We start from the raw sequence: 115,343 nt of genomic DNA on the forward strand, positions 1-115,343 counted from the left end.
GCCCAGCAAGTGGGTTTAACCACAGACTTAAACACCACGTTTTCACTAGATAACATTAAAAAAACCCTGGAGGGGCTGAACGACATTTTTGCCAGCCTGGACCTGGGTTCTCTAGATCTGGATTTTGTTCCCGGTGGTTTGTCCCCAGGATCCGGCGGTGACAATAGCGGTAGCGATGGTGAAGGAAATACTTTGACCATCACAGGCAGTTCGACTGTAGCGGGTGTCACTACAGAAATACCAACAATCACGATCAATAACGTACCTGCGCCTGATCCCAATGACCTTGAAACCATCAAAAAGCAGATTGAGGATTCATTTGTTCAACAGCAATTGACAGTCAACGATTTGGCATTTGAACTGGTAAGCAGCTCAGACACCAAAATTGTGGTCTCTGTGCGTTACTCAGTCACGACTCAGGGGGTAACGGTTTCATCCGATTTAACTTACACCTGGACGCTGACTGGCAAAGACGATGACGATGATGACATGGACGACGATGTGATGTTGCCGGATGTACTCAAAGGTAAGTCGTTTATGATGGTGTTTAATTTAACGCAAAGCGGTAGCAGCTATGCTGATGGGCAAAAAGTGAAATTTACTTTCTCAAGCTCCGGCATGCTGTTTATTGACACTGATCCCGAAGCAAATAACGGGGATGAAATGTCGCTAGATGATGTCATGATGGAAGGCACTGAGTACGTCTATAAAGATGAGCAGAGTGGGTTTGTTTACCGCGTGTCAGTGACCCCGACCGGGCTCAATGAAATCAACCTGTTTACAATGGAGAAGGAGCTGCTTGGCTCATTTGTTGCCGAGGGAGTGACTAACCTTGCTCTGGTTACCGCAAGAGCGGGTGAGTATACAGTCACAGGCGCAGGCCATTCACGCGGAACAGTGATAATTGGCTCAGACGGTACTATCGACTTCGACACAGGCACGAGCTTCGCGCCAAGTGATATCGTTGCTATCTTTGATCGCACTAATCTTGAGCAGGAGAAACGCATACAAATTAATTACGGATCTGACGATGATGGTCCGGTGATTAATCTGTTCTTGTCTGCTGATGCCAGCGCGATAACCAGCATTCAATATCGGATCCGCTCTGAAAATGTTGATGTAATGGTGACAGTCGAAGGCACTGTCACGGGTGGGGGCGGAGGTTAACGAAAAAGGTTTCACCTTTATTAAAACAAAGCGGGCACGGTTGCCCGCTTTGTCTGACATTATTTATATTCTCAGATAGCGTGACGTTGAACAGCTTGAGTCGTGCTTTACTCGTTTACCACTTAAACAGTTTACACCTTTGCTGTGTGTTGCCCTGGTAGCTGGATACCACGAACTGGCCAACTTTGGATTCACGGATTGGGTCAACACTGAAGGTATTGATGTTCACGTCAATGCTGCCATTACTATCAAGTTTATAAGAAGCCTGTAGCTTGGTGCTGCCTACTTCAAACAAGCTCAGGAATTCATCGTTAAGCAGGTATTGATCGATCACGACTCCATTGTTTTCATCCACTGCGTAATGGCCCAGGTTTTCATTAAGCGTTAACAAGCTATAGTTGCGAACACTTTTACGCTCTCCCTCTCCATAAACAATGATCCAGTCTGCTTTGTTGTCGACCGCTGCACCAATTTCAAGTGACATTGGAAACTGATATAAGGTCCCGCGCGCCGGAGAGATAACTTCACACTGGCCCTTATAATAGCCTTGCCACTCCTGTGGCGAAGCCTGTGCCGTTGTACTCAGCATTGCTAGTGTTGTCATTGCCAAAGCGGATTTGGTCATCTTATTCATACTATTTTCCTTTGTGATAGTGTTTACCCATTTAAGGTAAGTAGTTCTCATCCATGTTGCAAGGCAGTATGTAATGGTATGTAAATGAGGTGTGGTTTTAGTGTTTTTCATGCTGAACATGTATATCCATAGATTAAAATTAGCAAGCGCTTGTTATCACGGCTTTATCTGTAATAATGGCTAATCAGAATGCCTTATCAGGAGAATAATATGTTAATAAGAACAATGTTGGGTTTGCTTGCCATAGTGTGCGCCGCGTCTGCGTTTGCTCAGCCAATGGAGTTCGCCGGCGGTGCCGACAAAACCAATGTTATTGATGCGTCAACCTTGCTGGCAAAGGCAAGTCAGTACCATCAAACCCAGGTCACAGTGAAAGGGGTAGTGACAAAGGTATGCAAAAAGCGCGGTTGTTGGATGACGCTGGATGTAGAAAAGGGCGAGCAGATCACCGTGAAGGTACGTGACGGAGACATGGTTTTTCCAATGTCCGCCATTGGCAAAACAGCGCTGGCCACCGGTAAATTTGAGGTGTCCGAGCTGAGTTTAGAAAAATCACGTCGTTACCTTGCTCACAAAGCGGAGGAAAACGGTGAAGCCTTTGACCCCCAAACACTGAAAAATCCGATCACGGTATACCGGCTTAAACCCAGCGCGGTGACTATTCTCTGATAAAAGCCACAGTAAGCTCCATATTGTTTCCACTGTTTTGTGCTCAACTGGGCAATTATATTTTACCAAAAAGGCAAGCAAGGGCGTGACTGAAGACAGTAATTATGGGCTTAAACCCGTTCCAGAGTCGGCAAGAAAAGGTGGGGTAGCCTTATCTTTGCTGATGCTGGGGCTGACTTTTTTTTCTGCGAGCATGTGGACGGGCGGGACGCTGGGCACCGGGCTCTCATTTAACGATTTTTTTCTGGCGGTGTTAGTCGGTAATTTATTACTCGGTATATACACAGCGGCGCTTGGGTTTATTGGTGCCTCTACCGGGTTGTCTACGCATTTGCTGGCGCGATTTTCATTTGGTGTAAAGGGCTCCTGGCTGCCTTCGTTGTTGCTCGGTGGCACTCAGGTGGGTTGGTTTGGTGTTGGCGTGGCGATGTTTGCAATCCCAGTCCAAAAAGCAACGGGTATCGATACCAATGTGCTGATCATGGTGGCGGGCCTGGCAATGACGACCACGGTTTATTTTGGAATTTCTGCATTAATGGCGCTATCTGTTATTGCCGTGCCCGCTATCGCTTTGTTAGGTGGATACTCCGTGTGGCTGGCAGTTGGGGAAGTTGGGGGGCTGAACCAGTTACAGTCTTTAGTACCGGCAACACCCTTACCTTTGAGTGGGGCCATCGCACTGGTGGTGGGGTCGTTTATTTCCGCCGGCACGCTCACTGCCGATTTCGTGCGTTTTGCTCGCAGGCCCGCCAGTGCTGTGCTGATCACGCTGATTGCGTTTTTCCTCGGCAACAGCCTGATGTTTATATTTGGTGCTGCGGGCTCGGCTGCAACGGGTGAATCTGATATCGCTCAGGTACTGATGCTGCAAGGCTTACTTTTACCTGCTATTGTGGTTCTGGGCCTCAATATCTGGACTACCAATGACAATGCACTGTATGCATCTGGCCTCGGATTTGCCAATATTACCGGCTGGTCTAGTCGTAATTTGGCAGTGATTAATGGCGTTGTTGGTACACTCAGTGCGTTATGGTTGTATAACCACTTTGTTGGCTGGCTGACTTTTTTGTCGGCTGCCATCCCACCCATTGGCGGTGTGCTGATAGCCGATTATCTGGTTAACAGACAGCGCTATCATGCATTTGAACAAATGCAGTGGCAAACGGTGCGTTACAGTGCCCTTGCAGCTGTTGGCGTGGGCGTGTTAGCTGGCCATTTTCTGCCAGGCATTGTGCCGTTAAATGCGGTGCTGGGGGCTGCATTGAGTTACTGGGTATTTTCGCGCTGGGAGAGGTAAGGAACCTGTCGGAGCTGGGGTGCGGATTGCTAACTAAACTGATATAATCTGCGTCCCTCTTTTTAGTATTTGGTACTCAATGGACGATACTGCACGCGCTTTTAACACCCGTATATTACTGCCCCTGTTAGCCAGTATTGTGGCAATAACGCCGCTGGCAATCGATATGTATTTACCTGCGATGCTGGTGATCGCCAGTAGCTTAGGGGCAGACATGCCGCAGGTGCAACTATCTTTAAGTATCTACCTGGCCGGTTACGCGCTTGGCATGATGCTGTATGGTCCATTGGCTGATCAGCTAGGTCGGCGCAAGCTGGCATTATTTGGGCTTGGCGGGTTTGCTCTGAGTTCATTGTTACTAGCTTTTAGCAGTGATATTTTGCATTTATGGATACTCAGGGGCGCGCAAGCGTTTACCGGTGCGGCAGCAACGGTTGTTGTACCAGGCATTATTCGTCATATTTATCAAGCAAATACCGCAAAAGGTATGTCCTATGTCTCGATGATCATGATGGTCGCTCCGCTGATTGCCCCCAGTGTGGGATCGGCCATTATGGGGTTGGCCAGCTGGCAGTGGATTTTCCTTACCCTGGCAAGTTATGCCGTTGTGGTGATGATCCTCGCTTACTTTTATCTGGTGGAAGTACCTATCTACAAGAGTGATAAGCGCGGACTTCATCTGTTCTTTGACAGTTACGCGACGGTGCTTACCAATCGGGCTGCATTGCCAGATATTGCCAGTTCAATGCTGGTTTCATTTGCGTTCTTTTGTTTTCTGACCTCCGTGTCTTTTATTTATCTTGATTATTTTGCCGTCTCAGAGCAGCTGTTTGGGGTGCTGTTTGCCTTTAATGTGGTTGCTCTGATGCTGGGTAATTTTCTCAATACCCGTCTGGTTCCCAAGGTGGGCTCACGCAAAATGTTGTATTACGGACTGCTGCTTGGCTTGCTGAGTGCATCCGCGCTGTTAGTGTTCAGCCTGATGGATTTATCTTTGTACTATATCGTGCTGAGCATTGCGCCCTTGATGATGAGCCTGGGTGTCAGTGCGGCAAATGCAGATGCGCTTATTTTATTGGAGTTTGAGAAAAACTCGGGGACAGCGACGGCGGTTATTGGCACGCTTAGGTTTGGAAGTGGAGCCTTGGTCGGACCGTTGCTTGCCTTACTCCATGCCAACAACACGGTGCCTTTCTCGGCGATGATGTTTGCTGCGGTAGCACTGACAGCCCTGGTGCAGTACGTTCGTGGCCAAAAGTGCAAAGACAAAGACACCGCCCGCAACTAGCGCAAACAAAATAGGCTGAGCCTGGTGCTCAGCTCACCTGAAAACAAATAGTGTGGACAACCCGGCGTTTTATGTGTAAATTTTTGGTTATATATTTGCCAAAAAAACAATAATAATGCAATATACTGCGGAGCTTATCTTTGAGCTTATTCAGGTAATTGAGCTGTTGCTCGTTTATCCTGTTGCTGAAATTCTGTCTAATGAAAGTGTCTTTATCGCAACCAATTTATTCATTGCGATTTTGTGCTTACATTATAAAAAGCGTAAACAAAATAAACGCTTGAGCTGGAAAACTCTGAAAGGGGCGTTTCTTTCTTCACGGATATGGTGGAGTCAATCCAGCCGCATTGACTATGTGTCTCTGATCGTCAATTCTTTTTGCCTGGCCAGTGCTGCTTTACTGATAGACAGGTATCTGAGTGGGGGAGCAGTAAAAGACAGTCTGTTTGTGTCAACATGGCTGGAGTCGGTTGCCGGACCCAGTGAGCTGGACCTGACACCACAAGCCACAGTGGCCTTGACTACCATCATTGCGTTTATGGTATTCGACTTTTTCAATTACTGGTATCACAGAGTTTTGCATCAGTCTCCAGACTTGTGGCGCATTCATAGCCGCCACCACAGTGCAACAAACCTTACACCTTTTACGAATTTTCGAGCTCATCCTCTTGAGGCGATATTACGTTTACCGATCACGTATTTTGCCAGCATGCTGGTCGCGGGATTGTGCAGTTACTCGCTGGGGCAAGAAGCATCTGAAATGCTGATCCTGGGAACCAATTTATTTGCCTTTGGCGTTTTACTGCTTGGCGGTACTTTAGTGCATTCCCATATTTTTCTGCGATTTCCTCGCTGGCTTAGCTACCTTATTGTTAGTCCGGCAATGCATCAGGTACATCATAGCTGCAAACCAGCGCATCGAAACAAAAACTATGGCAGTAATCTGGCTATCTGGGACTGGATGTTCGGCACCATTTACCTGCCAAAGAGCGAGGAAAAGGTGGTGTTTGGATTGTCACAGAGTAACAGAGCGCAACCGAGCACTAGCGCCTTTTTCTTTGGTAAGAATATAAATAGACAGGAGAAAATATGAAAAAAATCTTGATAGGTACCGCCGTTGTTACGGCATTTGGGGTGATGTTAAGTGGCAAACTGGCGCGCAGTGCCGACAGTTTGGTGAGTACACAAAATGTTGTCGAAAACTATGGCGTCGAAAACTTTAGTTCGGGCCGCTCTCGTGCAAATGGCAATCGGGCTGCCGGAAGTTCATTGGTTAAATCGGGAGGCTGCTCTGTAGTTTTACGTCATGTCGATAGCTGGTTTGGTCTGGATAAGTGTCAGGCCTGATCACAGAGACAAGGCAGGCGTATCGTTGAAACAAATATGCCAGCCCTGATAACGACATAGAGGCTGGCATAACTTAATTGGTCTGTGAAATTGTCTGGATTACAGCTTATTATTTACCAGTGCATCCAATTCAGACAAAGATGCCGCAATTTTCACGCCCGGCACGTTGGTACCAATAGTTGCCTCAAATGACCCTTCAACAGATGAACGGAACGACGTAAATCCAATACGATAAACGCCACGAACCAAGGCTTCGGTTGGATTGTTCATCGATGTGGTTTTACGCAGCAAAGAGTTGTAGCTTGCACCACTTGGGTTTGCTGGTAGCTCACTGCTGTCGTCATTACGGCCCAGGTTTTGTAAAACTTTGCCACCGTCAGCAATGCTGTTGCTGTCGATGATGTTCATGCGGTCCAGGACAATATAAGTGTCGAAAAACTTATTGGCATCCTTGTCCATGCCTGGTTTAAAGTTTGCGTGAACAAAGTCTTTGTCACCTGGTGTTGCAACGGCAGGTGAAATCATAGAAACGCCAATTTCGTCGACCGCAGCAGGCACCCAGACATACAGATAGTAGGTGTCTTTGCCTTTGTATTTACCTTCTGGCACAACCGATTTATCTACATAACCGAAGTAGTTGCTGTAGTTAGCATAAGGTAATCGTGCTTCGATGCCAGCAACACCTTCAGAGACAGAGCTTTTAAGGTGTGGGCCAGTACTCATACAGCCAGCAAGTGTTGTGAGTGCAATCAGAGGGAGGATCTTTCCGGATAACTTCATTTTCATTGTGTTGACTCCATGTCACCATTTTTAAATTCGCTCGAATTATAGGCATGTACTGTGAAAAGTAAAACAATTTTTTACACATTTATCGGTTTAACAGCGGTTTAAGATGGTCTGAATAGCGCGCCAAAAAAGTAGGTAAAGTATTGATATATTGAAATAAATTTCTTATGCAAACCATGTCATCCACGAGTCAGTTTAAACTGTTGGATCTGGCGATTTAGCTTGACTGACATGTCACTGAGCCTGGAAGCATATTGCAGACTTTCTTCTGCGTCATTCAAAAACTGGCTGGACGCACTCTGAATATTATCCGTATTTTGCCGTATGTCGTTTGTCATTGCCGATTGCTGTTCAGCTGCGGTGGCAATTTGTGACGCCATTGCGTTTATATCACTGATAAGGTTGGCGATTTCACTAAAGCTGCGAGAGGCATTGCTGGCGTCATCCACACTTGCTGAGGTCAGCTCATAGCACTGATTCATCGTCTCTACCGCCGAGTGAGAGGTGGACTGCAATGTATTAATCATTGCTGAGATCTCTTCCGTGGAGGCGTGAGTACGCTGCGACAAGACCCTGACTTCGTCCGCGACCACGGCAAAACCCCGGCCCTGCTCACCGGCTCGGGCGGCTTCAATGGCAGCGTTTAACGCCAGCAAGTTGGTTTGCTCCGAGATCCCCCGGATAGTCGCAACAATGGTGCTGATCTGCTGGCTGCTTTGCTCCAGCTGGTCGAGTACCTGGGTGGCATCTTTTACCCGGGATGACAGTGTGTCTATGGTTTGTTCAAACTTGTTGGCTAGGGTCTGGCCGGTGCGACTGTTATCAACCGCTTCACGCAATGCCGAGGCTGTTTGTTCGGCGTTACTGGCGATTTCTCCGGTCGCGGATGTCATTTGGTCGACAGCGGATGATATTTTAACAATTTCAGATTGCTGCTCCTGTGCAGCCTGGGCACTGCTTTGGGCTTGTCGTGTGGTGTCTTCAGCTTGTTGCGTAAGGGTTTTTGCCGTGCTGGCAGTATCGAGTAAGGCGTTGTTTAACCGGTCAAAAAAGCCATTAACAATGCGCGACAAGTTGGTTTCTTCCACGGTATCTATGCGGTCTGTTAAGTCACCGTCTGCGCCTTTTTGCACCAGGCCAATTACCTGATTAGAAGCGACAAATTTAATATTTCCATCATGGATATAGTAAATGGCAATGGCCGCGCCTATCAGGGCAATTACAATATGGTACAGCAAAGGCGCGATCAATCCCCAGTCGGTTTGATCTCCCCAGGAGAAGATAATAATGGGTGTGCCCCATAATTGTGCACCAATGCTCTGACAGTAGGTCATAGTGAGATGGTGGGCAACGGTAACACCAATGAGGGCCAGCAAGGGCATAACATCCCGGTAGCGGATCAGAATCGTAAAATTGAGAAAGAAAATAAAGTGGCCTTCGCCCAGGCCGTTAGCTTGCTGTATGGTGATAGCCATCATCGCGGTTAACCCAACCGCCATAATAATGCGGGTCATAAATGCGCCCGGCATGGTTTTGTAAGCCGCCAGGCAAATGCCAAATACTGCGCCGCCACCCAGGATCCCGAGCATAAAATAGCCGTTTTGCCAGGGGGTTAAAAGCGCCACCATGAAATAAAACGCCAGCAGGGTCATCAGCACAACTTTATCCGCGCGTCTAAAGTCCTCATCAAACCTGGCTTTCATATAATCGCTGAGTTTATCGTCATAACAAATTAGCAGGTTTTTAAGCATGGTGTGCCTCTTTAATAAAGCTCATCTTGTAGCGTTTTAAAATCAAAGGTCTCAGGATTATAAGCCTTAACTATGCGCCATTGCTGTTGCGAGCGGGCAAGTAAATAGGTGCGCCCCTGGTGCCTGATCTGCTCGCCATTTTGTTGAATATTCAGGCCAAAATCCCGGCTCAGTTGAGCCAGCGATCCCGCTTTGGCATGAACGCCAGAAAAAGCACTGTGATAGGAGCGGGCATGTGTTTGCGCTTGTTGTGTTGAGCTATTCTCGTCTATGTCAACAAACACCACCTGCGGCCACTGACTTTGCCGTGTTGTATTGTCTAATAAACTTTTTAAAATCAGCAGGGTAGTTGGACAAACCCCACCGCAGTGACTAAAGCCAAAAAACACCACTGCCTTATCGCTACCCGAGTGCTCTAAAAAAGGCGCTTCCACTGTGCGGTTGCTTTCCAGCGGTACAAACGGCAGCCCAAAAATAATCCCCAGCAGCAGGCAAAGCAACAACACCATAAACGATGATTTCAGCATAGCGCTATCAACAACAAGGCCTTGATCTATGAACCATTAGTAAACTGTAGACAGTAAATCTATAGGCAGCAAATGATTTACCTTTTTGCACGTCTTTGGGACAAATAATGTTTTCTTGAAAGCGAAATTAGATTAAAATACCTAATACGGTAACAAAAGGAGTTTGTTCAGACAGTTTCACCTGTGCTGCATTCTCCTTAAAAGAAGTAGTTGTACAAGTGGAAAATAATAATATCTCCTCTTCCTTTCAGAGTGGTCTATTGGGCCTGTCTCTCATCGCTCGATTACTTCAAAAGTCAATTGATCTCTCCCAATTGTTACATGAGTTTGAACCTGAGGTTGAGTCGCCCCCTGAGCTGATTGATACGCAGTTACAGCGTGTCGCTAAAAGTATCGGTTATAAGTCAAAAAGCTACCAAACAAGTATCGAAAAGCTCGATAGCAAAGTTTTCCCCATTCTCGCACGGCACCTTGATGGCCACTATTTTGTGATTGCAAAGCCACAACAGGTGCAACTGGAGCGGGATAGTCTAGATACGCTGACCGAAGGTCATTACTTATTGCTGGCACCAAGAAGTGTATTACTTAAGGCGAGTGAATTGTTTGGTTTTAAATGGTCGCAGACTATCCTGGTGGATGGCCGAGAAGTACCGCTGAGCGCGGGGATGTCGGTGTCCGCGGAAATAAAAACAGGCAGTCGCAGACTGATAAAGTTTTTATTATCCCCCGTGATCCAGCACTTGGATGAAGGGGCGAGGGAGAGGTAGTTGTAATAGGCTATTAATTATAGGTTTACAATGATTTTAATAAATAAAATATACGATTTTTTGTTTTTTTAGTCGGTCTGTTAGATAAATATAGGTATTGGTTTTTGTGGGTTTTTATATTTGGCTTTCCTTTTCTTTTCTATAATGTTGAAGATTACCCTATTGTTGAAAGGGAAGTTTTGTATGACTCTTATGAGCTTACTGGTTCAAGAATCGATTCCATATTATACGGATATGTTAATGGGAAGAAGTCTGAATGGACAGTTGCAAGGGGGGAAGTCTGGTATTTGAATAGATTGAAAAAAGGACAGGTTGTAAAAATAAAGTCTGAAATGTGCAATGAAAAAAATTATTGTGGTGAAGTTCTTAGTTTGTACGATGGAAGTAATTTTTTAATAAAAAGAGAGTCTGAGGAGTATTAATGCAAGGATTAACAAGAGTCAGGTTTTATATAGGCCCGAATTTAACCCTGGTATTCACTTGGTTATATAATGAAGGCGGGTATGTTAAATAGACTTGAGAGGTGTTTTTAAAAGTTAACTGGCTTGATGGACAAATACAGATATTGGCTTTTATGGATTGTTATTTTTTCCCCTGTCCTAATACCAGTTGATAAGGAGTATCCAATCGTTGAAAGAGAAGTTATCTATGATTACTTTGAAATGAAAGACGCAAGGTTTGATGCTGGTGTATATGGCTATATAAATGGAGAAAAGAAAGTTTGGAACATTTCAAGCGCTGAAACTTATCTCTTATCTGGGTTGAAAAAAGGTCAGGTAGTATTGATAAAGTCAGAAATGTGTAATGAGAAAAACCATTGTGGTCTTATTTTGAAGTTGCAGCATGGGACACGAGTTTTAATAGATAGGTAGTTTATGATTTTAACTTTGAAGTAATGAAGTTGGTTGCGAAGCTTATTCGAGTTTTTGCAAAGGTTTTTTAATTTTTCCTTGGTTTTAATGGTTTTAATAGTTTTTTTTCTAGTGGTATGGCGATGTGGTTGTTAATGGCTTTATTTGTTAATTTTTAGATTTTTGGGTTGGTTTTTTTGTGTAGATATTGGGTTTTGATTTATATCCGATTTGAATTTTTTATGGTTTTATGGTGATGAGAAAAAAAGCCCCGATTTCGATGTTTTATAATTTTTATTATTTGTGTTCTTTTGTTTTGCTTGTCTCTTTTTTGGTTTTGGGCTTCTATTCTTTGCCTTGGTTTTATGCTCTGTCATTTTTTATTCCCTTCTTTTCTTTGAAAGTAATGGGATTTTATTATGATGGGGGTATTAGGGTTTTTTATCTTTTCAGATTTTTGGTTGTTTTGGTTTTGTTGCTTTTTTACTCTTATTCTTGGGTTGGTGATAGTGACGAAAAAGTCAGTTTTGAAGCGCTTCTCAGTGTAATGCTTATATTGCCTTCTATTTATGTTATTTTTCATTCTTTTTTCGATTCGCTTTTTTGTAATGATAGTTAATATAGAGTTTTAAACGTTTTTTCATCAATAACCAAAAAGGGTTGGCTGTAAAGTATACAGTAAGGGGGCGCGATGATGGGGCCTGTGAAAGTAGAAAACCTTGGAAAGGCCAACGAGGTAATAATTCAAACTTATAAACAAGGTGTGTATGAAATTGGTCTAAAGAACCGATGGTGTAATTGACCATCGATTCTTTAGGCCGAGTAAACAATAATGAAATATTTAATTGTAGATGGAATGATGTCAGGAACGGGCATCAGGGATAGTGTCAAAGGGGTTACATAGAGTTAGATGAACTTGATTTATCTGAAAGTCTTCAAAAGAGAATTAATCGTTGGCTAGAAGAGTGCGAGGGTGCACACTTTTCTCAATATAAATATACTGATGAAGTAAACAAACTTGATGCCGAAGGTATAACGATCTTAAAAATACTTCGAGAAGAAATTCCAGGCGCAAAACTTGAGCATTATTTAAATGCAATTATGGAAAAGTTTTTTGTTTAATAATAAGCCCCAGACCCGAATTCAACTCTGAAGTGCGACACTCTTACCTAAATTAAGCGGCCTGCATCATTTCTTTGAATACTACAGCTGGCTGCTTAAAACTCAAACACTTTTTCGGCCGATAATTTATCCGCGACATCGCGAACTCAACATCTGCATCACTTACTTCTCTCAAATCAGTACCTTTCTTTATATATTGACGCAGCAAACCATTTGTATTTTCGTTTGCTCCACGCTCCCAGGAAGAGTAAGGATGCGCGAAGTAGAAATCAGCCTCTAAAGAAGCCGAAATAAGTTCATGAGCAGCAAATTCGCCACCATTGTCTGCCGTGATTGTATGCACGTACTTTTTATAAGGCGAAAGCAGCTCTATCGTTGCCTGTGCAACATCTTCCGCTGATTTTGATGCAGCTTTTTTGACAAGATAAAAGCGTGTCTTTCGCTCCAAAACAGTGACCAGAGCACCTGTTCCTTGCTTCCCTAATACTGTATCAATCTCCCAATCCTCGAGGCGTGTTCGCTCTTCCACAACTTCGGGTCGCCCATCAATTGACATTGCATTTAAAATCGCAGGGCCTTTGGCATTTCTACCTCGTCTATATCGCTTATGACCTTGGCGTAGATGACGATAGAGTTTTCCGCCATTGCATTTATCAACAGCAACATAGCGATAGATCCACTCGTGACTGACAGGCTGTTTAACGCTCGTCAATACAGCTGAAATTTGTTCCGGACTCCAATCTGATTGCAGTAGTATTCGGATGAAGTCGATTCGTTTTTGAGGGATACGGTATTTCCGTGCCGTTTTGCGTTTTCCTATAGCCATTAGGTGCGCCGAATCAGGGCAATATGACTCGTTGATTTTGTGCCTTCTTAACTCTCGATAAACGGTGGAGCGATGACATTTTACTTTTTTGGCGATTTCAGAGGCAAAACAACCCACTTCCAATAACGTGGAAATCTGGTATCTTCTGCCCTCGGTCAACTGCTGATATTTCATGGTGGTACTGCTTGTTTCTTTGGCGAGAAGAGCGTACCACTTTCAGTAGTTGGCTTCCTCTTCTACGCGTTCCCATGAATGTCGCACTTATTATCTGAAATCAGGGATAACCTGTAATGCCGGTGCGCTGCCAGACATGACTCCAGTTGGCTACCTTGAGGCTGCACAACTCTACTAATGAGCTGTACTAGGTTGGGTGGAGTTGCACACTCTATCGCACAGTAGTTAGCGTTGTGTCGTTTTCATAGAAAAAGGCTTGCCAATCTGGCAAGCCTTTTGTCTTTTTAAACTATAAAAACAGCAGTTTACTTATTCTGCTCTTTCACCGCTTTTAATTTAGCTGCGTGGTCAATCTCATATGCCGGCATGTCTTTGTTGCCGTGGATCAGGTAGTTGTCCATCCAGCGCATTAAGCGCAGGCTGTAGTCGTACTGCGCAGCAACTTTGCGGTTACCATGGCCTTCGCCCGGGTAGTAAACCAGACGTACGTCTTTGTCTTGTACCTTCATATAGCGGTACAGTTCCATAGACTGAGCCGGGTGAACGCGCGGATCGTCTTTACCATGCATGATCAACAGTGGGGTTTTCGACTGGCCAGCCCAGTAAATTGGGCTGCGCTCAAGATACCACTGCCATTTCTGCCATGGGTAAGAGCGGGCATGTACCAGGAACATTTCGTTTGAAATATCGGTCGTACCAAACTTAGACAGCTGGTTGGTTACACCTACAAACATCACACTGGCTGCAAAGTGCTCGGTCAGTTTAGTTGCGCCCCAGGCTGAAGCGTAACCACCGTAAGAGCCACCTGTGATACCAACGCGCTTGGTGTCAACCAGACCCATGTTTACCAGGTACTCTTTCATGTCGACCAGATCGTCAAACTCTTTGCCGGCATAATCGCCCTGGCCCAGTTTAGAGTAGTCCACACCTTTGCCCGTTGAACCACGGTAGTTCGGGTAGAAGACTGCGTAGCCACGTGCTGCACCCATTTGACCCGGATCTGAGTAGCTGGTCAGCCAGCCGTTTCTGTCATGGCTTTCAGGACCACCGTGTACCGCCATGATCAGAGGGTAACGTTTGCCTTCCTGATAATCCAGTGGGTAGATAAGTACACCACCAATCTCAACGCCGTCACGGGCTTTGAAGCTTATCGCTTCTTGTTTCGCCAAGCGCTTGTCGTTCAACCAGGGGTTTGAATCGGTTAAGCGGGTTGGCTTTTTAGAGCGCACCATAAACACTTCGCTTGGGTGTTTCGGGCTCTCTGCTCGTACGCCAATGGTTTTGTCAGAATCAGAAACTGACAGGCTGTGCGCAATAAGCTTGCCTTCTTTAACCAGCTTTTTGTATTTGCTTGAGCCTACTTTAACCTGACCAATGAAAGTCTCAACGCCCACATCAGCAATAAAGTTCAGTACGTTTTTACGGTTTGACCACTCAAAGTCTTTGAAGTGACCCATAAAGTTCGGGATCCACTCTTCTACTTTACCGGTTTTGGCATTGGCCAGATATAAACGGCCCTTAGCCGGGTCGTGTTTGTCTTCGGCGCCTAAAATGGCAATGTATTTACCATCGTGTGAGAATTCCGCCTCACCCAGCTTACCTTCGGTTTTAAACGAGGTGGTGATTTTCTGCGTTGCCACATCCATCACATGCCACTGAGACTTCATATACTGATCATCAATCAGCGCTGTTGGCTGCGTTTTTACCAATAACTTGCTGGCATCGTCAGACCAGTTGATGTCGCTCACATAACCTTCAACTGGCACCACGGCAGGCGTCAGCGGTTTGTTGGTTTGTGCCAGGTCGACCAAATGTAGCTGCTTGTTTTTCAGGCCCAGCTCATATACTTCTGCCATAAAGCCAAGTTTTTTAAGCTCTTTTTCGCTTGCTTCTTTGGCTGGCATAGCCAGGATAGCCACTTGCTTACCGCTGGGGCTCAGGCGATACTTGCTGATAGAGGTGCCTTTCAGCGACAGTACTTTTTGCGCTTCACCACCATCGACTGCGATGCGGTAAAGTGACGTGAATTTGTCTTCTTTTTTCTTGGCCGTGAAGTAAATGAACTTGCCATCTGCTGACCATTCAATCTTACCTACGTTGATTTTACCTGTGATGAAAGGCACTTCATTGCCTTCGTCATCAACTACATACAGTTCGCTGTAGTTTTTACCGTTGCTGTCTACATACAGCTCACGGGGCACGGAGCGACGAAATGCAACCGATTCGCCATCCGGGCTCACTGCTGTTTGAATAACGCGTTGAATAGTCGGAATATCTTCAACGGTGATTGTGTCTTTTGCCGATGCGGCAAAGGTGCTGGCACTGGCAAGGCCAATGGCAAGCGCGAGCGAGGTTTTTATTAGTTTCATAAATGTTCTCTGGATTACACTTTTTTTAAAAACTAGACCGCAAGGTGTAGTGCTAGTGAGCAACATTTTACGTTAGCATAGGCTGAAAACCAGTGTTTGCGATTAACCGTCAGCTTTATGGGATAAATAATTGCGGCATATCAATTAAATGACATATTTTAATGCTCAGGAGTCACTATGTCAGAATCACAGCCACACCCTTTGGATACCAAAATACCACCGCTGGTTGTTTTGTTACTGCATATGCTCTTGAGCTGGGGCCTGGTTCAGGTAATCGGGTACGTCATTGTTGCTGAGTCGTTCAAAATTGGCGGTGCACTGGTGCTGAGCGCGATTGGTATTGTCGTTGCCCTGGCGGGAGTTTGGGCGTTTCGCCGCCATAATACCAGTGTTGATCCGGTGCATGTTGATAAAGCATCAACGTTGGTGACCGGCGGCGTCTATCACTTTACACGCAACCCTATGTATGTCGGATTTCTGTGCTTATTGATTGCACAAAACTGGTATCTGGGATCACCGGCAGGTTCGCTCGCTGTACTGAGTTTTATCGCTTATATGACTCGCTTTCAGATCAAACCGGAAGAGCGCTTTTTACTCAAAACCTACGGACAGGCCTATCGGGACTTTCTGAGTACAACTCGTCGCTGGCTCTGACCAGCCTAATGTGTTGAAACCCGATTGAATTGCGCTCTGATATCATCTGGCATTCCCCACGAGTGCTTAACTAAAATGGTTTTGAACAGATCTTGCCAGGCTTTGCTTTGCTGATTGGTTAACACACTTTGCTGCTTAATGAGCAGATGCTTTATTTCGGAGACGTTATGGTAATCCGGCCACAATGCCTCTGCGGCAGTAAATTGTGAAATAGCCTGCGAGACATCGCGAGCAAGGAGGGCTTCAAAGCCTGCTCGTTCATACTGATCGACCAGCGCTTTTCTGTCAGGTATTAACACTTGCTCAGTCTGAAGTGCGTGTTGTTTTACCACGGATAACTGCTTATCGAGATTTGCTTTGATGCCGTCTACTTTCTTCAGCAGTTGTTCTGGCGCCTGACTGGCCTCGATATCTTCTTTGAGCTGGGCTATTTGCGCCTCATAGTTGTGGCTAATATCTTCAATCTGTTTACCCAGCTTCAGACCAAACGCATCAACCTCTCTTTGCTCTATGATTTTAAATAGCTTATCGCCATATATGGCAAAGGCAAGAATAAGAATTACCGGCCAGAGAAATACTTTAATGTACTCCAGTGCCAGGCGGTAAACGGCGAGTTTTTGCTCTGTATTGTCGGTCATGGCGCGCTCCTTTACACCTGAACAAGGTTTTCCATTGTGACTCAAATTAGATTTAATGCAAAGGGAAGTGAATTGGAATTTTTAGTGGGCAAGGGAGTTAACGGTACGTTTAAATCTCAAGGACGAAAAGCATAGCAGGCAACCCCGCAGCAAGCGTAGGTTACCTTTTTTATATTACAGACTTTTCTTCGGTGGCAGTGCCACATTGGCAAAGATAAGACCGGCAATTAACGACATAAAGATCAAAAAGGTTTGCTGGCCAATGTGATCGGCAGCAACAAAACTCTGGCCTTCTATCAGTGAATTCAGACCAATATAGGTTTTTGACCCGGGCACCAGCACAATCAAGCCCTGCATGGCGACAATCGAAGCAGGCGCGTTAACGGTCCTGTTAAACACGTTACTAAACACGCCGACGGCAAATGCCCCGACAAAGGTGCCCAGCGAATAATCCAGATAGACCGCAGAGCCGATACTGGCGGCGTAGGCAATAAAGCCCGATGCAATTGACCAGCTGGCGTGTTTTAGTTTAGTGCGGAAAATCACAATCAGGCTGCTACAGAGCAACAAAATTGCCATCCAGGCTGTCCACTTGGGGAGCGGATCGGGTTGTATATAATCGCTCTGTCCAAACAGGAAAAAGCCAATACTGATCCCCAAAAAAGCGCCAAAATACAGCTTAAACAGCAACATAATGGCATCCATCACCCGTGCCGTGCCCGACACCAGATGGCGTGCAGAGAGCTCTGCAAATCCCAGTGCCAATGCCAGTCCGGGTATAAAAACAATGATGGCCGACAACACCACCAGGCGGATATTGACCATAGGATCTAAATACGACGAAATCGCACAGGCTGCCAGCGCAGAAACGATGGCCACCACCGGCTCCAGCATATGGGTGACCCGCTTCGAGCGCGTTGACCACAGCACAAAGATAAAGACCAGGATAGATAACACCGCAGACCACAGCACATCATTCCAGCTGGTTCCCATTAACATGGCAAACGCGCCGCCCGATACCGCAAACGCGATGCCCGTTAGCAAACGGCCATAAGGGTCTTTGGCCTGGGTGATGGCATCCAGATTTTGATCAGCCTGCTCTATGCTGAGTTCGCCTGCCAGCATGCGATTTACCACATCATCAGTATCGGCAAGGCAGCCCAGATTATGATCGCCGGGCTCTACGCGGGCAACATGGGTGTATTCATCCTCATGGCCTTCTGTCCAGATCACAAAAGTGACCGACGTCGGAGACATAACAAAGGACGACTTAAGGCCCAGGTGGGTGGCAACTTCCATCAGGTGGGCTTCCAGGCGATAAGCCGGGGTTCCGTATTGATGAAGCATTTTGCCTAATTTAACAATAAACTTGCGTTTTTGTGTAAAGGTGGCTGAATTCAACGGCGTGTAACCTAATTATAAGTAAAAATCGACAGCAACTTTGCAGTATGGAAGCTAACAGCTTGTTTCGCTTCCACACTCAGTTTAGGCAATAACCTAAATTGCCGCGAATTCTAACCACTTTTCACGCAAATTCAACGCATTTTATTTGCATTTTTTGCTTCAATCCATTGTGACATATATTGGGTACTGCGAAGTGTGTGATGTCGTAACATGCTGCCGGTGAAATTGGCGCGCCTGTGAGCAGTTAAATTGTTTAGTGTATCGCTAATCTTTTGTTTTAGTTGAACCTCCAGGGCGCGCTTGTCATAACGAGCCTGGAGCAACGCCTGCCCGTTTTGCTGGGCCTGCTGATAGCGCGCTTGATCCTGATATAAAGCTACGGCTTGTGCCGCAAAAGTGTGTGGGCAGTCGCTTATCGCGCCATGCCAGGGTAAATCGCCGTGCATGCCCTCGGCACCTATCTGCGTGGTTACACACGGGGTTTGCGTGATCATGGCTTCGAGTAGCTTGCCTTTAATCCCGGCACCAAAGCGTAGCGGCGCCAGACATACTCTACTTTGTGCCATCACGCTCAGTGCATCTTTTGCCCAGCCTTTGATTAAAAAGCCCGTTTTAGGGTTATGCAGCGCGGTCGCTTTGGGTGGCGGGTAAGAGCCATAAATATGCAGTTGTGCGTCGGGTAGTTGCTTGCGGATCATTGGCCAGATCTGTTGCAAATAGAGTACCGCATCCCAGTTAGGGGCGTGGCGAAAGTTACCTATGGTCATAAAGTGCTGACGGGCTTGATAATCTGGTAGCTCGTCATTGATTGCGTCCAGGTCCACCATAAATGGCAAGTGGTGTAGCAAATCTTCGCACACGCCAAACTGAGACGTCAGTAACTGATGTTCATAATCGGAAATAATCAGCGACAGGTCGCAGCGCAGAATTGCGGCGATTTCGCGTTTGGCTAAGTCACTGTCCAGTATGTTATCCAGTGTAAAAGCTTGCTGCGCTCTGTGCGCGTCATGGCGTGCATTACGCAGGCATTGCAAATCTTCTGTATCGAGGATCTTGAGCGCGTCGGGCGCAAACTTATCCACCCGCCAGCCAAACTGCTCTTCCATCATAAAGCGGTCAAACATCACGATATCTGGCTTGAGTCGGGCGATATAGTCGTCAAAGCTGCTGCAATTAAGCGTGATCGGTGTGCAGGTGATCTGCTCCTGGCTTAAATCAGCCATGTGTTCGGTTTGCTGGGCCGGGCTGGCAAATTCAACCTGCCAGTTCTGAGCGCGGAAAAAGCGCAGTAAGGACATCATATGACTGCCGGCGGCCGAGGAATTCGGCTCCGGCCAGACATAACCTATTACTAAAACTTGTGTCATTTAAACGGAAGATTCTCTGAGTTGCAGCGATACATCCACCAGGGTGCGTACCGCAGGTTGCGATTTATTCATAATTTCTGCCAGTGCCTGACAGGTGCGTTTGCCTATGTCATCGGCGTCGATGCGCACAGAAGACAAGGCGGGTTTCATTAATCTGGAGTCGGCCAGGTCATCGAATCCGACCACTTTGATGTCTTTGCCCGGTACCAGAGCATGTTCGCGCATCGCTTCCATCACCCCATAGGCGATGACATCACTAAAGCAGACCACGGCCTGAGTATCTGGTGCCTGGGCATACAAGGTACTAAATGCCTCGCGGCCACCCTGGCGATTAGTTTGCGCCGCAATTTCCGGCATAGGCTGAGTCATCTTGCGCAGCGCCAGCGCACTGCGAAAGCCGCCCAGGCGCTCGTGGTAATCCGAGATATCGGGTGTCCCTCCCAAAAATGCCAGTCGCTCTAACCCCTGGTCGAGCAAATGCAGCGTGGCCAGGTGGGTGCCTTTTTGGTTATCGGGCAGAATACAGGGTGCATTGCTGTAGGGAATTTCGCGCATGATGTTGATCACCGGAAAGCCCGAGTCAATCAGCTGGTTGACCCATTCCATGGTGGTGCCTGGTGCGGGCACCATCACAAAGGCGCTAACATTGTACTCTTTTAATGTATTGACGACCTGCATCTGACGCGTCAGGTCTTCACTGGTATTAACCAGCATAGGCACCAGGCCTAACGCATAAATATGTTTCTCAAGGCCCACCGCCAGTTGGGCGGAATATGGGTTAGTCAGGTCATTGATCACCAAAGCGACCAGATTGGAGCGTTTGCTGCGCAGTGCTGCGGCATCGCGGTTATAGACATACCCCAGTTTGTCGATGGCGGCGAGCACCTTTTCCCGGCTTTTATCACTGACTTTGTCAGAATGGGTGAGCACCAAAGAGACGGTGGATTTTGACACCTGCGCTTCTCTGGCGACATCGAATATGGTCACTTTGTCTGGCTTTTTATTGTTGTTCATAATGGCCTGAATAGCTGATCAAACGGTTGACGAACGTTTAGTTTACCGTAACTTTGCGCCCGGTTGCACCTTAATCCCAATCAACACCAATACATAACTGGTTTGAGGGCGCAACTTTGCTTCTCTAAGTGCTAGAAAACTTTTATTCATAACAACTAAATATCAAATGTTCTGGCTAGTTATCTGGGAAATTTTCTCACCTCAGGGCTGGCGACTAAAATTATGTAGATTGCTATTAAACTAGTGCACATTTAAGGGATTTCGTTATATCATGAGAGGTTAAGATACGAATTCAAGGGTAGAAAAGTGGTGAATAAGAGCCCGGCTTTGCTGTTTTTTTTAGCTTGTTGTATGTGGGTACAGGCTGCGTTGGCATCAGATGGCTATCAGGTGCCCAGAGAAGAAATTGCGCAACTGGTTGGTGTCGCGCCTATGCCCGAAGTGTTGCTCAATGAGCAGCATGTCTGGATGGCTTTGCTGACCAAGCAAGAAAAGACAGAGCAGGCGAGCGAGTCGGGTGTGCGTTACGGCGATTTACACTTTAATCCTACCACCTTTATGCGCCTGGGCCTGACAACCTATTCGGGTCTGAGTTTTAAACACGTGGAAACTGGCGCTGAGGTTGCAGTGAACGACCTACCCCCGGGCAAAGTATATGCCCCGCGCTGGAGTGCCGATGGCCGCTATTTGGCATTTATTCTGCTTAACGAGCAGGATGGCCGCTTATGGGTGTACGACATCAAGCAGCGCGAGCTGCGCGCAGTGTCGCGTTTTCCGCTTAACGGCGTCACCAGTGAAGTGCCTTACCATTGGTTGCCCGACAGCTCTGCGCTGGTGATCAACAGTGCTGTCAATCATACCGGAGAGCAGCCACAAGCCGCGCAACAGTCGCGTTTGATTGGGCCGGTGGTGGCGCAATCTCATGGCGCACTGAGCCTGGTGAATCAACCCGCTGAATCACTCTCGACGCAAGCCTTTGCTCATTATGCGCAGGGGCAGTTGATCAAAGTGCCGTTGCAGGGGCGACCTACTGCCATTGGCGGACCGGCTTATTTCCATCATTTTTCGCCCTCACCGGACGCCACTAACCTGTTGGTCGCAATGGCCATGCTCGAAGCGCCGCAGCAGTCACAAACGGCTCAGAGAAATTTGGCAGAGCACCCCAGTGTCTGGCAGGTCTGGGGCATGACAGGATTTGCCTTGTATGAGTTATACCGGCCGGTGGTGCAGCCAGAATTGCCTGCGCCTCAAACGGAAGAACAAAACGTACTGGCTGCCATCTCACAGCCCAGCGCTGCACCAATGCGCAGTCACTTTCAGTGGCGAGCAGACAAAGGGGCTACTGTGGTTTGGGTACAAGCAGGTGATAGTGAGCGCGACTATGGTTTGTACCATATCGCATCGCCCTTTAAACGAGAGCCCCGCTTATTTATGGCCTTGCAGGAACCGTTTGTTGCGATGCAATGGGGCGACTCAAACATCGCTTTGCTGACCACGGCAGAGAACGAGCGCTTCTGGCGTACCTCGGTGATCAATCCACTGGCGCCGCAACGCAATCCGCTGGAAGTAACCCGATATAAAGTGTCGGATGCAAACTCAGAGCAGTGGCTGACAACTCGCAATGATCTCGGTGCACAGGTTGTAAAAGTAGTGGGCAGCCGCTATCTGTTTATTCGCGGTACTGAACAAGCGCAAGGCGAGGATCGGCCGTTTCTGGACCGGTTTGACGCCAGAACCAACACCCGCACCCGACTATGGCAATCTCAGGCCCCGTATTTTGAACAGTTCGTTGCACTGCTGGACGATGAGGGCATGCGCTTCATTACGCTCAGACAGTCTAAACAGGAGCAGCCGAATTACTTTGTGCATGACAGGACCTTCAGTTCCGTCGAGCAGATCACACATTTCAGGCATCCCTATCCGGCTTTGCGGGGGTTGTCTCGCGAAGTGCTGAGCTTCGATAGCGGTGATGGCACACAAAGGTCAGGTACGCTGTATCTGCCGGTCAATTATGACCCCAGCTTAGGCCGTATACCTGTGTTGATGTGGGTAAAATCACCCGAACAGAGCACGCAGGCATTTCGTTCTCCTCATTACTTTGTGCCGCTGGGGAGTCTTGGCCCCCTGCCACATCTGGCACAGGGCTATGCCGTATTTGAAGTAGATGGCTTTACCTTACCCGGTGAGCAGGGCACCCCTGCACAGCTCAGAACACAATGGCAGTCAATCGCCAAAGGCGCTGTGACAGTACTTGCACAACAGGGCATTGCGGATGTCAGTAAAGTGGCCATTGGCGGTCACGGCGCGGGCGCCACTGTGGTGGTTGACTTGTTAGCGAATACGGACTTGTTTGTGACCGGTATTGCGCGCAGTGGCACCTATAACTTTACGCTGGCGCCGTTTATGTTTGAGCAGCGTATTGGGACTTTATGGCAAGACCCGCAAGCTTATCTGACGAGCTCACCGCTGGCAAATGCTGCGAATATGTCTGCCTCAGTGTTATTGATCCATGGTTATCAGGATCGTCAGCCGGGCACTTTTGCCGTGCAAAGTGAGCGTCTGTTCAGTGCATTAAATGACTTGGGTAAACGGGCACGCCTGGTGCTACTGCCCGAAAGTGAGCACCAGTACACCAGTCGCCAGGATGTACTGCATATGTTGTGGGAGCAGCAGAGCTGGTTGCAACGCCACTTTGATCCATTGCCACTGATCGAAGAGATTAACCAGGTGCCAGAAGCGCTGCGGTTTGAATTAGTGCCAGAGCCTGCCACGCCCTGGCCAATGTAAAAGGAATTTATTCTACGAATTATTCTTTTGCAGACATTGAACTGCCCAGTGATGCGGCGATCACCATAAAGATCGCCAGCCACTGCCAGGCGCTCAGTAACTCACCTAATATCATCAAACCGGCCAGTGCTGCAATGGCCGGCTCCATGCTCATCATAATGCTAAACCCCTGAGCGGGCATTTTCTTTAGCGCTACCATTTCCAGGCTGTAGGGCAGTGCACTGGATAATAAACCAATGGCGATACCCAAAGGGATTAACGACCAGTCAAGCAGTGCTGTACCTTGCGATATCACGCCAACCGGCACTACGGTAATAGCAGCGACACTCATACCAATCGCAACTGTTGCGCCACCAGAGCCATGGCCACCACTTATTTTGCCAAACAGGATATAGCCTGCCCAACAGGCACCGGCGGTCAATGCAAGTAACACGCCAATGGGATCCAGGCCATCTACTTCGCCCATTTTCGGTAGCAGCAATAATATTCCGGCCAGTGCCAGCGCGACCCAGAGGTAATCTCGTTTACGTCGGGACGAAAATAACGCCACCGCCAGCGGCCCGGTAAACTCCAGTGCCACGCCAATACCGAGCGGAATACGCTCTATTGCATAATAAAAAGTCAGATTCATAATACCCAGGCTGAGGCCATAAAATATCACCGGGCGCCAGTTTTTGGGTAAATGTCGCCATGGGCGGAACACCAGGCATAAGATCAGCGCTGAAAACCCTAAGCGATAAGCGGTTGTGCCCTCTGGGCCAACATGAGGGAATAGCTGTTTGGCAATCGAGGCGCCAGACTGAATGGTGACCATTGCCAGTAACAAGCACGCGATGGCATACAGAAAGCTTTTGTTTAAAACATGCATCGAGAAGTCTCGCCATAAATGAAGGCCGCAAGTCTACTTATCAAACTGACACTGCTCAATAGTTTTGTATACATTATTCTGTAATATTCGATATCGCGGTAAATTAAGCGATTTTAATTTAAGTTTAATTATCATTGTGTATTAATTTTCTTTCAAGCTGCGCAATAAATTAACCTGCTTATTGGTCGTGTGAGTGCGTCTGGATATTAACTGCAACTGGTTTTCGTTATATAATCTAATTCGTATATAGGAGAGCAGTGCAGTGAAAAGTATCTATGTGAGTGCAGAAAACTCAGATCTGGTGTGGTTAGTTGATTCATTACTCAAGCATCACACTCCGAACATCCAGGTGTGTCATAGTTTGAGCGCCAACCAGCAAACAAGTCGTCAGGCCGTGCAGGCGCTGTTAGAGTTTGGCCTGGATCACGACACAGGTAGTTGCCACAGTGAGGTGAGTGAGCAGCACTGTGAGATACGTATCCATATCGGCAACAGGGAAACCGCGGAGCAAGCCGCCAGCACACACATGTGGCACATTGAGTTAGAGCAAGCCCTTGACCCGTTTAACCCGTACCGCAAGGCTTTGTACGAATTAAACTCTAAAGTGCGTGCACTTTTAGCTGAATTCGAACAAGCCGACCCCATCACACCCATGACGTTTTACAAAGCCATGAGTGATGAGCTGAGGCTGAAAACTTTACTGCTAATTTTACAAGAGCAGGAACTTTGTGTGTGTGAGTTAATGGTTGCGCTGGACGAGCCCAGTCAGCCAAAAGTATCCAGACATCTGGCACAACTCAGAAAAGCGGGCATACTCACCGTGCGTAAGCAAAGCCAGTGGGTATATTACGCTTTAAATGCACAGTTGCCCGGTTGGATGCAGCAGGTGTTGCAGCGAACCTTGCTTGGTGAGCCCGACTGTATCGCACTGGAGCTGGCCAGACTCGCTCAAATGGGAGACAGGCCCGCTCGTCAGCAAAGTTGCTGTGCTTAGTGTTGCTGCAGGTAGGCGAGCCAGTCTTGTTCATGCCTGTGCATCATGGCGTGTTTTTTTGACCCCCAATGCGCCTGCTTGTCTTGCTCGCTCAGAAATGGACCTGCACGACACATGGCACAATGGTTGTGGGTTAAATAGGGCGGCTGGTTGAGCGACTGGCGCAAACGTGTATGTGGTTTTGCCGACCAGTAGTAGGTAATACCGCTGGTGTCTTTTACGTGCTTATCTCTGTCGACATTGCGGATCCGATAGCCTTCAAACGCGTTAATGTTGAAATCAGATTGACCCAGATACTGGTAGTCCAGGCCATCACACAAAGATCCTTCCAGATTCCATTCACAATAGGGTTTCACATCTTTCGAGGTGACCAGCGCCAGCATTGGGCCGCTGGAGTCCAGTGCAAAGCGATGGCTAAAATCAACAAAGTTGCGCAACAATCGCCGATTAAGCGTATTGGTCGACAGAGTTTGCGCATCAAATGCCTGTTTGCTGGTAAACGCTGGGATCAAAGGAAACTGGAAGATCACAGCATCAAACTGGCGACCTTCCAGGGCCGCCCAGCCGCGCTGATTGTTGACATCAAATTCTGTCAGTACAGGCACATTCTGCACACGCAACTCATCTAGCGCGTGTTGCTGGTACTTGCTTCTCAGCGTGGCTTCATCGTCGTAGATACTGGCACATAAATGGCCAGGTTTTAACTGTTTGCTCAGTGACAAAGAAAAGCTCAGATCACCATCGCCGACGGTTAATACGCGCCAGTCAGGCTCTATCAACATAACATTCCTGCCCGGGAAAATAACAAAGGCGCGATGATAGCAAAAACGCAGTAGGGGATAAACCAACTGATTGAGTCGGACTTCCCCTGCGTGGCTTAGTGGGTTATTTCATCCAGGAGTCTCAGCACATCGCGGCTGGCCTGCTCCATACGATTCAGCTCGCCAATGGCTTTTTGCTTTTCACCCGCGACAAACAGGGTCATAGCTTCGACCCCCGCGCGATGGACCTCTTTGTGCGGGCCATCGATGCGATTGATAATGCCCGACTTATTCAGGCCTTTACTCGCTTCGCCGCTGAGCCATTTACCCAAACGGCAACTGGTGTGGTCGGCAAATTCAGTGATCGGTTTATTGCTGTTGCCGGCAATAACGCCATACACTTCACCTTTCCAAACCACATGATCGAGCTTAGCAGTCTGTACAAAGGTTTGTAATGAGGCCGAGACAATGGTTTTTTTCATCGAGCCGCAGCTGCTGACAATATTGCCGTATTCGTCATTAAGATGAGCAATGCTTGAAGACAGGTCGTTATTGGAGTTTTGGATCACATTCACGCCATCAACCGTCAGCTGAGTGGTATCTATGATCTTTTTAACCAGATCAGACACTTCGTTTGCCGACTCATTGGTATTGTTTGCCAAAGCACGCACTTCATCAGCGACCACGCTAAAGCCTCGACCCGCTTCACCGGCACGGGCTGCCTCAATGGCTGCGTTCAGTGCCAGCAGGTTGGTCTGATCAGAGATCTTTGAAATCGTCGTCACAAAGGTATTGATGTTGTCGGCCATGTGCGACAGGCCCGAGATATTGTCAGTCATACTGGCCATATTGGTCGACAGACTCGACATCCCGGAGAGGATCTTTTCCAGCGAAGATTCGGATGTTTCGAACGACGCACTGACCTGAGAAATAGAGCTGCTTTCTTCTTCTATCTGGTGCAGGCTGCGCAGCACCGCGTCACGTACTTCGTGAATTTGACCCAACCCGGACAGGGCACATTGCAGTAGCTGATTGTCTGTGTTGTCGTTTAATTGTTGTTGTGCTTCAACTAGCTCGCGCTGCATTGCGTGCTTTTCTGCCTCCAGTTGCTCGTAAGCCTGTCGTTGAGCGGCCAGCTCAGCTTTCAACTGCTGTATTTCCGATTGCTGGCTATTATTGGCAAAAAAATTCTTTAACACTGAGGTTCCCTCGACTATAAAACTGTCAGAAGCATAGCAGCGAAGCCACTAAAGTGCTAGATTTATGTAAATAAACAATGAGCTACATAAAAAATAAGTAAAAAGCACAGCGTTTTATGAGGCTGAAATGTGAGCAGTTAGTCACCCAAATGACACTCAAGTTTTGCTATCTGACAGACTTGCGAAGCGCCTTATTGGCCTTGTTTTCGTACATGCCTAAATCGGCCTGGTGGAGCAGCACATCCGGGTCAACATTGGGATCGGCTTCTGTCCTGCCAATGCTCACGCCCACTCCGTACTCAAAGACCTCTTCCATCAATGCGGCGCGCAGATCTTCTTCTTGTAAATTGGCATCTTGCGTGAAGGCCACAAATTCGTCTCCGCCGATACGAAAACACGCATCCGCGCTAAACTGTTTGTTCATCGCCTGTGCTACGGATTGCAGTATCTTATCGCCAATATGGTGGCCATAGCGATCATTGGCTTGTTTAAAATTATCCAGGTCAAAGTAGTAAAGATAGGCGCTGGACGCACACAAGGGCTCAAACTGCTCAAAGCATGCGCGACGATTTCCAAGCCCCGTTAGCTCGTCGTGGGTTGCATCAAACTTAAGCTTTTGCTCTAGTTTACGGCGCTGTGCTATTTCATGGTTAAGCGCTGCGATGGTGTCGCGCTTTTGCTGAATAATGGTGTGCAGGCCATAACATACCAGCATAAAGCCCAGATGCTTTAAGGAAGTATCAAAGGTGTTGACGGGTATAAACTCAATGGCCATCAGGTCATCAAACAGGTCTAAAATAAGCCCCACGCAATAGGTGATCCAGGCATACAAAAGTAACTGATATTTTAAGTGAGGCAGGCTGAGCACAAGTACATTTAGTGCTACCGCCAGCCAGATAAACTCTTCTATGGTTCCCGCATATTGAGCCGGGTTCTGTAACAGGATCATAATTGCGCACGCCGTTGCCAGCCAGATCAGAGCAAGTAATAATTTTTGACGCATACGTGACCCTCCGTAATCTCTTTAGTTATAGCAGGTTTTACTCGGGCTGTAGCTTATATGTGTTCAGCCGGCCAGTTCGACGGCCTGGGCAATCATAAATAAATGGCTTACAAAGACAACAGACGTAAGGGTAAAGCGCATTTTTTGATAGTCCTGATGGGTTTCTTGCCATGTTTTTGCGCTGCGCTCAAACACTAACACCAGCCAGTAAGCGACAGCCAGGTAGGTTAATAAAATCACCTGTGAAACCAACGCCAGTAAGGGGAAGGGGATGATCACCAAAATAGCCACTACTGCGCGCTGTTGAGATTGCTCTCCCGGACGCCACAGAGTGCCGGCTAGAAAAGCCAGTACACCCAGGCTGTAGTAGCTAAAGGCGTCAATCACGGCTGAAGAGCTGCCCACCATTAAAGTAAGCGCGACACAGAGTAAAAAAGGAATAAAGCCAATGTAGGCCAGCATGATGTGGTTCAGGTAAGAATGCATTCAGGTCTCTTAAAAGTTTGTTCTGACTGATGTTTTAATTATATCTGATATACGCATAAACTTTGCCAAAGTTTCATCAATTTTTCAGATTACAGTAATTCAAACAATCTGTTTTAATAAAAATCCAATCCCCCCTATCTTAGTAATCACACAGACGACAGGGCTGATACAAAATCAGACCCGCCCTTTTTAACCTGAAAACTGAGAGAGAAAAATATGACTACCTCTTTGATTAACACCAAAATCCAACCTTTTAATGCCACTGCTTTCCACCAGGGTGAATTTGTTGATGTGAGTGAAAAAGACCTGCTTGGTAAATGGTCTATCGTCTTTTTCTATCCAGCGGATTTCACTTTTGTTTGTCCCACTGAGCTTGGCGACCTGGCTGACCATTATGCCCAGCTGCAAGAAATGGGCGTAGAGGTGTATTCGGTGTCTACAGACACGCACTTTACGCACAAAGCCTGGCACGATGCTTCTGAAACCATCAAGAAAATTCAATTTCCAATGATTGGTGACCCGACAGGTAAGATTACCCGCAATTTCGGTGTGATGATTGAAGAAGAAGGTCTGGCGCTGCGCGGTACTTTCGTGATTAACCCTGAGGGTGAAATCAAAGTGGTTGAAACCCACGACCTGGGCATTGGCCGCAGTGCAAAAGAGTTGGTTCGTAAGGTACAGGCCGCTCAATATATTGCTTCACACGATGGCGAAGTATGCCCGGCTTCGTGGCAACCAGGTGAAGAAACACTGGCTCCGTCTTTGGACTTAGTCGGTAAATTGTAATAAGGCATTGTGTTCGGGCCTGGCTGGCCCGAACCATCACTTTCCCTGCAAGCTCGCCCATCTGAGGGTCGAATCAATCGGTTTATTGGCGTAAATTTCGAGGATGTACAGAATGTTAGATAAGCAAATTAAAAGTCAGTTGCAACAGCACTTTGCGGCGCTGACCGATCCCATTGAGCTGCTCCTGGCGTTAGACGACAGCGCTAAGTCAGCGGAGGTGGCGTCGCTGGCTGAGGAATTGGCGTCGCTCAGTGACTTGATCACTCTGGGCGAGGCACAAAACAGTGAACGCACCCCCAGCATGACGGTCTACTCACCCAAGCGAGATACCTGCATAGGGTTTGCTGGCGTACCTATGGGGCATGAGTTTACCAGCCTGGTATTGGCATTGCTGCACAGCGGGGGACACGCTGCTAAAGTATCTGAGCAGGAGCTGGATGTGATCCGCTCACTGCAAGATGAACTGAATTTTGAAATATATATCTCACTGAGCTGTCAAACGTGTCCGCAGGTTGTGCAGGCGCTTAATCTGATGGCCGCACACAATCCCAAAGTGAAAACCACTATGATAGATGGCGCTCTTTTCCCGGATGAAGTTGCGCAGCGCGATGTGTTAGCGGTGCCCAGTGTTTACCTTAACGGTGAACTATTCAGTCAGGGCGCAATCACTTTGAGTGACGTACTTGCCAAGCTGGACAGCACGCTCAGTGAGCAACAGGCCGAGTTACTGGCGCAAAAATCTGAATTTGATGTGCTGGTTGTGGGTGGTGGCCCGGCAGGCGCAGCGGCTGCCATTTATGCAGCGCGAAAAGGCCTTAATACCGGCGTTGTGGCCGAGCGCTTTGGCGGTCAGGTTGCCGATACTATGAGCATCGAAAACTTTATTTCCGTCTCAGCCACCGAAGGGCCAAAGCTGGTTGCCCAGTTAGAAGAGCACGTTAACGACTATCAGGTCGACGTGATGAAAAACCAGCGTGCAAGCGCTTTGACTCAGGGCGATAACTTTGAACTGACGCTGGAAAATGGCGCAACCCTTAAAGCCAAATCTCTGGTTATCGCAACGGGCGCACGCTGGCGCACCATGAATGTGCCCGGAGAACAGGAGTACAAAGGACGCGGCGTTGCTTATTGCCCACATTGCGATGGTCCCTTATTTAAAGGGAAATCCGTTGCGGTCATTGGCGGTGGCAACTCGGGTATTGAAGCGGCCATCGACCTGGCGAACCTGGTTGAGCATGTTACCGTACTGGAGTTTGCCGACTCACTGAAAGCCGATGAAGTGTTAATTAACAAGGCACACAGCCTGAACAATGTGACTATCATTACACATGCGCAAACAACTGAAGTACTGGGCGATGGTAATAAAGTGACGGGGCTGACCTATATTGACAGACAAAGTAATCAGCAACACCAGCTTGAGCTTGCGGGAGTCTTTGTGCAGATAGGCTTGATCCCCAACACAGAATGGCTCGAAGGCAGCGGCATTGCATTAACCCCATTTGGCGAAATTGCCATAGATGCCAAAGGCGCAACCAGTATACCCGGCGTATTTGCTGCCGGAGACGTGACAACCGAGCCCTATAAACAAATTATTATTGCCATGGGCGGTGGCGCAACGGCCAGTCTGGGCGCATTTGATTATTTGATCAGGCATCAATCAACAGAGGCCGAGCAGGCAGCCTGATAAAAGGGGAAGCACCTGATTACACCCAAGCCTGTACTCATCTGAGTACAGTTAAGCCGCAACTGGTTTTGCACTGGTTGCGGCTTTTTTGTATTTGCGCTTCGCACCTTTTTTGCTCGTCTATACTTGCGTGTGTACTTCTATGTGCTGACGATAGGTCGCTTTGATTATTGGGCTTGCGCAGGTAGAACGGTATGCAGTAAAAGTGAGCACAGCACCCGAAGAACACGGTGATACGGGCATGTAAATAACTGTCTGTATCAGTCTGCATACGTAAATAAGGCTGCAACAATGAAAACCTCAATCGCGTCTGGTGCCGCGCGAAATACCTTAGGTCTGGTTTTTTGCTCGTCACTGTTGTTTGCGCTGACTGGTTGTGGAGTGGACTCTCCCAGTGCAACGACTACCAATACTCCTCCAACTCAATCTGATCCACCACCAGCAGATCCGCCCCAATCAGATGCGCCTGCTACCAAAGGGTATAAAGTTGAACTGACATCGACTCAGCCGATATCGGCATATGAATTAAAATTAAACTTTAGCCTTGCTCCCAATGAAGGGTCGCTGTCGACCAGCAACAGCTTTATTGTATCCGACGGAACTTTGGTTGCCCTGGGTCCTGTATCCACCGAGCAGGGAAAGTCATTGCACTTTGGTGCGCTTACCTATGGCAATAGCACAGGATTTAGCGGCTCTGCAGAAGTGTTGAGGTTTGAAGTCAATGCCGACTCAGATGCAGCACCGGCGGTTTCCAGTAGTAAAACACTTTGCATGAATCGGCTTGCGCAACAGGTGAGTTGCAGCATTTCGGTCAGTGAACAGTGAGGGCGCAGTGATGAAAACGATAATGATATCAGCGCTGCTGTGTTTACTGAGCGTGCCTGCAGTGGCTCAGGAAGGGTCTACCGCAGGCGCAAACTACGATAAGTCACTGGCACGACCTGTGCCTGTGCAACAAGCTGCGGCTGTGGGTATGACGCCTATTACCTTCAGTGAATTCCTAATTGAAACTGCGATCACCGACCAATATGCCGACAGAGGTATTATCTTTGGTGGTGATGCGCCATTTATTACATCAGACAGTGCCAATCCAACCTCCCCGGTATTAACCGGCTCACCCAGGTTTAATGGCGCGATTGAAGGGCGCTTTGTTGACCCGCAAACCGGCGAGCCGACAACGGTCAATAGTTTTTCTCTGGATGCCGGATATTTTGATAACTTAAGCTCAACTCGACTGCAGTGGTTTAACCCAGAGGGTGTGCTTATCAGAGAAGTCCTGGACTCACAGTTTGGGATTGAACACTTTGCGATTCGCGATGAAAACATTGCTTCATTTAGAATTGAAATCATCGCGCAGGAAGATGCTGGCTATGCTATTGATAATGTAGAATTTAACCTTGTTGAAGCAGCGTTTGATCACACCTTTAATCTCGACAAGGTGATCCTCTCACCGGGGGCGCTCACGGCAAATCAGTTTTCTATTTATTTTAAAGATTTGGAAGCGCTAAATGGCGCGGCGCTTACGGATGTATGTAATTATCAGTTCCATGCCGAAGATAGTAGCCAGAAAGTCACCGCTTTGAACTGTGACGTTAGCGCGGACAAAAAAACATTCAGAATAGATTTTTCGTTAACTCAGGCACCATATAACCTCAGTGGCGCGCAGGTGTCGGTGTGCAAAGGAGAGGAATGCCAGAGCATTGACGACGTCAACAATCTGAACGTTTATACCACCGCGTTTAACGTTGCAACGGATGGCTTCTCGTTTCAAAACGGCGACTGGAACCGCTTTATGCTAACCGAAGTCAAAGACGTTTCCCTGTCCTCTTTCTTATGCTGGAAGTTCGATAGGTGTACGCCCGATCAGCTATCTTATCTTGGCTTTATGCGCAAAGTGGCGGGGTCTTTTGCCAGCTTCCTGGCACCGGCAAATCGGCGCAAAGCCTACGATGTGATCGGCTATTACCGGCTCGAAGATTATACCCAGGGTCTCAACAGGCTGGACCGGCGCTTTTTGGGCGTATGCCACGGTATGGCCGCGTCAGCGATTGCCAATTACAACAACGCCAGTGAGGGGGTTGCCTGGGGCGCAAACATTGACGCCACGCTGACGCGTGCTCAGATAATTTCAACTTTCCAAAACCACTGGGACAACCGCAACAGCGAGTCGCCTAAGCCTTATGTGAAAGCCGTGGGCAGTTACGATGTTAAGTCGGATGCTGCGGATGCTTTTCATGGCCTGTCCAAAATTGGCTATTATTTCTTGTCTCAGTCTGCATTTAAAGGCAACGCCTGGATAGGGTCACATCCGCGAACGATTTTCCCGGGGATCTCTGCCATGAATGCCTTTTACTCGCCGCATTTTATGGACAACAAAATTGCCAGTCTACGCTTTGCCATTAACCGCCCGAAAGGGCGAGGTGGTCACTCTATCCTGGCGGCCGGGTTGATCCAGTACAACGATGTGTCTTTGTATATCACCCATGACAATAACTTCCCCGGTCAATACACTATGATGGAATTTAATAATGCGTTGACGCTCAAGCACTTCATATTCTTGGGAGCGCCTGCCAGCGACAGTGAGCGGTATGACCGGCATGGTGATTTTAAACTGACCAACTACTACAGTGCATCGAGTTATGCCCAATTTGGCGCTTATACAGACTTGACCGATCAGCTGCGGATCTATGGCCAGCCCGGTGCCAGCGAGCGCGCTGCGGATGTACAAAACGCTGATGGGGATGATCCGGCTACTGTGGTTGAGCTGGAGCATCCACAGCATATTACTGTGCTGATAGCCGGTGGTAAGTTAGTGGGTGTTAATAGGGAGAGCAATCAAAGCACCGTGATTTTGTCGCCGATCCTCGATGAGCCAGATCCCACGCAGGCCTATCTGAAAAATTCTGAGCTGGTTATAGAGTTTATCTTGCCCTTAACCGATACTTACGCCATTGCGGTAGAGAAATATCCTCAGTACCCGGAAGTGGAGGTGTATGTCACCATTCCACAAACCAATGGCAAGGTCTTGGTACTCAACTATGAAGATGTACTGACTCAGAGTGACGAAGACAGTGCTACTGTGCAGCTGACCGTTGGCCAGCAAAATGACGATGCCAATATCAGTATCAATGGTGTGGCGCAGGCACCCACTTACGCCGAGGAAAACAGCTTTGTGGTGGCGCAGGTGTCAGCCCTGAAGGCCATAGTGAATGGGCGCGTTGTATCTTTAAGCTGGCAAAACCCGCCTGGCAGTAATCTTAAAGAAGTGGTGGTCACCAGAACCGTGGACAGATTACCGACATCGATTAATGATGGAGTACGGGTGTATACAGGGCTGGATGCTGAGTTTGTGGACAGCGCTTCTTCTAATACGCGCTATTACTACAGTGTTTATTCCATTGCTGATGACTCAACGTCTGAACCCAACAGCATTTACGTAGATACGCATCAGGCAACCTTGCATGGCAAGGTAGCAGATACCAGTGACATGGGGATAGCGGGTGTTGAAGTGGTGCTAACCAATGGGGTTGGACTCAGTCAGATAGAAGTGGCGCGTCAGCTTACCGATGCCAAGGGGGTATTTAGCTTTGCGAACCTCGCCAAAGGACTATACAAACTCAGTTATAGTCATGCGTCTTATCGTTTTGAGGTATCTGATGAGGCAATTAATTTAACTGAGCCCAGTCAGCAGATCAATCAGGTGGGGGTTGCCACCCCGGTATTGTTGATAAATGTTGAAAACGCGGTGAGTTCTGATCAACAAGTCAGTATAAATTGGTCGGGATTGCATATTGCAGACACCGCGACTGTGGATATCGCCTATCAGGTAAGGGAACAAACAACCGACATTGCCACTGGAATTGCATTCTCTCAGGGTCGTTACTTGTGGGACGTTTCTGCACCAGGTGATACATCGGTATCCGTGCAGATTATGTTGAGTGACGATAAAACGGTCATAAGTGAACAGCAGGTCTTTGTGTTAAAAGAGGTCAGTCCGTTTGACTTTAGCGGCGATAGCATTCTCTCTGCCGCGGATGTGAGCGCAATTGTCACCGGGTGGTCTGCCACAACAGGGGATACTCAGTTTGACCCGCGTTTTGACCTCAATCAGGATGGTGAGATAGACCTAAAAGACATTATGCAGGTGGTGGCTGCTTTAAATCAGGAATAGTCCATGGAATAATTCATTGATTATTCCTTAGGTAACTTTTTGTAACAGTGAGGACGGATTCAGGCCAGACAGTATGTTTGGCCTGAATCGACCTTTAGATTAATTGTTACAATTGAGATACTGTATTGGTGGCGGTTTTAATGCAAGATATCGACTTAAACTCGTCCATCAGTTTACTGAATGATCTATGTCCGATATTTACTTTGCCGATTATCGTTTCAATCTGCCTGACATGGCACTATATCAAAATGGCTATCGTGTGCCCCTTAAACCCCGACAATCCCGCCTGCTTCACCTGTTACTCACCCGTCACAAGGAAATAGTCAGCAAAACTCAAATTTTGGATGAAGTCTGGGGTGATACTGTGGTATCGGAGCAGGTTATTTTCCAGACCATGAGTCAGCTCAGAGCCTTACTTGGCGACAGTGCCATACAGACTTATGCCCGTCTCGGGTATCAATGGCAGTGGCCCATTTCAGATACACCGTTACAAACGAAACGCTCAGACAAACAGGGTGTTCCGCACTGGTGGGCAGCGGCATTACTGGTCTTTGGTGCAACCTGTGTTGTGCTGTTTGAGATGAACTCTGTAGATACAAGAGCCGCAGGGCCAGAAATCTCGATACTGACCACCGAACAATCACCCAATCCGAATGATGCTTTTTCGAATATTGCCGCTGAGGCCATTTCCATGTCTAAGCTGTCTCTTGCACAGCACACTGTGATGCAGATGAGCAAGGAGCAGATGTTTGAAACTCCTAAGCGCTTATGGTCACAGGCAGAGGAAGGCAGTACACAGTGGCGGCTGTGGGGCACTGTTTACTCACAGCCAGAGGGGAGCTTTTTACATTATGGTGTGACCCGGCCGGGTCGTGTTTGGCAAGGTTATGTTTATTCGGCAAAGCCCGGGGAGCTGGCAATGCGCTTTGCTGAGCGCCTGAGCGCGCTTGCACAGTTGGGTGTATTTGCAGACAAATGGACAGGGCAGGACGACCTCGCGCTCCTGACATTAAGTCGCCTCGCACCGGATGACCCTGAGGTTATTCTGAAAGCGGGGCGTCACTATATCACACAGGCGCAACCCGATCTGGCGATAACTTACCTGGACCGGCTGATAGAAGAATATACTGATTACCAATATAAACCTTATGTTGCGCTCGCTCACTGGCACAAGGGCAAAATATTCAAAATGCGTGGCCAGCATGCGCTGGCGACATCAAGCCTGGACCGGATGCGAGATGTGCTGGCCGATACTCAGCTGCCAGCGCTGCAACATACATATGTAACGACCTTGGCCTGGCTGAGTCTGGAGCTGGGCAACTGGGCGCAAATGAATGCCGTGCTCGAAGAGGCAATTGCTCAGGCCAAAATGCAAGGTCGAGCATTACAACGGTTCGAGCTTCATATCTTGTATTCTATTTTGGCCAGTAAAACGGGTCAGACAGAAAAACAATATCAGCACCTCAGTCTGGCTCAGTCCGTGCTGGTTGGTCATGCGCTGGACAACAGTAATCGGGCCAATGTCTTGTATCTTTTTGCCTTGTTTAATGACAGCGATACAGATGCTGCGCCCTATTTAAAACAGCTTATTGCGCTGCCACGTACGGGCAGAAATTACTGGATACAGGATGACGCATTGGTGCGTCTGGTTGACTTTGCACTGAAGCAGCAAGATTTTAATGAAGCGCATGCTTTGCTTCCCTCCAAGGAACTCACCCCCAGGCAACTGTTGCTTAGGGCTAAAATTCATTTGGGACAGAGTCAACCTGAGCGTGCCATACCCGTGCTCAAAGAAGCATTTAAACTGGCACAGCAGCACTTTGATGGCCAAAGTGCACTGCAAGCTGCATTGCAACTCTACCGTTCGCCTGCGAGCAGCATTGAACAAAAACGCTACTATCTGGCGTTTCTGCGGGCCAATACGGGTGATGACTGGCTGCGCCACCAGCAAATCTCGCAGCGAGAGCTGGCAACGCTTTGACCTTGAGCCCGCTGCGTAAACTTCAAAATAAGCGCATGAGTGTCATCGCGCAGGCGCTGATGGTGGAACGAATTGTAGCCAGTCTATCGCAAACCAATGCTGGCCAAGCGCACGTATTTCCAATGGGGCGTCGGAGGCAATCAGGGTTGCAGGTACTTTAACTAAATGCATTGCGTTAGACGGTGTGTTCTCTATTCGGGCAACCAAATGGTGCCCTTGCCAGAACTCTATACGGGCTGCGTCATCCGCCCTCAGTTTTACCTGTAATTCGGCGCTTTGTGGCTCGCTGTTGGTAAAACGATAGCTACTCCACGGCACCAGTAACGGCTTATCGCCTGTGGGGTAATGATGCGGATTTTCGCTAAATGCCAGGCTTTGCCCGCGCGACTGCGTTGGAGCAAGAAGATAGGTGTTATCCTGAGCAAAATAATGTTCAGCTTCAATGCGTTGTCCTACCTTAAATGTTGGGTGCACCCCGGTTGCTATTGGCTGACTGAAAGGCCCCTGGCCTGCTGAAGTTAAGGCCGCGACAGTGTAACTTGCCAGGCCACCGCCTGGGAGCTGATCAACAAACTGGCCGCTTTTCAGGTCGTCGCCAATGCGCTGAAACTTTCGGCTCAGCGCTCCCTGCGGATCTAAGTAGCTGCGGTATACTGCATATTGAACGGATTGCTCTTCAATTTCTTGCCAGCTGATAGTGACACGGTTGTTTTTATCTCGCGAAGCGCGCACGCCTGTAGGTGCTGGCGGGATCTGCTGAAGTCGTTGCTGCGCTTGTCTGGCAAGTTGCTGTGCATCAGCGACTGCTTGGGCAAACTGCCCATCAAATGGTGTTTCCTTTTTCCTGGCTGGTTGATCCAACACCAGACGAAACCCTTCAATACTGCCATAAAAATCTGCCGCTATGGTATCTGGGTTGAATACCCCGCGAGTCTGCCAGTGCCAACCTTCACCGGCTACATGATACTGTGCACATTGTTGGGGTTTTTCCTGATCCCAGCTATGACAACTTTGCAGAAGCTCTTTTACATTACCCAGCATATCGTGCAGGCCAAATGCGTTGGGGCGGTACATCCCAATAACAGTATGGTACACGGCGCCGTCGTTGCATCGTGCACTGGACTTGTAGCGGTGCTGATGGTCAATTTGCATTCCTGCCAGGTTGGCCAGGTCCTCGGTATTTTCGTATTTACAGATCTGCGTTTGTTGTCTGTCCTCGCCAAACGGGAGGCGGTTTTTTGTCCCGGCTGATGCTGCAAATTGCCACTCTTTTCGTGTTGGCAGGCGGTAGGGTTTGCCCGTTTGCTCTGCCAGCCACTGAGCATAAGCGAGTGCACCTGACATGCCGATACAAACGACAGGGCGATAGGAGTTTGCAACTAATTCCGGGTCGTCCCAGTTACCCGGAGAATCAGGGTCTGGCCAGCGAGTTGATGTAAACAGCATGCACTTTTTGGGCACCTGATACTGAGTGACTGCCACAAAGCGAGAAAATTCAGCAACCGTGACCTCATATTTGCCCATTTGTAAGTCTATTTGTTGTGCCTCATCTTGAATGGCAACCAGCGCTGGCTCTATAGGTGTGCCTGGCAACTGAGCCACTGTCGTACTGAGTAATATTAAACTAACTGGTAAATTCATAATCATCTCCTCTCAAAGTATGTCGCGACACTATCAGCTGGCGAGGAGTGAAGTCTTATTGTACTTCTGATAGTGTGGATGTGAGAAGGTGGATAGATTATATAAACATTAAAATCAATTGATTAAGTGAGGTGGAGGTAAAATAAAACCTCCACCATCACTTGCTATGACGGTTGTCTGTGAGCAAAAAAGTGTTTTTGAGATACTCACATCTTCGTCAAACGTTACGGCTTTATAGTGCTGTAGTTAGCCCCAGATAACGCAATCCGGGCGATTGTCTTTAAATGTCCAGCAAGCGTTAATTGAGTTGCAGAAATTGGTTTTTGGACAGTTAGGCAGCCCGGTTAGCGCGCCGCCGCCGACCTGAGGGGTTTGTTGTGGTGCCAACGTGTTACCTTGCGACAGCGACTTGATTTTCTTCTTGTTTAATGTGAGTTTCATGTTCATTTCCTTTGTAGTGAGAAAAGCCCAGCCGGGCTTCATTTTATTTCCTCCGACTTGCCGAACATGCGGTAAAAGTCAGAGTCGTATCAGTCAATCCACTAAGATTAAGCAGGTTGACGCTATTTCTGTTTGTCCGTTGTGCTTGCCTGGGAAGAGGCTTCACGCCAGGAAAACTCGCCATAAAAGGTGGTGCAGTTCATTGTTACCTGCCCGGCATTTGCGAGATAAAGCTGGTTGGTATCGGACTGTGGGTAGGTAAAGTAGTCGCTACATTGAGCGCTCTGACCTGGACCTATCACGACCTGGCTACCGGCTTTGAGTGTGCAACGTACCAGCATATCCAGTGGTGAATATTTGGGGCAAATATTGAGCTCCGTCCGATACTGTGCAACCAGGCCTGTTGGTTTTTCCAGTGACCACCATTTGCCGAACTTAGAGCCTTCGTAGGTGCTGTTCCAGGCGCGCCAGATAGTAAAGTCACGGGTGACCTTATAGTTGCGGGCATTACAAAGTCCACCCTGGCCACTGGCAGCAACCACGTCTTCGGGCAGGCTCTGGACAGGAAGCACTTCCAGGTCCGGGTGTTCAACAACTGTTATCGGGCAACTTGATGTTGCATTGACCTGCGCGGGCGGTGCTGAAGGCGCAGTCTGACTGCAGCCAGCGAGTGCGGCTAAGAAGGCGGTCATGACACAGCGAGCCGGGATAAGTTTAATCATTTTATTAATCTTTTTGTTAATTTTTAATCACTATATTGTGTTTTAACTCAGATTAAAAGACGGGGATTTGGTTACATCTCATTATTTTGTTGGAGAATAAACACAGCGGTGTATCAGTTTGTGTGAAAAATCATCTGGGCTGGCCATGTTGGTAGCCGGACTGGTTTAGAAAATTTCAATTTGGCTGGCTTGTAGAGTTATCGATTAAACACTAGGTTTACTTTTTTAACAAAAAAGGAACTGGTTATGTGCCGCTTAATACTTATCTTGCTGGGGCTGACTATCAGCCTCAGTGGTTTTGCCACGGTTTTACCTGCCACGCACCATGCGCTGGTCTATGAGGGTCGGGTACATAAAAACTATCAACAAGGCAGCGTGGAGTTTAACTGGCCCGGAACGGCCATTCATACTCAGCTGGTGGGAAAGTCTATTGCTATCAACCTGCAAGGTTATGGCGACCAATTTGATGTGCTGGTCGATGGTCAGTTACATCGCAAGATTGTGACCGCGTCGACGGGCGAGGCCGAGCGTTTTGTGTTATTCGAACAGGCGGAGCCGGGCCGTGTGCTTATCGAAGTGGTAAAGCGCTGGGAGCATTATCAGTCACGCAGCAAGCTGCTGCATGTGGAGGTTGATGGCCGGTTGGAAGGGGTGTGGGAAACGCAGCCCCATATTCTGTTTATTGGCGACTCAATTAGCGCGGGATTTGGCAGTGAGTCGACCAAGCGTCAATGTGACTGGCAGGAAATTGTCGATTCCAGCAATGCCAGGCTGGCGTTTCCGTATATGGCGGCACAACACTTGAACAGCACATTTACACAGGTGTCGTATTCCGGGCTGGGCTTGATCCGTAACTGGAATGGCAACCAGGCGCACCATACCTTAGTGGATTATGTTGACCAGCTTTCGGCGCTATACGGGGATAATTTGGCTTATCAGGAGCGCTTTCCTCAGCTTATTGTACTTGAGTTTGGCACCAATGATTTTAGTACAGATCCGCAACCTCACGAACCCTGGCAAAGCATAGAAGAAGTAAAGCTGGCCTGGGAAGAGGCCATGGTTGAGTTTGTTCGTTCATTGCGCAGTCGCTACCCCGATGTGGCCATTGTGGTCATGCCTCGCCCGGCGTACCCCTATGATTTTATTATTCCTGCCACCGATACGGCGTTGCGCCAGCTTGCCAGCGAGGGCATAGATGAGGTGTATGCCAACACCTTTGTATCGCCGCTGGAAGGCTGCATTTGGCACCCAACTGCGCGGGAGCATCAGCATATAGCCAGCGAGCTGGTGGCATTTATTAAACAGCATAACCTGCTTTAATTGGTGAGCTGTTGGGGCGCAAAAGTCGTTTTTCTTCAATTCTGAGGGGGCGGTTACGGGTAGTCTGATGGTCATTCACTAGATAACAGGAAATGACCATGAAAAGAGCCAATTATTTACAATGCGCCCCAAAGCTAATGCAACACCTATTCACTCAGGAGCAGTTACTGAATGAAGAAGTTACCCGTAATCTGGATATTAAACTCTGGGAGTTGGTTAAGCTCAGAGCGTCTCAGTTAAACCAGTGTGGCTATTGTATTGCCATGCACAGTCGCCAGGCGATGGAGCTGGGCGAATGCCCCAAGCGGATCATTGCACTCAACGCCTGGCGCGATATGTCAGGCTTTACCACTAAGGAGCGGTTAGCGCTGGCTTTGTGCGAGCAATTGACAAACGCCCAGCCGATTGAGGATACTTTGTACAAAGAATTGTCTGGCGTATTCAGTGATGATGCCCTGGTGACCTTAACGGTAGCCATCAATGCTATCAATGCCTGGAACCGCGTTGTTAAAATGTTTAAACCAGAACCAGATGCTTAATGAATTAACTTTACAGCGCCATCAACCGGATGGCCACATAGGACGATACGTGCAGGCCGTGTGGTTTGCACGTGCAGCGCGTGCGGGTACTCGCTGGTTGCCCTGCGATGGTGCCCAGGGGATCATGTTTGTGCTCAAAGGCGAGCTGACACTGGATGGACAAAAGATAGCCGCGCCTTTTCATATTCAGGCCCCTGCAAAACAATCCGTAGAGCTAAGTTATAGTGCCGGCGCTGAGTTTGCCGGGATCCGACTGTTCCCGGCAAGGTTTAAAGCGCTACGCGAGTCAGTCTCCCCCTTACTGTCGTCTTCTGGTTTGTCTGAACTGGCAGAGCAGCTCAGGCAAGCGCCCAAAATCAGTACGTTTGAGCAGTGGCTAGAGGATTTTGCTGCCTTAGCGCCCGATCCTAGTTACGAGTTGCAACACACGTATCAGCTGATCAATAAACTGATGCAGTTGAACCCCCTTGAAGATGCTTATCGCACTGTTCCACTGTGTATGCGCCAGTTAGAGCGCCAGGTCAAAGCGCAGTCAGAGCTGACCCCCAAATATCTGGCTCGCATATATCGGATCCGCAACGCACAGCAGCAACTCAGGGACAACCCTTTGGCAAACCTCGCACAATTGGCGCTGGCCTGCGGGTTTTCCGATCAGGCGCACCTCACCCGGGAGTTTAAACAGATCCTGCGGATCACGCCGGGTAAATATGTCCGCCAATTATTTGCCTGAATAGCGATTTTTCTGTTGCCAGCAACACGGATTGGGCGTATATATCGCGCTCGAATTCTATTTTACCGTCAGGTGTGTAATTGGACCTTATATGGGTTTTTTTGCTCATTGTTATGAGCGCTGTGTTTGCTTTGTGCGAAATCTCACTGGCTGCGGCACGTAAAGTTAAGTTGCAAAGCAGGCTGGACCTTGGCGATCTCCGTGCCAAAAAAGTGATGTATTTGCAGGCCAACGCACACCAGTTTTTTGCCGCCGTTCAGGTCGTGCTGAACGCGCTGGCCATTGTTGCTGGTATGATTGGCGAGTCGGTATTCACGCCCTACCTCTATCAGGCATCACAAGTGGTTACCGGGCTGTTTGTTGCCGATGTAAGCCAGTACCATGCGGTTTTGCTGCAAGTTTCTACCGTGCTGTCGTTTTTACTGATCACCGCAATGTTTGTGTTGTTTGCCGATTTGCTGCCCAAGCGGGTTGCTATGGTGATCCCCGAATCAATCGCAATGCACTTTATCAGCCTGATGCTGGCAAGTGTCTGGTTGTTTAAACCCGTGATCTGGTTATTTAACCTGATGGCAGATGTGATTATCCGTGCATTTAAATTACCCAATCAGCGCGATGAACTGATCACCCGGGACGACTTGTTTGCGGTGGTTGACCAAAGTGCGGAGCAGGGCGAGCTGGGGGCACATGAGCACAATATTATCGGCAATGTGCTGGATTTAGATCAGACCAGCATTACCCAGGCGATGATCAATCGCGATGCCGTTGAGTGGCTGAATATCCATGATGATGAAAAAGCGCTGGCAAAACAAATTCAAAGCCGCAGTTTTCAACAGTATTTACTCTGTGATGCTAGCCTGGATCAGGTGATCGCGGCCGTGGAGGCTAAGCAGCTGTTAAGCAATCTGATTGCTGGCCGACCCCTGCTTGATGCACAGCAGGAGGCTTTTTTACGGCCGGTTATTCTGCTCGATACGCTGAGCTTGTCGGATGCACTAAACGCGCTAAAAGCACATCCTTGCAATACAGCGGTGGTGATCAACGAGTTTGCCACTGTCGTGGGCATGGTGACTTTGTCCAGCATCTTAAACTTTATTGCGCTCAAAGACAGTGAAGCGATAGAGGCTCAGTTTCGGCAAAAAGATGCCTCGCGCTGGCTGGTTCAGGGCGATATGTCGATGAAAGACTTTCAGTTGTCGGTGGTCGAGCATGAGTTTATGCCCGTTGATTCAATAGAGACACTGGCGGGATATTTGATCCATCACTGCCGACACTTTCCGCATCAGGGCGAAACGATAGAAATTGAGGGCTTTACCTTTAAGGTGACGGAGATACAGGGCCTGGCCATCAAGCAAATTGAAGTGAGCCGCAGTTAAATTGTGCGCGGATGCTAATTGCGGATGCCAATCGCGATTAGCATCCGCGATTGGCATCCGCGATTGGCATCCGCACACCCATCAATGGCGTGATTGGGTGTCTGAATTTATTGCTTAGTCACGACCAGGTAGCACAACAGAAGCAATACGCCAAATTGGCGGATGCCAGCGCCCATTTATTATTGGGGGTGATCAACGACATTCTGGATTTTCTAAAATTGAGTCGGGCAAACTGAAAATAAGCCAGGACTCGGTTGACCTCTACGAGCTGGTGGATTCGGTGGCCAAGTCGTTTGCTATCACGTTAGTTCAAAAGCAGATCACATTACTGGCAGAAGATAACCCGATTAATCAGGTGGTTGCCAGTAAAATGCTGGCAGCCTAGGAAGTGGAGGTACAACTGGCCGAGTCGGGAAAACAAGCCGTAGACATGCTTAAGGCAATGCCGGAGCATGCCTTGCCCGATTTGGTCCTGATGGATTGTCAGATGCCTGTGATGGATGGTTACGAGGCAACCCGGCATATCCGCAGCAGCCCCGAGCTGGAGGCTTGTCGCAATTTGCCTATTATCGCGCTGACAGCCAATGCGATGCAGGGGGAACGCACAACTAGCAGGGTAGATAGCGCTGCCGCTTTTTACCTATTGTTTGCCTGATTACTTAGCTCTTTTGGTAAAACAATCGTAAATACTGTGCCTTCACCGGGTTGGCTGGACAAGGCGATACTGCCATTTAAACGGCTCTCTACCAGTTTTTTCACTATGTACAGGCCAAGGCCACTGCCGCCTGCGCCAACGCGGGTTGTGTAGTACTTATCGAACACTTTACTGGTTTGCTCGCACGAAATGCCTTTGCCATTGTCTTTAATGTTCAGTGTGATTTTATCATCCTGATGATCTACCTGAATATCTATGGTGCCTGCTGTTTGTTCTTCAAACGCGTGGATCAGCGCGTTATTGATCAGGTTAATCAACACCTGAGATAAAGCGCCGGTATCCGATACTAAATGCAAGACTTGTGGGCAGTGAATGGAAACGGTGTGTGGGGTACGTTTTAATTTAGGGGTTAAAACATACTGGATATTGTGCAAATAGTCGTGCAAGTTACACTCTGAGATGGTGCCACTGAACTCGCCGACCACGATGTTCTTAAAGCTGTCTATCAGGTGCATCACATTATCCATACTGGAGAGCACAATCTCACAACTTTGGGCGGTGTTATCAATGAAGGTTTGCAGATCCTGTTTTGCCAGTGTTTGCTTTTGCACCTGCTGGGCAAGTTCTTGCTGCTTTTCGTTCAGGTGTGACACTGCGGTGCGCACCACACTCAAGGGGGTGCCCAGTTCATGAGTCAGCTCACCAACCAGCTCGCCTATGTGGCTAAAGTGTTGTGAGGTTTCCAGTTGCTGCTCTTTGAGCTTAGAGAGTTTTTCCAGCTCCAGCGTTTTGTCTCTGAGCGTGGATATCAGCTCGTCGCGCAAATTAATTAAGGCTTGCAGTTGCAGGTGGGTAGATACCCGAGCCAGTAATTCTTCCTGGCGGATGGGTTTTGTGACGTAATCGACCGCGCCCACGCTAAAGGCTTCTACAATATCGCTTAATTCGCTTTTGCCGGTTACAAAAATCACCGGGACCTCTTTAACCTTACCCAGGGATTTGAGCCGTCGGCAGGTTTCAAAGCCGTCTATGCCGGGCATCATTACATCGAGTAAGATCAGGTGCGGCAGAAAAATGGTGGCAATGTTTATCGCTTCTTTGCCCGATGTGGCAAAGGCCACTTCGTAGCCTTCTGGTTCTAAAAAGTTGGTCAGCAGTTCAAGGTTTTCAGCCTTGTCATCAACAATTAAAATTCTGCAATTGTTCAGTGAAACCGGATCGTCATCCATCTTGCACCTCTTCGAGCGCTGCAATAAAGCCTGTCATGTCAAACCTACTTATAAATTTAGCCAAGTATTGGGTAAGCTGCCTGTTATTTGGCTGCTGAGCGTCAATTTCTTTCAGGGTTTGCTTAATGCGTGAGCTGTTGTTCACCTGAGCAAAGCGTATTAATTGTGCTTTTTGCTCAGCGGGCAGGAAATAGTCGGCCAATATGAGTTCAGTAGCGGCCTCATCGCCTGATACTTCGGCGCCTTCCAGCTCGGTATGCTCAAAATGGTCGGGGAAAAACGACAGCAGGGAGTCAAAGATCTGCGCTATGGTGTAGGGCTTACCAATAAACTGGTCAAAGCCAATGCTCAGGTAATGTTGTACCTCGTGGTGCAGGCTGAATGCCGAAATGGCCACACACTTTAGCTCCGACAGGCCTAGCTCTTTACGAATGATCACAACCGCCTCATCGCCGCGCATAACGGGCATGAGTAAATCCAAAAACACAATGTCAAAGCTGTTTTGTTGGACCATTTCAATGGCCTGTTTGCCGTCCTCTGCGTAGTCTACCTCAATACCACATGCGGCCAGCGTCTGGCCCAGAATTTCCCGGTTATAGGCAACATCGTCAACGCATAGCGCGCGCAGTTGCTTGTCGCTGCGTACTTTCAGCTGTTGTAATGTCTGGCGCTGATTGCTGCTTGCCTCAACCTCGGCTGCGGGCAGTGGCAAAGTAAAACAAAAAGTGCTGCCTTTGCCAGGCTCCGACTGCACATCCAGCTTGCCGCCCATCATTTCAACTTGCTTGGATGAAATACACAAACCCAGCCCGGTGCCGCCTTTTTCGACCCCGGCGCTGCCCTGGGTAAAGCTGTTAAACAGATTTTCGAGATCTTCCGGTAAAATTCCGGGCCCGGTGTCTTGCACCTCAAAACGGTGTAAGCCGGGGTCGGGCTGTGTATAGCTCAGCGTAATGGTGCCCTTGTCTGTAAACTTCACGGCATTGCCAAGTAAATTGATCAGCACCTGACGCAGTTTACCCTGATCGCCATGCACCCCGGTTGGTGCTTTGAGCATGCTGTTTAATTGCCAGGTAAGCTGCTTTTGCTCGCACTTGAGTTTGAACATACTGCCCAGGTCTTCAAGCAGCCCATTGAGCTCAAAGTCGACCGGGTTCAATTTACTTGAACCGGCCTCAATTTTTGAAATATCCAGCACGTCGTTAATGATATCCAGCAGGTGATTTCCGGCTCGGATAATTTTGTTCATGGTCGCTTTGTGGCCTGAGTTCAAACCGCTGTCGCGCTCCAGCAGCTGGGCAAAGCCAAGTACCGCATTCAGTGGTGTGCGTATTTCGTGGCTCATATTCGATAAAAACATGCTTTTAGCCAGGTTGGCTTGCTCGGCCCGCTCTCTGGCGGCCTGTAGCTCCGAGGTGCGCTCTGCCACCTGGCTTTCGAGTGCAATGTTGTTATTACTGAGCCGCTCCTGCAGCTGCGTATTGCGCCAGGCAATGCCTAAGTTATGGGCCAGGTTTAACAGCAGTTGCGCCTCTTGTTCTTCTATTAGGTTAGCGTAACAGGCAACTGCAAAAACCGGGGTGCCATCGCTTTTATCGCCCAGAAACAGCATGGCGTAGTTATCCAGCACCACGCTGCGCTCTGCGTGGGCACGCTCGTGCGCGTTATACTGGGCAATAAATTGTGTCTGGATGGGGGCCGGGATATCTAAACTAACCGCTTTTTGTGGCAGGATTTGCTCAAAGCGCTCGCTGTCGCGCTCAAATGAGACGATAAAAACGCTCATAGGGGCGGGTTCAAACTGCTGACTTAATGGCAGCGTTTCGGTCAGACTCTGAAACACCCTGAGCTCAAATTCAACCAGCTCAGAATCGCTCAAAAGGGCATTGGTACAGGTGATGATTTTGTCCAGTCCGGACTGGACTTGCTGGGTTTTATCCAGATGCTGATAAGTGCGCAGTGCAACCAGCACCGACGCTTTTAGCTTACTGCTGGTCAGCTCCGTTTTGGTTTTGTAGTCGTTAACATCGTACTCCCGGGTAATGTCAGATTCTGGCGCCATACCAGGCTGGCCGGTGCGTAATATGATCCGTACCTTATGATTTTGCGCTTGCTCACGCACGTATTTAGCAAAGTCCAGTCCGGCTTCGGCTGTTTCCATGACTACATCAAGCAAAATCAGTGCAATGTCGTCATGTTCAGCCAATACCTGCTGTGCCTGAGTGCCACTGTAGGCATTCAAAAAGGTCACGCCGCGACCATCCAGCTCCATTTGTTCCAGTACCAGCCTTGAAATTTGGTGGATGTCTTCTTCATCATCAACCAACAGAATTTTCCAGGGGGGCAGAGTGGGTGACTCATCGGGCTCTTCATCAGAGCCAAACAGGAGCGCGTCATCGTCGAACATAGTGCATCTCACTTCACGTACTGAACTTACAGTGTAGTGAATGATCAATAAAAATGACCACTGATTGGCGCATTTATCAGGGCAGTGGCGCCCACAATGCAGGCATTTGGAGGTTTATATTTGTAGGTTTATAGAAGCGGCTAGGGCAGTGTGGCTTCCATGGGCTGATAAATCAGGCCGCCAGACTCGGCAACTTCTCCGGCCAGCTCAAAACCATACTTTTGATAAGCCCTCACGGATGGCAGCGAGGCCGAAACCGTAACGCTTTGCTCCGTGGCCAGTTCAAATGCGGCATTAACAAGCGCTTTGCCAACGCCCTGATGTTGCTGAGAAGGGATGACAAATAACATGGCAATATGGCGACCCGCCTTAAGCTCAAGCATACCAACAAGCTGGCCGGCAATTTCAGCCACCAATATCTGATTATCCTCCGCCAGCCGCGCCGCAATCGCAGCAGGGGCGGCAATTGCCTTAAAGGTATCCCGACCTGCCGATGGTAAGGTATTAGCGATGGCACTATTAAATGACGCCATACAAATCTGGCTGAGGGTATCTAAATCCTTTTGTTCTGCGGGCCTTACGTGCATGTTATTCCTTAGTTTTTGAGTAGTGGAGTTTATCGGTGCAATGATGGTTTGTTTGGTAAGTGGTGCTCAGTGAGATTTCGTTAATGGGCTGACTCTGAGGTGTATTTTAACACCTCTATTTAGATGGCCAGATTTGGTATGGCGCTAAACCTCACCAATATAATAGGGACCTGGCACCGAAAGAGTCAGAACCACGATATTGGGAAACCTCTAAAACTGTGGCCAATTTTATTTGATCACTACAAGGGTTACCGGTACATGCTGTAGTCAGCTGTATAGGCTTTTCAAGAATTGTCTCAATCCCCCCTAAAGTCGGGGCTTCCGGTTGTAGTGACCAACCTAATTTGGCCACTACAAAACAATACCTCTATTATTCCTCTCCCAGCGCTGCCACCCACAGCACTCCAACGCTTTTCTTGACTACTTTGACTGTGGTGCCTTTTGCAATAGGCGTTTCGCTTTTTAACTGCCAGGTTACTCCTGAGTAGGCATGGGTGAGCTGGCTTTGCTCATTAAGGTCATCGCTGAGTACAAAGGTGATGTCGGCAAAGTCGCTGTTCACTTCTGTGCTCTGCGTTTTAGCCTGCATACGCTTGAGTGGTTGCCACAGTACAGCTGCCAGAGCGGCCGTTAAAACGGCATTGACCCACAGTGCATTCATCAGGGTGGCGTCCAGTAAGCCCACCGACATCATCAAACCACTCAAGATCAGCGACAGGCCGAGGAAAAACAGCACAAAGGTGGCAAAGCCCAGTACGGCGACTTCTATGATTAAAGCCAGCAGCCCGAGTACAATCAGGATCTGGCTCAGGTGTTCAACAAACAGGCTCACGGCTGCTCCTTCTGCTTTTTATTCAGGCTGTTGATGATCGACATGCCCTGTGCCACCAAAGAGCTGGGATCGGTGCCGCTTTCAGGCAACAAGACCACGGAAGATTCACGGGCAATGGCTTCTTTGGCACCAATGGCTTTACTTGCCAGGTCGAGCTGAATGGCTTTTTGGCCTTCTTCGGTGTTGGCGGCTTCACCGACTTTTCTCAGCGCATCCGCTTGCGCTTCCGCAACAGCGATAATGGCTTTGGCTTCACCTTCTGCTTTGAGGATCTGCTCGGCTTTTTCAGCTTCTGCGGCCAATACCTGGGCTTGCTTTTTACCCTCAGCCACGTTGATGGCGGCCTGTCTGTCGCCTTCCGATTCCAAGATCTGCGCACGCTTAACCCGTTCAGCTTTCATTTGCGCTTCCATGGCTTCCATTACTGAGTTGGGTGGCACTATGTCTTTGATCTCATATCTGAGCACCTGAATGCCCCAGGGGTCGGATGCGGCATTGATGGCAGAGACAATATTGGTGTTGAGCATATCCCGCTCTTCAAAGGTTTTATCCAGCTCCATTTTGCCCAGCTCACTACGCATGGTGGTTTGCGCCAGCTGCGTGACGGCGAAGATGTAATCGTCAACGCCATAAGTAGCCTTGTAGGGGTCCAGCACTCGAAAGTACAGCACGCCGTCTACAATCAAGGAGATGTTGTCGCGAGTGATGGCCGACTGTGAAGGCACATCGACGGCTTGCTCTTTAAGGCTGCGATCGGCAGAGACCTGATCGATAAAAGGCACAATAAAGTTTAAACCGGCTTCTTTGGTTGACTGGTATTTACCAAACCTTTCTATGATCCAGGCGCGGTTTTGCGGCACAAATTTAATACTGCCTTTGAGCACAAAGATGATAAAAATCAGTAAAAAGGCCTCAACGGTGAGGAGGTAATCGAGAATGAGCGTGATAGGGTCCATGTTTATTCCTTCTTTATTTCCGTGTCTGTACTATAGCAACAATGCTGAGTGTGGACCATTACCAGCCGCCAAAACGTGGCCAGTAGTCCATTTCATCATCGAAGATCACCTGATATCCCGCATGTTGCGCGGCGGTGGCACAGGCGTGGTTAGGCAATATGCGTAGTAAGGTGCCAATGGAAAAATGACTGAGGTCCAGGCCCTCGGGCAGGGCCACAATGCCGTGCTCCTGATTAACGCTGTTTACGCACAGCTCGGGTATAACGTGGCCGGCTTCATCACATACCAGACCATAACCATATTGAAGTGAGGCAATGCCGGTATCGCGAGACAGCGCCATCCAGCCGGCATCGAGGATCAGCCAGTTTTTTTCACGGTTATGGCCAATCACCCGGGTCAGCACGCTCAGTGCAATGTCTTGTGAGCGGCATACGCCCAGACCGGCCATCACCAAATCCATACTGGCGTAGACACCAGCGCGCACTTCGGTGATCTGCTCAAAGCCATCTCCGAGCATGGCTGTGGGGGTCGAGCCAACACTGATAATGGCACTGTCGATCTGTTGTGCGCTTAACCGGCTCGCCGCATCGCGGACTGCATTTTGCTCTTGCTGTGCCATAGCACGGATCTCATCCAGGCTGTTGCAGTCATACGAGCCACCGGCATGTGTCAGCAATCCTGAGAATAGCCCATTGGAGGCCAAAATTTTGCCAACAGCAATAAGTTGCGGATCTTCTGGCGCAATACCGGCACGTTTTCCGTCACAGTCTATTTCAATCAGGCAGCTAAGCTTGCAGTCATTATCCTGACAAAAAGCATGGACAAACTGCGCTTGCTCGAAACTGTCGAGCAAAATATGTAGCCTTACCCCCTGATTCTGGATATCCAGGACCTCCGGGAGTTTGTGCTCACTGATCCCCACCGCATAGGTAATGTCTGTAAATCCGGCCTGAGCGAACTGCTTGACTTCCTCAAGGGTAGACACAGTGCACGGGGCCGATGTGTCTTCCAGCATATATCTGGCTGCGTTTACCGATTTGAGGGTTTTCAGGTGTGGCCGTAACCTGACATCAAATTGTGCCAGGTGCGTATTTAGCCGCCCAATATTAGTCAGCAGCTTTTTTTTATCCAGCAGCAGGCAGGGGGTGTGTAAAGCATTAAGTGACATAAAAACTCCTTGTGTAATGGATCACTGACGTCAACCATTGGAATGTATTTAGGAACAGTTCCCGGCATGTTTTCAGATGTTCGAAACCTAATTTACCTGTAAAGGAGCATGCGGTTCGTATTGTTCATAATGGATCCATTATGGTTCCACAGCATGGCAACCAATGTATACGCTTTTATCGCTAAATCAAAGTGTTAATCGTGACTGAATCTCAGGCATGTTTAACCAAACTGTCATAATTGTGCCTTGATTATTGTCTATGATGGTCGCGTAACAGGAACACATGAAATTGGTTGGAGCGTAGCAACTATGCCTATGCAATATTACGAAGACAATGCATTACAACTGGCTAAACTTTACCAGTCTTACCGCTTTGAGCTGCTACATGCTTCATGGCTAAAATTTGTTACCCCTTTGATGGAACAAGCGGGTTTAAAGTTTTTGGACATTGGTGCCGGGGCAGGCAGAGACGCCAGATTTTTTGCCGAGCAGGCAGAGCAGGCGCAAGTGATTGCTGTAGAGCCCGTATGCTCGTTAAATCGTTTGGGGCAGGCCTATACTCGCGATATGCCGATCAGCTGGTATCAGGACGAGCTGCCTTGCCTTTACAAGGTGCAAAAGGAGCATCACGGTTTTGATGTGATTTTAGTGAGCTCGGTATTCAATTATTTGCAGTCGAGCTCGGGCCAGCAAGCCATGCTCACTTTGCGCAACCTGATGAATCCGGATGCGCTGTTGGTAGTGAAGCTGCGCCACTGTAGCGATGAAGCTGCGTTAGAGGTCCGTGGCATGGTCAATTGTACCGTAGATTATCTACTGGATATCGCGCACAAAGCGGATTTAACCTGCCTGGAGGTAACTGAACCCGAAGAAGATGCCCAGGGCAGAGCATCCGTCACCTGGCAGACACTGTTATTTAAGCCAGCTCAATAGACAAAATCTCCTGGCGGTTACTGCTTGACCAGGCCTGCTCGGCCGCTTGTTGCTGAGTAAGCCAGCGATAAGCCAGGTGCTCCCCCGGTGCAAGGCGCACCTCACATCCTTTTGGTACGCAAACACTGAACACATACTCAGTATTAACGCTGGCACCTGCTACATACCTGTGCCGCCATTGTTCTCTAATGGTGTACTGATTACACTTTTGATGGTCAGTGATACTCAGCCCCAGAGTGTGTGCATTAATGCCGGTTTCTTCAAATAATTCGCGGTATGCTGTCTGGATTGGGGATTCTCCGGGGTCAATTCCCCCAGTTACAGATTGCCAAAAATCAGGATCATCGGCGCGTTGCAAAAGCAAAAATTCGTTATGGGTATTGTAGATAACGACGAGTACGGAATGCGGTTGTCTGAGTGCCATGGTAGTCGCTGTGCTGTTTTTGCCAAATTTACCCAAAAATAAGCCGGGTTGGCAAGTTAATTGGGCCAGGCAGAAGGCAAAAAAAAGGCAGGAAATGTCCTGCCCAACCTCCAATAGCAACAAAACTGTGCCAGGAAATACCCAATAAACCAACATCCTTGTTGGTAAGCTCTACTTCTCGGGAGTTCATTTGGAATGACTCGTGTGATTAGCCATGCCCTAAGGAACGACTTCATGCTATCGCAGTGTTTTTCAAATGTAAACAAGAAAATGAGATATTTCATATAAAAATATTTATATTTTCAGTTTTTGCTCATTTTTTGCCAATAAAATGAGCAGCTTCTTTTTCCATGTCTCAAGTGGTCAAAAATGAGTGTGAGTAATTTCATTAACAAATGTGTTTTTTTTGTATGTGTTTTGGGCGGTTTTTTGACCTGCTTGTATCAATAATGGCCAGTTTGGGGAGCCGAGTTATCTGGTATATTAATTGTATCTGTACCATGCTTAACCACATTGTAATTAGGTGTTACCGACTTATGCTCACAAGCCTGTTGTTTTTTGCCACCGTCGCGTTCACTCCTGCGGAGCTATTCAAAACATTAAACCAGTTAAAGGAGCTGAATGATAAAAACCCGGCTCAGGCAGCGTTGGTGTTTCATCAGGCTCAGGGTCGATTGCCTGCAGAGCCCAGCAAAGGTTTGTTGCAAGTGTACCTGGCCGGACTTGAGTCGGGCGTCAGAGCACATGATCATGACGTGGTAACGCACATCGTAGCGCAACTCAATCAGGATAAATGGCAGGCGTACTTGCAGGGCGAACACGTTCATGTGATAGGCTCTGTGGCGATTTACCACCGCCATATGCAGGACTACGAATACGCTGAGCAATTGAATGAGTGTGCATTGAAGTATGTGGCTGATGAGAAGCAGTATGCCCGGATAGCCAACAATCTTGCGGTGGTCTATCGGTTTACTGGCAAGCATAAAAAGGCAACCGGGATCCTCAAAGAAGCCATGATGCTCTCTGATGACAGGGAAATAATCGCAAACATCAAAAACAATCTGGGCAACCTGTACTTCGACAATAACAGCTATCGCAATGCTCAGCTGATGTACATCCGGGCGTTTTTATTTCATTCAGAGACAGAGCAATTCGGTCATGCCGCCGGTACTGGCTTGAATCTGCTTAATACACAAATCCATTTGCGTGACTGGGGTGGCTTTGTGCGTTTTAAGTCTTCTGTTGCAACACAGATTAACGCCAGCGGGCAAACCGTGTTTAATGACTTTTATCAGTGGCAACTGGCTGTCTTCGACGCGGTGGTTGAAGCCAAGGCTTTGCAACCCGAGGTACAAACAAAATTAATTGCATCCATGGCGGCTTTGATTGGCTCGGAGCTGACCCCATCTGTGGATCTGTACGTACAGTTGCTCAACAACGAGGCGATCACAGCCGCCTGGTCAAAGGCCAAAGTAAGCCACCCAAAACCTGCACAGCTGACGCAAACTGGCAGGGGCCGCATCTTACTGCCGCGCTGGTGTGCTCAGAGCCGCAATCAGTTGCCTCTAGCTGACCTTAGCAAAGCGGTGCACAATGGCATCAACAAGTAGCAGCGGGCTTGCGGCAAATAAGATGATCACAAAAATTTAAATTTGATAAGTTGTAAATGTAGGGTTAATAATTAAGTTCCTGTTTTCATATCTCTGTTGATATGGAAAAGGCATACCAATATGTAAAGGAACTTAAATATGCAAACACTACAATCTTTGTTGGCCATTGGGGCGTTGAGCGTTGCAACGCTTGCCCAGGCCGCTATCCCTTATAACAACACCCGTTACGAGTTTACCCAACCCAACGGCAAGACAATCACACTCTTTTTGCAAGGTAACGACTATTACGCTGAGCAAAGAACGGCGGATGGTCGTCTGGTCATTTACGATGAGACGCTTGAAGGCATGGCATACGCGCAGGTAAGCGCAGATGGTCGGGAATTGGTGTCTACCGGACAACTGGTTGGCAGCGAAGGTACGCTGCGGGCAAGCACAGTCGGCAAGCCTCAGACCGGACTGACGGATTTGGCCAAAGCGGCGCAGGTTGAGAAAATGCGTGCACAGATGTTGGGCGACCAGGGGGGGGTACACACCTCGATGCCTAACACCCGGAGCCAGGAAGAGATCAGTGGTCAGGTAAAAGGCCTGACGATTATTATCGATTTTCCCGATGAGCGAGGCACCATTACCAAAGCACAGGTAGAGCGCTTTTTGAACGACTTAAATTACAACGAGTTTGGTAATGCGCAGTCGGTACGAGGCTATTTTCGTTCGGTATCGGACAATAAGCTCGACTATACCAACACAGTGACCCAGTATTACACGGCAAAAAAGAACAAGGCCTATTATGCTGACTCCAGCCTCAGCTCTACGGTTCGCTCTCAGGAGCTGATCAACGAAGCGCTGCAATGGCTGGAATACCAGCAAGGATTTGATTTTTCTCAGCTCACCACCAACAACAGTAAACAGATCCGGGGGCTGAATATCTTTTATGCCGGCAATTCAGACAGTGCCTGGTCTAAGGGATTGTGGCCACACATGGCAAGGCTCAGCCCGCGTTTTTGCGCCGATGGCGTATGTACCGACCGCTATCAGATCACCGATATGCGCGCCAGCCTGGCCATTGGTACTTTTGTCCACGAGTCGGGCCATTTGATCACAAACTGGCCAGATCTTTATGATTACGACGGTAGCTCCGAAGGCTCAGTGGCTAGCTTTGGCGTAATGGGTTACGGAGCCATAGGTACAACCAATCGTTACAAGCCGACACCGCCCGTTGCACACTTCAGAGCTATTGCTGGCTGGGACACAGTGACTGAGCTGAACCCGGCAATTAATGCCAATGCGCCCTCGGGGCGTTTAAGTCATACCTCGGACAGCGGCACCTCCTATAAATGGACCAATCCGGCAAACAGCAATGAAGCATTTTATATCGAAGCCATTCATAAGTCGGGTCAAAACTCTGAGCAGCTTGATCAGGGTTTAGCCATCTGGCATGTCGACAGTCGCGGCACTAACTCGAATGAATGGTATCCGTACATTCAGATGGAACACGGTGATGGTAACCGCGACCCGGAATATAAGCGTAATCGCGGCGACGGTAGCGATCTCTTTGATGTGGCGGGGGAGTTCACTCAGGCTTTGCCCAATGCACAAACCTCGCGTGGTACTAATGCACTGTGGTGGAATGGCAGTGACTCCAGGCTCAGGATCAGCGATATTTCCGATCCGGCACACACCATTTCTTTTACTCTAGACTCTGCAACACAACCCGAACCAGACACCTATACAGGTACACTAAGTGACAGGCAAAGTGCCATTGAGCCGAATGGTAGCTGGTTTCAGTACAGCGGCGGTACGATTGGTCTGACCCTGACTGGGCCCGCCAGTGCCGATTTTGACCTGAAAATAGAAAAGTGGTTAAACGGCGCCTGGCAGCAGGTTGCGATTTCTGAATCGCCATCGTCCACTGAGTCGATTAACTACAGTGCCGGGTCTGGCTATTATCGCTTTGTGGTGTATTCCTACTCCGGGGCTGGTAGCTATATATTGCGTGTGAGTAAATAATCAAACACAAAGGTCGCGACTTTGAGAGAGCGCGCAGGCATAGTCTGCGCGCGCATTTGCACAGCAAATCCCGCTATGAGCAAAAAAACACGCCAGTTTTGCTATGACTTTGAAATCTGCGACTATGATTAAAACAGCAATATTAAAATGCTGTGGGAGTGACACTCCAGGGACACATAGCACTTGAGCAAATTTACCGTTAGCAACAATAAGGTGAAATCATGTGCAACTCCTCGCTCAGAGCCCAGTCTTTGCTATTGCGGACTCTACCTCTGCTACTCTGTCCGGCGTTAGTCGTTGCCGAAACACCCAACAATGCACAAAGTAACGACCAAAGTGCCATCGAAACCATCACAGTAACGGGGTCGCGGATCAAGCGCTCTATTCAGTCAGAGAGTGCCTCGCCCATTTCCAGCACAGAACTCAGTGACTTGACCGATATTGGCGCAAACAATGTCAGAGATTTGATTGAAGTTTTGCCCTTTAATGCCGGATCGCAGAACAACTCAGATAACTTGTCGCAAAACTTTACCGCAGGCACCTCGAACGTCAACCTGCGGGGGCTGGGCGTATCGTCAACCTTAGTGTTACTGAATGGGATCCGGCAGGTCACGTCGGCAGTGGTGACCGATCAGGGGGCAAGTTTTGTTGATACCGCATCTCTGGTGCCCACCTTAGCTATCAAGCGAGTCGAAATATTAAAAGACGGTGCTTCCGCCATTTATGGTTCAGATGCCGTTGCCGGGGTGGTGAATTTTATTACCCGGGACGACTTAGAGGGGAGCGAGCTGCAATACGAATATCGTACCCGCTGGAGTGAGGGCTCCCAGGAAGATACCAAAATTGACTTCGCCCATGGTGGTTATGTGGGTGATACCGGACACATGCTGTTTGCAGTGAGTTTTCTTGAGCGTTCCAGTTTGTTGCTTGACGAAGTTGACTGGTTACAGCCCGCCACCAGTAGCTTTGGTAACCCGGGTAGTTTTGTCATTCCCTCACGTGCGGATGAAAACAACCCCAGTGGTTTAACGGTGGCAGATCCAAACTGTGTTGCTAATGGCGGGATTTTCTCCGAAGGGAGCAACGGCAATTCGTTTTGCTTGTTTGATTTTGGCCCGCAGATCACAGCAGTGCCGAACGAAGACCGGCTGCAAGCCTACGCGCGTGCAACCTGGGACTGGAGCGATACCACGCGCTTATGGGCTGAATTTGGCTACGCCAGAAACAAAATAACCCGGGAAGTGTCACCTAGTTTTCCGGTACTGAACGCCCCCAGCGTGCTGGCAAGTCACCCGGACAACCCCTATGGCGAGGACATCTTCTTTCGTGGCCGGCCTTACGGGGTAGGGAAACCTACCGAAATCAACTATTACGACCATACGACTTCGCGGTTTGCCTTTGGTGGCGATGGTGAGATTACCGAGGGCATTTACTGGCAGTTTTCTTTTGTTGCGGCTGCGAACGACGCCATACTGAACCCAAGAGACGTTATTACCGATAACTTTCAGGCCGCATTGCATGGTTTAGGGGGGATCAAGTGCAGTGGCACCACAGTGGCCGAAGCCGGGCAAGGCGAGTGCTATTACTTTAATCCCTTTGATCCGCAAGACCCGGATAATGAGCTGCTCAGGGACTTTATCATCGGCGACTATCTGGGGGATGCCGAATCGGAAATGCGGGTTTACGAGGCCGTGATCACCGGTGAGTCGTTGTTTGAAGTGGGCGGTGGTGATGTTGGCTACGCGCTCGGGTTTCAGTACCGCGATGAGTCCATTAATAATGTCTATGACTCTTTTACCCAGCAAGACAGCTTTGCCTTTCTCATTGGTAATCAGAATTTTTACGGCGAGCGCGATGTAAAAGCCGTGTTCGCTGAGGTGCTGGTGCCGCTGACACTCGATTTAGAAATAGGCGCGGCATTACGTTATGAGGATTATGGCGAGTTTGGTGGTGATACCACCAATCCTAAGGTGTCGTTTTTATGGCTGGCCAGCGAGCTGTTTTCATTTCGGGGCACTTACAGCACGTCATTCCGGGCACCGTCAGTTCATCAGTTACAGGGCGTACAGACCAACTTTGCGAACATCACAGATCCGGAAGATGGCTCAACCACGTTTGGCGGTAACCGAACCGTTGGCGATCCTAACCTGGTCCCGGAGACTTCACAGGCGGTGAATCTCGGCCTGTCTTTCTCTTTGGATGAGCTTTCTGTGGACTTGGATTACTGGGATTTTTCGTTTGAAGATGTACTGACCCGTGAAAGCCACCAGGCGGTGGTCAACGCCAACCCCAATGACCCAAGCCGGGTGATCCGCACATCAGCCGGTACCATCTCCATTGTGAATACTAAATTCATCAACGCCGAAGCCATTGACACGTCCGGGCTGGATATTAGCGCAACAACCATCTATCGCACTGATATGGGAGATTTCAGACCACAACTTAAGGCCTCATATTTGCTGAGCTACGACCTTATGGATGCATCCGGCAACACCAGCGACGGGCTGGGCAAATTTAACCGTAACACGGTCGGTAATCCGGCTCCGCGGCTACGAGGCAGCATTGGCATGAACTGGTCAGACGGCGAGCACAGTGCCAACATTTATCTTCGCCATGTTGCCAGCTATGAAAACGACGTCAGCGGCGAATCTATCAGCTCGTTCAATACCATTGACCTGCAATACAGCATCAATTTGGGCGATCTGGTGAAGGAGGACTCAGAAACCCGACTTATCGCTGGCATAGTCAATGCTACCGACGAAGATCCGCCTTATGTCAGTATTGCAGGTAGCTACGACCCCAGAACGGGCGACCCCCGTGGGCGTCGCGCTTATATTAAAGTACAGCTGAGCTTCTGATATATGACGGGCTTTATGTGGCGCGCTCATTGTGTTTGTGATTGTGCAAAAACGTTTGCTCAATCTCAGAGCAGGCTGACTGGTGAAGCGCCATGACGGTTTGGCGCGATTTGTTGCTTGGGCTGATGGTGATTTGCCTGTTGGGGGCCAGCCCGTCTGAAAAACAGGTTATCAGGCTGGTTACGCTTGAATATCCTCCTTATGAGTTTCAGGGAAAAAATGGTCCCAGCGGCATTGCGGTGGAGCTGGTACGCGAGGTATTCAGGCGCATGGAGCAGCCCTACAGCATCGATATTCTTCCCTGGGGCAGAGCGATTAGAGAAGTTGAAACCGGGCGCTACGATGGTATTTTCACCATTTATAAAACCCCGCAGAGATTGGCATTTCTGGATTACTCGGATGAGGTGCTGATAGAGCAGTCGATTGCTTTGTTCACGCTGAGAAAAAACAATATTCACTTTGACGGTCGACTTAACTCGCTGGCGCCTTATCGGGTTGGGGTTATGCATAAAGTGAGCTATGGCAAAGAAATCGACACGGCGCTAAAAAGAGGTGTGTTTGAAAACGTTGTCACGACAGATACAGGCCGACGGAGCTTTGAGTTGTTGCTTGCAGACAGAGTGGAAGTGGTAGTGATCAATCGGCTCGGTGCCCTTGAGATCATTAAGCAGCTCGGCATTGAAGACTTGGTTGCCGAGGTGCCCAGTTACCGCTATGAGATCCCCAGTTATATTGCGTTTTCTAAGGTCCGCGCACTGGATAAAACCAGGCTGGAGGTGGAGCAGGCGCTGCGGGAAATAAAAAAAGACGGCACCTACGACAAAATACTGCAAGAGTACCTTAAGCACTATAACAAGGAGCAGTCCATCTACGACACGTCGCCACAAACCGGTAAAGCGGTTGAAGAGCGCTCTTAAAGCTGCGCAACACAGAGGCTGAGTAACATGAAACTCAAAATAAAGTCCAGACTGATATTGTTGTCACTGATCCCCGTGATAATCATTTCATCTGTGGTGACCCTAATCACCTATCTGGAAGCGAAAAAACTCAATGAAGTGCAGGTTGAGTTGAGTCGCAAAGAAATGATGCGTATGAAGCGCGTGGAACTAAAAGCGTATCTGGAAATTGCCAAAACAGCCTTGACGCCCTTAATGCAGGGAGACCATCCCCAGCCAGAGGCCATTGCCTTGCTGAAGAACATCAAATTTAGCAAAACCGGCTATCTGTTTGGCTTTAAGCCCGACGGGACACGCGTCATGCAGGGGGACAGCGACCAGGGCATAGGCAAAAACTTTATTGATTTGCAGGATAAGCGGGGGAATTATCTGGTTCGGGATATCATTTCTTCGGCGCAAACGGGGGATGGCTACTCGGTTTATTACTTCCCTAAACTGGGCCAGAGTGAACCTTTACCTAAGCTGGCATACAGCATCTATTTACCCAAATGGGATCTCATAGTTGGCACCGGCTTTTATACCGATGATGTCGATGCCCTGGTTAAGTCTATGCGGGACAAAAATGAAGTACAGCTCTATGAGAGCATTGCCAATATTTTGCTGTTCACTGTGGTTGTGTCTATCGGGGTGGCCGGGCTTGGCCTGATTATTAGTAAAAGCATCACTGTGCCTTTGTCTAAATTTGAAGACACCATTCATATTTATGCCGCCAGAGACGCCGACCTAACGGTACGCATTCCGGACTTTACCGTGCCTGAGTTCGACAGCCTGAGTCGTGACTTTAATATTTTTCTTGGCCAGCTGCATGAGCTGATTAAGAAGGTGGCCAAACTCACCAACGAGGTGGTCGATGAAACCCGACAGATCTCGGGGGCCTCAGGCAATATCAATTCAATTTTACTGCGCCAGCAAACTGAAACTGAATTGATCGCCACGGCGATGACACAGCTGACGGCCTCTGCGGAAGAAATTTCCCGCAATGCCAATGAGGCCGCGACGGCCGCTAAAAATGCCGATAACAGTGCAAATGATACCCGCCACTCTGTTGATGAAGCGATGAATTCAGTGAATACGCTGGCTGAGAAGCTGGATGAGGCAAGCAGTGTGATTTTAAAACTGGAGGGGGATGTGCAAGGGATCTCCGGTTCCTTATCCATCATTCAGGAAATCGCCGAACAAACGAATCTGCTGGCTTTGAATGCGGCCATCGAAGCGGCCCGGGCAGGCGAGCAGGGCAGAGGCTTTGCGGTGGTCGCCGATGAAGTCAGGGAGCTGGCCACACGCACGCAAAAAAGTGCCTCCCAGATCCTGGGGGTGATCAAGACCTTGACTGACGGCTCAAAAGAGGCCGTACGCGCCATGGAATCGAGCAAAAGCTACAGTGCCATTACGGTTGATAAGGCAGCCTCGGCGGCCGAGTCTCTGACGCAAATTGTCCAGTTCATCAATGAAATTTTGAGTGTAAATGAGCATATTGCCGATGCGACCAAGGAGCAAAATATTGTTGATAAAGAGATCTCTGAGCGCACCGATTCTATCTCACAGCAAAGCAAGGAGTCGGTGTCGATTGGTACTGAGAACTTAAGCGTCAGTAATAATCTGAGTGAAAAGGCCGGGGAGCTGGCGGCCATTGTGAATCGTTTCAAGATTTAATTAGGAGCAAAGTGAATGCCACAGCATTGGTTGGGAAAGCGTGAGTCATGCTAAAGAAATTTCAAAACCTGGGACCTGGCGTTATTGTGACCGCAGCCTTCATCGGGCCGGGCACCATCACCGCCTGCACACTGGCAGGTGCTCAGTTCGGGTATGCGCTGTTATGGGCGCTGGTGTTTGCAACCCTGGCGACCATTATTTTACAGGAAATGTCGGCCCGGGTAGGGATTGTCACGCAGCAGGGGCTTGGTGCCGTGATCCATCAGTCATTGCAGGGTTCTGTGTGGAAATGGCCACTATTTGCTTTGATCATTGTGGCCATTTGTATTGGCAATGCGGCTTATGAGGCGGGTAATCTGGTGGGCGCCGCGCTCGGTATTGAGGCGATCACCACACCCGGAAAGTGGGTTTTTCGCGGCTCAATCATTGCGCTTACGGCCCTGGGGGCGGTGATTCTAATTCTCGGAACCTATAAGCAGATTGAGCGCATTCTGATAGCTCTGGTATCTGTCATGGCGCTGGCATTTGTCGTCACCTTTTTCCTGGTAGACCCGGATCTAACCGCCTTATTCAAGGGGATGTTGACACCTCAATTGCCCGAAGGCTCCCTGCTGACGGTCATCGCATTGATTGGCACAACCGTGGTGCCATATAACTTGTTTTTACATGCCTCAGCGGCAAAGGCACACTGGTCTGATCCGGATGATATTCCTCAGGCGCGTGCAGACACCGCAATTTCCATTGGCCTGGGCGGCCTTATCGCCATTTTGGTGACCTCTACGGCGGCGGCCAGTATCTTTACACTGGGGTTGAGTGTGAATAATGCCGTTGACATGGCCAAGGTTTTTGAGCCCTTGTTTGGTAGCTTGTCTAAGTATCTGCTGGGCATAGGTTTGTTTGCTGCGGGCCTGAGCAGTGTGATCACCGCTCCGCTGGCCACCAGTTACGTGGTGACGGAGTTATTACAGCTGGACACCGAAGTGGATGCCAGGCCGTTTCGCTTTATCAGCGTCACCATTATCGTGATTGGGGCGGTGTTATCTATGGCCAATATTAAGCCGATAGAAATTATCTTGCTGGCTCAGTTTGCCAATGGTCTGCTGTTGCCCATCATCGCCGGTTTTCTGCTCTATGTAATGAACAATACACGCATGCTGGGCAAATACTCGAATACCTTAGTGTCCAATATTTTGGGCTTTTCTGTGCTTATTTTAACCGCCATGTTGGGGATCCGCCTGATAGCTAAATCACTGGGCTGGCTTTGATGTGCTACAAAAATATCTGAAGGAGTAGTAAAAGCTGAAGCTCCTGACTTGCTTCAGCTCAATCTAGCTTGCGTTGATATTAGCTCGGGTTACCCGTGTTCTTGGCCTTTCTTGAATGAAATATGGCCAGGGCAATATACACACAGGTTGTATAGATATTGATAAATGGCACAAAGGCAACGAGGACCGCAACGGCTTTGCTGTATTGATATTTATAAGCAACCAGTAAGTTGATACCCAAACACAGGCATAACTGCAAGGCAAGTACTGTTGGGGCTAGTGGCAGGTCGCCATTTCTTAGCATCTCTAACATCATTTAAGTCCTTTTAATCGTGAAATACGCCGTATATAGGTTAGTTGGCGTTTCATTGATTGTAAATGATTGTCCTTTTGGGCCTGGCTCAATCAGGCCCAAAAGGTGCAGTGCGCAGGGAGTTTAAGATGGTAAATTACTTTAACTGAGCTTTTAAATAATCGACGGCGGCTTCTAACTGGTTATCTTTTTGCGCTCTGATGCTTTCAATGGTTCTGGGCACCCAGATATCAATTTCAACCCCTGCGTTGATCAAGGGATCGCCGTTAAGCCGGTTAGCGAACATATTAGTGAAGGTGAATATACTATTACTCGCTAAATTTGACGAAAAATCAAAGAAATCCGCGTTAAAAATTTCCCCATTGATACCCGATGTAGATTCTCCGACTACTTTTATGCCGCCAGAGCGGGCAAACACCAGTGCATGCTCACTCTGGCTCTGGCTTTCCCGAGATGCCAATGCAATTGCCGGAATGTTCAGTGCGTCCTGTGCGACACGGATTGTCTGATTAAGACTTTGTATTTGCACGTCACTTTGGTTGGGCGCACCTTGCCAGTAATGGGCGAGTGTATTGTTGACGGCGTCTCGTTGAATAAACCAGCTGAGTACGCCCTGCCATCCTTGCCAGCTGGTCGGGTACTGGCGCATATCCAGTACCACGGCTTTGGCACCATTTAGTTGAGCACGCAATGAGCTAAGGGCTTGCTGTTCGACATTATAGACGTTGACACGATAAATGTTGTCACCCAAGTGTTCCACTGCACCAGAGCCAATGGGTACATATCTCATACCGCTAAACTTGAGCGGGTTATCCCGTTTAAGCGGGATCACGGTTTGCTGAATTTCACTTCCGTCTGGCTTTTTGACTTGGTAGCGAATAGGGGTTTCTGAGGTTTGATATAAATGCCAGCGGGCAGCCCAATTTACGCGGTGCAGCTGGTTGCGAAGCGAATCAGCTGCACGACTTTGCAGGTAGGTTTGTACGGGTTCATCATCAATTGAGAGTATTTCGTCACCAATCTCGATATCCGAGCGATTGTTTTGCTCCGTGCGCGTGACAATGGCTTTTCCTTCGACTATCTCAAATAAGAAGGGCATATAATAATCAAAAGAGGGTAACTCCGGGTCTGGCAACACAATGCTGAGGTGGTTGTCATTTAGTTTGGTAAACTCAGCATAAATCAATGCGTTTCGCTGAGTCAGGACCGGCTCAGTACAGGCGCTCAGTAAGGGCTTAAGGCTTTGCGTCCAGTTGATTTCGACCTGCTGAAAATAAGGCCAGAAGTGCTGGATCATGGCCCACATCCCAGAGACGGTTGCCATACATATTTCCGGCTGCCTGAAATCACTCGTCAGCTGCCAGCGCCCCAGTTGGGAGAAGGTGTCGCCCGTTAGTTGGGTCTGCGTTGGTAGGTATAATGGGAGATAAACGGGTTGCTGGCCATAGTCCAGGCTGATATGGCGGTTGCTGGGTAAATACGCCTGGCTGCTTAGCGAACCGTAGCTGTCCTCGAGCAAGTTTCTCCTATAGGTCACCTGAGAGAAGGGCGCGTTTTGCCGCCAGGCTGCAACCTGTGTTTGTTGATTAATCGTGGGTAACTGGTCCTGCCTGGTTACCAGGTAAGGGGCAATCTGCCGCAATAATTCAATGCCCTTATTGGTTCTGGACTCACCTTCGGTTTGACTTAATTCAACAATACTTTCAGCAATAAAAAGTGGCCAGTCTGAGGCCTGTACTGACTGCGAAGGATAAAAGTATTGTACTGAATGGGCCAGTGTGACGAAGTCTTCTACATCTTCAATCAGTGTGTCATCAAAGACCACATCCGGGCGTGCCTGAGGAGAGTTAGGGAGCTGACTCGTATCTGGAGGAGTAACCGGGCTGGAGCTTACAGCTTGACTACTTTGTTTGTCTTTGTCTCCACTGCCGCCGCCACATGCAACCAGACAGAGGCTGACACAGATAAAAATGAGCTGATTTCGCATTAGACCTTTTCCTTGTTTTTATCGTTATCAGGTACGAAATTAGCGTTAATTTGTGTATATGTAAACCTGTGTCTAGAATGTGAGCCGTGAAAGCATCAGATCGCTGTCGGTGTTTTGCTTGTGGGAATAATAATAAATAAAGGCGTTTTGCTCGGTGTAAAACGCGCTGCTAACAAACTGAGCGGACCCGGGCAATGTTTGCTGAGACAGCAAATTTAGGTGACGGTCGAACTCAAGCAGGCGCTGAGCATCCGGCGCAGTGACTTGCACCAGGATACGCTCGCCCACACTGAAGGCATGGCGTATTTGTCCGCTGTCGGGTTGCCAGCTCATTCCTGTGGACGTTCTGAGCGTATTGTCCTGCCAGCCAACGTGGTGCGTTTTACTTGCATAGATAATGTGTTCGGGGCCCGATAACATTTCTGTTTCGCCCGAATCGATGTGATATACCACCGTACTTGCCTGTGTGGCATGAGTTAGATAAAGCACATCGGCTCCCGGTAAGTCAGAGGTTTGCCAGTATTCAACCCTGGTTATTGGCTGAGCGATGGGTAACGCAGTAAGCGCACGAGTTGCGACGTTAAATTGATACACTTTTTTGTCCGCTGCAAATACCAGTTGCTGTGCATTTGGGTGCCAGATAGCGCGAGATATAAAGTCTTCCCGCCCGGGGTTGGTAAAAATCACTTCGGGTTGATTGTTCTGATCAGTCATATAAAGCTGCGGATAACCGCTGCGGTTCGAAACAAATACCACACTACGGCCAGTGGGTGATACAGATGCAAGGTAGTCTTCATACTTACTGTGTAGCAGCGCCGCGTCCGGGCTTTGGCTGCTGAACACGTTAATGGTTTGATGAGCCCGGCTGGTAAGTAGCTTGTCCTGATATAGGTTTGCATCCAAAACGCCTGCCGACAGAGCGTGTTGAATGGTTACTAGCTGATTATTCGCTGCTAATGCAAACACTGCGGGTTTTAAGCTGTCCAATAATATCAGGCGCTTATGGTGTGAAGACCAGGCTAGTTTATAGCGCCCGTCAAGTTCAGCGTTAATAACGTTGACGTTTAGCGAGTCGGGTTCAATTTTAAGCAGTTTGTTGATTTTTTTGTTTTCAAATAGTGATACATACAAGCCATCGGGCGTAGCGGCCAGACTGACGATGTCGTGTGCTGCTGGCAGGGTCATCAGCGTTTTTAGCTCAAAACTGATTAAGTCCAGTTGCATGATAACACTTTTCTTTGTGTCGGTTTGCGCAGTGTTTGGATGAGCCGCAACAAAGTAGATGGCCGAGCCTGGTCCTTTGAGCAAATGTCTGATGTTGCGCAGGTGTCTGGTTGCCCTCAGGCTGTGCTGTGGTTGAATATCGGATTGCGTCAGCCTGACTCTGATAAGCTTGCCTTCTTCAGAGTCGGTTTGTGCAATCAGCAGCTGCTTGTTCGTCAGCCAGGTAAAGTCGCGGATCTGTACATCGGACAACAGCTGGTCCTTGCCCGGATTTTCGAGTTGCCGTACGACTAATTCTGTTTGCTTATCTGCGCTTTGACGCAAAAAAGCAATCGCCTTACCGTCGGGTGAAAACTGGCCGTTAAATTCTGTCAAAGAGGTAAAGGTAAACGCCTGAGTATCAGAGAGTGTTGGGTGCGGCCTTGAAAAAATATAAGCAGTAATAACAAAGAGTAAGAAAACAAGGCCTAATGCAGATAGCAAGGCTTTGGAGGGCGTTTTAGTGCCGGTTTGAGGCTTTGAAATAGCCGCTTCTAAACTGTAGCCCTGTTTGGCATGTGTAAAGATAATTTCGGGCGACTTGCTGCTGTCTCTGAGCGCTTTTCTTAGCAGTGCAATCAGGCGCTGCAATGAGCTGGGTGAAAAAACGCGACCGGGCCAGATGGTTTCATACAGAGTTTCTTGTGCAATCACCGTATTAGGCTGTCCGGCAAGCACGCATAACAGGGCCATCGCTTTTGGTTCCAGCGAATTTACTCCGTCCGAGTGCTGCACCTGGTTACGCTGTGGGTCAATGATTATGTTGTTGATCACAAATGCGTGCGTTAATTTTTCCATGCTTAACTTATTGAATTATATGGCCTAAGAAATTCCTAAGACAAAAATTAGGACGATTACATCGCCTTCATTGGGTGTTTTTAGTTGTATTGCTGAGCGCAGTCACTCACCTGGATACCGCACAGATAATTTGTCGTTCATACGAGTGAACCTATGAGTGTACCCATGTGGGGCGTATTTAAGCGCTTTTAAATAATAAATACAATGGAGTAAACAAAAATGAAGTTAGTTTGGCTATTCGCACTGTTATGTGCTTCACACTTATCCTGGGGCAATGAAAGGGAGGTTGAGTTAGAGCTTTCCTCAGCGTTATTTAAAGAAACACGTAAGGTGCATATTTCGTTACCTATGGGCTATTTTAATCTGGAGAACAAAGCACGACGCTTTCCTGTGTTATATCTGACGGATGCCCGAGGCCAGATGGACCATGCCGCCAGTATGATCCATTACTTGCAAGGTGGCATTTCCGAAATGATAGTGGTGGGTATTGAGACGCCATCACGCAGTCGGGATTTGAGCCCGTATACAGAAGATGGTCAGGTAATTACCAAACCGGCCAATCATGCGTTGCTGAACTTTATTCGCACTGAGGTGAAGCCGCTGGTCGAGCAGCGTTATCGGACCAATTCGTTCAGTCTGCTCAGCGGTCACTCTCTGGGAGGGCTGTTTACCTTGTACACTATGCTGTCGACCCCTGAGCTATTTGATGTTTACATTGCATTGTCGCCGGCAATGGGCTGGGGCAGTGGTAATATGCTGCCATTCATTGAGCAGCATCCGGAGCGCTTAAAACTGGACAAAACGCTGATCATCGCAACAGAAGCGGATACCCCGTTTGAGAAGCAGATCCCAAACTTTATCCGGCTCAGAAAAAACCTCGATGCACATGCCGGACCTAAACTTAACTGGCATGCCGACCTGTATGAAGCGGAGGATCATATGACCATTGCCCATATTGGCCTCTATGATGCTGTGCGCTATGTATTTCGTAACTGGTGGATCACCGGAGAGAAGATCAAAGGCAAAAAATACGAGTTTGATGCACATTATCAGGGGCTGTCAGAGCGCCTTGGTTATGAGGTCGTGCCTGAGTTTAATGAGCTTTGGGGGCTGAGCAATTATCTGGTTGTTAAAGAGTATATTGAAGAGGCCGAATATATCGTTAATAAATGGATAGCCTATTATCCGGATACCGCAGAGCCTTACGGCATGTTGAGCCGGGTGTTGATGGCCAAGGAGGCGCCACAACAGGCAATGCAAGCCGTGAATAAGGCGATTTCTCTATCTGTGGATGACGCGTCTCAGCTGGCCTGGTTAAACAAGCAAAAGCAGACAATTCAACAAGCTTTGTAATTCAACCCTGCTGCCAGTTACTCAGTGCCTACCGGTAACTGGCGAATGCTGCCTCAAAGTGTGGTTACTGGCACTGTTTAACCAGTGTATTGGTTAAGAACTGATTGACCTGAGCCTGCGTTTCACGGTTAAAGCTGTAGTGACCGCCAGGTAACTCTATATGATCATACGGATAGGCGAAATCAGCCTGTTGAAGGGAGTCGATGATGTTATTTGCCATTACATGAGACGGCCAGATCTCATCCTGTTTGGCTGAGACCAGCAATACTGGGCCATTGGTTTTTTCTACCGGGATCCGCGCAGCATGCAATTTTTCCGTGTCCGCATTGTCCAGTGCTGCAGAAAATGCAGGCGTATATGTGCCAGTGACTACGCCTTTTTGCATTGGCCAGGAAATCAGTGGCGCATCGACATAGGGCAAAGGGGTTTGCTCAAGCTGCCAACCCGGCTGTGAGGAAACCGTTTTTACCGCGTTCCAGCTAACATGGCTGGGCATAACCGCTACCGCATGGTTAATGTGCTCAAAGTGCGCAGCCAGCAGCAGCGCCAGCTCCGCACCTTTGGAGAACCCGTACACCGCAATGCAGTTTGAGTTGATCCTGGGGTCGTCTGCCAGCTTGCTAATTCGCGTGGCAATGTCATCCAGTGACAACGAAATTTGTCTCGATGGCGTGCCCGGCGTCCCAAAATATGCGAGCGACGCAACAGACATACCGTGTTTATGAAAGCTATCCATCAGGGGCTGAAAATGGGGTTTCGCCAGGGTATTACCGCCTTCGCTGCCACCAAGCAGCACAACCAGCGGGTGCGGCTGGCCGTCATCAATAAAGTGGCGCTTCACATCGGGGTCAGTGGCTGAATTGCAGGCACTAAGCAGCCCTGCCAACAGGATCGGCATTATGTTTTTCATATCAGGTTCCTTTGTTTTTTATTGTTTGGGTGAGCCGCAGGGCTCGGTATTAAATCTGTAGTTTTTGCCGCAGCAGCTTTGCACCACTGCGACTGCTGATCACCTGTTGCCCACTGTGCGCCAGCTTGATCAGATACCCTCCGGTAACCCAGCGCTCCAGTGTGCTGATCTTCAGGCGGTTGACAATGGCGTTACGGTGAATGCGAAGAAACACATCCGGCAGTGTGGTCATGAGCTCTTCAAGCGTCAGATCTATGGGGTAAGCGTGCTGCGCGCTATAGGCGATGGCATGGCCGTATTCCAGCTTAATGACTTCAATCTGGCTGGCTTCAATACGTGTTACCTTGTCGCCGACTTTGCTGGTCAACATTAATGGCTCAGTGCCGGGCAAGCCTTGTGCGGCAACCCGAGACAGCGCCAGGGCTAGTCGCTCATTGGTATAGGGCTTGAGCAAGTAATCCGTTGCGCCAAGTGTAAATGCATCTACGGCAAATTCGCTGTAGGCTGTGGTAAAGATTATCTGACCTTTGAATCCGGCTGTTTGTAACTGCTGGCTTAGCTGCAGGCCATTCATGCCCGGCAGATTGATATCAACAAAGACCAAATCAATTTGATAATGGTCAAAATCAGCTAAAAAGCGCGCTGGATCCTCGCCATGATAGACGAGTTGGTAGTGACACAGCTGGCTCAGCTGCGTTTTAAGCTTTTGTAATGCAGGCAGTTCATCTTCGATGATGGCGATATTTAGCATTGTTATTGCTCCAGTACAAACTGCGCTTTGGCGCCACCGTTGGGCAAGTTAGAGAGCGTCAGTTCAGCACTGGCTTCCAGCTTGAGCCGGGAGCGGGTAATCGCCAGGCCCAGGCCTGCTTGGGTATTACCTGCCAACACAGACTCGGGAAAGCCCACGCCATTGTCAGTGACTGAAATGGTTGCCAAACCCTGCTCAAGGTGCGCTCCAATGGTGATGCACAGCGGGCGTTTCTGGCCATGTTTTATGGCATTTTCAATCAGCGGCTGGAGCACCATGGCCGGCAAGGCGAGGCTGAGCAGCGCTTCGTCGACTTTGAACTCAATCTGCAAATTTTCCCCAAAGCGACACTGTTCTATTTCACACCACTTGTGGAGTGTTAAGAGTTCATCAGACAGATTAACGGCGGGCGACTTGCTACGCCCCGATATTGTATGCCTCAGTGAGTAGCGCAGAATAGTTGACAGGTTATGAACCAGCGTTTCGGCTTGCGCCGGACGAGACGAGGTCAGTGCGGCAATGGTGTTTAAGCTGTTAAACAAAAAGTGTGGGTTAAGCTGACTGTGAAGTAACCTGAGCTCAGCCTGCTGGCGTAGTAACTGCTCATCTTTGAGATGTTTTTGGGTAAGGTAAAACTTTGTCAGCACAAATATACCGCTACTCCATGGCAGAGCAATGAACAGCGCCTCTGCTAATTCCAGGGCGCGGATCCCGAGCAGCTGAGCGCGTAGCGCCCCAAATACCAAAGTGCCAGCAAATATGGCCAAATAAAGCAGGCCACATTGTGCAAGCCAGTGTGAGATTGCTACGCGCCGTATCAATACATAACTAACGAGCATAGGCAACCAATACATAAACAGTACAGCAGCCAGCGAGGAGAAGACAATGGGGGATGAGAGCGGCAGTGCGCGCTGCACCCAGTCGGTTAAGCTAATCGACAGGCTCACCATGGCGATGATGGCCAGTGCCATGAGCCGCTCACTACGCTGTAAATAAATTACTGACATCTCAATCCACTAGGTAAAAAATCTACGGATAGTTTACCTTATTTGGGGAGCTCTTCAGTAACAAGCTGAGTGAACAGTTATTTTTCCAGGGTGAATGGTTCCAAACCAATCAATGAGTTAGATAACTCGGTATGCTAGCCGCGATTTAAAATCCTGCGAGTGGCAATGCCGGTTGACGCGGTATCTAGGCTGTATAAGCTGCTCACACCCTGGGCAATGGGCGACATCGAGAATTTGTGCGACAGTGCTGAACGCTGGGCTGTACTGGCGAGCGCCTGGCTAGAGGTCAGCATCAAGTTGCCCATTGCAACGGCCGGGGTGTCTCCCAGAACTTTGGTATTCACCTGAGTCACTGCATCTGTGATCTGACTGTTCACTGCGGTTGGAAATGCCATAAAAAATACTCCTTTGATATGTGAATATGAACCCAAGACAAGCCTAGCCCGTTTCCTGCTGCCCGGCGATTACAGCCGATTACGCATGACGTTAACCATTCTTCTGAGTAGAACAATACCATCGTTTTTTACTTAAATACGTTCTCAATCAACTATGCAATCATGTTCTTGGTCTACAGGCACGCGTGCCTATACTTAACGAAAGAAGTGATCACAGATGTTTAGCTGGTTAAAACACAAGTTGCTGGGAAATGCCCCGGTAACGCACGGAGAAACAAAGATGACGAAAGTACTGGTTTTATATTATTCAAGCTATGGCCATATCGAAACCATGGCACATGCCGTTGCAGAAGGCGCAGGCTCGGTCGAGGGCGCAGAGGTGACGATTAAACGAGTAGCCGAATTGATGCCCGAAGAGGTGGCTAAAAACGCGGGGGTTAAGCTGGATCAGGCCGCTGAAATTGCAACCCCAGCGGAACTGGAGAGCTATGATGCCATTATTTTTGGAACCCCGACGCGATTTGGTAATATGGCGTCGCAAATGCGCAACTTCTTAGATCAAACAGGTGGTTTGTGGGCGGCTGGTAAGCTGATTGGCAAAGTGGGCAGTGTCTTTACCTCAACGGGCACCGGTGGCGGTAACGAAACCACCATTCAGTCCTTCCATACCACCTTATTTCATCATGGTATGGTGGTCGTGGGTTTGCCTTATGCCGCGGCTGAATTAACGGATATTTCAGAAGTCAGAGGTGGCTCTCCACTAGGGGCCGCCTGTATTGCCGGGGCCGATGGCAGTCGTCAGCCATCCGACAAAGAACTCGCACTGGCTAAGTTCCAGGGTCAGCATGTCGCCGGTATTGCCGCAAAGTTAAAGTAGTTCTCCTTGATAAAGCGTAGTGAAATGTCATTGCGCTTTGTTTTTGCTCATATAAACCTCTCCCCTAATCAGACCATACTAGGCCACTTAATTCACAAGTGCTGTAATCAATTCCAGTGCTACTCTCTGGCGTAACGGTTTGTAATGGAATAATTTTGACTTGTCTTTTTCAAGGCGCTTGTACCACAAGGCAAAGCCGGTTTTATCCCAATATAACACCTTCAGCTTGTCCTTGTTTTTATTGCAAAACGCAAACACCTGACCGCTCATAGCGTGCGCAGCCATTGCTGTGCGGTTTTTTCCTGATCTAAAGACTGGAACCATTCAGCAACGCTGGGTAATTGTGACAAGTCAGAAGCGTAGCCTTCTTTAATTAATTGCTGGCGGTCCTCTGTCGTCAGGGCGTGGTACATAGACGCATCGACAAGCAGAGCGACCAGCTCCTGCATCTGCCGGGTTGCGGCGGCTGTTTTTACTTTTTTCATCGGGCAACCGGGCTACGGGTTCAAAGTTGATTTTGAGCATCGCATGCTACTCCTGTTACTAAAGGCTACTCGCCCTCTTGCTCAGTGGCTGGTTGTGCCACAGCATGCTCAAAGGCCTGGTTCTGCTGCATTAGCTGTTGTTCCATATTTTTCAGTGTTGTTTCCATGGCTTGTTGTGCCGCTTCTGCACTTTTTATAGCGGCCAGCTCCTGCTCGGTAAAGACCTGTTTCATATGTGTATTTTGCGCCTCTAGGTGATCAGCTTGCTGTTGTAACTGTGATTGAATCAGGGTGTCCTGATATGTATTTACTGCGCCCTCAGTTAGACCTTGCTCTTCGCTTTCAGCAGTTTGTTTATGTGAAGCTGTGTTTTCGAGCGCCTGGCTAATCAGTGACAGGTGTTGACGCGATTGATCAACAAGTTGTGATGACTGTTGCAATGACTGATCTATTGTTTGTCTGGCACTGGCCAGCATGGTATCTATGTCTGATAAAATGGTGTTTAGTTGAGTTGGCATCACTGCCTGAGACAGCTGTTGAAATGTGGCTTTCTTTGGTTGTCTTGGGTTCATGGTCGTTCCTTTAATTAATCGGCTACTGGCCAATGGTTAAACAGGCTTAAACATCCCTGACTATCGACATTGAGTAGAGCTTCACTGTGGTGCAGATTAAACAAGTAGTGTCGACATTCTCCAGCCTGACAGACATAGCTGTCACTGGCCAGCGTATTTATTAATACACTTTGCAGCGCCGTGAGGTAGTCGTTTGCTGCAATTCTTCCGTGGCTGGAAGTGTTCATAGTTAGCTCCTTTGGTTTGCATTTAATTATTACGACATAGTTACTATTTAATTATTTACCTATTGTGTTTTTAATTTTAATTTTATTTTTATGTTAGCTGGTTTGGTATTACAAGTTATTACACCGCCTGTTATAGCGTCATAGCGAAGGTGCAGTAAGTCTGCCTATTGATGTGTGCTCGTTTTGCCTTTCCTTAGCGATTTGAGCGAGGTGTATTTGTCAGTCTGATACGTCAATTGCTTTTTGCTCGCAATTTGGAATGGCATGTTTAAAGTTTTTTAAATTTTCTTGATCTTTGTTTCACAAGGTCGCGTATTGCTCGAATGTTGACCACCTTGATGGAGAAGAACGTGAAAGCACTAATAAAAATAATGTTAGTAAGTACCCTGGCCTTGCTCGCGGCGTGTTCCGACGATGACAATGACCACGACGTTGTCGTCACACCCACACCAGAAAACTCCGTGTATGATGCAGCCAAGGCAGCTGGCAGTTTTAACACCCTGGTTGCGGCAATCGACGCTGCGGGTTTGACAGCAACGTTAGACAACACCGACAACACCTTTACTGTGTTTGCACCTACCGACGCAGCATTCGCTGCGCTAGGCGAAGACACCATCAATAGTTTGCTTGCTGACCCTGACACGCTAAGCAAAATCCTGACCTATCATGTGCTTGACTCGAAAGTGGCCGCGGAAGCTGCGCTCAGTCTGGCGGGGCAAACCACCACAACGGTAAATGGCGCCAAGCTTGCCTTGTCTTTGTCGGGCGATAACCTGCTGATCAACACCGCAACGGTTACGCAGACTGACATCATGACGGACAACGGCATTATTCACGTTATCGACGCCGTTTTGATGCCGCCAAGCACAGCAACCTCAACCGCGAATATCGCCGAGGTTGCAACACAGGCGGGTAACTTTACGACTTTGCTTAAAGCAGTCGAAACAGCTGGTCTCACCGGCGCGCTAACGGGCGGTGACGACTTGACCGTGTTTGCGCCTACAGATGCCGCTTTTGCTGCGCTGGGTACAAAAACCATCAACACCTTACTGGCAAATCCGGACGTACTGGGTAGCATCCTCAAGCAACATATTGTGGCTGGCAAAGTTGACTCGGTAACCGCGATGTCGCTCAACGGCAAAACCGCTACAACGCTAGAACAAAATCAGCAAAGCGTGGCGATTGATGCTGCAACAGACATGCTTAAGTTCGCCGGTGTGACGGTAACGCAAACCGATATTCCAGCGTCAAATGGCGTGATCCATGTGCTCGATGCGGTAGTTGTAGGCAACATCAGTGTGCCCGAGTCGCTGGGCCTGATCCCTGAAGTGGCAGCGGGTGCGGGTTCTTTCAATACCTTATTAAACCTGGTCACCGCGACGGGATTGGACGCGACGCTGGGTGACCCGACAACCAAATTTACGGTGTTTGCACCGACTGATGCCGCGTTTGCAGCATTAGGCCAGGACACGTTAGATGCATTGGCCGCAGACACAGACAAATTAAAAGACATTTTGCTGTACCACGTGGTGGCAGGGCAGAGCGTAATGTCTGATGCCGCAGCCGGTATTGCCGCGTCAGCTGACAACATGGTGGCGATGGCTAACACCGACAAAAGCGCCCTGAGTATTGTAGATAGCATGCTGTTTATCAATGACGCAGTGATCCGCACAGCCAATGTACAGGCTGACAATGGCGTTATTCACGTTCTCGATAAAGTGATTATGCCGCCAATGGATAAAATAGCGACGGAGAAAACCATTGTGGACGTAGCAATGGAAACCGATGATTTATCAACGCTTGTGACCGCGCTTGGGACTGCCAATCTGGTCGACACCTTATCCGACACCAGCAAGCAGTTTACTGTCTTTGCGCCGACCAATCGCGCGTTCCAGAAAATCCCTGCCGACACACTGAACGCTTTATTGGTCGATCAGGCTGGTTTGACGCAGGTACTTACCCAGCATGTTTTGGGACTGGAAGCGTCTTCTTCTTTGGCGTTCAGCCTAAACGGTAAGCAGGTAGAAACGCTGGCCGCTAACATGCTGGACCTGAAAGTGGTTGACTTTGTCGCCACGGCAAACACAGACAACGACATGGTCGCGTATGATGCGACCAATCAAAGACTGGTGTCTGGTAATGGCGCCGCCATGGCCGGTAAAACGCTTTACGTGTTTGATGACGACCTGACGTTTGCCAACAGTCAGTGTGTCGATGCCTGTGCGACCAACTGGCCGCCGGTGATAGCCACACAAGAGCAGATTGCTAACATTCCTGGTTTGTCGCTGATTGATAGACAGGACGGCGCAAAGCAGGCCGCTTATCTTGGTCGTCCGCTGTATATGTTCGCACAAGACACGAGCCCGGGTGATGCCATGGGCCAGGGCGTGGGCGGAAAATGGTGGCAGGTGAGCTTGCCAACGTCGGGCTTGCAGGTCGAAGGCAGTAACGTTACTCAGGTTGATATTTACACCGCCAATGGCGTGGTACACCTGATTGATACGGTGATCACCACGGTAGATTAATTCCCTTCCTCACTCCTTTCCTATGAGGTTTGGCGCAACTGCCTCGGTTGCGCCTTTTTTATTTGCCACTATTCATCCAGCGTCAGGACTACCCGCCCATTAATTTCGCTGTTCAGCATTTGCTCAAATACGTCATTGATGGCTTCAAGGGGTCTGGTCTCGATAATGGCTTTGACCTTGCCCTGTGCGGCAAATTGCAGGCACTCGACCAGGTCCTGACGTGTACCAACGATACTACCAACCACACTGACACCCTTGAGCACAGTATCAAAGATAGGAATGGGCATTTCCTCTGGAGGCAGGCCAACGAGCACACATACGCCACCGCGTTTAATACTATGAAAAGATGAGGTAAAAGCGGATTTGGATACGGCCGTACAGATTACAGCCTGAACGCCGCCCTGCTCAGTTTGTATGGTTTGCGCCGGATCTTGCTGAGTGTAGTCCACCACCAGGTCGGCGCCCAAGTCACGTGCCAGTGCAAGCTTTTCTTCTCCACTGTCTACGGCGACTACATTCAGGCCCATGGCTTTGGCATATTGAATGGCCAGATGACCCAGACCGCCTGCGCCAACAATGGAGACCCAGTCGCCGGGTTTGGCACCTGACACTTTGAGTGCTTTGTAGGTGGTAACGCCGGCACAAAACAGCGGTGCGGCTTCAACAAAAGGCACATTATCGGGGATTTTAACCACATAATTGGCGTCAGCTTTGGTAAATTGTGCATAACCCCCATCGACTGAGTAACCGCTGTTTTGCTGTTGCGGACAGAGGTTTTCATCGCCTTTCAGGCAATGCTCACAATGGCCACAAGCACTGTGCAACCAGGGCACGCCAACTCGATCGCCAAGTGCCAGATGGGTTACATCCTGTGCTTTGGCGACCACAGTACCCACCCCTTCGTGGCCGGGGATCAAAGGCAGCTTAGGTTTTACAGGCCAGTCTCCGTGGCAGGCATGCAAGTCGGTATGACATACCCCACAGGCGGCAATTTCGACCAGCACTGAGCCCGGAGTCAGAGTCGGTTTGTCGACGGTTTGTATTTCTAACGGCTGTTTAAAGGCATGGACGAGCGCGGCTTTCATATGATTCTCTCCTAGAAGATGTTAGCCACGAGTATAGTGATTTAATACTGACATAATTTGATCCGGCGCAAACTCGTTAGCGACTATGTCTTCAACTTAGGTATGGCGCTGACCGTAAGCGTTAGCTGGCAATGTAACGATTGTCATACAGCTGCCTCAAGATAGCCGTGCGTTTTTAAAATGAGCGACTAAACTTCATGCAAAATAGCAGCTTGTATCAGTCTTTGTTTGAATGGCTCAGACCGAAAGCGTCAGGATAAGCACCTTTATTGGTACGTAAGGGGCTGTAATTTACCAAACCAATTTACTGAGCTACAGTTTGCCTTCAGCCAGACCTGTCATTTGTCGCTCATTACTGACTGTTTATCGCAGCCAGTATGCGAGGTTCATGGCCATATCTACTGAGTAGGTAAAGCTTGGGTAGTTGCATATTTGTTAAATTTGTATTTTGTTTTGCTTTATTTTTTAGTGCTTTGTGATAGCATCAATATGAAAATCATCGAAAAGGAAACGTTTTAGCTGTTTGCAAAGCAGCGAAAAGAAGAAAATAACAACGTTAGGGAATGGTATTTTTAGTTCAGTTGTCGTCCCGCCAGATTAACACTAGCAGAGAATTTAAGCCTGGTTGAACACCAGTTTTTTGATTATTTTCAATTTAATCAAAAGTTTGTTGGTGCCGGGTGTTAAAGGTGTAGTTGATTAGCATGGCTTGCGGTTTTAAGCGGTTAGTTAACCTTGAAAACCACAATGACAGCGTGATGCGACTTTGCGGTTATTCGCAGTCCAGAACCTCACACTTTGTCATTGTGTTTATGTAATTAATTGGTTTTTTCCAATTTTACGGTTCGAACAGCTGTGCTTAGTACCTGGGGTGATGCCACTTTAACTGCTTACCTTTGGGTTATTGAGTCAGATGTTCTGAGCAAAGGAACTTACTCAATAAACCTTGTATGGGTATGGCATGAATAACGACTTAGTGGCTACATTAGTGACATTGGCCCGGACACGTGGCGATGACATTGCATATCAGTATTTCTTCGAAGACAACCAACCGGCAGTTTCCCTGAGCTACGCAGAGCTCGACTTAAAATCCAGAAAAATAGCAGCTCGTTTGCAGACTTACTTCGACAGAGGCGACAGAGCCTTACTCTTGTATAATTCTGGGTTTGAATTTGTTGAAGCCTTCTTTGCCTGTTTGTACGCCGGCATTGTCGCCGTACCTGTTTATCCGCCGAAAAAGAATCAAAATACCGACAGGCTGAGAAGTATTATTGAAGATGCCGGGGCAACCGGTGCACTGACCAGCAATAAAATTTACGAGATTGCCCAGCCGTTATTTGAAGCCGAAGCCAGCCTTAGCAATGTGTCTATCATTGCCACCGACAGCGAGGGAGTGGAGCAGGTTGAGCCTATGCCCAGGGAGGATATCCGCATTGCTCCGCAGGACCTGGCATTTTTGCAGTATACCTCGGGTTCGACGGGGAGCCCTAAAGGCGTGATGGTAAGCCATGCCAACATCATGGATAACGAAGAAATGATGAAGCTTGCCTTTGGCCACAGCAGCGATACGCCTATTGTGAGCTGGTTGCCTCATTTCCACGATATGGGGCTGATCTTCGGTATTTTGCACCCTATCTATATTGGTGCACCTGCCGCGCTGATGAATCCCACCTCGTTTTTGCAAAAACCTCTGCGCTGGCTGAAGTTGCTGAGCGAGACCAAAGCCGTTACTTCCAGTGCCCCCAACTTTGCCTACGACCTGTGTGTTGACACCATCAAAGAAGCAGAGCTGGCGAACCTGGATTTGTCGCACTGGCAAAGTGCGCTCAATGGCGCCGAGCCGGTGCGGGCCAGCACGCTTGAGCGTTTCTATCAGAAATTTAAACGCTGTGGGTTTCGTCGGGAGGCCACCGCTCCCTGTTATGGCATGGCAGAAACCACCTTGTTTGCCACCGGCGGGCGCCTGCTGAAAACCCCGTCCGTGTTGCAGCTCGACAGCAAGGACATGCATCAGGGTAAGGCCTCGTTATTAACGCCAGCCTCAACCAGCACAGAATCCTTTTATGATCAAAACGCCACGGATAACAATCCGGCAGATAATCAGCCTTATTATGCGGTGTCGTGTGGCAGCACCTGGCATGGCCATACGCTGGCGATTGTAAATCCGGACACCAGGCAGCGCTGCGCTGAGGGGCACACCGGAGAGATCTGGGTAAAAGGCGCCAGTGTTGCCCAGGGCTACTGGCGCAAAGCCAAGCAAACCGAAGAGATTTTTCAGGCCCGCATTGCCGATGACAATGATGGTCCTTATCTGCGAACCGGCGATTTGGGCTTTGTCTATCAGGACGAGCTGTATGTGACCGGGCGCGCCAAGGACGTGATGATCTTCCGTGGTAAAAACTATTATCCGCAGGATATTGAGCTGACCGTGGTTGAGGCACATGCTGCTATGGATAACAACGGTGGCGCGGCGTTTTCTTATTTGTCTGAGCAAGGTGAAGAGTGTCTGGTAATCGTTCAGCAGGTAAAACGCACCGCCGTACGCAAGCTCAATGAGCAGGAGATTTTTGCCGCGATCACCTCAGCAATTACCGATCAGCATGGCATCACGCCGTATGAGGTGGTGTTGATCAAACCCGGCAGGATCCTCAAAACCTCCAGCGGTAAAATCCAGCGACAGGAAAATAAACGTCATTATCTTGCCGATACCTTTGACGTGCTGGCTCGCTCTCGTGCGCCGGAAGCTGCGAGCGAACAGCCGTTGCGAAAAGCAAACACACCAGATCACTCAGAGCTTGAAGCCACGCTGCGCAAGGTGTTACAGCAAGTCGTGGGCGATGAGGTTGAGCGCCAGCCAAATAGCCTGGATGTTGATGCCACCTTTTTATCTTTAGGGGTGGACTCGATGAAGGCCGTGCGGATCTCCGGCGAGTTGATGGAGCTGCATGATATTGAACTTGAAGCCACGGTGCTTTACGAGCATCCGTCGATTGCCCAGCTTGCCCATTATCTGTGTCAGTTTGAGTCAGTGCGCGAACGCCTTGAAGTACAGGGGCAGCCTCCTGTTGAGCACACAAAAGTGCAATCTGAAGCGCCGGAGGTTGAGCGAAACGAGCCTGAGGCACAATCGTTGCCAGATACGATGGATGTGGCTGTCATCGGTATGGCGTGTCGCTATCCAAAAGCCTCAGACGTCGATGGATACTGGCATTTATTGGCGGAAAAACGCGATGCCATCAGCGTGCCAGACGCAGCTCGACAGGCACTGTGCCCTGAGCTGGGCCAGGCTCGACTGGGTGGATATCTGGACAACATCGAACAGTTTGATGCCGGACTGTTTGGGATATCACCAGCAGAGGCCAGATACATAGACCCCCAACATCGCTTGCTGCTTGAAACCAGCTTCCATGCCATTCAGTCGGCCGGGATGATGCCAGCCGAATTGGCCGGTCAGCCCGTTGGCGTGTATGTGGGGATTTCTCAGAATGACTACTTTAATATGTCGAATAAGGCGCAACAGGGCAATGCCTATCTCGGCACCGGCACGGCGCTGAGTATTGCGGCAAACCGTTTGTCTTATACCTATAATTTCACCGGGCCTAGCCTCTCTGTCGATACCGCTTGTTCTTCTTCTTTGGTGGCTTTACATCATGCCCTGAGCGGGATCCGCGCAGGCGATATGCCCATGGCACTGGTGAGCGGGGTGAACCTGATCCTCAGCAATGAGGTTACGGATGCCTGCGAAAATGCCCAAATGCTGGCCGAGGATGGCCGTTGTAAAACCTTCTCGCGTGCTGCCGATGGCTATGTGCGCAGCGAAGGCGTTGGCTGTGTGTTACTAAAACCGCTGGCACAGGCGATGGCCGACAGGGATCCGATTTATGGGGTACTGAAGGGCAGTGCGGTCAATCAGGACGGCCGCAGTAATGGCATCACCGCACCCAATGGCGCTTCACAGCAAAGGGTGATCAAAGCAGCATTACACAGTGCGGCAGTTGCGCCGGCGGATGTACAGTATATTGAAACCCATGGCACCGGTACTGAGCTGGGCGACCCCATTGAAGTGTCGGCACTGGCAAAAGCATATGGGGAAGGGCGTGCGCCCAATCAGCCCTTGCTGTTGGGGTCGGCAAAAGCCAACATTGGTCATCTTGAGTCTGGTGCAGGCCTTGCCGGGCTAATTAAAACACTACTGTGCCTGAATAAAGGCCAGGTGCCAGCCCAGCTGCATACCGCGCAGCTGAATGCCCATATTCCATGGCAAAAGCTGCCGGTACGGGTTGCAACGCAAGCCCAGGACTGGCCTGCTCAGGGTGATAAACCCAGACTGGCGGCGGTCAGCTCGTTCGGCTTCGGTGGCACCAATGCCCATGTGATCTGTGCCCAGGCACCTGCTTACCCTGATCAGAATAGCAAAACCTTGTCAGTAAACTCGGGGTATGTGCTGCCATTGTCGGCAAAATCCACCAAATCACTGGCAGCGCTTGCCAGCCGTTATGCCAATGCGCTGAGCACAGCAACGCCATCAAGGTTTGATGCCCTTGTGAGTCAGACCGCGTGTATGCCCCATTACAAAGAAGCGCGTCACGCTTTTGTTGGCGAAACCCGCGAGGCGCTGGTTGCCGCGCTGAATGACTCCACTCAGCTTGCTCACTGTGCAAATGAGCCGCAAGCTGTAGCGCATGAACTGGTGTTTTTGTTTACCGGGCAGGGCGCGCAATATCCTGATATGGGCAAAGCCTTGTACGATACCCAAGATGTGTTTCGCGATGCCATTGATGAATGTGATCGCCTGCTGGGAGATACGCTAGGGCCCAGGCTACTTGAGGTTTTATACAGCGACCCGGATGAGCAATACCTGGCGCAAACTCAGTGGACCCAGGTGTGTTTGTTTGCCATTGAATACGCTCAGGCGCAGTTATGGCGTAGCCGAGGCCTGAAACCAGATTATCTGGTAAGTCATAGCGTCGGGGAATATGCCGCAGCCTGTATTGCGGGCGTATTTTCGCTCGCCGATGCAATCAAGCTGATTAGCGAGCGTGGCCGACTGATGAATGCACTGGCGGACAATGGCCGCATGGTGACCGCGCGTTGCGACCGCGCGCAGGCCGAAGCACTGGTGGCTGACATAAGCGAGCAGGTGTCGGTGTCGGCTTATCATGGTGAGTCGGGCGTGGTATTTTCTGGTCACAACAGCGCCATGGATAAGTTATGCGCGGCACTGGATAGTGCCAACGTGCGCCACAAAGCCATCAACACAGCACGGGCATTTCATTCACCGCTGATGCAGCCCATGCTCAGTGAATTTGCCAAAGTAGCTGCACAAATCAATTATGCTCAGCCAACAATCCCTTATATTTCGTCTGTGACCGGCCAGCAAGAGGCGCTGCGTGTGTGCGACCCAAGCTACTGGGTTGAGCAGATCTGCGCACCCGTGCAGTTCGAAGCCTGCATGGCACAACTGGCTCAGTTAGATGCCTATTGTACCCTTGAACTGGGCCCCAAGCCGGTTTTGTGCGGCTTGTTGCAGGAAAACCGCCCGGCTGAACAGTACGAGTTTTTGCATGTATTGCATGCCAAAGGGGCTGATCTGCCGCGTTTATTGTCAGCACAGGGACGCTTGTTTGAACTCGGGTTGGCGCTGGACCTGGCGCAGAGCCCGGCAAGTGAGCACCAGCCCAAAGTACCTTTACCTTTATACCCGTTTGACCACAGCCCCTACTGGATAGCCGACCTGCCCGCCGAGTTAAGCGCACAGCAGAGTGCGCAAACTAATACCGAGCAGGTGGCTGGTTCTCGCGAAGAAGCGATCCGCGCCTTTGTTCTCAATACTTTATCGCGTTTGTTATCTATGCCGGTCGCCGATATTCAGACTCATGTACCGCTGCTGGAAATGGGTGTTGATTCGCTGATGATCATGAATGCGGTGCGCACCTATGAGCGAGAGTTTGGGCTTGAATTCAGTGTCCGTCAGTTTTACGAAACGCTCAGTACGGTTGACTTGTTGGTGGCCCATATCATCGAACACAGTGACTATCAGGTAACATCTGTGCAGGTTACACCGAGCCATTCAAATAACAGTGAACAAATACGCGTAGCAGCAGTTGAAGCAACGCCGATTAATGCACCAGCCGAGCTGGTTGCCACAATTTGTCGTGAGCAATTACAGGCCGCTGCGATGGTGACCAACAGTAATGCTGCGCACAGTGTTGAAGCGGTCGCTGCCCGTCAACTGGCCATGTTGCAAGGCCTAAATGGCGAACAGCAAACTTCTGCTGTGGCACAGGCATCAACGCCCGCGCCACAGGTGGTAACCGCAAAGGTAACGCCAACTTCGCAGGCTACAACGCAAAGCGACGCAACCCGAGTGTTGCCCGGGTTTGGCAACAAGCAGATAACCACGGCTGCCAGCAGCCAGTCTGTGCAACGTCATTTGGCATCGCTCACAGAACGCTACTGTGCAAAAACGCCACTGTCAAAAGCCATGGTGTCTGAGCATCGTCCGCATCTGGCGGATTGTCGCGCGTCGGCCGGGTTCCGTCTGTCCAGTAAAGAGCTGCTCTATCCGGTGTTTGGTAAGCGCTGCGAAGGCAGCCGGATCTGGGATATTGACGGTAATGAATATATTGATATCACCATGGACTTTGGCGTCAATCTGTTTGGCCACAAGCCGGCATTTGTCACTGAGGCGCTGAAGCAACAAATTGAAGACGGTCTGCAACTGGGGCTGGCGAGCCCGCAGGCCTGTGAAGTGGCTGCGCTTATCAGCGAGCTGACCGCTCTGGAGCGCGTGACCTTTTGTAACTCAGGCACTGAAGCTGTGATGACCGCTGTGCGCCTGGCGCGCAATAAAACCCGCCGCAACAAAATCGTGCAGTTTGAAGGCGCTTATCATGGCCATTATGACGGCACACTGGCGCAAAACGCACCGGGTGGTGACGTGGTTGAACCTATGTGTGGCGGCGTCAGAGCCGGCGCTATCAGTGACAATCTGGTGCTTGAATACGGCGCAGAGTCGGCACTGCAATGCATCAGAGCGCAGGGCAACGAGATTGCTGCGGTTCTGGTTGAGCCGGTGCAAAGCCGTCATCCGTCGCATCAGCCGTGGGCATTTTTGCAGGCGCTGAGAGCACTTACGGCTGAGCAGGGTATTGCGCTTATCTTTGATGAGATGATCACCGGTTTCAGAGCCCATCCGGGCGGCGTGCAGGCCATGCTGGGGATCCAGGCGGACATGGCAACCTATGGCAAGATTGTCGGTGGTGGCCTGCCTGTGGGCGTGGTTGCGGGCAGCCATGAATTTATGGATGGCATAGATGGTGGGGTCTGGCAGTATGGCGATGCGTCTTATCCGCAGGCGGACACGACCTTTTTTGCCGGGACTTTCTGTAAGCATCCGCTGGTTATGGCCAGTGCCAAAGCAGTGCTGAGTGAAATTAAAAAACAGGGCCCGCAGCTGCAAGAGTCAGTCAGTGACAAAACCCAGTATCTGGCGCAGACGCTCAATGCATTTTTTGCAAAGCAGGGCATCCCCATGCAAATAGAGCATTTTGCTTCTTTATTCCGGTTTCGTTTTAGCCAGAATCTGGATGTGTTTTTCTATGAAATGCTCAATCGCGGCGTGTTCATCTGGGAAGGACGTAATTGTTTCCTTTCGGCGGCGCACACCGAGGCCGACGTCAATACCATCATTCAGACCGTTAAAGACAGTGTGCTGGCATTAAAAGCTGCCGGTTACTTTGGCGAGCCAGACCCGGCTGATGCACAACCCGAGCAGTTCCCGTTAACGGGGGCGCAGCAGCAACTACTGGCGCTGGCGCTTAAATCTGAACACGGCGCAAAAGCGTATCATCTGCAGGCTGTACTGCGCTTAAGCGGAGATCTGGACAAAGCTCGCTTGGCTGAGGCTATCGCCCAGCTGAGCACGGATTATCCCTTGCTGTGTTATTCGGTCGACCCGCTCACTTTGTCTCATGTTAAGCAGGCACAACCTGTTTTAACTCAGCACACCGACAGCGTTACCCTGACTGAGTTGCGTTATCGCCCCTTTGAGTTTGGCGCGCAGCCTTTGTGCCGATTCGATTTGCTGCAAACGAATGCACAAGAACATGTGCTTAGCATTAGTGCACACCATGTGCTTTATGACGGGCTCAGCCTGCAACAGCTGATGCACCGCATTGCCAGCAATTATAGCAGCGCAAACAGTCAAGTAACTTCGCCGCCTGTGGTGCACTTTAGCGCCTATGTTGAAGACGTAGAGCGCTATCTGGAAAGTGCTGATTATGCGCAGGATAAAGCCTACTGGCTGGACCAACTGGCACCTTGCGAAGCGCTGGCGTTACCCACACGTTTTGGCGCCGACAGCCAGGAAAGTTTTTTGGTTGAAAAGCGGGCGTTCAAACTCGATGCGCTATCAGAAGTCAAAGCGCTGGGCCAGTCTCAGGGCTGTGGCCAGTTTGCAACCTTGCTGGCCGCGTATGCCTTGTGGTTAAACAAGCTGACGGGCCAAAAGCACATTGCCGTTGGTATCCCGGTGTCTGATCGCGGCTTGCTCAGTGATGGCTATAACCCGGACGACCTGGACCTGCATTTACCGGGATACTGCACCAATATTTTGCCTGTGGTGGTGGAGTTCAGTGGCTCGATAACAGTAGGCGAGTTGGTTAAGCAGGTGCAGTCCAGCCTGCTTGAAGCCTTCGAGCATCAGCACTTGCCCTACAGTGAATTAACCCATGAGCCGGTGTGTTTGCCGCAAACCTTGTTTAACCTGGATAAGGTACAGCAGCTACCAGAGTTTTCCGGACTGAGCGTATCGACCTGTACCACAGATACCCGCTTTGGCCAGTACCCGTTAAGCTGCAACTTATTATATGTTGATGGCCAGTGGACGCTGGAGCTGGAATACCTGAGCGCGCGCTACGATAGCGATATGATGGATAATTACGCCCGAGCGCTCATCGGCCTGTTTGCCAAGGTGAAGGGCGCTCAGGCGTGTGCTGATGTGTGCCTGCTCGACGAGGCTGCGCAGGCACAACTGCTGGGGCAGACTTTCCAAAAGCCTGCACAACCTTTGCTGCTGGATGCACTGGATGAGCAAGAGAGGCACAGCGCGCAGCACAGCGCACTGATTTGCTCAGAGCAGTCACTGACTTATGAGCAGCTACAGGCACGTGCCAATCAGTTGGCAAATTATCTGACTGCTCAGGGCGTTGGTCGCGATGCGCTGGTGGCCATTGCACTGCCGCGGCGCACGGAACTATTAGTAGCCTTACTGGCGGTACTAAAAACTGGGGCTGCCTTTTTGCCACTTGATTTGAGCTTTCCGCAGGCTCGTTTGCAGGACATGCTGAGCGACAGCAAAGCAGCGTTCTTACTCTGTGATGCGCTGAGTGAGGCGGCGGTGGCCATTGCTAACACCCGACTTGATATTATCGACCTGGACGCCCGCCAAGGAGAGATTGCCCGCTGCCCGAATACCTTCGATGCTCAGCTAATCACGGCGCAACAACCTGCTTATGTGATTTACACCTCCGGCTCTACCGGTAAGCCCAAAGGCGTTGAAATAAACCACGGGGCACTGGCAAATTTGTTACATACCATGGCCAAAGAGCCCGGCCTTAATCAGTCCGACTGCCTACTCAGTGTGACCACCATCGCCTTTGATATCGCTCTGTTAGAGTTGTTCGGCCCGCTGACTGTCGGTGCCACGGTATTGCTGGCCAGCGAACAGGCTTGCAGCGACCCGAACGAACTGGTTGCGCTGATCGACCAGCATCCGGTGACTGTGATGCAGGCTACCCCGACTTTGTGGCAACTCTTGCTGGCGGCACGCCCGGATTGCGTGGCCGGACTCACCGTGTGGAGTGGCGGCGAGCCGTTAACCCCGGTCCTTGCGGCGCAATTGCTCAGTCAGGCAAAAGCGCTGTGGAATATGTACGGACCAACCGAAACCACCATCTGGTCTGCCACAGCGCAGATCCTCGACCCCGAAGACATCACCATAGGCAAGCCGGTGGCCAACACGCGCCTGGTGGTTCTGAACGAACATGCCGCAGTGCAGCCTGTGGGCGTATGGGGTGAGTTGTGGATCGGCGGGGCTGGCCTGGCTGAGGGATATCTGGCACGACCTGAACTGACGAAAGCGCGTTTTGTCACTTATCAATTGGAGGGCGGTGGCAGCGAGCGGCTGTATCGCACCGGCGACCGGGCCCGGTTGCTGGCCGATGGCCGGTTTGAGCTGGATGGCCGACTTGATCATCAGGTTAAGCTGCATGGTCACCGCATTGAATTAGGTGAAATAGAAGCGCAGTTGCGTAAGGTGCTCGGCGAGGTGGATGTAAGGGTTTTTGTCAAAACCACAGCGCAAGGCCAGTCGGCGCTGTGTGCCTACGCCATTGAACAGGACCAGTTGGCACAGCGCTGGACGATTAGTGCCCTGCGCAGTGCGCTGGCAAATCAACTACCGACTTATATGCTGCCCGAGTACCTGTGCTGGCTAACGCAGTGGCCAACCACGGCCAATGGCAAGCTGGACCGCAACGCCCTGATGGTGCCAAGCGCCAACCAGGGCACGCAAACCGAGCTATGCGCGCCGCAATGTGCAACACAAGAAAAGATCCTGGCCTGTTACTGTGAGCTTTTGAATACCAAGCTGCTGGGAACTCGCCACAATTTCTTTGAGTGCGGCGGTAATTCGGTGCTGGCCATGCAGCTGGTGTCACGGCTAAACCAGCACTTTGCCATCAGCGCCACGGTTGGTGACATCTTTGATAACCCCAGCACAGTGCAACTTGCGGTGCGGGTGGAAGAGCTTATCAGTGCGGGCCCGGCGGACCTGCACAATGGCGTTGAGCGCCTGAGTAATATTGTCAGTGGTCGCGATATCAGTGTGGCATTGGATGATCAATCCATGACGGAGATGGACTTGTAAGTATGGAAAATTCAGCAATTGAAGCATTATTGGCCGAACTGGATGGTCAGGGGATTTATGTTTATTTGCAAGAGGGTCGCCTGAAACTGCGCACTCACCTTGCCACTGTGCCTGCAGCGCAGCTCAATAAAATTAAAGCCAATAAGCCGGCGTTGATTGCATATATGCAGGCGCACCATCAAAAGCAGGGCGCGTTGTCTGCGTCCCAGCAAGGGATCTGGCTTATCGACCAGTACCATGGGGGTGAGGTGGCCTACACTATGGCCGGGTTGCTCAGGCTGTCGCAGCCGGTTGGCAAGGCGCAGCTTGAAGATGCATTGAATACCCTGCTTGTCCGCCATGATATTTTGCGCAGCCAGTTTTTTGCCACAGAGCAGGGCGGATGTCAGCGCGTTAATACCGAGCTGTCTTTAACCTTAGCGCAGCTATCTGTGCCAGCGCCGCTCACCCAGGCGCGGATTGAGGCCGAGTTACAGCCGCTGTTGCGCCAAGGGTTTGACCTGCAAAAAACGCTACCGATCCGCGGCGCTTTGATCTGCGAGCCTGACGAAAGTGAAGGGCAGTGGGTCTATCTGATGCTGCATCATCTGGTGGCAGATGGCTGGTCGGTGCGGTTACTCGTCAACGAATTGCTGGATGTGTTACAGACACAAGCACCAAAACAGGCTGCGCCGCTGCAATATCTGGATTATGTACACTGGGAAAAGCGCTTTGTTCAGTCCGAGCGTTACCAGCAACAGCATGCTTACTGGCAACAGCAACTCGCCGACTTTTCGACGTTTTCATTGCCGACCAGTTATACCAGACAGACCGAGGCCTCGTTTCGTGGGGCAAGCCATTCATTTAAACTGGAAGAGGCACCATGTCAGCGTTTTGAACACAGTTGCCAGCAGCTGGGGGTGACACCATTTTCTGCGCTGCTGAGTGTTTTTTATGTGCTACTTCATCGCTACAGCCAGCAGCAGGATATTACGGTGGGCGTGCCTGTGCTGGGCCGCGAGCACAGCGAATTCGAGTCAATGATCGGCTGTTTTATCCATACTTTACCGCTGCGCCTGCAGCTCAATGGCGATATGCGGTTTAGCGAATTGACCAACTGCACTCAGGCTCAGATAAGGCAAGCGCTCGACAATCAAAGCGTATCGCAGGACGCACTGGCAAAGCTGGCCGGTACATCCCGGCTATTTACTGTGCTGTTTAATTATGACGCTGTGCCGCCTGAACCCTTGCGCGCAGGGGAGCTGGAAGCGCAACTGTTCACACTCAATAACCACAGTGCCAAGTTCGACCTGACGTTAAACCTGAGTACGCATCAGACGGGCATGGTTGCAGAAATTGAATACAACGTAGATCTGTTTGCACCGCAGCTGATTGCCCAGTTTGGCGATGATTTTCAGGCCTTGCTGAGTGCGCTCAGTGATAACCCGACTCAGTCGCTTGAAGAGGTTAGACTGCCTTCGGTCGATGCCGCGCAGCAGCTGCTTGGCACCACGCCGGATGTGAGCAAAGCCCCTTTGCTGTTACCTCAAATTCTGGCGCACTGCCAGTCTAAACCCACCCACCCCGCAATTGTTGCCGCTAATGACCCGACTCAGTCTGTGAGTTATGCAGAGTTAGCCACGCAAACCGCCAACCTTTCCACTGCGCTCAATGATATTGCCCCGGGCGACGCTTTAGTTGCCGTGCTGGTCAGTCGCAACGTACAAAGCCTGGTTGCTTTACTTGGCGTGATGCGTGCCGGAGCTACTTATCTGCCCATAGAGCAAGATACGCCGGTACAGCGGATCATAGAAATCATGGAGCAGGCTGGTTGCCGTACCCTGGTGGTCTGTGATGCCCAGGCAATGACAATACAGGCACAGGCTGCACTCAATGAACGCGAACTAGTGGTGTGGGAGTATCAGCAGCTGCTACAGCGTAACACGGCTGCTAAAGCGCTGGATGCGGCAAAAGAGCTAAGCGCCGACGATCTGGCATACGTGATCTTCACGTCCGGGTCGACAGGCAAGCCAAAAGGGGTAGCAGTCAGTCATGGCGCACTGGCCAGCTACTGCGAGTCTGTTACCCATCGTATCGAATTTTCGGGCCACACACGCGCCGGTATTGTGACCGGGCTTGCGACCGATCTGTGCCTGACTGGCATTTATCCTGTTCTCGCGCAGGGCGGTACTGTGGTCATGCCCGGGACGCGTGCGCTGCCAGAACCGCAACAACTGGTCGACATGCTTACTGAGCAGCGGGTGAACCTGCTGAAGATAACGCCGTCATTTGCCCGCGAATTATTGCCACAAATCGCAGCGCAGGGTGAAAATCAGCCGGCAATTGAGCAGTGGGTCTTAGGCGGCGAGGCGCTGGATGTAAACTTAGTCACTGAGTTACAGGAGCACTATCCCACAGCGCACATAGTCAACCATTATGGTCCCAGCGAAACCTGTATCGGGGTGACCACGCATACGATTGCTAAGCGCCCGGATCCGCGCATTGAGCATTACCCCATTGGCAAACCGCTGGACCATGTCAGCGTTTTAGTGCTAAACGCGCAGGGGCAGCCAGTTCCGCTAGGTATGCCAGGCGAGCTTTACATTGGTGGTGCGTCACTGGCCAGCGGTTATGTGCGTGCGCCCCAGCTGAGCGAGCGCTATTTTGTGCAATGTCAGACCCCAAATGGGCAGTCTGCACGGTTTTACCGCTCCGGCGATCGGGTGCGGTTAACTAACCTGGGTGAGCTGCAATACTTAGGCAGGCTGGATAATCAACCCAAGATCCGTGGCTATCGTGTCGATATCAGTGAAATCGAAGCTAAGCTGGCGGCTCTGCCAGGGGTAAAAGCTGCTGCTGTGATTGCACGTAAACAGGCGGGTATTGACGCCTTAGCGGCTTATTATGTTGCAGCTCGCGAGCAGGTCACCGCGGCCTGTTTGCGTGATGCACTCGGCGCACTTTTGCCGCAGGCTATGATCCCCAGCCATTTCAAGGCATTGGCGCAACTGCCTGTGCTGGGTAATGGTAAGGTCGACCGTAAACAACTGGCTGCACTGCCTGTGTGTGACGAGCGTCAGTACACGCCACCTGAAACACAACTACAGCAGCAGTTAGCCGCCTTGTTCAGTGAATTAACCGGTGTGGCGCAAATCTCTGCTGATGACGACTTCTTTTCAATCGGCGGCCACTCTTTACTGGCCATGCGACTAGCTAATCATATTCGCGCCAGGTTTGAGCGGGTGCTGTCGCTGCAAACCATTTTTGCCAACCCCACGGTTGCCAAGCTGGAGCGCTGTTTACTGGCGCAGGATATTCATCTCGGTAACACTTTGGTGAAGGTTGAACAGGCAGGTGAGCACCCCTTGTCTTTTGCCCAGCAGCGGATCTGGTTTGTGGATCAGATGCAGGGCCACAGTAAGCAATACAACCTGCAGGGCGCCTTTACCATTAAAGGCGCGCTCAATATTGCGGCGCTGTCACAGGCCTTTGAGCAGGTGGTTCAACAGCACAGCATTTTGCGCTTTAATTATGCTCAAAGCGCCCAGGGCGAGGCCGTTCAGTCCTTTAATGACACGCTGAACTTTGTGCTCAAACAACGCGATTTAAGTAAGCTCGATGATGAACAGCAGGCCGATACGCTGCGTCAATTACTGGCCGAGGATTATCATACCGGGTTCGACCTGAGTCAGGACTTGTTGCTGCGGGCTCAGTTGTTGCAACTCGATGCGCAACTGTCTGTGCTGGTCGTCACTATGCACCATATTGTCTCGGATGGCTGGTCAATTGGGGTGTTGTGTCGTGCGTTAGAAGCCGCCTATCGCAGTGCCTGTGCAGGCATGCCGCATAAGGCGGGCAGCCTGACACACAGTTATATAGATTATGTGCACTGGCAGCGCAATCTGGCCACTTTGCCTCAGTGGCAAACCAGCTTAGCGTATTGGCAAAAGCAGTTAGCGGATTTGCCCAAAGTGCATGAGCTGCCTCAGGATAACCCCAGAGAGAACAAGGTGATCAGCGGCGGTGCTTTGTACTGCTACGAATTGCCAGCAAAGCTAGGCCAGGCCTTACGCGGCTTTGTTGCCAGCAGCGGACAAACCCTGTTTGCCGTGCTGGAGTGTGCTTTTGCGTTGTGGATGAATCGTCTGTCTGGTCAATCCGATATTGCTTTGGGCACACCGGTTGCCGGTCGTGAGTTCAGCGAGCTCGAAGCCGTGATTGGTAATTTTATCAATACACTGGTGCTGCGCCATCACATCAAGCCCGATATGAGTTTTAGCGATGCACTGACACAGAGTTGCGATACCCTGCACAGTGCGCTTAATCATCAGCATATTCCCTTTGATGCTTTGGTCGAGGCACTCAACAGCGAGCGAAGTTTAGGCATTCATCCGCTTACTCAGGTAGTGTTCCGGGTTAACAACCAGGTCAATGAAGCGCTGCAACTGGATGGGCTGGATATCACGGTGAATGATACCGGCGTGCGCAGCGCTAAGCTGGACCTGGAAGTGTCTGTGATTGACTGTGGCGATACCATTGCCGTTGAATGGCTCTACGACAGCGCCTTGTGGCAGGAGCACAGCATTGAGTCGTTTGCCCGCCAGTATACTCAGTTACTGGGCGCTTGTTTGGATGCGCCGCAACAGCAGATCAGTGCCCATAGTCTGGTTGATGCAAACCAGCTGGCGCAGCTACTTGCATTCAGTGCACCACAAAACCACGAGCCAGGCAGCGATATTGGCTGGCACCACCATTTCAGCGCCATTGCCGAGCTTCAGCCACATAGTATTGCGCTGCGGTGTAACGGCGAATCCTATACTTACCTTGAAGTAGAACAAAGAGCGATTCAGTTGGCGCACTGCCTGCTTGAGATGGGGTTTGAAGAACAAAGCCGCCTGGCGCTGCTATTGCCCTCCGGCCCCGCCATGGTTATTGCCGTGCTGGCTATTCTTAAATCCCGCCATGTTTATGTGCCTTTACACTACGACACACCGGAAAAATCCCTGTCTTACATCGTTGAAGATGCTGATATTGTGATGATACTGGCACTCAGCGATGACACCGAAAAACTAATCGAAAGTGCCACCGACTTTCTGTTTCTGGATGATTTATTTGACGTTGAGTCTAACTTTTCCGGTTATCCGGTGTCTGCGCCTGGCGTCGAAGAGTTAGGAGAATCAACGCTCACGGATGCACAGCGCTTGTGCTACATCATTTACACCTCGGGCTCTACCGGACGGCCAAAGGGGGTGATGATCACCCATGGCAACCTGAATGTGTATTTATCTCATGCCATGGATACCTATCTGGATGCCGATACAACCTTACCGCTTGCGGTGGTGAGCACGCCTTTGGCATTTGATGCCACTATCACCGCACTGGTGCCGCCGCTGTTGTGCGGCGGTGAGGTTGAAATTGTGACTCAAGGGCCGCATCAGCTGGCGGCCATCACTGAGCTGTTGTTTAATGCCATCCGGCCACGGCTGTTTAAGCTCACACCGGCACATTTGCGGGCCGTTCAGGCACTGATGGATGAGCTGGGCAGCAACAGCGCCCCTCACACGCTGGTGATTGGCGGTGAGGCGCTGGATGCCGATTTACTGCTTGCGCTGCGCGAAAAGCTGCCAGCCTGCACCTGGATAAATGAATATGGCCCAACGGAAGCAACGGTGGGTTGTAGCGTGTTTGCGCTGACCCCGGATCTGAATCCTTACACCACGTTGCGTCATCCGGATGTGCCAATCGGCCTGCCCAATGCGGGCGTTGCTATGGTGGTGGTCGATGAATGTGACCAGCCCGTACCAGCCAACACGCCCGGGGAGCTGCTGATTGGTGGAGCTGTAGTGAGTCCGGGTTACGTTAACCAGGATGCGCTGAATGAGGAGAAGTTTGTTACCCTGAGCTTTGCCGGACAACCGCCGATGCGCTTTTATCGCAGTGGCGACCTGGTAAAGTGGCACAGCGATGAGCAGGGCAGGCTGGCTTATCTGAGGTATTGTGGCCGCAGCGACGAACAAATTAAGCTGCGCGGCTATCGCATCGACTTGAATGCGATTTGTCATTATCTGCGCGAGCTCGATGGCATACGCGACTGCGCGGTGACGGTCGATGAAACGCAGCAATTGCTGCAGGCGCATATTGTCTACCTTAACGGCAAAGTCCCGCTAGACAGTCATTTACGTAATCACTTGGCGCAATATCTGCCGCCGTACATGATCCCCGGGCAGTTTAATCGTGTTGAGGCCATTGTGCTCACGGCCAATGGCAAAGTGGACAGCAAAGCACTTAAAGCGCTGGCGCAGCAGCGAGAGGCCAGAGTCAATAAAAGCATCGACCTGGCGGCCCTCACGCCCATGCAGTCTTATTTGTATCAGCTTTACAGCGATGTTTTGCTGACGGAGCATTTTGATCTGGACGACAGCTTTTTTGACCTCGGCGGCCATTCACTGCTGGCCATTAAGCTTGTCAGCCAAATTCGCCAGCAAAAACACCTGGAGATAACGCTCCCTCAGCTATTCAAAACGCCAACCATTGCGGCGCTGGCTGAAGTGCTGGAGCAGTGCGACCCAATCGCTGCAGCACAAACGATTGTGCCTGTGTCGCGCCAGCAGCCATTGCCTTTGTCATTTGCACAGCAAAGATTGTGGCTGATTGAGCAGCTTCAGGCGTCCAGCACGCAGTATCATATGCCTGCCGGATTCAAGTTCAGCGGCACGCTCGACAAAGCCGCGTTTAGCGAAGCGCTCAATGCCCTGATAACCCGCCATGAGGTGTTACGTTCGAGGATCGTAAAAGTCGCGGACTCAGCTGAGCCTGTCCAGCAGGTCAGCAGTCAGTTCAATTTACCGCTGACTCAGCTCGACCTAACCAAAATGCGTGAACGTGCCCGTCAGCAGCGCTGGCAGCAGGCAGCGCATACCAACGCAACCGACCGCTTTGATCTCAGCCAGGATCTGCTGCTGCGGGTGTTGCTGGTTGAGTTTGGCAAAGACGACTATCGGGTGCATTTTAATATGCATCACATTGCCAGCGACGGCTGGTCGATGGCGATTCTGGTGCGGGAGTTCATCGCCTTCTATCGTCATTTTGCCAAAGAAGACGACTATCAGCTGCCAGTGGAGCTCACCCAGCCCTTAGCTGTGCAATATGGCGACTTTGCTTACTGGCAGCGTAATACCTGGGCTAAAGATGGCGGTCAGGCAGACTTACAGCACTGGTTAAAAGCACTGGATGGCCATCCGCCGCTTCATCAGTTGCCGCTCGATTATCCTCGCCCGGCCATGGCCCAGCTCAGCGGTTTACGCCATACCCAACGGCTCAGTGCTGCCCTCACGCGGGCTGTTCATGAGCACTGTAAGGCACAAGGCGTCACCTTGTTTATGTGGCTGCATACCGTGTTTTCACTGCTGATCCAGCGTTACAGCCAGAGTGACGATGTGGTGATTGGCTCGCCGGTTGCGGGGCGTGAGCACAACGAAGTGGCCAATTTAATCGGCTTCTTTGTCAACACCCTGGTGATACGCACGCGCACCGAGCCAGAGCAAAGCTTTAATCAGTTACTGGAACAGCAAAAACAGGTGATCCTGGATGCGTTTAAGCATCAGGCACTGCCCTTTGAGCAACTGGTTGAGGCTCTGAAACCTGAGCGAAATCTCGCACACCAGCCTGTTTTCCAGATTTTGTTTGCACTACAAAACAACGAAACGACGGACCTGGTTCTGCCGCAATTGCATATTGAAGTCGAAGCGCCAGATCAGCCCATGATGAAGTTTGACCTGGAGGTCAATGCCATCGAAAACGGCGATGGCATTGAGTTGGAGTGGAACTTTAGCTCAGCCCTGTTTAAACCCGCCACCATCGCGGCATTGGCCGAATCCTTTGAGGTGCTGATCAGCGCCATTTTGAAATCTCCGGAGCATACAGTGCACCGCTTACCTGTGCTCACCCAGTCTCGCCAACAGCAGCTGGTGAATATTAAGGGCGCAGATAAAACAGTCAACTCGCAGTGCATTCACACGCGGGTCAGTGCGCGGGCAAAGCACGATGCAACCGGGCTTGCGGTGCGCGACGCCGATGCCTGTATGCTCAGCTATCAGGCGCTCGAGCATAAGGCCTGTACGTTGGCCAGTTACCTGCTGGAGCAGGGCGTAAAACCGGGCGCGCGCATTGCCCTGTGCCTGAGCGCAGGGTGCGACCAACTGGTGGCCATGCTGGCGGCCTTTAAGGTACGTGCCGCCTATGTGCCCATTGATCCGGCGCTGCCCGCATCCCGATGCCAGTTTATGATCCGCGACAGTGGCGCAAGCTGGTTGCTGACCAGCAGCCCGTTAATGGCGCAATTAAAACCCGTCATTGATGCCGTACAGCAGCCACCGCTGTCGGTGCTGGTGATGGATAAGCCAGAGAATTGGCAGCCTAAGCAGGTACGCGACCATTTTGCCAGCAGCGAGCATTCAGACCTGGCCTATGTGATCTATACCTCGGGCACTACTGGCCAGCCCAAAGGCGTGGCGATCACCCAGGGTAATCTGGCGCTTTATCTTGATCATGCCTGCCATGAGTATATCGATGAAAACCTTAGCTTTAGTGCCGTGAGCACACCGCTGGCGTTTGATGCTACGGTAACCGCCATCTGGCCTGCATTGTTGCAAGGCGTGTGCATCGACATGCTGGCCGATGACGAGCGCATGTTAAAGCAGCTTGCCAGTCGCTTGTGTGGTGAGGTTGCCGGTCTGTTTAAAGTCACTCCGGCCCATTTACAGGGCGTGGTTGCGGTACTGAAACAATGCGGCCTGTCGGATGAGCGTAGTTTTGCAGCGCCGCACAAGGTGATTGTGGGCGGTGAAGCGCTGCCGGTTGCACTGCTGGTGGAGCTGAGCGCCCGATTACCAAATGTTATCTGGGTCAATGAATACGGCCCGACCGAAGCCACAGTAGGCACCAGCACTTATCACTGTGATAAGTCGGAAATTGCACGGCTTCATGCCCAGTCTCTGGTGCAGGTGCCCATTGGTCATCCCATCGCCAATACCCATTTACTGGTGCTGGATGAACAAATGCAGCCGGTGCCTGTGGGTGTGACGGGCGAGCTGTATATCGGTGGCGATAACCTGGCGCAGGGCTACCTGAATCGCAGCGACCTCAGCGCTGAAAAGTTTGTTTGGCTGCCTGTCGGGGCGCAGCAAAGTGAGCTGCGTTTTTATCGCAGTGGCGATCTGGTGCGCTGGTCGGTGAACGACGATGGCACACCTGGTGTATTGCAGTTTTGTCATCGCCTTGATAGCCAGCTGAAGCTGCGGGGCTATCGCATTGAACCACAAGAAATTGCTGAGCAGTTGCAGCAAGACTCCCGCATTGAACAGGCTGTGGTGATGCTTAATGAAACGGCCGATAACCTGGAAGCCTATCTGGTCGTGAGTCCGGATGAACAGAGTGAACAGCCTGTGCTGGCTGATGCCCAATTGTCTGGCGCCTTGTCGACACGACTGAGCGAGTCTTTACCGGCCTACATGGTGCCTTATCGCTATGTGCTGGTCGCTGCATTGCCACTGACTGCCAACGGCAAAGTGGATGTAAAAGCGCTGCATGCTTTAGGGGCGCATTGCGACTCGCCGGCTGAACAGGTTGCACCGCGCAACGACACAGAAGCTGCCCTTGCCGAGATCCTCGCATCGGTATTAGCGCGCACATCAGTCAGTGTGACAGACAACTTCTTTAGCCTGGGCGGCCATTCTTTGCTGGCAACGCAATGCATTGGCCTGATTGAGGCACAATTCGGGGTCGGCATGTCGGTCAGAACCCTGTTTGAGCGGCCTACGGTGGCGGCCTTGGCGCAGTGGATTGAGATCCATCAGGCCATGGCGGAGCAGGCTCAGGATGATAACGAAAACGACACTTCAGAAGAGATGTTTTTGTAATGACGGAACAGTTGATAGCAATTGAGCAGTTAATCGCGGATGCATTGCGTGCGGGCATTACCTTGTATGAAAAAAACGGGGCGCTGGCGTTTAAGCAAAAAGGGGATTTTCCGGCTGATCTTAAACAGCGTATCGTGGCGAATAAAGCCGATATCATCGCGTATTTTCAACAGCAGCGCGGCGCGGCTGAATCGTCGCACTCGGCGATTTCACCCGTTGACCGCTCAGGGCCTTTGCCTGCCAGTTATGCCCAGCAGGGACTGTGGTTTATCGAGCAGCTGCAAGGCAGCAGCCAGTATTATATGCCCGCTGAATTTGTGCTCACCGGGGCGCTGAATATTGCCGCGCTCAAAGCCAGTATCGCCGCGCTGATTGCCCGTCATGAATCTCTTCGCAGTCACTTTATCGCCAGCAGTGAAAGCGGACAGGGCGTAGTTGTACAGGTGGCCGACACGCTCGACACTCCATTTGAGTGGCGAGATGCAAGTCGCTGGCCCAAGGCCGACAGGACGCAGGCAATTCGCGACCAGCTGAGCGAGTTTCTGGCCCGGCCGTTTGACTTAAGCCACGATGCGCTGCTGCGGGCGCTGGTGATTTCAGATCAGCAGACCCACTATCTGGCGTTTAACATGCATCATATCGTGTCCGATGGTGCCTCGATGCAAGTACTGGTGCGGGAGCTTGAGGCACTTTACAGCGCAGAGTTAGGGCAGCAGAACGCCCCGCAACTGGCACCACTGCGCGTGCAGTATGGCGATTATGCCAGCTGGCAGCAAAACACCCTAACGGCTGAGTATCTGGCAGACAAACTAATGTTCTGGCAGCAAGCATTGCAAGGTTTGGATCCTATTCAGTCGCTGCCTGGTGACTTTGTTCGCCCGGCGGTGCAAACCCAGTGCGGCCGGGTTTATCGTCAGACGTTAAGCGCGGCGCTGACAGGGCACATTCAGGCGCACAGCGCACAGCAATCAGTCACGCCGTTTATGTGGTTACTGAGCAGCTTTATGTTGTTTATCGGCCGAGTCACGCAAAACGAACAGGTGATGGTTGGTACGCCGGTGCTTGGGCGCGATCATCCTGAACTGACGCCGCTGATTGGCCTGTTCGTCAATACTCTGGTGATCCCCGCCAATATTGATGAGTCGATGCGCTTTAATGCCTGGCTGGCGCAGCAAAAGGAGCAGATCCTGGCGGCGTTTGAGCATCGTGAGGTGCCATTCGATAAAGTGGTCGAAGCGCTACAGTGTGAGCGTGACATGAGCCACCACCCGCTGGTGCAGATCCTGTTTACGCTGGAGCAAAATACCTCGGCGCAGGCGCTTAATTTACCCGGCCTGAGCACCCTGGAGCAAGCCCAGGCCAGTGATGACATTGACATTAAATGCGACCTGGAACTGAGCGCCATCCTGGACGATGAAACAAACGCACTGACACTGAACTGGAAGTACGACAGCGACCTGTATCGCAGCGAGACCATCGCCCACTGGGCTGAGAGTTTTGCCGTAATGCTTGAGCAACTGGTTGCTGCGCCGCAAAACTCGATTGGGCAAGTTGGGTTGCTCAGCGAGTCGCAAACCGAGGCAATTTTGGCACATGCCCAGTATGCAGACACACACTGGGACACCAGCCAGACGCTGGTTAGTCTGTTTGAGGCACAAGTGAAAAAATTTGGCCAGCGGATAGCGGTGGTCGATGAGCACGAGCGCCTGAGTTACGAAGCACTAAATAACCGCGCCAACCGGCTGGCCAGAGTACTGATCGCAAGCGGCATCACACCCCAAGCCATGCTGCCGGTCAGTGTTACCCGCTCGGTAAATATGGTGGTGACCTTACTGGCGATTTTAAAAGCCGGCGCTGCCTATGTGCCCATAGACCCGGATTATCCCAAAGAGCGGATAGAATACATTATTGGCGATGTTGACAGCCGCTGGCTGATAGTCGACAACGACACCCAGGCACGTTTTGCAAGCTGCGCGGAGCAGATAATCAACATAGACGATGAGGCCATTTATAGGCACATTGCGATTGGCGATGATCTGGCGCTGGATATTCAGCCACAGCATCTGGCCTATATGATCTACACTTCGGGCACCACAGGTCGCCCCAAAGGTGTGCAGATAGAGCACCGCCATGTGGTGCGTCTGCTGCACGTTGAGCCTGCTTTATTTGGTTTTAATGAGCACGATGTGTGGACCCTGTTCCATTCATTTTGTTTTGATTTTTCGGTCTGGGAAATGTACGGCGCTTTGCTGTTTGGCGGCAAACTGGTGGTGATCAGCAAAGCGGTGAGCCAGGATACGCAGGCCTTTGCCCGCTGCTTGCTGAGCGAAAAGGTCACGGTACTTAACCAGACACCGGGCGCTTTTTATGTGTTGCAATCAGCCCTGTGCGCTTTGCCAGAGGCCGAACAGGCCCGATGCCGGGTGCGTTATGTGATTTTTGGCGGTGAGGCCTTACAGCCGGGCAAGCTTAAACCCTGGGCCAGTCGTTTTGATAATTGCCAGCTGATCAACATGTACGGCATTACCGAAACCACTGTGCATGTAACCTTTAAACGTCTTACACAAGCCGATCTGGCGCTGGGCGTAAGCAACATCGGCCATGCCATTCCAACCACCTCGTGCTATGTGTTGGATAAGCACCAACAATTACTGCCCATGGGCGCGGTGGGTGAATTGTATGTGGGTGGCGAGGGCGTATGCCGGGGTTACTGGCAAAGAGAAGCGCTTAATGCTGAGCGCTTTATTGCCGATCCGTTTTCTCCATCTGGCGACAAAAAGCTTTATAAAACCGGCGATCTGGTGCGGTTTCTGCCCGATGGTGAGCTGACCTACATCAGTCGCGCCGACGATCAAGTTAAAGTACGTGGTTATCGCATTGAGCTGGGTGAAATTGAAAACCAGCTGCGCCAGCATCCTCAGCTCCAGGCCGTCAGTGTGTTACTTAATCGTAATGATCAGCAGGGCGCGCGGATCAGCGCCTTTGTGGTCCCAAGCAGTGGCGCCGCACTGGACGAACCGCTCACTCAGGTGCAAGGGTATCTGCGCAGCACACTGCCCGAATTTATGCTGCCATCCAATGTGGTGGTGGTGGATGCGTTACCCCTGACCAGCAATGGCAAAATTGATAAAAAAGCCCTGCTGGCGCTGGATGTATTGCGCCAGGAGGCAGCCTATCGGCCGCCAGGCACACAAACTGAACGGGCCGTTGCCGGGTGTTTTTCTGTCTTGCTGGGTGTTGAGCAGGTCGGCCTGGACGACCACTTCTTCCGACTCGGAGGACATTCACTGTTGGCCACCCAGCTGGTTAGCCAGCTCAGGGAAGTGCATGGTCTGCCCGTCACGTTAAAAGATGTGTTTCAAAACCCCGCTGTGGCTGAGCTGGCCAAAGTGATAGAGCAGGGCGACGCCGAAGTGGCTTTGACTGCGGACATTCCACGAGCTGATACTTCCGCGCCTTTGCCCTTGTCGTTCGCACAGGCGCGGCTGTGGACGGTCGAGCAAATGACGCCAGATTCGGCGCAGTATCATATGCCCGGTACTTTTACGCTCAATGGGCCACTGGATCTGGCTGCATTTAAGCAGGCATGGGAGGCGATCCTTAGCCGCCACCAGGTGCTGCGCAGCAAGATAATACAAGGTGAGACGCTGCAGCCACTGCAAGTGCCCAGTGGCGAATTTACTGTGCCGCTGACTTATATTGATGCTCGTTCACTGACGGCGCGCGCGCAGCAGCAACGCTGGCTCAGCGCACAGCGCGACGATGCCATGTTGGCATTTGATTTAAGCCAGGGGGGGATGCTGCGACTGACTTTGATGGCATGCGCCGACGATATACACAAATTGCGGGTGAATGTGCATCATATCGCTGCTGATGCCCACTCTTTAGCGATTTTAACCGCTGAATTGGCGGCGTTTTATCAGCATTTTGCCAAAGGCCAGCCGTTACCCGAGTGGCTGTCTCAGCCTTTGCCTGTGCAATACGCTGAGTATGCACAGTGGCAACGTACTAACCTGGATGACGCGGCCTTGCAGTTACACCGAGACTTCTGGCTCGCCAATCTGGCAGATGCCCCGCCATTGCACCAGTTGCCGCTGGACAGGGCCAGGACGCGCACATCCGCCAATCACGGTGCTGTGCATCTTGCACACCTTAATACAGAAGAGTTCGAGCAGATCCAGGCGCAGTGCCGTGATAACGACATCACGCTGTTTACCTGGTTGCAAACCGCATTTGCTTTGTTTGTTGGTAAATATAGTCGCAGCGCTGATGTGGTGATCGGTGCACCATTCTCTGGTCGTGAGCACAGCCAGTTGCAGCCGTTGGTTGGGTTTTTCATTAACACTTTACCTATCCGCACGCGCTTTACGCCAGAGATGAGGTTCAGCGAGCTATTGGCGCAGCAAAAAGCGTTGATGATGGATATTCAGGCGCATCAGGCGATGCCGTTTGAGCAGATCCTGGATGCACTTAATGTGGCGCGCGACCTCAGTCATCAGGGCGTGTTCCAGTTAAGTTTTGCACTTAATCCGCAGCTGGACACCCAATTACAGCTGGCTGATATAGCAGTACAGGCTGAGCAGGCGGTGTCTGTGACGGCCAAATTCGACATTGAGCTCAGTGCAGTGCAAACCGACGACGGACTGCGCTTCAGTTGGTGCTACAACACCGCCTTGTTTGATGCCGCCAGCATTGCCCGCATGAGCGAGGCGTTTGGCGTGATGCTGGGCGCAGTTATCCGCAGCCCCGAGCTGGACATTGCACAAGTCCCGTTAACACAGGCGCGCTATCAGGCCATTAGCGGACAATCGCATCAGGTACCAGACACCACGCTGGTTGAACAACTTGCCCGACATGCAAGCCAGACACCCGACAAAGTGGCAATCAAAGCGCCTGAATCGAGCAGTACACTCACTTATGGCGAGCTGGAGCAGCGCGCCTGCACGCTGGCGCAGTATCTGGTTGGGCAGGGACTTCAGCCACAGCAAAGGGTGCTGGTTAGTTGCGATGCCGGCATAGACTTAGTGGTGGCCATGCTGGCAACGCTTAAAGCCGGTGGGGCCTATGTGCCCATGTCACCCGACTATCCAGAGGCACGTATTCAGCATATTATCAGCGACAGCGCCAGTGAGTGGCTGCTGACGCAGACGCGCTTTGCCGTGCAGTTTGACGCTTACCTGGCCTGCAAACAGGTGTGGCTGGACAGCCCGGAGCTGCCCGGGCAATGTGCGGTTTATGCGCAGCAGCGCTTACCCGCAATCGACGCAAACCAGCTGGCTTACGTAATTTATACCTCGGGCACCACAGGGCTGCCCAAGGGCGTGATGATCCCGCATCGCGGGCTTAGCAATTTATGTCACTGGCACCAGCGTGCCTTTGCGCTGAACGCGCACAGTGTTGGCAGTCAGACGGCCAACATTGCCTTTGATGCCGCGACCTGGGAGATCTGGCCTTATCTCAGTGCCAATGCCTCGCTGGTTTTTGTCAGCAGCAATGAGCTGAATGACCCGCAGCGACTATCGGCATTGCTGAGCCGTGAAGCGGTCAGCCATTGCTTTTTGGCCACGCCGATCGCCGAAGTGATGCTGGCAGACGCCGACTTTGCCCCCACTCAGCTGGAATACTTACTGGTAGGCGGCGACCGGCTCAACCCCGTGCGCACTCAGCATCACTTTAAACTGATCAATAACTATGGCCCGACTGAGGCCTCTGTGGTCGCAACCTCGGGCGAGGTTGCTCAGCCCTGCGAAGCGTTGCCGGATATTGGCCTGCCGGTAGATAACTGCGCGGTTTATATCATTGACGAGCAAGGTCGCAGTGTGCCCGATGGCATGGTTGGCGAGCTCTGTATTGCCGGTCCGGGGCTGGCTTTGGGGTATCTCAATCAACCGCAGCTGAGTGATACGCAATTCACTGAGCTCACGCTGGACAACGGCGAGCGCGTGCGCGTGTATCGCAGTGGCGATTTGGTGCGCCGACTCAACAGCGGCCGCATTGCTTATGTGGGCCGAAACGACGCGCAGGTCAAATTACGCGGTTATCGTATTGAGCTGGCTGAAATCGAGCACCAGCTACGCGAGCTTACAGCCGTGGCCGAATGCGTGGTGCTGATAACGCAAACGCAGCCAGGTAATAAACAACTAACGGCGTTTGTGGTACCGCAGTCAATGTCGTCCCAGAGCGAACTGGCCGAACATCTGCGCGGCCAGCTGCGCTCACGACTGCCTGAGTATATGGTGCCGAGCGCATTTGTGATCCTGGACGCACTGCCTTTAACGGCCCACGGCAAGCTGGATAGTCGCGCGCTGGTGCAGCTGGCAGAGCAGACAGGCGATGAGCAGGTGACCCAGCCAGATACGCCGAGTGCCACAAACGCCGGGCACAACCCGGTTTTAGCGCTGATGCAAACCTTACTGAACAAACCAGACATGCAGGCTCAGGATGACTTTTTTGCCAGTGGTGGCGATTCTATTTTGGTCATTCAGCTTGCCAGCCGGGCCAGAGCCGCGGGCATTAGCCTGTCAGTGGCCGATATTTTTGCGCACAGCACGGCGGCGGCATTGGCGGCGAATTTTGTTAGCGACGAAGCGCGTGCACAGCAGGGCGAGTGCGAGCAGCAGCATTTTGTTGGTAAATTAACCCCTCATCCCATTGCGCAGTGGTTTTTCGCTCAGGCATTTGCAGTGCCCGAGCACTGGAATCAGGCCGTCATGCTGAGCGTCGATAAATCGCTCTCGTTTAGTCATTTATGTGATGCCATGCAGGGGGTGCTGGCGTGCCACGACGCGCTGCGGCTGACGGTCAGGAACCATGCACACTTGTACATTGGCGAGCAGCTCGACAGCATACAGGTGTGTCAGTATCACGACCTCAGTGCCTCAGGAATAGATTGGCGAGAGGCACTCTCTGAATTCAGCGAGCGGGCGCAGGCAGGCTTTACTTTCGATGGCTCGCCCTTGTTAAAAGTGTGTCATATTGCCACGCCCGATACCGAGCAAAGCAATCGGCTGCTGCTGGTTGCCCATCACTTATTAATTGATGGCGTTTCCTGGCGTATTTTGCTGGCTGACCTTGAACAGGCCTGTGCTCAGGCGCAAAACGCTCAGGCTGTACACTTGCCACCGGCCAGTGCCTCTCTGGATGCCATTGCGTTTTATCTGCAAGAGCAGGCGCGCGAAAGCCAGTATCTTGCCAGCTGGCAGGAAGCCGCGAAAGCCGCACAAAACCAGGGGCCACTGGGGGCCAGCGCCTCTGGTAGCAAGCACAATGCAGCCATCTGCAATAAAATTCAGCTTAGCCCGGCTCAGACTCAGCAGCTGTTAAATGACGCAAACCGGGCATACAAGAGTACCATTCAAACCCTGTTGCTGAGTGCCTGGCAGTGGACCGCGCTGCGTTATTACGAGCGTCCAGAGCTGGTAGTTATGCTTGAAAGCCATGGTCGCGCTCAGCTCAAAGGCGCGCTCGATGCAAGTCGTACCATCGGCTGGCTCACCGCGTTATTCCCGCTGCATATGAGCAGCCCGGTTGGTCAATCTGAGCAGGCGCTGATTGATCTGATCTGCACTGTTAAAGAGCAACTGGCCTGGACAACCCGCCATGGCAGCGAGTTTGGTGCGCTGTGTTATGCCCACCCAGAATCACAGGTCCGGGCGTCACTGACGATAGACACCCGCACGCAAACTTTCTTTAACTACCTCGGGCAGCTGGACACCGTATTGGATCACAGCGGGTTGCTTGGTGATGCCTCTGAACCCACGGGCAGTCTGCGAAGCGAAGCCGATGCGGTGTTTGCGGCCTTGCAAATAACCGCTGCGGTGACCGGGGGCCGTCTGTCTGTGACGCTGGAATGCGCACCAGAATATTATACCGAGCAAGACGCACAGCAGCTGAGTGCGCACTTTGAGCTGGCGATTGAAGAGGTGCTTGCTCATTGTTTAGCACAAACCGAACACTGTCCAACGCCCAGTGACTTCCCGTCACTGCCCCAGCTTGACAATGCTCAGTTAACCCAGCTGATGCATAAAGCCGGGCAGGGCGTGGCCGATATTTATCCGATGACGCCATTGCAACAGGGCATGTGGTTTCACGCCCAAGGCACTGACAATAAAGCCTATCTGGAGCAATCTGTGATGCTGCTGGATGGCGCATTGGACACCGAGGCATTCGCCTACGCCTGGACACAGCTGATTGCCAGCCACTCGATTTTGCGCACGGCGTTTTTTGTCACCGTACATCAGCCCGTGCAGGTGGTTTATGACAAGCGTGACTTGCCCTTGCAAATGGGTGAGCAACAGCCATTCGATGAACAAGTGAAAACGCGTTTGGCCGAGGTAGCGGCGCAGGAATATCAGCAGCCCCTGGACTTGCAGCGCGCGCCTTGTATGCGCTTGCGACTGGTGCCCTTTGGCGAGCATTGCCACGGGCTGATCTGGACGTACCATCATATGATTATGGATGGCTGGTCGTTGCCGGTGCTGTTTGCCGAGCTGATTGAGCACTACCAGGCCCGGGTACTAACGCGCATGGTGCAAACGCTTGCCGACCCTTTTCGCGATTATGTTGAGTATCTTGATAAACGTGACAAACACGCTGAGCAGGCGTTCTGGCGCCAACAACTGGCACAGGTCGACACACCCACGCTGCTCACTGAGCACCTGGCTATCAGAGACAAACAAAACCACAGCGTCAGTGAGATAACTGAAACGCTGAGCGCGGATTTCACCGCCCAGCTAAGTGATTTTGCAAAGCAGCGGGGATTAACGCTTAACCAAGTGATCCAGGGTGCCTGGGCCTACTGGCTACGCACCTGTTGTCAGAGTGACTATGTGTTGTTTGGTCAAACCGTATCCGGACGTCCGGAGTCTCTGCCTCGTGTAGCCGAGCGTGTCGGCCTCTACATTAATACTCAGCCGGTGTTGATTAATACCCCAGGGCAGCTGACGGTTAACGACTACCTGTTGCAGATCAGAGAGCTTCAGGCGTCGCTGGCGCAATATGCCCACACGCCTCTGTCACAAGTCCAGCAATGGAGCCAGATTGATAACAGCGGCGACCTGTTCGATGCCCTGTATGTATTTGAAAACTTCCCAAGCGATCCGCTGGCGCAAGACTCCGGGCCATTCAAGGTCACCGTCTGCTCGGAGCGGGATCAGACCCATTACCCAGTCACTTTTGTGGTCGGCGTGGCAAGTCAGCTGTCGCTGACTCTCAGCTATCGCGAAGCCCTGCTGACGAGCGATCAGGCGCAGCAAAGTTTGGCTTTAATCACCAAACTACTGGCGGCCTTTATGGCTAAACCAGAAGCGACTTTGGCCGAGTTGCCGCTGATAAAGCCACAGCAAATTACCCCGTTGGCACAGTTCAGGCTACCCGGTGCAAAGGCACAGAGCATCGACCATAGCACCTTACAACAGGCGTTTGAGCACATCAGGGCAAGTTATGGGCAATGTACGGCTATTCGCTATTATCCATCCGGGATTGAGCAGCCCGCCGTAACCCTGACTTATGCCGAGCTGGATGACGCCGCAGCAAGGCTCGCGAATTACCAGCTGTCACAACACAGTATTCAGGCTGGTCAGTCCGTGGTGGCGGTGTGTTTAGCGCCCGGACCACAGCTGATAATTGCCATTTTGGCGGCGCTAAAGTTGGGGGCATGCTACCTGCCGCTGGTCCCCGTACTGCCCGAGCAAAGACGGCAATATATGCTTAACAATGCAAGCGCTGCGGTGTTGCTCACAACCGAGCAGGATTGGCAGGGCGCAACACCGGATTGCCCGGTCGTAGACCTGACTGAGTGTGAAGCAGACATATCGGCTCAGCCCGCGCTTTGCGTGCAGCGCACCTGCCACAGCGACGCGCCTTGTTATGTGATTTACACCTCGGGCACCACCGGGGAGCCGAAGGGGGTGCAAGTGGCTCACCGCAGTGTGCTCAATTACGTGGCTGCTTTGCAAAGCAATTATGCCATTACACCGAATGACAACTACCTGCAATTTGCCAGCTGTAGCTTTGATGTTTTTGCCGAAGAAGTATTTTGTACCTTACTCAGTGGCGCAACCCTGGTGATGGCCGAGCAGGAACAATTGCTCAATAGTCAGACGCTGGCGGGCTTGGCGCGTCATGCACAGCTGAGCCTGATGAGCCTGCCAACGGCTTACTGGCAGCAACTGGCGGTCAATCCAGTTGATTTGGGTAATGCAATGCGCATCATCACCGTCGGTGGCGAGCAAATGCAGAGCGCGGCACTGCGGGCCTGGCAGGCACATTATGGCGCGTCTGTTCGGGTTATTAACGCCTATGGCCCGACCGAGACCACCATCTCAGCCACGCTTCAGGATGTGACCAACTTCCAGGGCGAGTCTGTACCGATTGGATTGCCTCTGGCTGGGGTAACGGCACATGTGCTCGACAGCGAGTTTAGAGCGTTGCCGGATGGCCTCGCCGGTGAGTTGTATATCAGCGGTCCTGCTTTGGCACTGGGTTATTTGGGCGATAAGGAAAAGACAGACAAGGCCTTTGTGCTCAATCCCCATACGCAAACACGCTGCTATAAAACCGGCGATAAGGTCAGAGTGGTGGACGGCGAATTGCACTTTTTAGGCCGACTGGACGAGCAGGTAAAGGTGCGGGGCTATCGTATTGAGCTGGGCGAAATAGAACGCGCACTGCTAGCCCAAAGCGGTGTTGATGCCTGTGCGGTAATAGTCAAACACGAGCAGCTGATAGCCTTTATTGAATCTGCTGATGAGCCAGATGTGGCCCTGCTTAAAGCGGCTGTGGCCGAGCTGCTGCCAGCCTACATGGTGCCGCAGTGGATTGTACCGCGAGCCGCGCTGCCCCATAACCACAACGGCAAACTGGACAGAAAAGCACTCGAGCGAGAGGCAGAGACCCTGACTCTGGCTGAGCCGCAAGACTATGTTGCGCCATCCACACCCCTCGAGCGCCATTTGTGTGACTATCTTGGCGAGTTACTGCACTGCCCGCGGGTGGGTCTGAGCGATGACTTTTTTGCCTTAGGTGGCCATTCTTTGTTACTGATGCGACTACACAGCGAATTGTGCGATGCGCTTCAGGCACAGGTGCCTATTTCCTTATTGCTACTGCATAGCCGCGTTGGTGCGCTGGCTCAGGCGTTAAGTGATTTCCAGCGAGCCAATCAGCAGCAACCAGAGACGCTTCAGAGCCTGTTGTGCCTGCAAGCTGGCAGTCCGGGCGTGACACCTGTGGTGCTGATAGCCGGAGCCGGTGGTCTGCTGATGGCCTTTCAGGCACTGGTGCAAGGGCTGGATAAGCGAGTCCCGGTGTACGGCCTGCAACCGGATGTGGTGGCGCACGACCCCGATGTAGTCGGCTCAGTTGACGCTACGGCGCAGCACTATTTGTCGGCACTTGCGCAGGCGCAGTCTGGTCCGGTTCATCTTGTTGGCCACTCCTTTGGCAGTTTTATTGCGCTGGCAATGGCGCAGCGCTTAAGTGCGAATGAAGGCTCTGAAAGCGGCTCTCTGAATATCTCGGTGACGTCAGTCACCATACTGGATACGCCCAGACCCACGCAAAGTTCGGTGGCTATCAGCGCTATGCAGGCCAGTCAGCTGATGCTTGAAAACCTCAATACCTTCTTTGCGCTGGGTTTCAGTGCGGCGCAGCTTAGCGAACTCGGTGCTAAACCGCTTGAGGAACAAACCGTTTGCCTGGCAGATGCCATGGCACAGTCGGGCTATCACTTTAGCGCCGAGCAACTTCAGCGGTTGCAGGCGGTGTTTCGCGGTCAGCTGATGGCCGATGTGCAGTTACCCGCAGAGCTAAACTGCCCGCTTTGTGTAATTAAAGCGCGCGAAACCAATGAGTTTGAAGGCCGACCTCTGGCACCCGATATGGGCTGGCAGGCGCTGTACGGCAAAGTGCATTGCCACGAAGTCGCAGGCAACCACTTGTCAATTTTGCAGCACCAGCAGGTGGGTGCCGTGGTGGAAATAATAGAGAGCTACTGTGATTTGTAGTCTATTGTTTAGCAATATGTTTTTAAATTGTTTTAATTTGGCTTTGGTTGTGCGTAAAAAATAAACAATTAATGTCAAAATTGCGATGTAAATTTTACTTGATACCTTAATTAAAGGATGGGAATAAAATGGATCAGTTACTATCACCAGACATGGATTTAAACTCCGCCGCTACAGATCAACGGATCCATGATCTCTCAGGACAAAAGCAAAGTGGTCTTGCCTGGGTCAAGGCGAACGTGAAGGAAATTAATGCCTGGGTTGACCGCGATGGCTTTGCGCTGCTTCGTGGCCTCAACATCGTCAGCACCAATCAGTTCAGTACCATTCTGGAAACGATCTTTGGCGAGCCGTTAAGCCAGTATATTTATCGCTCCTCACCGCGTACCGCGCTGCGAAATAACATTTATACGACCACCGAATATCACGCCGATCAGGTGATCCTGCAACACAACGAAAATGCCTACTCCAATTGCTGGCCAATGCGAATGGGCTTTTTCTGCGTTTTACCGGCCACCACCGGCGGTGATACACCCCTTGCCGACAGCCGTGAAGTTTATAAACGTCTGCCCGAAGCGCTCAGAGCCCGCTTTGAAGAGCGCGGCATTATGTATGTGCGCAATTACGGCGACATAGATTTGCCCTGGCAGGAGGTGTTCCAGACCCAAAGCCGCGATGAAGTAGAAGCGTATTGCTGGAAAAACGACATCCAGTGTGAATGGTTCGACGATGGCAGGCTGCAGACCCGACAGTTCAGGCCTGCGGTCATGGCGCATCCGCAAACAGGTGAAAAGGTTTGGTTTAATCAGGCACACCTGTTCCATTGCTCCGCAGTAGACACGGACATGCCCGACAGCATTGGTGCAGATTATTTGCCGCGTAACGCTTATTACGGCGATGGCGGCGAGATTGCCAAGGAAGACATTGATGTGATCAACCAGGTTTATCGTGAGCTAACGTTTTCTTACCCCTGGCAGCGCAACGACATTTTGCTGCTGGACAACATGCTATTTACCCATGGCCGTCAGGCTTATACCGGTAATCGTAAGGTGCTGGTGGGAATGGCAAAAGCAGCACGTTAAGGCGTGCAATCCGGGGTTTGTTAGTGGTGCTGAGGTTGACAAACAAAGTGGTCAAATTTGAGGAATCAAAACAATGAAATGGTTAAACCCATCAAGGCTGAATATCATGGTGATGTGCCTGATAAGCCTGGCTCTGGCATCGTGTCTGCAAAACAAAAGTACGGCGAAAGACACCACTATCACCGCTTCACAAATAGAAATGATAGACACCTCGGTCAGGCAATACTGCGATGCCATGGTGTTTTTCGGTACTATTTATATTACTTCAATAGACAAAGTGGTTTATGAATACCACTGTGGCCCGCAAAACATTCAGTACAAGGCGGATAACACGGTTAAGTCTAAGTACCGGATTGGCTCAAATACCAAAGCATTTGCCGCTGCTATCCTGATGCGTATGCTCGAAGGCAAAGATCTCAGGGTTGAAACAGTGGGCGACTATCTGCCCTGGTATCCAAAGAACCAGTGTGCAGATGTAACCTTGCACAACCTGCTGGCCATGTCGTCGGGGATCCCAAATTACAGCGACAACGAAGAAGTTTACAACAACTGGGGTTGGCGCCCTTATTTGTACGATGAAACCTTGAACCTGAATGGTCCTGAAGGGTTTGGCAATCGCTTTTGTACCTGTGAAGAGCAAGGCGGGCAACCGTCGTTCAGCCAGGGCAGCAAATACGAATACAGTAACTGCAACTACTATCTGGTGGGCAACATCATCGAGCAGCTGGCGGCAGGCACGCAAGGCGACATCGATCGTAGTTTTTGGTTCAGCAATATCGTTAAAGAGCAGATCCTCGACCCGTTGGATATGAGCGACAGTGGCTCGTTCAGCGCCATTGGGATCTATTCAGATATGACCACAGGCTATATCTACAAAGACAATCAGTATTTGCCACTGGCTAACGGTCGTCCACCGGCCACGGGCGGGCCAGCCCCTTATGAAGACATTTTGGTTAACCCTTACAGCAATCCGCTCGTGCTTTACTCGGCCGGTGATATGTACTCCACCGTGCAAGACATGCACAAATGGGATCAGGGTTTGTATACCAACAAAATTCTGAATGAAGCGCAAAAGCTGGCGGCATTCGCACCTTATTCCAACACCGGCAGTTCCTCGTCGTGTGAATACTATGGCTACGGCTGGTTTGTCACCTATATCGACCCTAACCAGTACGGCAAAGTGGCAGACTGCCCCGATGATCCAAGCGAAACCAACCTCAGAAAGTACGAGAAATTCCTACAGTATTCAGGCAGCTATCCGTACTCATGGGTCACCAGCTTTAACCGCCTGCTGGAGCGGGATCAAAACGTCATGGTGTTCAGCAACTATGTGAAAACCGGCACAGAGTCGGATTGTATTGCCGAAGAAATTCGCAACATCATCTTTTACAGCGATAAACACCGCACCGAAGCCTGCCAGACGGTGTTAGATGAAGCGTAAGAGGGGCGAGTTAACTAAACCCACGTCGCCGCCATCCCGCACTGGATGCGGGATCTACTCACAGACCACTGTGTGGCGGTGAGTAAATGCCTAGGGAGAGGTCGAGTTGCGGTTAGGTGGTTCCCGGCTCGGGGGCCGGGATGACAGGCTTCACTGTTGAGTGGCATCCACACCGCTGTCATCCCGCACTTGCTGCGGGATCTACTTACAGACCACTGTGTGGTGGTGAGTAAGTGCCGGGGGTGAGGTCGAGTTGCGGTTAGATGGTTCCCGGCTCGGAGGCCGGGATGACGAGAGCTGGGGCCGGGATGACAGATGGGGCCCAGAACGACAGGCTTCACTGTTGAGTGACATCCACACCGCTGTCATCCCGCACTTGCTGCGGTATCTACTTACAGACCACTGTGTGGTGGTGAGTAAGTGCCGGGGGTGAGGTCGAGTTGCGGTTAGATGGTTTCCGGCTCGTAGGCCGGGATGACGAGAGCTCGGGGGGCGGTGTGAAGGGTACAGAGCAAGTGTGGTGCATCCGTTAGATGTAACAGAATCGCTAACGAGGAGCAGGTATGACAGGCTTCACTGTTGAGTGGCATCCACACCGCTGTCATCCCGCACTTGCTGCGGGATCTACTTACAGACCACAGTGTGGTGGTGAGTAAGTGCCGGGGGCGAGGTTGAGTTGCGGTTAGATGGTTCCCGGCTCGGAGGCCGGGATGACAGGTGTGGGGGCTGTATGGCAGATGTGGGCCGGTAAGGCGGATGCAAAACAAGTGTGGCGCATCTGTTAGATGTAACGGCATCACAAACGATGAGCAGGTATGACAGGCTTCACTGTTGAGTGACATCCACACTGCTGTCATCCCGCACTTGCTGCGGGATCTACTTACAGACCACTGTGTGGTGGTGAGTAAGTGCCGGGGGCGAGGTCGAGTTGCGGATAGATGGTTCCCGGCTCGGAGGCCGGGATGACGAGAGCTCGGGGGCGGTATGAAGGGTACAGAGCAAGTGTGGTGCATCCGTTAGATGTAACAGAATCACTAACGAGGAGCAGGTATGACAGGCTTCACTGTTGAGTGACATCCACACTGCTGTCATCCCGCACTTGCTGCGGGATCTACTCACAGACCACTGTGTGGCGGTGAGTAAATGCCTAGGGTGAGGTCGAGTTGCGGTTAGGTGGTTCCCGGCTCGTAGGCCGGGATGACGAGAGCTCGGGGGGCGGTATGAAGGGTACAGAGCAAGTGTGGTGCATCCGTTAGATGTAACAGAATCACTAACAAGGAGCAGGTATGACAGGCTTCACTGTTTAGTGACATCCACACTGCTGTCATCCCGCACTTGCTGTGGGATCTACTCACAGACCACTGTGGCGGTGAGTAAATGCCTAGGGTGAGGTCGAGTTGCGGTTAGATGGTTCCCGGCTCGTAGGCCGGGATGACGAGAGCTCGGGGGGCGGTATGAAGGGTACAGAGCAAGTGTGGTGTATCCGTTAGATGTAACAGAATCGCTAACGAGGAGCAGGTATGACAGGCTTCACTGTTGAGTGACATCCGCACCGCTGTCATCCCGCACTTGCTGCGGGATCTACTTACAGACCACTGTGTGGCGGTGAGTAAGTGCCGGGGAGAGGTCGAGTCGCGGATAGGTGGTTCCCGGCTCGGGGGCCGGGATGACAGATGGGGCCCAGAACGACAGGCTTCACTGTTGAGTGGCATCCACACCGCTGTCATCCCGCACTTGCTGCGGGATCTACTTACAGACCA

75 protein-coding genes (1 of these 75 only partly in view) are annotated in these 115,343 nt (G+C 50.5%); 38 read left to right on the forward strand and 37 right to left on the reverse strand.

The genetic code is table 11. From position 1 onward, the window contains the following. A protein-coding gene (locus L1285_RS14780) for a hypothetical protein (protein ID WP_235412971.1) crosses the window boundary here: on the forward strand, positions 1 to 1,167 show its 3' portion. It extends 783 nt beyond the left edge of the window; only the last 1,167 of its 1,950 coding nucleotides appear in the window; the start codon falls outside the window, past its left edge; the stop codon is at positions 1,165 to 1,167. A gap of 115 nt (positions 1,168 to 1,282) precedes the next feature. Here L1285_RS14780 and L1285_RS14785 read toward each other — a convergent pair whose 3' ends face one another. Beyond that, complete coding sequence (locus tag L1285_RS14785) at positions 1,283 to 1,801, reverse strand: hypothetical protein (RefSeq protein ID WP_235412972.1); 519 nt, start codon at positions 1,799 to 1,801, stop codon at positions 1,283 to 1,285. Positions 1,802 to 2,011: 210 nt separating this feature from the next. Between L1285_RS14785 and L1285_RS14790 the strand changes: the two genes are divergently transcribed. The 5 genes from L1285_RS14790 to L1285_RS14810 all read left to right on the forward strand — a co-directional run bounded on the left by L1285_RS14790 (position 2,012) and on the right by L1285_RS14810 (position 6,402). Continuing rightward, positions 2,012 to 2,470, forward strand: a complete 459-nt coding sequence (locus L1285_RS14790; protein WP_235412973.1) for a DUF4920 domain-containing protein — start codon at positions 2,012 to 2,014, stop codon at positions 2,468 to 2,470. An 85-nt stretch (positions 2,471 to 2,555) separates the two neighbouring features. Next, complete coding sequence (gene codB, locus L1285_RS14795; protein ID WP_235412974.1) at positions 2,556 to 3,767, forward strand: cytosine permease; 1,212 nt, start codon at positions 2,556 to 2,558, stop codon at positions 3,765 to 3,767. Positions 3,768 to 3,846: 79 nt separating this feature from the next. Next, a complete protein-coding gene (locus L1285_RS14800) occupies positions 3,847 to 5,055 on the forward strand; it encodes a Bcr/CflA family efflux MFS transporter (RefSeq protein WP_235412975.1) in 1,209 nt (402 codons plus the stop codon). Between the two features lie 115 nt (positions 5,056 to 5,170). Beyond that, a complete protein-coding gene (locus L1285_RS14805; protein ID WP_235412976.1) occupies positions 5,171 to 6,148 on the forward strand; it encodes a sterol desaturase family protein in 978 nt (325 codons plus the stop codon). Beyond that, entirely contained in the window at positions 6,145 to 6,402 is a 258-nt protein-coding gene (locus L1285_RS14810; protein ID WP_235412977.1) for a hypothetical protein, read from the forward strand. Before L1285_RS14805 ends, L1285_RS14810 begins: the two co-directional genes overlap by 4 nt. A gap of 99 nt (positions 6,403 to 6,501) precedes the next feature. On the opposite strand, the gene L1285_RS14815 is transcribed toward L1285_RS14810, so the two are convergent. From L1285_RS14815 to L1285_RS14825, 3 genes are all read right to left on the reverse strand, one after another. Further along, positions 6,502 to 7,188, reverse strand: coding sequence for a LipL32 family surface lipoprotein (locus L1285_RS14815; RefSeq protein ID WP_046004635.1), 687 nt, complete (start codon positions 7,186 to 7,188; stop codon positions 6,502 to 6,504). Positions 7,189 to 7,367: 179 nt separating this feature from the next. Next, positions 7,368 to 8,939, reverse strand: a complete 1,572-nt coding sequence (locus tag L1285_RS14820) for a methyl-accepting chemotaxis protein (protein WP_235412978.1) — start codon at positions 8,937 to 8,939, stop codon at positions 7,368 to 7,370. 11 nt (positions 8,940 to 8,950) lie between these two features. Beyond that, positions 8,951 to 9,466 (reverse strand): SCO family protein, encoded by a 516-nt coding sequence (locus tag L1285_RS14825; protein WP_235412979.1) that lies wholly within the window; start codon positions 9,464 to 9,466, stop codon positions 8,951 to 8,953. A gap of 218 nt (positions 9,467 to 9,684) precedes the next feature. Between L1285_RS14825 and L1285_RS14830 the strand changes: the two genes are divergently transcribed. The 3 genes from L1285_RS14830 (at position 9,685) to L1285_RS14840 (ending at position 11,105) form a co-directional block, all read left to right on the forward strand. Continuing rightward, positions 9,685 to 10,233, forward strand: a complete 549-nt coding sequence (locus L1285_RS14830) for a cysteine peptidase family C39 domain-containing protein (protein ID WP_235412980.1) — start codon at positions 9,685 to 9,687, stop codon at positions 10,231 to 10,233. Positions 10,234 to 10,337: 104 nt separating this feature from the next. After that, positions 10,338 to 10,655 carry a hypothetical protein gene (locus L1285_RS14835; RefSeq protein ID WP_235412981.1) on the forward strand — a complete coding sequence of 106 codons (318 nt, stop codon included), beginning with the start codon at positions 10,338 to 10,340 and terminating at the stop codon, positions 10,653 to 10,655. 126 nt (positions 10,656 to 10,781) lie between these two features. After that, on the forward strand, positions 10,782 to 11,105 hold the full coding sequence (locus L1285_RS14840) for a hypothetical protein (RefSeq protein ID WP_235412982.1): 324 nt from the start codon (positions 10,782 to 10,784) through the stop codon (positions 11,103 to 11,105). A gap of 1,153 nt (positions 11,106 to 12,258) precedes the next feature. Here the strand turns inward: L1285_RS14840 and L1285_RS14845 are convergent. Together L1285_RS14845 and L1285_RS14850 are read right to left on the reverse strand one after the other, a co-directional pair. Next, entirely contained in the window at positions 12,259 to 13,206 is a 948-nt protein-coding gene (locus tag L1285_RS14845; protein ID WP_235412983.1) for an IS30 family transposase, read from the reverse strand. Between the two features lie 305 nt (positions 13,207 to 13,511). Beyond that, entirely contained in the window at positions 13,512 to 15,575 is a 2,064-nt protein-coding gene (locus tag L1285_RS14850; protein ID WP_235412984.1) for a S9 family peptidase, read from the reverse strand. Positions 15,576 to 15,752: 177 nt separating this feature from the next. On the opposite strand from L1285_RS14850, the gene L1285_RS14855 reads away from it, so the two are divergent. Further along, on the forward strand, positions 15,753 to 16,229 hold the full coding sequence (locus tag L1285_RS14855; RefSeq protein WP_235412985.1) for a methyltransferase family protein: 477 nt from the start codon (positions 15,753 to 15,755) through the stop codon (positions 16,227 to 16,229). Between the two features lie 5 nt (positions 16,230 to 16,234). Here L1285_RS14855 and L1285_RS14860 read toward each other — a convergent pair whose 3' ends face one another. The 4 genes from L1285_RS14860 to L1285_RS14875 form a co-directional block, all read right to left on the reverse strand. Further along, entirely contained in the window at positions 16,235 to 16,867 is a 633-nt protein-coding gene (locus tag L1285_RS14860; RefSeq protein WP_235412986.1) for a hypothetical protein, read from the reverse strand. A 174-nt stretch (positions 16,868 to 17,041) separates the two neighbouring features. After that, positions 17,042 to 18,268, reverse strand: a complete 1,227-nt coding sequence (locus L1285_RS14865) for a threonine/serine ThrE exporter family protein (RefSeq protein ID WP_235412987.1) — start codon at positions 18,266 to 18,268, stop codon at positions 17,042 to 17,044. 134 nt (positions 18,269 to 18,402) lie between these two features. Next, positions 18,403 to 19,638, reverse strand: a complete 1,236-nt coding sequence (locus L1285_RS14870) for a glycosyltransferase (protein ID WP_235412988.1) — start codon at positions 19,636 to 19,638, stop codon at positions 18,403 to 18,405. Next, positions 19,639 to 20,652, reverse strand: coding sequence for a LacI family DNA-binding transcriptional regulator (locus L1285_RS14875; protein WP_235412989.1), 1,014 nt, complete (start codon positions 20,650 to 20,652; stop codon positions 19,639 to 19,641). 306 nt (positions 20,653 to 20,958) lie between these two features. Here L1285_RS14875 and L1285_RS23885 point away from each other — a divergent pair, with 306 nt between their 5' ends. Beyond that, positions 20,959 to 23,439, forward strand: coding sequence for an alpha/beta hydrolase family protein (locus tag L1285_RS23885; RefSeq protein ID WP_235412990.1), 2,481 nt, complete (start codon positions 20,959 to 20,961; stop codon positions 23,437 to 23,439). Between the two features lie 19 nt (positions 23,440 to 23,458). On the opposite strand, the gene L1285_RS14885 is transcribed toward L1285_RS23885, so the two are convergent. After that, positions 23,459 to 24,307 (reverse strand): EamA family transporter, encoded by an 849-nt coding sequence (locus L1285_RS14885; RefSeq protein WP_235412991.1) that lies wholly within the window; start codon positions 24,305 to 24,307, stop codon positions 23,459 to 23,461. Positions 24,308 to 24,569: 262 nt separating this feature from the next. On the opposite strand from L1285_RS14885, the gene L1285_RS14890 reads away from it, so the two are divergent. Next, positions 24,570 to 25,301, forward strand: coding sequence for a metalloregulator ArsR/SmtB family transcription factor (locus tag L1285_RS14890; RefSeq protein ID WP_235412992.1), 732 nt, complete (start codon positions 24,570 to 24,572; stop codon positions 25,299 to 25,301). Here the strand turns inward: L1285_RS14890 and L1285_RS14895 are convergent. The 4 genes from L1285_RS14895 to L1285_RS14915 all read right to left on the reverse strand — a co-directional run bounded on the left by L1285_RS14895 (position 25,298) and on the right by L1285_RS14915 (position 28,750). Next, positions 25,298 to 26,083 carry a class I SAM-dependent methyltransferase gene (locus tag L1285_RS14895; protein WP_235412993.1) on the reverse strand — a complete coding sequence of 262 codons (786 nt, stop codon included), beginning with the start codon at positions 26,081 to 26,083 and terminating at the stop codon, positions 25,298 to 25,300. The two genes, L1285_RS14890 and L1285_RS14895, sit on opposite strands and share 4 nt — an antisense overlap. Before the next feature lie 95 nt (positions 26,084 to 26,178). Further along, entirely contained in the window at positions 26,179 to 27,261 is a 1,083-nt protein-coding gene (locus tag L1285_RS23890; protein WP_328285038.1) for a methyl-accepting chemotaxis protein, read from the reverse strand. 166 nt (positions 27,262 to 27,427) lie between these two features. Next, positions 27,428 to 28,264 (reverse strand): GGDEF domain-containing protein, encoded by an 837-nt coding sequence (locus L1285_RS14910; protein ID WP_235412994.1) that lies wholly within the window; start codon positions 28,262 to 28,264, stop codon positions 27,428 to 27,430. A gap of 63 nt (positions 28,265 to 28,327) precedes the next feature. Further along, positions 28,328 to 28,750, reverse strand: a complete 423-nt coding sequence (locus L1285_RS14915; protein WP_235412995.1) for a DUF3429 family protein — start codon at positions 28,748 to 28,750, stop codon at positions 28,328 to 28,330. 216 nt (positions 28,751 to 28,966) lie between these two features. On the opposite strand from L1285_RS14915, the gene ahpC reads away from it, so the two are divergent. The 5 genes from ahpC (at position 28,967) to L1285_RS14940 (ending at position 37,372) form a co-directional block, all read left to right on the forward strand. Beyond that, a complete protein-coding gene (gene ahpC, locus L1285_RS14920; RefSeq protein WP_046006053.1) occupies positions 28,967 to 29,536 on the forward strand; it encodes an alkyl hydroperoxide reductase subunit C in 570 nt (189 codons plus the stop codon). Between the two features lie 112 nt (positions 29,537 to 29,648). Beyond that, complete coding sequence (gene ahpF, locus L1285_RS14925; RefSeq protein WP_235412996.1) at positions 29,649 to 31,220, forward strand: alkyl hydroperoxide reductase subunit F; 1,572 nt, start codon at positions 29,649 to 29,651, stop codon at positions 31,218 to 31,220. A gap of 291 nt (positions 31,221 to 31,511) precedes the next feature. After that, positions 31,512 to 32,045 carry a hypothetical protein gene (locus L1285_RS14930; protein ID WP_235412997.1) on the forward strand — a complete coding sequence of 178 codons (534 nt, stop codon included), beginning with the start codon at positions 31,512 to 31,514 and terminating at the stop codon, positions 32,043 to 32,045. A 10-nt stretch (positions 32,046 to 32,055) separates the two neighbouring features. Then, the gene (locus tag L1285_RS14935; RefSeq protein WP_235412998.1) at positions 32,056 to 35,391 is read left to right on the forward strand and encodes a carboxypeptidase-like regulatory domain-containing protein; all 3,336 of its coding nucleotides are present in this window, start codon (positions 32,056 to 32,058) and stop codon (positions 35,389 to 35,391) included. Between the two features lie 187 nt (positions 35,392 to 35,578). Next, entirely contained in the window at positions 35,579 to 37,372 is a 1,794-nt protein-coding gene (locus L1285_RS14940; RefSeq protein ID WP_235412999.1) for a winged helix-turn-helix domain-containing protein, read from the forward strand. Positions 37,373 to 37,414: 42 nt separating this feature from the next. Here L1285_RS14940 and L1285_RS14945 read toward each other — a convergent pair whose 3' ends face one another. The 3 genes from L1285_RS14945 to L1285_RS14955 form a co-directional block, all read right to left on the reverse strand. Beyond that, positions 37,415 to 39,013 (reverse strand): formylglycine-generating enzyme family protein, encoded by a 1,599-nt coding sequence (locus tag L1285_RS14945; protein WP_235413000.1) that lies wholly within the window; start codon positions 39,011 to 39,013, stop codon positions 37,415 to 37,417. A 246-nt stretch (positions 39,014 to 39,259) separates the two neighbouring features. Then, a complete protein-coding gene (locus L1285_RS14950; RefSeq protein WP_046006057.1) occupies positions 39,260 to 39,454 on the reverse strand; it encodes a hypothetical protein in 195 nt (64 codons plus the stop codon). 122 nt (positions 39,455 to 39,576) lie between these two features. Beyond that, positions 39,577 to 40,176, reverse strand: coding sequence for a hypothetical protein (locus L1285_RS14955; protein ID WP_235413001.1), 600 nt, complete (start codon positions 40,174 to 40,176; stop codon positions 39,577 to 39,579). A 246-nt stretch (positions 40,177 to 40,422) separates the two neighbouring features. Here L1285_RS14955 and L1285_RS14960 point away from each other — a divergent pair, with 246 nt between their 5' ends. The 6 genes from L1285_RS14960 (at position 40,423) to L1285_RS14985 (ending at position 44,796) form a co-directional block, all read left to right on the forward strand. Then, positions 40,423 to 41,496 (forward strand): SGNH/GDSL hydrolase family protein, encoded by a 1,074-nt coding sequence (locus tag L1285_RS14960; RefSeq protein ID WP_235413002.1) that lies wholly within the window; start codon positions 40,423 to 40,425, stop codon positions 41,494 to 41,496. Positions 41,497 to 41,594: 98 nt separating this feature from the next. Next, positions 41,595 to 42,035: a carboxymuconolactone decarboxylase family protein gene (locus L1285_RS14965; protein WP_235413003.1), complete on the forward strand. Its 441-nt coding sequence runs from the start codon at positions 41,595 to 41,597 to the stop codon at positions 42,033 to 42,035. Then, entirely contained in the window at positions 42,028 to 42,765 is a 738-nt protein-coding gene (locus L1285_RS14970) for an AraC family transcriptional regulator (protein WP_235413004.1), read from the forward strand. Before L1285_RS14965 ends, L1285_RS14970 begins: the two co-directional genes overlap by 8 nt. Positions 42,766 to 42,866: 101 nt before the next feature. Further along, the gene (locus L1285_RS14975; RefSeq protein ID WP_268836103.1) at positions 42,867 to 44,141 is read left to right on the forward strand and encodes a hemolysin family protein; all 1,275 of its coding nucleotides are present in this window, start codon (positions 42,867 to 42,869) and stop codon (positions 44,139 to 44,141) included. Between the two features lie 50 nt (positions 44,142 to 44,191). Beyond that, positions 44,192 to 44,377: a histidine kinase dimerization/phospho-acceptor domain-containing protein gene (locus L1285_RS14980; protein WP_235413006.1), complete on the forward strand. Its 186-nt coding sequence runs from the start codon at positions 44,192 to 44,194 to the stop codon at positions 44,375 to 44,377. 152 nt (positions 44,378 to 44,529) lie between these two features. Continuing rightward, positions 44,530 to 44,796 carry a response regulator gene (locus L1285_RS14985; RefSeq protein WP_328285040.1) on the forward strand — a complete coding sequence of 89 codons (267 nt, stop codon included), beginning with the start codon at positions 44,530 to 44,532 and terminating at the stop codon, positions 44,794 to 44,796. Here L1285_RS14985 and L1285_RS14990 read toward each other — a convergent pair. From L1285_RS14990 to L1285_RS15015, 6 genes are all read right to left on the reverse strand, one after another. Further along, entirely contained in the window at positions 44,778 to 46,025 is a 1,248-nt protein-coding gene (locus L1285_RS14990; protein WP_235413007.1) for a sensor histidine kinase, read from the reverse strand. The genes L1285_RS14985 and L1285_RS14990 overlap by 19 nt on opposite strands. Beyond that, positions 46,018 to 48,432, reverse strand: a complete 2,415-nt coding sequence (locus L1285_RS14995) for an ATP-binding protein (RefSeq protein ID WP_235413008.1) — start codon at positions 48,430 to 48,432, stop codon at positions 46,018 to 46,020. The genes L1285_RS14990 and L1285_RS14995 overlap by 8 nt, the downstream gene beginning before the upstream one ends. A 140-nt stretch (positions 48,433 to 48,572) precedes the next feature. Further along, on the reverse strand, positions 48,573 to 49,019 hold the full coding sequence (locus L1285_RS15000; RefSeq protein ID WP_235413009.1) for a GNAT family N-acetyltransferase: 447 nt from the start codon (positions 49,017 to 49,019) through the stop codon (positions 48,573 to 48,575). A gap of 370 nt (positions 49,020 to 49,389) precedes the next feature. Continuing rightward, positions 49,390 to 49,851 carry an NfeD family protein gene (locus tag L1285_RS15005; protein ID WP_235413010.1) on the reverse strand — a complete coding sequence of 154 codons (462 nt, stop codon included), beginning with the start codon at positions 49,849 to 49,851 and terminating at the stop codon, positions 49,390 to 49,392. Then, the gene (locus L1285_RS15010) at positions 49,848 to 50,807 is read right to left on the reverse strand and encodes a slipin family protein (protein ID WP_125717775.1); all 960 of its coding nucleotides are present in this window, start codon (positions 50,805 to 50,807) and stop codon (positions 49,848 to 49,850) included. The genes L1285_RS15005 and L1285_RS15010 overlap by 4 nt, the downstream gene beginning before the upstream one ends. A 58-nt stretch (positions 50,808 to 50,865) precedes the next feature. After that, positions 50,866 to 51,975, reverse strand: a complete 1,110-nt coding sequence (locus L1285_RS15015; protein ID WP_235413011.1) for an alanine racemase — start codon at positions 51,973 to 51,975, stop codon at positions 50,866 to 50,868. Between the two features lie 309 nt (positions 51,976 to 52,284). Here L1285_RS15015 and L1285_RS15020 point away from each other — a divergent pair, with 309 nt between their 5' ends. After that, positions 52,285 to 52,908, forward strand: a complete 624-nt coding sequence (locus L1285_RS15020) for a class I SAM-dependent methyltransferase (protein ID WP_235413012.1) — start codon at positions 52,285 to 52,287, stop codon at positions 52,906 to 52,908. Here the strand turns inward: L1285_RS15020 and nudB are convergent. After that, positions 52,892 to 53,332: a dihydroneopterin triphosphate diphosphatase gene (gene nudB, locus L1285_RS15025; protein WP_235413013.1), complete on the reverse strand. Its 441-nt coding sequence runs from the start codon at positions 53,330 to 53,332 to the stop codon at positions 52,892 to 52,894. The genes L1285_RS15020 and nudB overlap by 17 nt on opposite strands. A gap of 536 nt (positions 53,333 to 53,868) precedes the next feature. On the opposite strand from nudB, the gene L1285_RS15030 reads away from it, so the two are divergent. The 6 genes from L1285_RS15030 to L1285_RS15055 all read left to right on the forward strand — a co-directional run bounded on the left by L1285_RS15030 (position 53,869) and on the right by L1285_RS15055 (position 63,681). Further along, complete coding sequence (locus tag L1285_RS15030) at positions 53,869 to 54,942, forward strand: tetratricopeptide repeat protein (protein WP_235413014.1); 1,074 nt, start codon at positions 53,869 to 53,871, stop codon at positions 54,940 to 54,942. Between the two features lie 138 nt (positions 54,943 to 55,080). Then, positions 55,081 to 56,949: a M6 family metalloprotease domain-containing protein gene (locus tag L1285_RS15035; protein ID WP_235413015.1), complete on the forward strand. Its 1,869-nt coding sequence runs from the start codon at positions 55,081 to 55,083 to the stop codon at positions 56,947 to 56,949. Between the two features lie 221 nt (positions 56,950 to 57,170). Beyond that, positions 57,171 to 59,807, forward strand: coding sequence for a TonB-dependent receptor domain-containing protein (locus L1285_RS15040; RefSeq protein WP_235413016.1), 2,637 nt, complete (start codon positions 57,171 to 57,173; stop codon positions 59,805 to 59,807). 92 nt (positions 59,808 to 59,899) lie between these two features. Then, on the forward strand, positions 59,900 to 60,724 hold the full coding sequence (locus L1285_RS15045; protein ID WP_235413017.1) for a substrate-binding periplasmic protein: 825 nt from the start codon (positions 59,900 to 59,902) through the stop codon (positions 60,722 to 60,724). A gap of 27 nt (positions 60,725 to 60,751) precedes the next feature. Continuing rightward, positions 60,752 to 62,416, forward strand: coding sequence for a methyl-accepting chemotaxis protein (locus L1285_RS15050; protein ID WP_235413018.1), 1,665 nt, complete (start codon positions 60,752 to 60,754; stop codon positions 62,414 to 62,416). Between the two features lie 47 nt (positions 62,417 to 62,463). Continuing rightward, positions 62,464 to 63,681: an Nramp family divalent metal transporter gene (locus tag L1285_RS15055; RefSeq protein WP_235413019.1), complete on the forward strand. Its 1,218-nt coding sequence runs from the start codon at positions 62,464 to 62,466 to the stop codon at positions 63,679 to 63,681. A 79-nt stretch (positions 63,682 to 63,760) separates the two neighbouring features. On the opposite strand, the gene L1285_RS15060 is transcribed toward L1285_RS15055, so the two are convergent. The 3 genes from L1285_RS15060 to L1285_RS15070 all read right to left on the reverse strand — a co-directional run bounded on the left by L1285_RS15060 (position 63,761) and on the right by L1285_RS15070 (position 68,042). Further along, positions 63,761 to 63,997 (reverse strand): hypothetical protein, encoded by a 237-nt coding sequence (locus tag L1285_RS15060; RefSeq protein WP_235413020.1) that lies wholly within the window; start codon positions 63,995 to 63,997, stop codon positions 63,761 to 63,763. Positions 63,998 to 64,130: 133 nt separating this feature from the next. Continuing rightward, entirely contained in the window at positions 64,131 to 65,981 is a 1,851-nt protein-coding gene (locus tag L1285_RS15065; RefSeq protein ID WP_235413021.1) for a S41 family peptidase, read from the reverse strand. 72 nt (positions 65,982 to 66,053) lie between these two features. Then, positions 66,054 to 68,042 carry a winged helix-turn-helix domain-containing protein gene (locus tag L1285_RS15070; RefSeq protein WP_235413022.1) on the reverse strand — a complete coding sequence of 663 codons (1,989 nt, stop codon included), beginning with the start codon at positions 68,040 to 68,042 and terminating at the stop codon, positions 66,054 to 66,056. A 219-nt stretch (positions 68,043 to 68,261) separates the two neighbouring features. Between L1285_RS15070 and L1285_RS15075 the strand changes: the two genes are divergently transcribed. After that, complete coding sequence (locus L1285_RS15075) at positions 68,262 to 69,395, forward strand: alpha/beta hydrolase (RefSeq protein ID WP_235413023.1); 1,134 nt, start codon at positions 68,262 to 68,264, stop codon at positions 69,393 to 69,395. Positions 69,396 to 69,459: 64 nt separating this feature from the next. On the opposite strand, the gene L1285_RS15080 is transcribed toward L1285_RS15075, so the two are convergent. From L1285_RS15080 to L1285_RS15095, 4 genes are all read right to left on the reverse strand, one after another. Then, on the reverse strand, positions 69,460 to 70,305 hold the full coding sequence (locus tag L1285_RS15080; protein WP_235413024.1) for an acyl-CoA thioester hydrolase/BAAT C-terminal domain-containing protein: 846 nt from the start codon (positions 70,303 to 70,305) through the stop codon (positions 69,460 to 69,462). A 49-nt stretch (positions 70,306 to 70,354) separates the two neighbouring features. Then, positions 70,355 to 71,056, reverse strand: coding sequence for a LytR/AlgR family response regulator transcription factor (locus L1285_RS15085; RefSeq protein WP_235413025.1), 702 nt, complete (start codon positions 71,054 to 71,056; stop codon positions 70,355 to 70,357). A gap of 2 nt (positions 71,057 to 71,058) precedes the next feature. Next, a complete protein-coding gene (locus L1285_RS15090) occupies positions 71,059 to 72,063 on the reverse strand; it encodes a sensor histidine kinase (protein WP_235413026.1) in 1,005 nt (334 codons plus the stop codon). Positions 72,064 to 72,197: 134 nt separating this feature from the next. Further along, positions 72,198 to 72,458, reverse strand: coding sequence for a RebB family R body protein (locus L1285_RS15095; RefSeq protein WP_235413027.1), 261 nt, complete (start codon positions 72,456 to 72,458; stop codon positions 72,198 to 72,200). Between the two features lie 280 nt (positions 72,459 to 72,738). Between L1285_RS15095 and wrbA the strand changes: the two genes are divergently transcribed. Continuing rightward, entirely contained in the window at positions 72,739 to 73,335 is a 597-nt protein-coding gene (gene wrbA / locus L1285_RS15100) for an NAD(P)H:quinone oxidoreductase (protein ID WP_235413028.1), read from the forward strand. Positions 73,336 to 73,422: 87 nt separating this feature from the next. Here wrbA and tnpB read toward each other — a convergent pair whose 3' ends face one another. From tnpB to L1285_RS15120, 4 genes are all read right to left on the reverse strand, one after another. Further along, positions 73,423 to 73,620, reverse strand: a complete 198-nt coding sequence (tnpB, locus tag L1285_RS15105) for an IS66 family insertion sequence element accessory protein TnpB (protein ID WP_235413029.1) — start codon at positions 73,618 to 73,620, stop codon at positions 73,423 to 73,425. Then, a complete protein-coding gene (locus L1285_RS15110; protein WP_235413030.1) occupies positions 73,602 to 73,820 on the reverse strand; it encodes a hypothetical protein in 219 nt (72 codons plus the stop codon). Before L1285_RS15110 ends, tnpB begins: the two co-directional genes overlap by 19 nt. 65 nt (positions 73,821 to 73,885) lie before the next feature. Then, positions 73,886 to 74,392, reverse strand: a complete 507-nt coding sequence (locus tag L1285_RS15115; RefSeq protein ID WP_235413031.1) for a hypothetical protein — start codon at positions 74,390 to 74,392, stop codon at positions 73,886 to 73,888. Positions 74,393 to 74,406: 14 nt separating this feature from the next. Further along, the gene (locus L1285_RS15120; RefSeq protein ID WP_235413032.1) at positions 74,407 to 74,619 is read right to left on the reverse strand and encodes a hypothetical protein; all 213 of its coding nucleotides are present in this window, start codon (positions 74,617 to 74,619) and stop codon (positions 74,407 to 74,409) included. A 350-nt stretch (positions 74,620 to 74,969) separates the two neighbouring features. Between L1285_RS15120 and L1285_RS15125 the strand changes: the two genes are divergently transcribed. Beyond that, complete coding sequence (locus tag L1285_RS15125) at positions 74,970 to 77,144, forward strand: fasciclin domain-containing protein (protein WP_235413033.1); 2,175 nt, start codon at positions 74,970 to 74,972, stop codon at positions 77,142 to 77,144. Positions 77,145 to 77,212: 68 nt separating this feature from the next. On the opposite strand, the gene adhP is transcribed toward L1285_RS15125, so the two are convergent. After that, positions 77,213 to 78,229, reverse strand: coding sequence for an alcohol dehydrogenase AdhP (adhP, locus tag L1285_RS15130; protein ID WP_235413034.1), 1,017 nt, complete (start codon positions 78,227 to 78,229; stop codon positions 77,213 to 77,215). Positions 78,230 to 79,190: 961 nt separating this feature from the next. Here adhP and L1285_RS15135 point away from each other — a divergent pair. The 5 genes from L1285_RS15135 to L1285_RS15155 all read left to right on the forward strand — a co-directional run bounded on the left by L1285_RS15135 (position 79,191) and on the right by L1285_RS15155 (position 113,583). Beyond that, positions 79,191 to 89,159: a non-ribosomal peptide synthetase/type I polyketide synthase gene (locus L1285_RS15135; RefSeq protein ID WP_235413035.1), complete on the forward strand. Its 9,969-nt coding sequence runs from the start codon at positions 79,191 to 79,193 to the stop codon at positions 89,157 to 89,159. 2 nt (positions 89,160 to 89,161) lie between these two features. Further along, entirely contained in the window at positions 89,162 to 99,055 is a 9,894-nt protein-coding gene (locus L1285_RS15140; RefSeq protein WP_235413036.1) for a non-ribosomal peptide synthetase, read from the forward strand. Next, positions 99,055 to 111,060 carry a non-ribosomal peptide synthetase gene (locus tag L1285_RS15145; RefSeq protein ID WP_235413037.1) on the forward strand — a complete coding sequence of 4,002 codons (12,006 nt, stop codon included), beginning with the start codon at positions 99,055 to 99,057 and terminating at the stop codon, positions 111,058 to 111,060. The genes L1285_RS15140 and L1285_RS15145 overlap by 1 nt, the downstream gene beginning before the upstream one ends. A 128-nt stretch (positions 111,061 to 111,188) precedes the next feature. Continuing rightward, positions 111,189 to 112,142, forward strand: a complete 954-nt coding sequence (locus tag L1285_RS15150) for a TauD/TfdA family dioxygenase (protein ID WP_235413038.1) — start codon at positions 111,189 to 111,191, stop codon at positions 112,140 to 112,142. A 73-nt stretch (positions 112,143 to 112,215) separates the two neighbouring features. Further along, positions 112,216 to 113,583, forward strand: coding sequence for a serine hydrolase domain-containing protein (locus L1285_RS15155; RefSeq protein ID WP_235413039.1), 1,368 nt, complete (start codon positions 112,216 to 112,218; stop codon positions 113,581 to 113,583). Positions 113,584 to 115,343 lie beyond the last annotated feature (1,760 nt).

The organism is Pseudoalteromonas sp. DL2-H2.2 (assembly GCF_021532535.1).
Classification (GTDB): domain Bacteria; phylum Pseudomonadota; class Gammaproteobacteria; order Enterobacterales; family Alteromonadaceae; genus Pseudoalteromonas; species Pseudoalteromonas rubra_A.

Coding starts and splice junctions, on each gene's coding strand:
- L1285_RS15135 (WP_235413035.1), top strand. CDS start 79,191: ATGAATAACGACTTAGTGGCTACATTAGTGACATTGGCCCGGACACGT.
- L1285_RS14910 (WP_235412994.1), bottom strand. CDS start 28,264: ATGCGTCAAAAATTATTACTTGCTCTGATCTGGCTGGCAACGGCGTGC.
- L1285_RS14965 (WP_235413003.1), top strand. CDS start 41,595: ATGAAAAGAGCCAATTATTTACAATGCGCCCCAAAGCTAATGCAACAC.
- L1285_RS14805 (WP_235412976.1), top strand. CDS start 5,171: ATGCAATATACTGCGGAGCTTATCTTTGAGCTTATTCAGGTAATTGAG.
- L1285_RS15000 (WP_235413009.1), bottom strand. CDS start 49,019: ATGCACGTAAGGCCCGCAGAACAAAAGGATTTAGATACCCTCAGCCAG.
- L1285_RS14785 (WP_235412972.1), bottom strand. CDS start 1,801: ATGAATAAGATGACCAAATCCGCTTTGGCAATGACAACACTAGCAATG.
- L1285_RS15050 (WP_235413018.1), top strand. CDS start 60,752: ATGAAACTCAAAATAAAGTCCAGACTGATATTGTTGTCACTGATCCCC.
- L1285_RS15035 (WP_235413015.1), top strand. CDS start 55,081: ATGCAAACACTACAATCTTTGTTGGCCATTGGGGCGTTGAGCGTTGCA.
- L1285_RS14930 (WP_235412997.1), top strand. CDS start 31,512: ATGAAAACCTCAATCGCGTCTGGTGCCGCGCGAAATACCTTAGGTCTG.
- L1285_RS15145 (WP_235413037.1), top strand. CDS start 99,055: ATGACGGAACAGTTGATAGCAATTGAGCAGTTAATCGCGGATGCATTG.
- L1285_RS15115 (WP_235413031.1), bottom strand. CDS start 74,392: ATGAACCCAAGACAACCAAAGAAAGCCACATTTCAACAGCTGTCTCAG.
- L1285_RS15080 (WP_235413024.1), bottom strand. CDS start 70,305: ATGAAAAACATAATGCCGATCCTGTTGGCAGGGCTGCTTAGTGCCTGC.
- L1285_RS14955 (WP_235413001.1), bottom strand. CDS start 40,176: ATGATTAAACTTATCCCGGCTCGCTGTGTCATGACCGCCTTCTTAGCC.
- L1285_RS15140 (WP_235413036.1), top strand. CDS start 89,162: ATGGAAAATTCAGCAATTGAAGCATTATTGGCCGAACTGGATGGTCAG.
- ahpF (WP_235412996.1), top strand. CDS start 29,649: ATGTTAGATAAGCAAATTAAAAGTCAGTTGCAACAGCACTTTGCGGCG.
- L1285_RS14990 (WP_235413007.1), bottom strand. CDS start 46,025: ATGGATGACGATCCGGTTTCACTGAACAATTGCAGAATTTTAATTGTT.
- L1285_RS15055 (WP_235413019.1), top strand. CDS start 62,464: ATGCTAAAGAAATTTCAAAACCTGGGACCTGGCGTTATTGTGACCGCA.
- L1285_RS14940 (WP_235412999.1), top strand. CDS start 35,579: ATGTCCGATATTTACTTTGCCGATTATCGTTTCAATCTGCCTGACATG.
- nudB (WP_235413013.1), bottom strand. CDS start 53,332: ATGGCACTCAGACAACCGCATTCCGTACTCGTCGTTATCTACAATACC.
- L1285_RS14855 (WP_235412985.1), top strand. CDS start 15,753: ATGTCAGAATCACAGCCACACCCTTTGGATACCAAAATACCACCGCTG.
- L1285_RS14810 (WP_235412977.1), top strand. CDS start 6,145: ATGAAAAAAATCTTGATAGGTACCGCCGTTGTTACGGCATTTGGGGTG.
- L1285_RS15095 (WP_235413027.1), bottom strand. CDS start 72,458: ATGGCATTTCCAACCGCAGTGAACAGTCAGATCACAGATGCAGTGACT.
- L1285_RS14800 (WP_235412975.1), top strand. CDS start 3,847: ATGGACGATACTGCACGCGCTTTTAACACCCGTATATTACTGCCCCTG.
- L1285_RS14960 (WP_235413002.1), top strand. CDS start 40,423: ATGTGCCGCTTAATACTTATCTTGCTGGGGCTGACTATCAGCCTCAGT.
- L1285_RS15110 (WP_235413030.1), bottom strand. CDS start 73,820: ATGAAAAAAGTAAAAACAGCCGCCGCAACCCGGCAGATGCAGGAGCTG.
- L1285_RS14825 (WP_235412979.1), bottom strand. CDS start 9,466: ATGCTGAAATCATCGTTTATGGTGTTGTTGCTTTGCCTGCTGCTGGGG.
- L1285_RS15015 (WP_235413011.1), bottom strand. CDS start 51,975: ATGTCACTTAATGCTTTACACACCCCCTGCCTGCTGCTGGATAAAAAA.
- L1285_RS15120 (WP_235413032.1), bottom strand. CDS start 74,619: ATGAACACTTCCAGCCACGGAAGAATTGCAGCAAACGACTACCTCACG.
- L1285_RS15030 (WP_235413014.1), top strand. CDS start 53,869: ATGCTCACAAGCCTGTTGTTTTTTGCCACCGTCGCGTTCACTCCTGCG.
- L1285_RS14995 (WP_235413008.1), bottom strand. CDS start 48,432: ATGTTCGACGATGACGCGCTCCTGTTTGGCTCTGATGAAGAGCCCGAT.
- L1285_RS14895 (WP_235412993.1), bottom strand. CDS start 26,083: ATGTTGATAGAGCCTGACTGGCGCGTATTAACCGTCGGCGATGGTGAT.
- L1285_RS15020 (WP_235413012.1), top strand. CDS start 52,285: ATGCCTATGCAATATTACGAAGACAATGCATTACAACTGGCTAAACTT.
- L1285_RS15010 (WP_125717775.1), bottom strand. CDS start 50,807: ATGGACCCTATCACGCTCATTCTCGATTACCTCCTCACCGTTGAGGCC.
- L1285_RS14815 (WP_046004635.1), bottom strand. CDS start 7,188: ATGAAAATGAAGTTATCCGGAAAGATCCTCCCTCTGATTGCACTCACA.
- ahpC (WP_046006053.1), top strand. CDS start 28,967: ATGACTACCTCTTTGATTAACACCAAAATCCAACCTTTTAATGCCACT.
- L1285_RS14935 (WP_235412998.1), top strand. CDS start 32,056: ATGAAAACGATAATGATATCAGCGCTGCTGTGTTTACTGAGCGTGCCT.
- L1285_RS14820 (WP_235412978.1), bottom strand. CDS start 8,939: ATGCTTAAAAACCTGCTAATTTGTTATGACGATAAACTCAGCGATTAT.
- L1285_RS15090 (WP_235413026.1), bottom strand. CDS start 72,063: ATGTCAGTAATTTATTTACAGCGTAGTGAGCGGCTCATGGCACTGGCC.
- L1285_RS14950 (WP_046006057.1), bottom strand. CDS start 39,454: ATGAAACTCACATTAAACAAGAAGAAAATCAAGTCGCTGTCGCAAGGT.
- adhP (WP_235413034.1), bottom strand. CDS start 78,229: ATGAAAGCCGCGCTCGTCCATGCCTTTAAACAGCCGTTAGAAATACAA.
- L1285_RS14850 (WP_235412984.1), bottom strand. CDS start 15,575: ATGAAACTAATAAAAACCTCGCTCGCGCTTGCCATTGGCCTTGCCAGT.
- L1285_RS14875 (WP_235412989.1), bottom strand. CDS start 20,652: ATGAACAACAATAAAAAGCCAGACAAAGTGACCATATTCGATGTCGCC.
- L1285_RS15085 (WP_235413025.1), bottom strand. CDS start 71,056: ATGCTAAATATCGCCATCATCGAAGATGAACTGCCTGCATTACAAAAG.
- L1285_RS15155 (WP_235413039.1), top strand. CDS start 112,216: ATGAAATGGTTAAACCCATCAAGGCTGAATATCATGGTGATGTGCCTG.
- L1285_RS15040 (WP_235413016.1), top strand. CDS start 57,171: ATGTGCAACTCCTCGCTCAGAGCCCAGTCTTTGCTATTGCGGACTCTA.
- L1285_RS14885 (WP_235412991.1), bottom strand. CDS start 24,307: ATGCATGTTTTAAACAAAAGCTTTCTGTATGCCATCGCGTGCTTGTTA.
- wrbA (WP_235413028.1), top strand. CDS start 72,739: ATGACGAAAGTACTGGTTTTATATTATTCAAGCTATGGCCATATCGAA.
- L1285_RS15045 (WP_235413017.1), top strand. CDS start 59,900: ATGACGGTTTGGCGCGATTTGTTGCTTGGGCTGATGGTGATTTGCCTG.
- L1285_RS15150 (WP_235413038.1), top strand. CDS start 111,189: ATGGATCAGTTACTATCACCAGACATGGATTTAAACTCCGCCGCTACA.
- L1285_RS15060 (WP_235413020.1), bottom strand. CDS start 63,997: ATGATGTTAGAGATGCTAAGAAATGGCGACCTGCCACTAGCCCCAACA.
- L1285_RS15065 (WP_235413021.1), bottom strand. CDS start 65,981: ATGCGAAATCAGCTCATTTTTATCTGTGTCAGCCTCTGTCTGGTTGCA.
- L1285_RS15070 (WP_235413022.1), bottom strand. CDS start 68,042: ATGGAAAAATTAACGCACGCATTTGTGATCAACAACATAATCATTGAC.
- L1285_RS15075 (WP_235413023.1), top strand. CDS start 68,262: ATGAAGTTAGTTTGGCTATTCGCACTGTTATGTGCTTCACACTTATCC.
- L1285_RS14790 (WP_235412973.1), top strand. CDS start 2,012: ATGTTAATAAGAACAATGTTGGGTTTGCTTGCCATAGTGTGCGCCGCG.
- tnpB (WP_235413029.1), bottom strand. CDS start 73,620: ATGGCTGCGCACGCTATGAGCGGTCAGGTGTTTGCGTTTTGCAATAAA.
- L1285_RS14840 (WP_235412982.1), top strand. CDS start 10,782: ATGGACAAATACAGATATTGGCTTTTATGGATTGTTATTTTTTCCCCT.
- L1285_RS14915 (WP_235412995.1), bottom strand. CDS start 28,750: ATGCATTCTTACCTGAACCACATCATGCTGGCCTACATTGGCTTTATT.
- L1285_RS14870 (WP_235412988.1), bottom strand. CDS start 19,638: ATGACACAAGTTTTAGTAATAGGTTATGTCTGGCCGGAGCCGAATTCC.
- L1285_RS14860 (WP_235412986.1), bottom strand. CDS start 16,867: ATGACCGACAATACAGAGCAAAAACTCGCCGTTTACCGCCTGGCACTG.
- L1285_RS14845 (WP_235412983.1), bottom strand. CDS start 13,206: ATGAAATATCAGCAGTTGACCGAGGGCAGAAGATACCAGATTTCCACG.
- L1285_RS14945 (WP_235413000.1), bottom strand. CDS start 39,013: ATGAATTTACCAGTTAGTTTAATATTACTCAGTACGACAGTGGCTCAG.
- L1285_RS14970 (WP_235413004.1), top strand. CDS start 42,028: ATGCTTAATGAATTAACTTTACAGCGCCATCAACCGGATGGCCACATA.